The following is a 112349-nucleotide window of genomic DNA, read 5'->3' as shown; positions in this document are numbered from 1 at the left end:
GCGATCGAACTGCACTTGCACATACGAACAGACGGGCACCACCTTGGTGTCGTTCTCCCGCGCCCAGGCCACCATGGCGTCCTGGAGCTGGCGCGCGACACCCTGCCCGCGCAGGCTCGGGTCCACAAAGGTGTGGTCCACCACCACCAGTGAAGGGTTGGTGCGGGTGTAGGTCATTTCGGCAATGCGCCGGCCGTCGCGCAGGATGACGAAAGCGCCGCGCGACGCGCTCTCCTGATGCTGGATGGGGTGTGTCATGAACGTAGTTTGCCTCACCGCAGCCCATCGTCCGTGCGCGGCCGCAGGAGCCCTGTCAACGGCTCTGGGATTTCCTGCGCGACGCTCGGGACGCACCCTCAGCCAGCAGCGACACGTCAGAGCTTCCTGACCTGCGCCATGAATGCCGCCACCAGCGCATTCGCATGCCCGTGACCCATGGCGTGCTCGGTCTTGAGCAGGGTCACCAGTTCCATGTGCTTCAGAGGACCGGCCTGCTTCAGCACCTGCATCCAGTGGTCGATGGGTTGGCCGTAGTTCTTCTCGATGGACGGAAAGTACGAGGCCGGGCCTTTGATTTTTTCCGGGTTGGTTGCCATGGCGGGTCCTTCAAGTGGTGATGGTGCACCGACGACGAAGCAGGTGCCTGAAATTCGACCATATCCTGAAAAATTCAGGCTTCCAGAAACACAAACGCATCACACCCGGCCACCCACGCCAGGAGGGATCGGTAGGTTCCTCAGGGTCTCCGAAGGCTCCATTTCCATACCTTTTCGAATTCAGCGTTCGGCAACTCCGCGACCATGGACATGCCGACCTTGTTCAGGACTGCGGTGGACGCGTTCTCCTGCGCCAAGGTGTGCGCCACCACCGCAATCACGCCCCTCCTGGAGAACGCGAGTTGAATCAGCGAAATGGCCGCCGCCGTCGCCCAACCCTTGTTCCGAAAGGGCGTCGCTATCTCGTAGCCGATTTCCACTTCGCCGGCTTCGTCGGGAGGTGCCCCAAACCCGCCGTTTCCTACGAGGACGCCCACGGCTGGGCAGACAAAGAAGTACGAGGGCCAGAGTTCTGAAAGCACGCTGTCTTCACCACGAACCTCAAACGCTTCGGGGAATTCTGGCCAATCCTCCGGGATGCTGACACCAAGTACTTCTTGCAGGTGTGGTTTACCTCTCTTCAACGCGAGCTTGTGCACCGTCTTGACCGGCACCAGTTTGATCTGCGGAATCGTCATGGGAAGGGAGGCGCGAAGCCCAGGGTCATTGACCTGATTGCTGACATTCATAAGGAATTCTTCGGAGGGTCAGTGCCCACGTGCAGAGAACGAGCGGTGTGGATCCGGAGCCCATCATGGTGGACTGCTCCGCTGAACGAAGAGCACGTAGTCCGCGCGGTACGCCATGTGCGCGCGCTGGCCTATCGTGGCGGCGCTGCAGCCGTGGTCAGGCGGTAGCCCACCGATCGTGTTCACGCGCTGTACGCTGGTCACCCGTGAAAAGACGCCCACCGAGAGTCCTTGTTGCCGAGCGGTGATCAACAGCCAGGGGATGGCACCTGCCCGTGGTGCGGCCATGCGCGTGCGCACGGTGCCGTCGAAGCGGCTCCCGTCTTCGTGCTCCCAGGAGGGTCCGGCGCCATGGCGACCGATGCGCCGACCGGTCGCGTCGAACAGGTCCGCCTCGGGTGCTATGAGCGTCCACGCTGGCACTGCGCCAGGTGCCGCGCTGCACTCGTGAATCTGGACGCCGTGGGCTGCCACCGTCATCACGGGGAGTTCGCCAGACGGTGCCGCGATCTCCGAGCTGGCGCAGCCGGCTGCAGCCGCGCCGGCCAGCGCAAGCAGCAAGGCGAGACGGTGTGAGTAAATGGTGCTCATGGCACCGCTTCCGCAGGCGTTTCGCCGACAATCTGCAGGGTGGTGTCCACGACGGCGTGGTCGCCGCTCGACCAGGCGGCCTGCTGGCGCAGCTTGAAGGCGGTGAAGTCCTGCGTGGGGTCCTTGATGGAACTGACAGGGGTGGCAAAGGCGGATGTCATGGTGTCTTGCGTGAAATTGAAGTGGCCCCGACACTTCGTCGGTCGGTGTGCATATGGTTGCCGTTCGCGCTGTTGCGCGCTTCACTCGGCGTCGCGCGACCTTGCTCGAACGTCCTTTCATTCGATCCGAGTTTTTCCAGACTGATGGTGAACGAACGCAGCCTCCAACACAGGGGCGGCACGAGTGCAAGCTCCGCCGTGCGTGCCGAACTGTTGCCAAGCTCGTTGCCCGGTGTTCAGGCCATCCGGATCAGTTCGACGCGGTCATTCGACAAACACTGGCACAGCACTTTCGGATTTGGCGTGATGGAGCAAGGCGGCCATCGCTCGGCCAGCGGCCGGGGGCAGGTGGATGTGCTGGCGGGCCATGTGCTGACTCACAACCCCGGGGAGGTCCATGACGGCGCCCCTCTCCAGAGAGAAGGTCGCCGTTGGGTCATGCTGCACGTGGATGTGAACATCATGCGTTCGCTCGGCGGCCAGACCGACGCAAGCAACGACACCGATGTGGAGTTCACCCGACCGGTGTTGCAGGACCCCCGGTTGGTGGTTCAACTGCAGCGGCTGTTCAAGGCATGGTCACAACGCTCCGCCCGCGAAGCGCATGACGGCCTGACGCGTCTGGCTGACGAATCGGCCTTGACTCTTTTGTGCACCCACGTGCTCACGCATCACAGCACGGCCCGACCGCCCTCGAATGCCCCTGTTGCCATCTGCAAGGTGCGCGACATGCTGGCGGCCGAAGTGCTCGATCCGCCATCGCTGCAAGACTTGTCCGCGCCACTGGGCCTGAGCCGCTACCAGCTGTTGCGTCGCTTCACCGAGGTGTATGGCCTCCCGCCCCATGCCTGGCTGCGAGCCTACCGACTGGAGCGAGCCCGCGCGCTGATCGCGCAGGGCGTGCCCCTGGCGGTCACCGCCGCAGAATGCGGCTTTGCCGATCAAAGCCACATGACCCGCACCTTCCGGACATTGCTCGGCTATTCGCCTGGCGCCAGCCAGCGCGTGCTGCAACCGCGTTCAAGACAAGACTCCTGAAGCTGTTCAAAGTGGGCCCTGGTTCAACCGAGGGCACGCATGGAACATTCGATCAGGGACAACGCAAAAGGGCAGCGCCACGGTCAGTTGCTGTGTGTACTGGCCATGGTGCTGGTGGGCTCCACGGTCCCGGCCAGCAAGCTGATCGGCGAGACCATGGACCCCTTCGTGGCGACGGCTCTGCGCCACGCCGCAGCCTTGCCCGTGCTGCTGATCGGGTTGTTGCTGCAATCAACGGCCTGGCCCAGGCTTTGCCGACATGACCGGTTCGTGCTGTTGATGCAGGCAGCTGCGGGCAGCGTTGGCTACACGGTGTTGTTGATTTCCGGCGTGCAGATGGCCAGTGCGGCTGACGCCAGCGTGGTGACCGGAACGCTGCCTGCGGTGGCGGCGTTGTTGTCCTTCGCGTTTCTGGGTGAGCGCCCCAAGCTTCGCTCTCTTGCCTCAATCGGCTTGGCCACTGCAGGCGTTGTTCTTCTGACGCTGGTCAACCCCGATGCCGGCACAGCCGCGCCATCAGAAAGCCGCTTCCTCGGCATGTCACTGATACTCGGCGCGGTCGCCTGCGAGGCCGTTTTCATTCTGGGCCAAGGGCGATTGAGAGCGACCCTCACGCCATTGCAGATGTCCATCGCGATGAGTGCGGGCGGATTGGTTCTGTGCGCACTTCCAGCGGCTGTGCGCTGGCCGGTAGGTGGTGTGCTTTGGCAAAGCACGGCCATTGCGGGTGTTTTGTACTACGCCTGGGTGGGCACCGTGGGTGGCTTCGTGCTGTGGTACGCCGGCGCTGCAAGAACCTCCGCCGCCGGCGCCGCCCTGGCCACCGCTTTTCTGCCCTTGTCAGCCTTCGCCCTGTCCGCCTGGTGGCTGGCGGAACCGATTCACTCCCTGCAGTGGCTGTCCATGGGTCTGGTGCTGATCGCCACGGCGTTGCCACTTTTGCTTGGCAAGCATCGGGATGTCAGGTGAGGGTCGTGCGCTCATGTGCTCCACGTGCACGAATCAACTCGAACAGTGCCTGGGCGGGTGGGGAGAGCACAGCTCCTTTTCGGCGCAGAAGGACAAAAGTGCGCTCTACGCAGGGGTCCTTCAATGCAATGAGCTTGAGATTCGGGTACGCACCCGGAGGGATCGACAACTGAGGCACGATCGCTGCACCCAGGCCCTGTGCCACCAGACCTACCGCCGTGGAGCTGCGTTCCACCTCGTAAGTGGCCGGCAACTGGATGTTCAGCGGGCCCAATACGGTGTCAAGCAGGGGTCGATTGCCGCTTCCGCTCCCGGGGACGATCAGCGCATGGCCCTGCAGTTCATCCCAACGCAGCGTGCGCCTGCGGGCAAGGGGATGATCGCGCCTGCAGATCAGGCAGAGGCGGTCGGCGAGCACCGGGATGCTCTCCAGATCCGAGAACTGCGCATTCGCCATGTTGATGCCGAATTCCGCTTCGCGCTTCTGCACCGCTTCTGCCACGCCGTACGAGGTGTGGTCGAGGATGCGGATGCGGTTGTCGGGGTGGCGGCGGCTGTACTCGCCAAGAAGAGTAGGCAGAAAGCGAACGCCCACAGTGGGTACGCAGGCGATCGTCACCGTGCCGCGCTGTGCCTGTCCGCTGGCGCTGATTTCCCTGAAAGCCGTGGAGAGCTCGTCGAGCAGGCTGCGCGCGCGCGGCAGGAAGCTGGTCCCGGCCGGCGTGAGTGCGACCGAGCGCGTGGTTCGCTCCAGCAGCTGCACGCCCAGTTGTGTCTCAAGGTTGCTCAGACGACGCGTCAACGCAGGCGAGGTCACCGACAGGCTGTCTGCCGCGCGCGCAAAGCTTCTGAGCGTTGCGATGGTCACGAAGGCCTGCATTCCGAGCACATCGATTTTCATCAAAGAAATGCAACAGTTGGTGCGATAAATTCATTTTACGCACTTAATAAAGCTTCTCAAAATCCGCGCATGTTGATCATCCTGCTCCCCTCGGTACTCCTGACATCGTTGCTTTCGGGCGTGTTTGGAATGGCCGGCGGAATGCTGCTGATGGGCATGCTGCTCGTGCTCTTCTCGGTAGAAAAGGCCATGTTTGTCCATGGGGTGGCGCAGTTCGCATCCAATGGTTGGAGGGCGGTGCTCTGGTGGCGATACATCTCATGGCGGGTGTTCCGAGGATATGCACTCGGCGCCGCGCTCGTGATGACCGTGGCGACGACAGCCCAGGTGACCCCAAGTCGCCCTGTTGTCATGCTGATGCTTGGCGCTGCACCCTTTGTGGCTTTCATGCTCCCTTCCCGGCTGCAACTGAACGTCGAGCGCAAGGGCCACCCTTTCGTCTGCGGGTCGACGTGCATGGCCATTCAAATGTTCAGTGGCGTGTCTGGACCTCTGCTTGACACCTTCTTCGTCCGTTCCGCCATGGACCGCCGCCAGGTGGTGTCCACAAAGGCCGCTGTGCAGACCCTGAGTCACGCCCTGCGAATGGCCTTCTTCGGATGGGTGATTGCTGTTGCCGAGTCACCGATCAGCACAAGCCAGGCCGTTCTGGTCGTTGTTTGCGCCATCGCCGGAACGAGTGCATCGAAGCTGATACTGGATCGCATCACCGACGTGAATTTTCGCCTCGTCACGCAACACCTGGTGCTCGTGCTCGGTGCGGGCTATTGCGCAGCGGGTGGCTGGCTGTTGTTCTGAGTCATGGGTTTGTCGTTTCTGATGGACGCATTCGAAAGTCACAAGTGGATGGAGCCCCAGGTGAACCCTCTTCTTGACCCACTCTCCGACGTACTGCGCAGCGTGCGGCTGCGCGGTTCGGCCTTCTTCCATGTGAGTTGCCGCGACCAGTGGTGCGCCTATGCCCCGCCTTCGAGCGAGTTGGCACCGGCCGTGATGCCCGGCGCCGAGCATGTCCTGGAGTACCACCTGTTCGCGAAAGGCGAAGGCTGGATTGGTGTGGATGGTGAGCCACCCCTGCGCATGCGCGAGGGCGATATCGTGATGCTGCCCCACGGCGACGCGCACACCGTTTCCAGTGCGCCGGGCTTGCCCCCCGCGGAGGAGGGCGACTGGCTGTTCAGCAGGCGGGGCGACCCGAAGCCGATCCCCATCACGTACCGCGGCGGCATGTTCGAGCCGAGCAGGCAGTTGCCGGTGGGCGACGCCAGCGCCATCATCGTGTGCGGCTTCATCGCTTGCGACCTCAAACCCTTCAACCCGCTGATCGACGCGCTGCCGAGGCTGTTGCACCTGCCCTCCGAAGGTGTCGGCGCCTGGGTGGCACCGATGCTGGAGCATGCGGTATCCGAATCGAGTGATCGGCGTCCTGGAACCGCAGCTCTGTTGCAACGGGTCAGCGAAATGATTTTTGTGGATGGCGCGCGGCGCTATCTGGACGCGCTGTCCTCCGACGCGCCCGGCTGGTTGGGTGCGCTGAGAGACCGCCATGTGGGTCGCGCCATCACGCTGATGCATGGCGATCCCGCCGAGCCATGGACGCTGGAAGAACTCGGCCGTCGGGTGGGACTGTCTCGGTCAGCGCTGCACGAACGCTTCGTCGCGCTAGCGGGGCTGGCACCGATGCAGTACCTGGCCAACTGGCGCATGCAGTGCGGTGCCCGGTTGCTGCGGGAGGGGCGCCTGAGCGTTGCATCCATCGCACAGGAGGTGGGATACGATTCCGAAGCAGCCTTCTCGCGCGCTTTCAAGCGAGCCACCGGCCTGCCCCCAGCGACCTGGCGGCGTGCACAGATGCAGTCAGTTGTCACGACTTGATGGAGCCGACATTGAACGCTCATCTTGACCCTCTTTCCGACGTGTTGCGCAGCGTGCGCCTGCGTGGCTCGGTGTTCTTTCACATGAGTTGTCGCGACGACTGGTCGGTCCAGGCGCCGGGCGGACGCACCATCGGGCCAGCCGTGATACCGGGTGCCGAGCATGTGATCGAGTACCACATGTTCGTGAAGGGCGGCGGGTGGGTTGGGGTAGACGGTGAACCGCCGCTTCGCATGCAAGAAGGCGACATCGTGATGCTTCCGCACGGCGATGCGCACGTGGTCTCCAGCAGGCCGGGCCTGAAGCCCATCGAGAAGGACAACGATGGCATGCTCGGCCGGGTGCTCGAAGGCGAGCGGGCCATCCCCATCACCTGCAGCGGAGGCGCCTGCCTGGTGGGATCGGGCCTGCCGCGAGAGCAGGCCAGCACCGTGGTGGTCTGCGGCTTCATCGCCTGCGACGTGAGGCCATTCAACCCATTGGTCAACACCTTGCCCAGGCTTTTGCACCTGCCGGCCGGTGGCATGGACGCCTGGGTGGCTCCCATGCTCGAACACGCGGCCGCGGAGACCAAGGCCCGTCGCGCCGGCAGCGCCGCACTGCTGCAACGTGTAAGCGAGATGGTGTTCGTCGACGGCGCGCGGCGCTATCTCGATGCGTTGCCAGCTGACGCCAAGGGATGGCTGGGAGCCCTTCGCGACCGCCAGGTGGGCCGCGCGATCACGTTGATGCATGGCGATCCCGCCGAGCCATGGACGCTGGAGGAACTCGGCCGCCGCGTGGGACTTTCGCGCTCGGCGCTGCACGACCGGTTTGTCTTGCTGACCGGGTTCGCGCCTATGCAGTACCTGGCCAACTGGCGCATGCAGTGCGGGGCGCGCTTGCTGCGTGAAGGCCACGGCAGCGTGGCCGCCGTGGCACTCGACGTGGGTTACGAATCGGAGGCGGCTTTCTCGCGTGCATTCAAGCGCGCCACGGGACTTCCACCGGCCACATGGCGACGCGCACAAGACCAGGAGTTGGCTGCCCCCCAACCCGCCTGAAGAGGCCCGCATGAACGACAGCCTGGATCGTCTCGCCCGACAGATGGAACTCGATGCTCCTGGGCACGAACGCCTTCGAATGGCATTTGGTCACGCTTGCGTGATGCGCGTGAAGCACCTGCTCGAAGATCCGGCCGTTGTCGAATGCGTGGATGGGCTCGGCCGGTTTCTGGAGGGAAAGCTGGATGAAGCCCAGCGCGATCGGCTCGCTGCGGAAGCCTCCCGCCTGGCCACTGGCCACCAGGGCTCCAAGTCAATCGATGGCTGTGGCCACGCGGCCGTCTCGGCCACCTACGCGGTCGCCAACGCGCTGGCGGGCAAAGCACTTCAGGCGGCCGATTACGCCGCCTATGCCCTGGTCTACGCCGCGGGCGGCTACGGTGCGGTGGCCGAGCGTGAATCGTTCGAACGAGAGTTTGAATAGCAGGTGCGACACCTGGCAGCCCTGGCGCAAGACGCACGAGCAAACGCCGAAGACACCCGGTAGAGCGCCGGATCGGAAATCGGGGAATGATGGGTTCCATTCTTCGATGCCTTGGCATGCCAAGTCTCTACCTGGGCCTTCACATGAACATCTCAATCACAAAATCGATACCGATCACCCGCGATGAATGCATCCGCCAGATGACGCTTCAAAAAGGCGCGCTTGTCTCCGTCATGAAACCCGCCGCACTGACCGTCGAATGCCTTCGCGGGCTTGTCTGGATCACTCACGACAACGAACCGCACGACGTCATCCTGACGCCGGGACAGATGCATCTTGCGCAGAGCGACGCGCGGATGATCGTCCAGGGCTTGTCGGACAGCGACATGCGGATCCATCATCGGCGCGAACGAAACCGTGTCGCTTTCCTGGGACGCTTTCGCTGGTGGCGGCTCATCCTGTCTCGGAGCGCCGCCACGCCGCTGGCGGCTGGCCCACGAGTCGCTTGAAAGCCCTCGCAAAAGCGGCTTCGGAGTCATAGCCCACTTCCTGCGCTACCGTGGCCACTTTCGCGTGGCCTTTGCGCAGCAGGCCTGCGCCCAGTTGCATGCGCCAGTGCGTCAGGTACTGCATGGGCGCCTGCCCGGTCAGTTCGACGAACCGATCGTGCAGTGCCGATCGCGATAGCCCGACCTGCCGCCCCAGCTCTTCCACGCTCCAGGGTTCGGCCGGTCGTTCATGCAGCAATGAAATGGCCTGACCGACGTGCCGGTCGCGCAGGGCACCCAGCCATCCAGACGATCCCGGCGGCAGCGATTCCAGGTAGCGCCGCGCCGCATCCACGAACACGAATTCGCTGGCCCGTTCCAGCACAGCGGCGCTGCCGGCGCGGCGTTCGCGCGACTCGGACACCGCCTGGTCGAGCAGCTGCATCGTCCAGGCGCCCAAGGCGCCGGCGCGCAGGTGCAGTTGTGGCGGGAGTGCGTTGATCAACGGGTTGAAGGGCTTCATGTCGCAGGCCACGAAGCCACACACCACCACGGAACGGGCGTCGTCCGCAGGGCCGGGCAGCCCAGGCCGCAGCACGCCACGGTGGTAGGCCACCGGTATGGGTTTTGGATCGTTGCGCGTCTCGTAGCGCCAACTGCTTTCGTCGGCGATGGCGTGCATGCCGGGTGCACTGGAAATCACGTGGCCGTCCCCTCGGGGAAACATGACGATGTCCCCGGTGGCCAGCCGAACAGGGGTCTGACCATCGGAGGCGGCCCAGCCTTCGCCCTTGGCCATCAGGTGATAGGCGAGCACGTGGTCGGCGCCGGGCATGAGTGCTCCGGCGAGCATGGCTGATGGTGGCGTCTCGGCGGCCCAATCGCCGTCGAAGCTCACGTAATAGAAGATCGCGCCGCGCAGGCGGACGCTGCGCAACACATCGGACAACGGATCGTGGCTCATGGTTTTGGGCTGCCCGGTGTTTCGGTCAATCCGCGCGGACGCACGGCAAAGTCCCGGCGCTCCGCACTGCCAATGGCGGACGCACGAGCAAATATGCCGAACGCAAGGTGAAGCGTCAATGGCGCTGGTTTTCGAGAATTCATCCATTGGCGCAGAGGGCGCCGATGCACACCTCAAACCCACTCAGGAGCTCCGAAACCATGAACACCGTCATCGACAAACCCGCCCCGGATTTCACCGCCATCAAGCAGCGCCAGCAGGCCACCTGGGCCAGCGGCGACTACGCTGCCGTCGGCACCACGCTGCAGATCGTCGGCGAGGCGCTGGCAGAAGCCGCCGACGTCCGCGCCGACCAGGCCGTGCTGGACGTGGCAGCCGGCAACGGCAATGCATCGCTGGCTGCCGCGCGCCGGTACGCCAAGGTCACGTCCACGGACTACGTGCAGTCGCTGCTGGACAAAGGGCGCAACCGCGCGCAGGCCGAGCACCTCCCCATGCAGTTCCAGCTGGCAGATGCGGAGGCGCTGCCTTTTGCCAACGCCAGCTTCGACGTGGTGCTTTCCACCTTCGGCGTGATGTTCACGCCCGACCACCACCGCGCGGCCAGCGAGATGCTTCGTGTTCTGCGTCCAGGCGGGCGCATCGCCCTGGCGAACTGGACGCCCGCAGGCTTCATCGGCCGCCTGTTCAAGGTGATCGGCGCGCACGTTCCGCCACCAGCAGGTGTGCAGCCGCCTTCGCTTTGGGGGACGGAGCCGCACATCGTCGAGCTCTTCGGCGCGCAGGCTTCGCACATCGAATGCCAGCGTCGGCACTTCAACTTCCGCTACCGCTCGGCAGCGCATTTCGTCGACGTGTTCCGGGATCTTTACGGCCCGACCCACAAGGCCTTTGCGGCACTCGACGCCGTCGGTGCGCAGTCACTCGAGCGCGGTATCACGGCCCTGCTCGAAGAACTGAACGTGGCGGGTCCGGATTCGCTGGTGGTGCCGAGCGAATACCTCGAGATCGTGGTCACCAAACACTGAAGCGGGCCGCACGGGAAGAACGACATGAACACCAGCAAGTTTCTGAAGCCGCTGGCCGTCCTCTGGGCGGGTGCCTGTCTCGCTGCCGTGGCGGCCTGCGCTGGCGCGCCGATCACCCAGCCCAAAGTGCCTGCCGCACTGGAACCGGGTGGCTCGGTGCGCACGCTGGCCACCATCTCGGCCACAGGCGTGCAGATCTACGAGTGCCGCATGGCGAGCGGCAGCAACGCTGCTGCCTGGACCTTCGTGGCACCCGAGGCGCAGTTGTTCGACGAGCGCGGCCGGTCCATGGGCACCCACGGCGCCGGCCCGTACTGGATGGGCCTGGACGGCAGCCGGGTGGTGGGCAGTGTGCGAGCCCGTGCCGACGCGCCGGAAAGCGGCGCCATTCCGTGGTTGCTGCTCACCACACAAAACGTCGGTGCGCCTGGCGTGTTGAGCGCAGTCAGCTTCATTCAACGCCTGAACACCGAAGGCGGCATTGCGCCAGTGACCGGTTGCGACGCCCAGTCCATCGGGCGGCAGGTGCGCGTGGGCTACCGCGCCGATTACCGCCTCTTTGTTCCTGCCTGATTGCCTCGTGGCTCAGGCATCTCCATTCCATTCACTATTGAAAGAACCATCATGAAAACATCCACCTGGATGACCCGCTGCGCCGTGCCCCTCGCCGGGGCCTTGATCGCGCTCGCCGCATCGCCCGCAAAGGCCGATGTCATCACCGACTGGAACCAGCGGTCCGCCCAGATCGTCGGCGACGCCCGAATCGGCACACCCCCTGCCGTGCGGGTCATGGCGCTGGTGCAGACCGCCGTGTACGAAGCCGCGCGGGAGGCTGCACGCACGCCCTCGGCACCTTCCCACGCGGTGGACGCGGCGGTGGCAGGCGCCCACCGCGCGGCGCTGACCCAGTTGCTGCCTGCCCAGCGCGCCGGCATCGAAGCTGCCGTGCAGGCGGCCCTTGCTGCCGTGCCTGATGACGCGCCGCGCGCAGCGCACCTGGCGGCCGGCGAGCGCGCAGCGCAGCGTGTCCTGGCTGCGCGCAGTGGCGAGATGCCAACCGGGGCAGACACCTACCGGCCGCACACCACCGCGGGCACCTACGTGCCCACCACGATGCTTGCAGCGCTGGCCTGGCCTCAGCGCAAACCGTGGCTGCTGCAGCGTGCCGACCAGTTCCGCCCAGGTCCACCACCCGCACTCACCAGTGTGCGCTGGGCGACGGACTTCAACGAAATGAAGGCCGTGGGTGCACGCGACAGCAAGCAGCGCAGCGCGGAACAGACCGAGATCGGACGCTTCTGGGACTACTCCCTGCCCGCCATTTACCACGGCGTGGTGCGCTCGGTGGCGCTGCAGCCGGGCCGCGACGTGATCGCCAACGCGCGCCTCTTCGCGCTGGTGGCGCAATCCATGGACGACGCGCTGATCGCCGTGATGGATGCGAAGTACCAGTACAACTTCTGGCGTCCCGTCACTGCCATTCGCAACGGCGACGTGGATGGCCAGGACGCCACCGAGCGCGATGCGAGCTGGATGCCGTTGATCGAGACCCCCATGCACCCGGAGTATCCCTGCGCGCACTGCATCCTGGCCAGCACCGTGGCCACCGTGCTGAACGCTGAAGGCAGCAAGGGGCCGCTGCCGGTGCTCAGCACGACCAGCGCCACCTTGCCTGGTGTGGTGCGCCGCTGGAACACGCCCGATGAATTCGCCAATGAAGTGGCGCAGGCTCGCATCTATGGCGGCGTGCACTACCGCAATTCCACCGAGGTGGGCGTGGCCATGGGTCAACGCATCGGCCAGTGGGCCCTGCAGCGCAGCGCCGCGGCCGAACAGTGATCCACCGCGAGGAGCACCCCATGAGCCAATCCATCCGGGAAGTCGACTACGTGATCGTCGGTGCAGGAGCGGTCGGCATGGCGATGGCCGACACGCTGACGGCCGAGACCGCAGCCACTGTGGTCATCGTCGACCGCCGTGCCAGACCGGGCGGCCACTGGAACGACGCCTATCCCTTTGTGCGGCTGCATGGACCTTCGGTCACCTACGGCGTGAACTCGTTGCCGCTGGGCGGTGGTCAGATCGACACGTCAGGCCTCAACGCGGGGCTGAACGAACTGGCCAGCGGCGCCGAGATCTGCGCCTACTACGAGCGCGTCATGCAGGAGCACTTGTTGTCCAGTGGCCGTGTCACCTGGCTGCCGCTGCACGATGTGGGTGAAGACGGTGTGGCCACCTCGCTGGTGAATGGGCAGCGCGTGCAACTGATGGCCCGGCGGCGCTGGGTGGACGCCACGCAGGCCGACACCCAGGTGCCCACCACCCACGGGCCTCGATTCACGGTGGCGCAAGGGGTGACCTGTCTGACGCCGACCGAACTCACTCAATGGAACCGGCCCGTGGCCGGACAGGTGATCGTGGGCGGCGGCAAGACGGCCATGGACACCGCCCTGTGGCTTCTGGAGCAAGGCGTGGAGCCCGACACCATCACCTGGATTCGACCGCGTGAGGCCTGGCTGCTCAACCGCGCCAACGTGCAACCCACGCCGACCTTCGCCCACCAGACGATGGCCGCCATGGTCGCCGAACTCGAGGCCGCGCGCGATGCGACCTCGCTGCCGGATCTGTTCAACCGTCTGGAAGCGGCACGGCTCCTTCAACGCATCGATCCCTCGGTGGAGCCCACCATGTACCGATGCGCCATCGTGAGCGATGCCGAACTGGCGCAACTCCGCAAGATCAAGAACGTCGTGCGCAAGGGGCGCGTACGGTCCATCGAAACAGGCCGCATCGTGCTGGATCACGGTGAGATCGCCACGACGGCGGGACACGTGCATGTGCACTGCAGCACCGCTGGTTTGCCGCGCGGCCCGGCGCAGCCGGTGTTTCGGGGGCAACGCATCGTGCCTCAGTATGTGCGCCGCTGTTCGCCCACCTTCAGCGCCGCTTTCATTGCCCACGTCGAAGCAACAATCGAGGCGGATGACGTTGTGAAGAACGGGCTGAGCGAGCCTGTGCCGGTGCCCGAGGAACCGCTCGACTGGCTGCGAATGCACCTGCAGACCGCGCGAAATCAGGCTGCCTGGTCCCAGCACCCGGAACTGCAGAAGTGGTTGCGACGCTCGCGGCTGGAGGCCTACGCCGGCCTGTTCACGCGTCTTCATGCTCAGGCCGACCCTGCGTGGGAAGCACTTCAGTCCCGGCTCAGGCAGGCGCGTGGTCCTGGGCTGGAGCGCATGGCTGAACTGCTCGAATCCCAAAACCAAAAACTGAAAGAGACGATGCAGAAACCTTCATCACAGCCAACCTCGATGACAAGGGGTGCGGTGGCGCGCAGGGTTGCAGGGACAACAAAGTCCTGAGCGCTCATCCGACGAATACCCTTCGGTCCAGCAACAAAGATGTCCATTTCGGGAACGCCGATTGCCCGGCATTCGCTCACCTAAGATTCCGATGGAGGAGCTGTTCTATGTGGACGTTGTCTGTGCCCTGGTGGGAGCTTCCCCTTCGGGCCGTGTTCATCTACGGCGCCTTGCTGACCATGATGCGGCTCTCAGGCAAACGAACCGTTGGCCAATTCACGCCTTTTGACTTGCTGGTGGTCCTGCTGTTGAGCGAAGTGGCCGGATCCGGATTGAATGGCGGAGACATCTCGGTCACCGCCAGCTTGCTTTCCGTGGCCACCCTGATCGGACTCAATGTGCTGGTGGCCGTGACAGCCAGTCGCAGTACCTGGGTGCAGACCTTGACCGAAGGCGAAGCGGTGCTGATCGGCCGCGACGGTGTCATCTTTGCGGCAATTCTTCGCCGGGAGCACGTGCCGATGCTCGACGTCGAGCGTGCTCTGCGAGAAGCCGACTGCGACCTCGCAGACATGAGATATGCGTTCCTGGAGGCCGACGGGGACATCAGCATTCTCAAGTCGTCGTCAGGGGCCGTGAAACAGGAGGGGCGTGTTGCCTGAATCCGCCTGGCCCAGAAGTCGCCGCGCGTTGCCTCTTGCGGGTGCCACCTGACATTCTGCTGACCAAGATCACACCGGGTGTGCAACGAATCGGCTGACACCTCCAGGAGCCACAGCCCCCTCTCGGCATACCCGACGGCGGCTTGTGCCAATGCTTCTGGAGAGCGCAACGCCAAGCTACGATCTGGGCCCCGCTTCGAACTTCCCGTCGCACGTGGCCTAGAGGAAACGTATTGAGCAATCGTGCAGGCATCTCTGCGAGCAGCTTTCCGCGCAACAACGCCTTGCGTTACCTTGAAGCAACGGTCTTCCTGGCCGTTGCCGTGCCAGCCATGCTGTTTCTGGTGGAGGCGGGGCGGCGCCATACCGAGTCTCTGGAACGCGCGCGTGTGCGCCTGAGCAGCGACGTACAGGTGGCTGCACAGCATGCCTTGCGTGTGTTCGACACCACCGACGTGCTTCTGCAGCGGACTTTCGATCTGGTCGGAAACGACGGCGATGTCGCCATCCGCGATCGCGAGCAGGTGCTGCACGCCCAACTTCAGCGCATCACCGCGCCGCTTCCACATGTTCAATCGGTCTGGGTGTTCAGTCGCGAGGGCGCACCTCTGGTGAGCAACCGGTTCTTCCCCACACCCGCATTCAACGTCTCCGATCGTGAGTATTTTCAGTGGCACCTGGCGGGCCTCGGTCCCACGTACGTGACGGAGGCCCTCGTGGCACGGGTCGGAGGTGAGCGTTTCTTCGATGTCAGCCGGCGTCGTGTGGACAGCAGCGGCAACTTCGCCGGGTTGATTTCGGTGGGCCTGCGCCCGGAACATTTCTCCAGTTTCTACAAGGAGATGATTGGAGATCGGAAGGATGGACGTGTCGCCCTCTTTCGAAGCGATGGGCGATATGTGGCGCGTTGGCCGTCGCTGCCGCCCCCCGAGGCCCGTATTCCTGAGGGAAGCTCGCTGCTGACCCGCTGGGCGCGGGGCGAAACCTCTGGCATTCACGACAGCGACTCGCTCATGGACGGCTCTGCGCGCCTGGGAGCGTTTCAAAAGGTGGGCAGCTATCCCCTCTACGTTTACGCGAGTGTTCCGCGCGATGACGTGGAGGCTGAATGGCGCGGTGAGATGGGCTTGCTGGCTGCGTTCGTGGGGCCCGTGTCGCTGCTGCTGGCGTGGGTTGCGTGGGTGGCCAGGCAACGGACTCGAGAGCAGCTGTTGGCCTTGCAACGTCTGGAACAGGAAACCGCTCAACGCTTGCGGGCCGAGGAGACCCTGCGGCAGGCACAAAAGCTGGAGGCCATGGGGCGTCTCACCGGCGGCGTTGCGCACGACTTCAACAATTTGCTGGCGGTGGTGAGCAACAATGTGTTCCTTCTGGGACTGAAGACTCTGGGAGAGGAGCCCAAGGCCAAGGCATTGGCCCGGATCGAGCGCGCCGTGGCATCGGGCACGGCACTCACCAGGCAACTCCTTTCCTTTACGAGGCGCCAGGCACTGAGACCCGAGGTGCTGACGCTCCAGGAACGTTTGCCCGCGCTCGCTGACATGCTGCACACGGCCCTTGGCAGCAACATCCAGTGTGTGGTCGACGTCGCGACAGACACGGCGCCGGTCGAGGTCGATCTGGCGGAAATGGAACTCGCCTTGTTGAATTTGGCCGTCAATGCGAAGGACGCGAGCCCTTCAGGGGGCCGAGTGACCATCACCGCCCGCAATGCGGTGCCTGGAGAGAAACCTGACGCACCTGCGCAAGCTGTGGTGATCGAATTTGCCGACAACGGAAAGGGAATCGATCCCGACCTCATGGAACGGGTGTTCGAACCCTTCTTCACCACCAAGCCAATGGGAGAAGGGACGGGTCTTGGTTTGAGCCAGGTTCATGGTTTCTGCACACGCGCGAACGGCGTGGCGCATCTCACCAGCGAACCCGGCAAGGGCACGACGGTCAGCATGTATCTGCCTGCCGCGCCAACGGACGCAGTGCCTGTCACCCCACCTGCAGATACAGCTCCCGCATCACTGAAATGCACGGTACTGCTGGTGGATGACAACGTATCGCTTGCCGATTCCATTGGGCCGATGCTCGAGTCGGTCGGCTGCCAGGTGCGAGTGGCAACATCCGTCAGGGAAGCACTGGAGGTGTTGACGAACGGCCCGATCTTCGACGTTGTACTCAGCGACATCGTCATGCCGGGAGCGCTCGACGGCATCCACTTTGCCGAATCGCTGCGGCGCGCCTATCCCGATCTGCCCGTGGTGCTCATGACCGGTTACTCAGCCAAACTCGCCCGCGCGCGCGAACTCGGCTTCACCGTGCTACCCAAACCTTGTACACCCCGGGCGTTGGTGGAAACCTTGTCACGTGCCGTTCCACGGGCCCCCTGAGCGCCACACGCGTTGCTGCAATGGCAGGACGGGCATGACGTTTGCCCCGTGGTTCATCCTGGAGAAATTCAATGCGCCTACGATCACCATGGTTCCTGCCTGTCCTCGGCCTGCTCGCGTCGTGGGTATTCATCCGCTGGCGCCAGCGGGTTGCGAGTCAAACGCCCCATCCCGAATCCAGCGATTGGCTTGTTTCCGTAGCGGGTGAAGAAGACCCGGGGTCTGCGATTGACACACTGGTGACCCGCCCACGTTTCCGCGAAACCCGTTGAACGGCGCGCACCACCCTCAGTAAGCCGCCTCGCGAGCTTCCAGAACCAGCGACCTGACCCGACAGCCCTTGCAGTTGGCCTTGGCGCGCACGCGGCAGTCGGCATCCGCCTCCAAAGCCAGGCGGCAGTGGTACTCCAGGCTGTCGGTCTCGCCCAGGCTCTGGCTCGGGATGCGGCGAGACCATACACGTCTGCCGTCCACCTCCACGGTCAGTTCGAGCCAGCTGCCTGTGGCTTCCGGCGGCACATCCACCAGCAAGGTCGCATCCAGGTCGAAGGAGCGCTCGCGGCGCAGTGCGGCGGGAATCACCAGGGAGGCCACAGAGTCGGCGCCCGCGTCATGCTTCCAATATTCCGGCGTCATCCGAAAAGTCTAAGCCCACCCCGAGTTGAAAGCGGAGCAACGCCTTCGCCCGGAGTCACTGCATCAACACCGCGGGTCCACATACGGCTGCGTGCCGTAGTAATCGTGGATGCCCTTTTCCCAGGTGCTGTCGGCCATGTCGGGCCAGCTGTCCTTGTCAAAACCCGGCGCGTCCTTCAGACGTTCCTTGCTGGCGTCGAGCACGAAGCGCTTGTTGACGGTGTCCAGCTTCAGCGCCGACCACGACACGGCGAAGAGCTTTTCGCCCATGCCCAGGAAGCCACCAAACGAGAGCACGGCGTACGCCACGCGGCCGTTGTGCATGCTCAGCATGATTTCCTTGATATCACCGAGGCTCTCTTCCTGCGTGTTGTAGACGTCGTTGCCCAGCAGGGTGTTGGCGCCCATCAGATGCGGGCTCAAATGCACGCTACCCCTGAAGCACGCTCCCCAATTCAAAGCTGCTGCGCTTGCCCAGATCCGTGCGGTGCGCTTTCAGCCACGTGGCCGCCGCCTCCCGGCCCAGCTCGTGCAACTGGGACAGGAACGCCCACTGCGTGTTGTTCTTGCTCTCTGCGCCCAGCGCGGCCAGCGAGGCGCCGCCGTCGATCATGTGCACGCGCAGGCGTTGCAGTTGCCTGAAGAGTTCGGGGCTGTCCTTGTGGGGCTTGTCGCCGATGAGTTGCTTCATCAGCGCCAGGGTGCGCATCTCCTTGATGAGGCTGGCGTTGAACGTGACTTCGTTGATGCGGTCCAGGATGTCGCGGGCGCTCGATGGCACGGCTTCGCGTTGCGTGGGGTTGATCTGCACGAGCAGCAGGTCGTCGGCGACGCGTTCTTCCACCAGGGGCAGCAGCGAAGGGTTGCCGGCGTAGCCGCCGTCCCAGTAGGCTTCGCCGTCGATCTCGACGGCCTGGAACAGCAGGGGCAGGCAGGCGGAGGCCAGCACCATGTCGGCGGTGAGTTCGTGCTGGTTGAACACGCGCAGCGCACCGGTGCGAACCTGGGTGGCGGCCACGAACAGTTGCGTCTTGTGGCAATGGCGCACGCGATCGAAGTCCACGGTGTCGCGCAGGATGTCGCGCAGCGGATTCAGGTTGAGCGGGTTGAGCTGGTAGGGCGAGAGCTGGCTGCCCAGCGCGTCGGCGGCCTTCTTGATCGGGTCGGTCCATGGTTTGATGAACGGTGCCAGCCAGTCGTTGGCGGGGCCCATCATCACGCCGAGCGGGCTGGTCTGCAGCCGGTGGAAGGGCGATATTTCGGCCACGCGTTCCCAGAACTGGCGCAGCACGCGGCGCGCGCCTTCGCGGCCACCGTCCATGAGGCCAGCGGCCAGGGCCACCGCGTTCATCGCGCCCGCGCTGGTGCCGCTGATGGCGGCAATTTCCAGCGTCCGGTCCTCGAGCAGGCGGTCGAGCACGCCCCAGGTGAATGCCCCGTGCGAGCCACCGCCCTGGAGGGCGAGGTCGATCGGATGCTTGTCTTTCCGGCTGGCGGGCGCAGCCGCGGGAACGGGCTTTCTGCGGCTGGCGATGCGGGTGCGGGCGGCGGTCTGTGTCATGGCGGGCAGCCTCGAGAGGTGGGTGTTGGCACGATTGTCCCCTTCTTATGTTGCGCTGCAACATTAACCGCACTGTCCGGCACACCGTTCGCTACTGCACAGACACCCCGGCGCTGCGTGTGCCTACTCGGTGCGCATGACATGTCCATCGTCGGGCTGACCCATGCCCTGGCTCAAGCTGCTGCACATGGGTGCCGTCATCGTGTGGTGCGGTGCCTTGCTCTACCTGCCCTGGATGCTGGCGTCGGCCGCCGTGCCCGCCACCTCCGCCTCGCCCGCCTTGCCACGGCGATGGCCGCGTCAGGTCTACATCGGCCTGGCCACGCCCGCCGCGCTGCTGGCCATTGCCGCGGGCACGCTGATCTTTGCGCTGCAGGGGCCCCTGGCGCCGTGGCTGATGTTCAAGCTGGCGTTCGTGGGTCTGCTGGTGCTGGGGCACGGCGCCTGCGGTCTGCTGGTGCTGCGCACCGAGCGCGGTGAGCTGGGCGGCCTGCGGCAGGCCAGCCGTTTCATCCTGGTGTTGCTGGTGGCTTGTCTGCTGGCGGTGGCGTGGCTGGTGCTGCGCAAGCCGGCATGAAGAGCGCCGCCGCCTCCATCACGGGTTCACTCGTCCGTGTGCACGCCCACGGCGTTCTCGTACACGAGGCGACCTCCCAGGTACGACGCGAGCGAGATGAACGCGGCGGTCAGCAGGCTCAGGCCCATGCCCCAGGGCATCACATGGGTGCCGGGGTCGTCGGCCAGGCGCAGCTGCCAGTTCAGCGTGGCCACGGACAGCATCATCACCGCCATGATGGCGTGACCCCAGGCCGTCACCAGCCGGCGGATCTGCGCCACGCTGAGCAGATCGATCAGGCCGGCAATGCTGGCCGCCCAGCCACCGAGCGCGCCCACGCCGGCCAGCCACAGCCCGGCGCGCGCCCAGAACGGATCACCGCCATACAGGTAGGCCGCATCGGTGGCCACCAGCGCGATGAGGGCCGCCACCGGAAAGTGGATCAGCATCGGGTGGATCGGGTGCCCGGCAATCGCAGCGCGACTCAGGATGGGTTCGGTGCTGGGGCGGCTGGTGCTCATGGGCGCATTGTCGGCGCATCGGTCGGGGCCTGGTGCGTGCTGGGTTCGTGCATGGTGCTGTCGGGCTGCGCGGGCTCGCAGTCGATGCTCGATCCGGCCGGCCCTTCAGCGCGCGCCATCGCACAGGTGTGGTGGTGGATGCTGGGCATGGCCACGCTGGTCACGCTCGGCGTGGTGGGCGTGTGGCTGCTGGCCATGCGCGGCGGGCGCGGGCGCGAAGGCGACATCGGCGAACACCACCACCTGCGCTGGATCGTGGGCGGCGGCGTGGTGCTGCCATCGGTGGCCATCCTCGCGCTCATGGTCTTCGGCACCCCGGCCGGCCTGCACCAGTTGCCGCTGCCGGTGTCGTGGTCGGGCGAGGGCGGGCCATCGGTGGCGCCACTGCGGGTGGACGTGACCGCGCGGCAATGGGCCTGGGCGTTGCACTACCCCGGCAGCGGTGTGCGGCTGACGAACGAACTGCGCGTGCCCGTTGGCCGGCCCGTGGACATCCACGTGCGCAGCGACGACGTGATCCATTCTTTCTGGGTGCCGCGCCTGGGCGGCAAGATCGACGCCATTCCCGGGCGGACGAACGTCGTTCGCCTGCAGGCCGACGAAGCCGGCACCTTCCGGGGCCAATGCGCCGAGTTCTGCGGCTTGAACCACGCGCACATGGTCATGCGCGTGATCGCCATGCCGCAGGCGGACTACGAACTCTGGGAAATGACGCGCGACATTGCGCCTGGCCGAGGCGCCGGCAATGACTGAGCCGACGGGACACGCTGCGCCCCGCGACGCCGCTGAGCTGCACGCTGAATTCGAAGCGCTGTGGGGCAACCCCAAGGGCTGGCGCTCGCTGAGTGTGGTGAACCACACCAGTGTGGCCAAGCGCTTCATGGTCACCGGCGGCGTGTTCTTTCTCATCGCAGGCCTGCTGGGCATGCTGCTGCGCGCACAGCTGGCGCAGCCGGGGCAGGGCTTCATGGGGGCCGAGGCCTACAACCAGGCCTTCACCATGCACGGCACCATGATGATGTTTCTGTTCGCGGTGCCCATCCAGCAGGGCCTGGCGGCCTACCTGCTGCCCAAGATGCTGGGCGCGCGAGACCTGGTGTTTCCGCGCCTGGGCGCGTTCGGCTACTGGTGCTATCTGTTCGGCGGCATCATCTTCACCAGCAGCCTGCTGGTGGGCCTGGCGCCCGATGCGGGGTGGTTCATGTACACGCCGCTCTCCAGCAACACCTACTCGCCCGGCATGGGGGCAGACTTCTGGCTGCTCGGCATCACCTTCATCGAGATCGCCACCATGGCCGCCGCCATCGACATTGCGGTCTCCATCCTGCGCGCGCGCGCTGCGGGCATGGGTCTGCACCAGTTGCCCATCTTCGCGTGGTCCATGCTCATCACCTCGATGATGGTGATCGTCGGATTTCCGCCGCTCATCCTGGGCAGCATCCTGCTGGAACTCGAACGCGCGGCCGGCTGGTCGTTCTTCGACCCCACGCGCGGTGGCGACCCGGTGCTGTGGCAACACCTGTTCTGGCTGTTCGGCCACCCGGAGGTCTACATCATCTTCCTGCCGGCGGCGGGCGTGGTGTCGATGCTGGTGCCGGTGTACGCGCGCAGGCCCATGGTGGGCTACCGCTGGGTGGTGGTGTCCATGATCGGCACCGGCTTCATCAGCTTCGGGCTGTGGGTGCACCACATGTTCGCCATCGGCATCCCGGCGCTTTCGCAGGCCTTCTTTGCCGTGGCCAGCATGCTGGTGGCGGTGCCCACCGGCATCCAGCTCTTCGCGTGGATCGCCACGCTCTGGAGCGGGCGACCGGTGTGGAGCGTGCCCATGCTGTGGATCGCCGGCTTTCTCATGATCTTCGTGGTGGGTGGCCTCACTGGCGTGATGCTGGCCTTCGTGCCGTTCAACTGGCAGGTGCACGACACGCACTTCGTGGTGGCGCATTTCCATTACGTGCTCATCGGCGGCATGCTGTTCCCGTTGATCGCGGGCATCTACCACTGGCTGCCGCACTTCAGTGGCCGCCTGCCTTCGGAGCGCCTGTCCCGGGCCGGTTTCTGGTTCACCTTCATCGGCTTCAACGGCACCTTCCTTGTGATGCACTGGACCGGGCTGATCGGCATGCCGCGGCGCGTGTACACCTACGACCCCGGCCTGGGGTGGGACCTGCCGAACCTCATCTCGTCGGTGTTCAGCTTCGTCATGGCCTTCGGCATCGCTGCGCTGCTGCTGGATCTGTTCCTGCACTGGCGCCATGGCCGCCCGGCGCCGCTGAACCCGTGGAATGCCGACACGCTGGAATGGGCCAGCGGCACACCGCCGCGTTCGTACAACTTCGCCAGCCTGCCGCGCATCGCCACGCTGCACCCCTTGTGGGATTCTCCCGACCTGCCCGAGACCATCGCCACTGGCCAGCACGCGCTGCCGCACGCCGCTCACGGCCGACGCGAGACCCTGGGCGTGCACCCGGTGAGCGGGCGCGTGCGCGAGGTGATCCACCTGCCGGGCAATTCGTGGTGGCCTCTGGTGGCCGGCGGTGTGCTGGGGCTGCTGTGCATCTCGCTGTTGCTCAAACAGTACCCGGTGGCCTTGGGGCTGTCACTGGTGGCGGTGGCGGTGCTGCTGCGCTGGTCGTGGGAGAACGGTGCGCAACCCAGCGCCACGGCGGGCGAGACGCACGACCTGCCGCAAGGGCTGAAGCTGCACACCCACACCTTCGACGGCCCGGGCCTGTGGGGCATGGGCATGACCATGCTGGCCGACTCTGCGCTCTATGCTTCGTTGCTGTTCGGCTGGTTGTATTTGTGGACCGTGGTGCCCGAAGGCTTTGTGAACAGCGCCTCGCCGCTGGGCATCTGGCCGCTGCTGCTGGTCACGCTGCTGTTCGGCGCCGGGCTGATGCTGCTGCGCCGCGTGGTGCGCCGCCTGCGCTCCGGCATCGACGCGGGTCTGAAGCACAGCCTGTGGGCGACGAGTTTGTGCGGGGTGGCGGCGTGCGCCGTGCTGGTGTGGCTCCTCATGACCGCCGGGCTCCAACCCACGCAGCGCGCGCACGACGCGGTGCTGGCTTTCACGCTCGCCTTCCTGTTGCTGCACGGCGCACTTGCGGCGGTGCTGGCTGCCCTGCAGGCCCTGCGCGTGCACCGCGGCCGCGTGAGCCTGCTGGCGCCGTATGAGCCCGGCGTGGTGGCCATGCTGTGGCAATTCTGTTTGCTGGCCACCGCGCTGGCGTGGGGCGTCATGGCCCTGCTGCCACAGGCCGTGGGAGCGGTGTCGTGAAGCCCAACGCCTGGCACCTGGTGGTGGGCCTCGCGTTGTGGTTCGCCTGGTTCTGCGCCACGTATGGTGGTCTGGCCGTGGCCTGCGCAGTGGCGCCGCCGCCGCCCGCACAAGGTGCGTGGACGTGGCTGAACGGCGCCGTGCTGCTGCTGGGCGCCGGATGCACCGCAGCCTTCGGCATGGCAGCCTGGGCCAGTGCACGCGTGACCGCGCTGGACGAGCGCCAGCGCTTCATGGCACGTGCAGCCACGGGCCTGTACGCCATCGCCGCCCTCTCCACCGCGCTGGTCGCCCTGCCGGCGGTGGTGATGACGCCCTGTGTCTGAACAGGCAGCGGCCCGAGGGTTGCTGCCGCTTCTTCAGCCCGGCGCCGATGCCGAGGGCTCGGGCATGGACGCCGCCGGCTCTGCCGGCGCTGCCATGGGTGCAGGCGCTGCGCCTGGCAGCGGAGCGGGTGTGGTGGTGAGCGTGTTCGGGCCTTCCACGCGCCAGATGACGTTGCCCACGTCGTCGGCCACGAGCAGTGCGCCCTTGCGATCGATGGCCACGCCCACGGGGCGGCCGAGCGCCTTGCCGTTGTCGTCGAGGAAGCCGGTGAGCACGTCCACGGGCGGGCCGCTGGGCATCGCGTCCGAGAAGGGCACGTAGATCACCTTGTAGCCACTGGGCGGGTTGCGGTTCCACGAACCGTGCTGGCCGACGAACATGCCGGTGGGGGCGAAACTGCCGCCCAGGCTGTTGCCCTGCGCCGAGCTCAGGCCCAGCGATGACGTGTGGTTGCCCAGCGCGTAATCGGGTTTGATGGCCTTGGCCACCAGGTCCGGCTGCGGCGGTTGCGGGCGCGTGTCCACCCGCTGGCCGTAGTAGCTGTAGGGCCAGCCGTAGAAGCCGCCGTCGCGCACCGAGGTCATGTAGTCGGGCACCAGGTCGGAACCGAGTTCGTCGCGCTCGTTGACCGAGGTCCACAGCACGTTGCCTTGCCAGGCCATGCCCACCGGGTTGCGCAGGCCGCTGGCAAAGATGCGTCCCTTGCCGGTGGCGCGGTCGAATTCCCAGATGGCCGCGCGGCCTTCTTCGTGTTGCATGCCGTGTTCGGCCACGTTGCTGTTCGAGCCCACGGACGCATAGAGGCGGCTGCCATCGGCACTGGCGATCAGGCCCTTGGTCCAGTGGTGGTTGAGGTCGCCACCCGGCAGGTGGGCCACTTTGGTCACGGGGCCGCTCGCTTTGGTGTCGCCCATCTGGTAGGGCACCTTCACGATCGCATCCGTGTTGGCAATGAACAGTTCGTTGCCCACCAGCGCCATGCCAAAGGGCGAGTTGAGGTTGTCCAGGAACACCGAGCGGGTCTCGGCGGTGCCGTCGCCGTCGGCGTCGCGCAGCAGGGTGATGCGGTTGGCGCTGGGCGTGGCGGCACCCGCGCGCTTCATCACGAAACCCATCACCTTGCCCTTCAGGCCGAGCAGTTCGTCGCGCAGTGGGCGTTTGGGTGCATTGGTCTCGGCCACCAGCACATCGCCATTGGGCAGCACGTGAATCCAGCGCGGGTGATCGAGCTGGCCAGCAAACTGGCGCACCGTGGTGCCCGCCGCGGCCATGGGCTTCTGGCCTTCGCGCCAGGGTTGAGCGGGCGCCACCTTGACGGTGGGGATCATGGTGGTGACGGGCTCGGGCAACTGAGGGTCGGTGCCGTAGCCTGTGTCCACCTGGAGCTTGGCGGTGTCGCCACAGGCGGCAAGCGCCAGGGTGGCCACGGCCAGGACGATCGGTGAAAGAACGCGTGCGTGTGGGGTGCGGATTGGCGAGACCATCGGTTGCTCCTGGGTGGTCATTGGGGGATCCGGTCGAAACTACGTCCCGGGCTGCGTGGCGTCTGTGCGCTGTACAACGAACCCTGAGGACGCCCTGCGCGGTCTGGGACAATCGCGCTTTGCCTTTCGAAGCCCGCATGTCCATCGCCCTGGCGCCCGACGCCGCCGCCCCGCTCCCCACCGAAGCCCTGCCCACTGGCCCGCTGGCGCGCGAAGCCATCGCGCTCGCGGCGTTCGACCACGTGGTGGCGAAGGCGCCGGGCTATCGCGCGCGGCCAGGGCAGCGCGAGATGGCGGCGCACATTGCGCACACGCTTTCGGGCGTGACGCCGGGTGACGGCGCGGTGAGTGGCGACGCGGCGCTCCCCGCGCGCGGCATCGCGGTGGTGCAGGCCGGCACGGGCGTGGGCAAGTCGGCGGCTTACGCCTCCACGGTGATACCGCTGGCCCTGGCGCAACAGAAGCGGGTGATCATCTCCACCGCCACGGTGGCGCTGCAGGAGCAGCTCATGGCCAAGGACCTGCCCGCGCTCGCTGCGGTGCTGCCGCAGCCCTTCAGCTTTGCGCTGGCCAAGGGGCGCGGTCGCTACGTGTGCCGGCTCAAGCTGGACCAGCTCAGCGGTGGGGACGCCGCCAGCGCCGACCTGTTCGAAAGCGACGAGAGTGCACCGGGCGCGGATGCCAGCGCGCGCTGGAAGGAGCGCGGCGTGCAGTACACGCGCTGGGCCGGCGAACTCGACAGCGGCACCTGGGACGGCGACCGCGACCGGCTCGATGACCCGCCCGACGGCGGACTGTGGGGAGCCGTGGCGGCCGAGCGCCACAGCTGCACCGCGCGCCACTGCCCGAGCTACAACAGTTGCAGCTACTACCAGGCGCGCGCGAAGCTGGCGCAGGCGCAGGTGATCGTGGTCAACCACGACCTGCTGCTGTCCACGCTGGGACTGCACGCGCTGCCGTCGCCGCAGGACTGTTATGTGGTGTTCGACGAAGCGCACCACTTGCCTGGCGTGGCGCAGGGTCAGTTCACGGCGTCGATGGACCTCATGAACGGCCGCTGGCTGGACCGCCTGCCGCGCGCAGTGGAAGAGGTGGCTGGCGCACTGGAGCACAAGCTCACTGCCGACGTGGCGACGCTGGCGAAGGAATTGAAGAGCGCCCAGACGGAGCTGGCGCGGCTGGGCATGCAGCGCATCGGGGCGCCCTCCACGGAACGGGAGACCGTCGACCGGTTCGAGAGCGGCCAGCTCCCCGCGGGCTGGCGCGAGACCGTGGAGAAGCTGCACGCCAACGCCGGCGCGCTGCTGAAGGTGTTCGAAGCGCTGGCGACGCAGCTCAAGGCCAATGCGCGCGACAACCCGGGCGACGCCGCCCGCTGTGCGAAGCTCTACAGCCGTCTGGGCGTGCTGGCGCCACGCCTGCAGAGCGCGCAGGAAACGGCGACGCTCTGGCTGCAGGACAGCAGCGACGGCCAGCCGCCTCTGGCGAAATGGCTGGAGGCCGGCATCAGCCATGGCCTCGTCACGCTCACCGCGCACGCCTGCCCGTTGCAGCCCGGCAGCCTGCTGCGCAACCACCTGTGGAGCCAGGTGCGCGCGGCGGTCGTGACGTCGGCCTCGCTTGTCACCTGTGGCAACTTCGACCACTTCCTCGCCGAGTCGGGTCTCGCGTTCGACGACGCTGTGGCCGCGCGCGAAGTGCAGAGCCCGTTCGATCACGCGCGCCAGGGACGTTTGGTGGTCGTGCAGACCGAGGCCGATCCGAAGAACGTGGACGCCTACACGCGCGAGATGCTCGCCGCGCTGATGCTCGACCTGGGCGAGGTGAAGCGCGGTGCGCTGGTCCTGTTCACCTCACGGGTGCAGATGCGCCAGGCGCAGGCGCTGCTGGAACGCGGTGAACACGCCACGCTGCGCGACCAGGTGCTGGTGCAGGGCGATGCCTCGCGCACGTTGCTGCTGCGCCGGCATGCCGAGCGGGTGGCGGCGGGCGGCGCATCCATCCTGTTCGGTCTGCAATCTTTCGGCGAGGGGCTCGACCTGCCCGGTGAGCTGTGCGAATGGGTGTTCATCACCAAGCTGCCGTTCGCATCACCGAGCGACCCGGTGGGGCAGGCGCGCGCCGACTGGCTCAAGGGCCAGGGTCGTGACCCGTTCAGCGAACTGGTGGTGCCTGCCACCGGGGCGCGTCTGCTGCAATGGACCGGCCGCGCCCTGCGCAGCGAGACCGATGAAGCGGTGGTGGTTTGCTACGATGCCCGGCTGTTGCGCCAATCGTATGGAAGGCGCATGCTCAAAGGCCTTCCGCCCTACCGCCTGCAGCAGCGCCGTCCCGATGGCCGCTTGCTCGACGTCTGAACTTCAAGAGAACAACGCCCCATGATCTACGCCATCCTCCAGCTGATTCACGTCCTCGCCATCGTCGTGTGGGTGGGCGGCATGGTGTTCGCCCATTTTTTTCTCCGCCCCGCGGTGCAGTTCCTGGAGCCGCCCCAGCGCGTCCGGCTCATGCACGGTGTGCTCAAGCGCTTCTTCACGGCGGTGCTGGTGGTGATCGTGCTGGTGCTGGGCACCGGTCTGTGGATGATTGGCCGCGTGGCGAAGGAATCGGTTCAGGCCGGGCTGGAGTTCAACATGCCCATGGACTGGACGATCATGGCCACGCTCGGCATCGTGATGATGGCGATCTTCGGCCACATCCGGTTTGCCCTGTTCAACCGGCTGGGGCGCGCCGTGGCCGCGAGCGACTGGCCGGCCGGCGGTGCGGCGCTCGCATCCATCCGCACCTGGGTCGCCATCAACCTCGCCATCGGCGTGTTCATCATCGCCATCACCCTGGCGATGTGAAGCGCGGCGTGGTGGGCGGCACCAGCGGCGAGGGCAAGGGCTCGCCCTGGATGCGGCGCCACAACCACGGAAGGGCCTTGCCGATATCGGGACGCATGCCCTCCAGCGTGGGCCGGTGACCCCCGTTGGCACGCGCCGCATCGGTGCCGAGGTCGAAGCGGAAGGTGTAGCTGGGCTCCTGGCCCATGCGAAGGTCGGTCACGTACAGGTGGTCGTCACTCTGTGACACGCTGTAGAAGCCGTGCGTGAAGGCGGCCATGCGCGACACGTTCGGGTCGGCCTTGTGGCGTTCCATCAACGCCGGGCCGCGGTCGTGCACCGACCACACGATGCCGGGACCGCGGTCCAGCAGCGAATAGTGACCTTCCAGATACTGCGTCGGGGTGGTGGCCACCAGTCGCCACAGCACGGTGTTGAACGGCGCGGGCGTGACCAGCAGGCCGGTGGGCGCGATGCCTTCGGCCTGCAGCGAGGCTCGAGCCACCTGCGTGGCCTGCTGCTGCGCCACCACGCTCCAGCCCAGGTACAGCGTGCTCAACACCAGCCCGACCGCATTCCATTTCAGGCCGCGCACCGATGTCATGGCCAGCGCCGCCACCACGCCCACGATCAGCGGCACGGTGTAGAGCGGATCGATGATGAACATGCTGCCCACACCGAACGGGTAATCGCTGAAGGGCTGCAGCAGCTGAGTGCCGTAGACCGTCATGGCGTCCAGCAGCGGGTGGGTGATGAGCACCAGCCAGAGCGCGAGCCACCATCGCTTGAACAGGGCGGCTTCGCCATGGATGCGCGAGACGATCCACGCCAGCACGGGCGCGAACAGGGTGAGCACGAAGAGCGCGTGGCTCTCCGCGCGGTGGCGCGTCATGTTCTGGATGGCGTCACCGTGGTCGATGAAGGCGTCGAGGTCGGGCAGCGTGCCAGCCACCGCGCCCCACAGCGCGGCCTTCCACACGGCGGTGCGCCGGCCCATCACGGCCACGCCCACGGCGGAGCCGAGCGCGATCTGCGTCAGCGAGTCCATCAGGCCTGCACGGTGATGGGGAACGTGGCGCGCACGCCATCGCTGCCGTTGTTGAAAGGCACCGTGAGTGCAGCGCGGCCTTCTTCGGTGAGGCGGCGCCAGAGGAAATCTCGCTCGTTGCCGGGATCGCCCTGCACATAGAGCTGCGTGGTGAGGAGCTCCATGCGGTCCAGCCGCACCTTCACGTGGATGTGTGGCGTACGGCCGCTGTAGGGCACTGGCTTGAGGGTGCGGAAACGGTAGCGGCCGTCGCGACCCACCGTCACCTTGCCGAAGCCCTGGAACGCCGGATCGGCGCGGCCGCCGTCACCGGGGTGGTGGTAGTGGCCGGCGTGGTCGCACTGCCAGATCTCCACCACCGCGCCCGACACCGGCGCGCCGCCCAGGTCGGTGACCGTGCCTTCCACCCAGGCGGGCTGGCCCTTGGCGTAGACCACGTTGCCGTTCTTCAGCAGGTCGGCGTCGCTGTCGGCCGGCAGGCTCACGGGATAGAACGGGCCTTCGGTCTGGCTGGGCGTGGGCCGCAGGTTGCGCGCCTGCGCCAGCGCGGGTGAAAGCCAGGCGGGTGCGGCCAGGGCCGCGGCGCTGGCAAAGAGGAGGCGACGGCGGGCGCGGAGGGTGTTCATGGCGAGGGCTCGGCGGGGGTTTTCAAATCCAGCGAGACGAAGCGGACGGCGTTGTCGCCCGGGTCGCTGGGACTGTCCGATGCTTGGAAGCCCAGCGAGCGTGCAAGTTCCAGCATGCCCGTGTTCTCGCGCAGCACGGTGCCGACCAGCCGCTGCGTGCCGCGCTCGCGCAGGTGCTGGATCATCTTGCCCATGAGCCGCTGGCCCAGGCCGCTGCCTTTGAGGTCCGAGCGGACGATCACGCCGAACTCGGCGGTGTGGTTGTCCGGATCGACCGACGCGCGCACCGCGCCCAGCGTTTCCTCGGCGTCGTCGGGTCCGATGCGGGTGGCGATGAACGCCATCTCGCGCGCGTAGTCGATCTGCGTGAGGCGGGCCAGTTCGCTGTGCTCGATGGTGCGCCGGCTGTAGAACACGCGCAGGCGGATGTCTTCGGGGTCGAGCCGTTCCAGGAAGGCGCGGTGCTGCGCTTCGTCTTCCGGCCGGATCGGGCGCAGCGTGAGCACCTGGTCTTTCCACGGGAAGGTTTCCACCAGCGCCTGCGGATAGGGCTGGATGGCGAAGTGGGCCTCACCGGCGGGTCGCGCCGCCGAGACGCGCACGCGCGCATCGAGCGCCACCGCACCTTCGTGGTTGGCAAGCAGGGGGTTGATGTCGAGCTCGGCGAGTTCGGGCACGTCCACCAGAAGCTGTGACACGGCCACCAGCACCTGCGCGATCGCGTCGAGGTCGGCGGCGGGTTCGTCGCGGTAGCCGCGCAGCAGTTTCGCCACCCGCGTGCGGGCGATCTGCGCCAGCGCCAGCGGCGCGTTCAGGGGCGGCAATGACAGCGCGCGATCGGCCAGCACCTCCACGGCCACGCCGCCCTGGCCGAACAACACCACCGGGCCGAAGACCGGGTCCACGCTGGCGCCCACGATGAGTTCGTGTGCATGCTTCATGCGCACCATGGTCTGCACGGTGAAGCCCTGCACGGTGGCATCGGGCCGCTGTTCGCGCACCCGCGCCAGCATTGCGACGCAGGCCTCCTGCAATTCGGGGGCGCTGCCGATGTTCAGGCGCACGCCGCCCACGTCGGACTTGTGCGAGATCTCATGCGAGAGGATCTTGAGCGCCACCGGAAAGCCCAGCGACGCGGCCGCCTCCAGGGCAGCGCCGGCATCGGCCGGCACCACGCGCGTGGCCACCACCGGCAGGCCGGCCGCGGCCAGCAAGTCCTTGGCCTCGGGTTCGGTCAGCAGTTCGCGGCCGCTGGTGAGCACGCCTTCGACGATGGCGCGGATCCGCGGCAGGTCCACCGGGCGGGCGGCGCTGTGGGCCGGCGGGGTCTGCAGCAACTCTTCCTGGTGGCGGCGGTAGGTGTTGAGCAGGGAGAACGCGCGCACCGCGTCCTCGGGCGTGTTGAAGTCCGGCACGCCCAAAGCGCGAAACAGCGCGCGTGCTTCGGCCACCGCCGCGTCCCCCAGCCAGCAGCCCAGCACGCGCCGGGGCGTGGCCGAGGCCAGCGGCTGCAGCGCCTGGGCAATCTGCAGGCTGGGCACGATGGCGGTGGGTGCGTGGATGAACAGCACGGCGCTCTCCTCATCGGTCGAGAGCGCCTGAAGCGCGGCCACATAGCGCTCGGCCGGCGCGTCGCCAATGATGTCCACCGGGTTGGCGTGCGACCAGTTCGCGGGCAGCACGGCATCAAGCCGGGCTTTCATGGTCGCGTCCAGCGGGGCCAGCGGCACGTCTTCCGTGGCAGCTGCGTCCGCCGCCATCACGCCCGCGCCGCCGCCGTTGGTGAGCACGATCAGGCGTTCGGCGCGACTGTCCCGAAAACGCGAGAGCGTCTCGGCGGCGAGAAACAGGTCTTGCAAGGTGTTCACGCGCAACATGCCGGCGCGGGCGATGGCCGCGTCGAACACGGCGTCCGACCCCGCCAGGGCGCCGGTGTGCGAAGCGGCAGCCTGCTGCCCTGCGGCGGAGCGACCCGCCTTGACCACGATCACCGGTTTGTTGCGCGCCGCGGCGCGCGCGGCCGACATGAACTTGCGCGGCGCGTCGATGCTCTCGATGTAGAGCAGGATCGACCGCGTGTTCGGGTCACTGCCGAGGAAGTCCAGCATGTCGCCGAAGTCCACGTCGGCGCGCTCGCCGAGCGAGACGAAATGCGAGAAGCCAATGCCGCGCGAGCCGGCCCAGTCCAGCATCGCCGTGACCAGGGCACCCGACTGCGAAACGAAGGCCAGCTCGCCGGGCAGCGCGTCGCGGTGCGCAAAGCTGGCGTTCAGACCCAGGTGCGGCACCAGCATGCCGATGCAGTTGGGACCGAGGATGCGCAGCGTGTGCACGCGCGCGGCGTCGAGCATGGCCTGCTTCTGCGCGGCGTCCAGCCCGGCCGTGACGACGATGGCCGCGCGCGTGCCGCGGGCGCCGAGTTCGGTGATCAGCGGCACGATGGTGGCCGCCGGTGTGCAGAGAATGGCGAGTTCAGGGGCGTTCGGAAGGTCCGCCACGCGGGCGAAGGCGGGCACGCCATCGAGGTGGGCGTGCTTGGGATTGACCGGGTAGAGCGCGCCCTTGTACCCCCCGGCGCTCATGTTGCGCCACACCGTGCCGCCCACGCTGGCCGGGCGCAGGGACGCGCCGATCACCGCCACCGACGACGGGGCGAAGAGGGCGTCGAGGTGGCGAATGCTCATGGCCGGGTCAGATGCGGGGATCGATGGATTCGACGGTCTCGGGCGCGCGCGAGGTCGCCATCCACGCCAGCAGCGACGAGCGCATGGCTTCTTCCACCGACATGTCGATCGGCGTGATCCAGGTGCGCGGCACGAAGAGGGTGTAGCCACCGATCATGTAACCCATGGGCAGGTACACGGCGACCTGGTCGTGCTCGGCCAGGCCCGGCGGCAGGCCGTCCATGTTCTGCCGCGTGACCAGACCGACGATGGACATCTCGTTGCCCGGGATGCGCAGCACCACCACCTGCTGCTGGGATTCCTTCTTGTGCGGCGAGAAGTAGTCGGCGAAGCTCTTGAGCGACGAGTAGATGCTCTTGACTACCGGCAGGTTGGTGAACGGCAGTTCCAGGTAGGCGAGCCAGCGCGCCATGCCGGGTTGGGAGATGAGAAAGCCCAGGCCCACGATCATGGCCGCGCCCAGCACGATGCCGAGCCCGGGCAGGTAGAAGTCGCCGATGATCGGGCGGATCAGCCACATGGCCGCCGACTCGACCCAGGCGACGAAGATGAACAGCACCCAGACGGTGAGCGCCACGGGCAGGAACGTGATCAGGCCACGAAAGAAGTACTGGTAGATCGGTTTCATGAAAGGCCCAGGAGGAGGCGCGGGCGATGACGGCACGCGATCGGGAATGAGCATATCAGCCGGGGAACGGCGCTGGCCCCGGTGCTTGCAAAGCGTCAGAATGGCCGCATCTGCTTCCCGTTTGCCTCCAAAAGCCGGTTTTCAGGCAGATGTGCCTGGCGTGCGCGCCAGTTCCGGAACTCCTGCAGGCCCCGGGCCTCTCTCATCCATGAACGAAATCATCGACTTCTTCGGCCGCCTGGTTCGCGGTGTGCTCAAACTGGCGCTGGGGCTGGCCGCCCTGGTGTTCCTGCTGGGCCTGCTGCTGGCCACGCTGGTGGTGGTGCTGGGGGTCACGCTGTGGGCCCTGATCACCGGCCGCAAACCGGCGCCGGCCGTGGTGTTCACGCGCTTTCGCCAGACCTCGCAACGCTACACGCAGGGTGTGTGGCCCTCCGGTGGTGCCAGGCGCCCCATGGGCGATGTGGTCGATGTGCAGGCGACCGAAGTGCCCGAGCCGGTGGAAGCGCCGCAGCGCCGCAACGGTCCGGACCCCATGGCCCGGGTGATGCACTGAGGCCTATTCGCTGACCTGGCGCCGGGCCAGCGCGGCGTCGTACAGCGCGTTGCGCGGCTGGCCGGTGATCTCGGCGCACAGACGCACAGCGGTCTTGAGCGGCAGTTCGGCCAGCAACAGGTCCAGGGTGCGTGAAGTGGCCGCGTCCATGGTTCCGTCGGCCGCCTCCTCGGGTGCCAGCGGGTGCACCATCAAGACGAACTCACCCCGCGTTCGGTGCGCGCCGGTCTGCAGCCAGGCCGCGAAATCCTCGGCTGCCAGCTGGGCCACTTCTTCAAACTGCTTCGTCAGTTCACGGCCCACCGTGAGCCGCCGCGCACCCAGCGTGGCCAGTTCTTTCGCCAGCGCCTCGATGCGGTGCGGCGCTTCCAGCAGCACGCAGGCCCTGGGGTCTTCGCCCAGTTCACGCACCTCGCGCTGCCGTTCGGCCGCCTTGCTTGACAGGAAGCCGGCAAACACGAAGCGACCGTCCCAGCCACTGTGGCCGGCCACGCTGAGCAGGGCGGTGATGCTGCTCGCGCCCGGCACCGGCACGCTGCGCAAACCGGCAGCGTTCACCGCGGCCACCAGTCTGGCCCCGGGGTCGCTCACGCCGGGCGTGCCGGCGTCGCTCACGTAGGCCACGCGCTGGCCTTCGCGCAGCCGCTGCAACACCGTCTGCGCCGCCTCGGCCTCGTTGTGTTCGTGCAGCGCCAGCAGCGGCTTGTGCAGGCCGTATCCCTGCAGCAGCGACGCCGTGTGGCGCGTGTCCTCGCAGGCCACGGTGTCGACCAGGGAGAGCACCTGCAGCGCGCGCAGGCCGATGTCGGCCAGGTTGCCGATGGGCGTGGCGACCATGTAGAGCGCGCCCTGCGGATAATGCTGGTGCGCCGCCGCCTCGCGGGCGGCCTGCAACAGGGATGGAGTGCTTGCCGACAATGTGGAGTTCCAGAAAACCGGGTTCTTGGCTGCCGTCAAAGCCTGAGTCGACCACCAAGGCCAGGGGCGATGCCGCCGAAGATGCTGCCCTGGTGCACCTGCGGCGCCACGGCCTCGCGCTGGTGCAACGCAATTTCAGGACACCCGGGCGCGGTGGCGGCGAAGTCGATTTGATTATGCGCGAGCCCGACGGAACGCTGGTGTTCGTCGAGGTGCGTCAGAGGGTCAGTGCGAGTCGGGGCGGTGCCGGCGCGAGCATCACGGCCGTCAAGCAACGCCGCATCGTGTTCGCGGCGCGGCACTTTCTGCTGCGCCTGGGCTCAGAGCCTCCATGCCGCTTCGATGTGGTGCTGCTCGAAGGTGAGCGCATCGAGTGGCTGCGCGCGGCGTTTGATGCATCCGGCGCATTTTGATACAACCCTCCACCGCTATGATCGCCCCATGCTTCTGCAACGCATCCAGCAACAGTTCATCGACAGCGCGGACCTGAAGTACCAGTGCGCGCAGGCGCTGTCGCCGCAGGTCGAGGCGGCGATCGGTGCGGTGCTGGCCAGCGTCACGGGCGGTGGCAAGGTGCTGTCGTGCGGCAATGGCGCATCGGCAGCGGCGGCGCAGCACTTCGCTGCCAGCTTCATCGGTCGCTACGACCGCGAGCGGCCCGAGCTCGCCGCCTTCTCGCTGTCGTCCGACGCCGCCGTGCTCACCGGCATCGCCACCGATTTCGATGCCCGTTCGGTGTTCGCCCGCCAGGTGCGCGCGCTCGGCCAGTCTGGCGACGTGCTGCTGGCCCTGTCCACCAGCGGCAACTCGGCCAACGTGCTGGCCGCCGTGGAGGCCGCGCACGAGCGCGAGATGGTGGTGGTGGCGCTGACCGGCGCGCGCGGCGGTCAGCTGGCGCAGCAACTGCGCGACACCGACGTGCACCTGTGCGTGCCCCACGACCTGCCGGCCCGGATTCTCGAAGTGCACCACCTCGTGTTGCACTGCATTTGCGACGGCGTGGATGCCCAGTTGCTGGGCCTGCCCGACGCTTCCATTCCTCATCTGGAGAGTTCCTCATGAACCAGTCCCGCCAAGCCCATTCCTTCAACCGACTCATGGCCACCGGCCTGGCCGTGGCCGCGCTGGGCGCCACGCTGTCCGCCTGCGCGCCCTTGATGGTGGCGGGTGCCGCCACCGGCGCACTGGTGGTCGTCGACCGCCGCACCTCGGGTGCGCAGCTGGATGACCAGAGCATCGAACTGCGCGCTGGCAACCGCGTGAAGGACCAGATCGGCGAAGGCCGCGCACGCGTCGCCGTCACCAGCTACAACCGCCGCGTGCTGCTCACCGGCGAAGCCTCCAGTGAAGCGGTGAAGACGCAGATCGGCCAGATCGTGTCGCAGGTGGAGAACGTGAAGGAAGTGATCAACGAGCTGGGCGTGACTTCCAGCCCGTCGTTCAAGGAGCGCGCCACCGACACGCTGATCACCGGCCGCATCAAGGCCAGCCTGGTGGACGCGAAGGACATCTCGGCCAGCGCGTTCAAGGTCACCACCGAGCGCGGAACCGTCTATCTGCTGGGGCGCGTCACCCAACGTGAGGCCGACCGCGCCACCAGCATCGCGCGCAACACCTCGGGCGTGGCGCGCGTGGTGCGCGCGTTCGAGATGGTGACCGAAGCCGAGCTGGCCGGCATGCAGACGCAACCCGCGCCTGCAAAGTAGAAAGACGGGGCGCCTATTTCAGCCGTTTGATGAGGCTGGAGGTGTCCAGGCGGTTGCCACCGGTGGCCTGGATGTCGGCGTAGAACTGGTCCACGAGCGCCGTCACCGGCAGGCGCGCGCCGTTGCGCTTGGCCTCGTCGAGCACCAGCCCCAGGTCCTTGCGCATCCAGTCCACGGCGAAGCCGAAGTCGAACTTGTCGGCCACCATGGTCTTGCCACGGTTGTCGAGTTGCCAGCTTTGCGCAGCGCCCTTGCCGATCACATCCAGCACCTGGTTCATGTCCAGCCCGGCTTTCTGGCCGAAGGCAATGGCTTCCGACAGACCCTGCACCAGTCCCGCGATGCAGATCTGGTTCACCATCTTGGTGAGCTGCCCCGAACCGCTCTCGCCCATGAGCGTGAATGCGCGTGAGAACGCCATGGCCACGGGCTTCACGGATTCGAACGCGTCGACATCACCGCCGCACATCACGGTGAGCGCACCGTTCTGCGCACCGGCCTGACCGCCCGACACCGGCGCATCGACGAACGCTATGCCCAATGCCTTGCCCGCGCGGTGCAGCTCGCGCGCCACATCGGCCGACGCCGTGGTGTGGTCCACGAACACCGAGCCTGAAGCCATGCCCGCAAACGCACCATCGGCCCCCAGCGTGATCGAGCGCAGGTCGTCGTCGTTGCCCACGCAGGCAAACACGATGTCCGCACCCTGCGCCGCTTCGCGTGGCGTGGATTTGCTCGAACCACCGAACGCCGCCACCCAGGCCACGGCCTTGCCACCGGAGCGGTTGTAAACCGTCACTGAATGCCCCGCACGCGCGAGATGCCCAGCCATGGGATAACCCATGACACCGAGGCCAAGAAACGCGACGCGAAGCGAAGGCGTGGATTCGTAGGTCTTGTCTGCAATGCTGCTCATGAAAGGGTGTCTCCAAAAAAGAAATGCCGCAGAGCCGGCTTCGCCGGGCTGCAGGCATTGCCCCCTTGAGGGGGTGACGCGCCGCAGGCGCGGCGCGGGGGTGGGTCAAACGATCGTGAGGTGCTCGGTGCCCGCAGCCAGATCCAGCGATTTTGCACGCTGGCTGTTGAGTTTGATCTGCAGACGCAGATCGTTGAGCGAATCCGCGTTGCGCAGCGCGTCTTCGAGCGTGATGAGGTTGGCCTCGAAAGCGTTGAAGAGCGCCTGGTCGAAGGTCTGCATGCCCATCTGCGTGCTCTTCTTCATGATCTCCTTGATCTCGGCCACATCGCCCTTGAAGATCAGGTCGGAGATCAGTGGTGAGTTCAGCATGATCTCCACCGCCGCATGGCGCCCCTTGTTGTCCTGGCGCGGCACCAGCCGCTGCGAGACCAGCGCACGCAGGTTGAGCGAGAGGTCCATCAGCAACTGCGCGCGACGCTCTTCGGGGAAGAAGTTGATGATGCGGTCCAGCGCCTGGTTGGCGCTGTTGGCGTGCAGCGTGGCCAGGCACAGGTGGCCGGTTTCCGAGAACTGGATCGCATGTTCCATGGTCTCGCGGTCGCGGATCTCGCCCATCAGGATCACGTCCGGCGCCTGGCGCAGCGTGTTCTTGAGCGCCGCTTCCCAGCTGTCGGTGTCCAGGCCCACTTCACGCTGCGTCACCACGCAGTTCTTGTGCGGGTGCACGAACTCCACCGGGTCTTCGATGGTGATGATGTGGCCGTGCGTGTTCTCGTTGCGCCAGTCCACCATGGCCGCCAGCGACGTGGACTTGCCCGAACCGGTGGCCCCCACCAGGATGCACAGGCCGCGCTTGGAGAGCACCACGTCCTTGAGCACCTGCGGCAGGCCCAGCTTGTCGATGGTGGGCAGCACGGCAGGAATGGTCCGCAGCACCATGCCGACCTTGCCCTGCTGCACGAATGCGCTCACGCGGAAGCGGCCAATGGACGGCGGCGAGATCGCGAAGTTGCACTCCTTGGTGCGCTCGAACTCGGCCGCCTGTTTGTCGTTCATGATCGCGCGCGCCAGCGACAGCGTGTGCGTGGCATTCAGTGGCTGCGGCGACACCTTGACCACCGAGCCGTCGACCTTGATGGCGGGTGGAAAGTCGGCCGTGATGAAAAGGTCGCTGCCGGTCCGGCTGAGCATGAGGCGCAGCAGGTCGTTGATGAATTTGGATGCCTGATCGCGTTCCATGTGTCCTGCCCCTTTGCTTGTCCGGTCAGCCCGGGAAATTTTCCGGGATCTTCGCCTTGCTGCGCGCTTCGGCCGGACTGATCACGTTGCGCTTGACCAGCTCCGAGAGATTCTGGTCGAGCGTCTGCATGCCCACGCTGTTGCCGGTCTGGATGGCCGAGTACATCTGCGCCACCTTGGCCTCGCGGATCAGGTTGCGGATGGCGCTGGTGCCCAGCATGATCTCGTGCGCGGCCACACGTCCCGAGCCGTCCTTGTTCTTGCACAGCGTCTGCGAGATCACGGCCACGAGCGATTCGGACAACATGGCGCGCACCATGTCTTTCTCTTCGGCCGGGAACACGTCGATGATGCGGTCGATCGTCTTGGCCGCGCTCGAAGTGTGCAGCGTGCCGAACACGAGGTGGCCGGTTTCGGCCGCGGTCATGGCCAGGCGAATGGTTTCCAGGTCCCGCATTTCGCCGACCAGGATCGCGTCCGGGTCTTCGCGCAGGGCCGAACGCAGCGCGTTGGCAAAGCTCAGCGTGTGCGGCCCGACTTCGCGCTGGTTCACCAGGCACTTCTTGGACTCGTGCACGAACTCCACCGGGTCTTCCACCGTGAGGATGTGGCCGTATTCGGTTTCGTTGAGATGGTTCACCATGCCGGCCAGAGTGGTGGACTTGCCCGAACCGGTAGGGCCGGTCACCAGCACCAGGCCGCGCGGACGCAGGGCGAGGTCGCCAAAGATCTTGGGCGCGTTGAGTTGTTCGAGCGTGAGGATCTTGCTGGGGATCGTGCGGAACACCGCGCCGGCACCGCGGTTGTGGTTGAAGGCGTTGACGCGAAAACGAGACAGCCCTTCGATCTCGAACGAGAAATCGCACTCCAGGAACTCTTCGTACTGCTTGCGCTGGCTGTCGTTCATGATGTCGTACACCATGCCGTGGACCGCCTTGTGGTCCAGGGGTTCGACGTTGATGCGTCGCACGTCGCCATGCACCCGTATCATGGGCGGAAGACCTGCGGAGAGGTGAAGATCGGACGCTTTGTTCTTGACGCTGAAGGCCAGCAGTTGGGTGATGTCCATCCCGGTTCCGTGTTGTGGTTGGGTTATGACGGCAGATTATGACGACGATTGAAGGCAACCTCCATACCGTACGGAGCCGCGTTTCGCGCGCCTGTAGACAGGCCGGACGCGATGTGAACGAGGTCACGCTGCTGGCTGTTTCCAAGACGTTCGGGCCCGACGCCGTTCGTCAGGCGCAGGCTGCCGGCCAGCGCGCATTTGGCGAAAACTACGTGCAGGAAGGGGTGGAGAAAATCCTCGCGCTGCGCGAGTCACCAGCGCCTTCGGCGATCGAGTGGCATTGCATCGGGCCATTGCAGAGCAACAAGACGCGGCTGGTGGCCAGCCACTTCGACTGGGTGCAGTCGGTGGATCGCTTGAAGATCGCGGAACGCCTGAACGAGCAACGTCCTGCGGATTTGCAGCCCTTGCAGGTCTGCATACAGGTCAATGTGGATGGTGGTGCGACGAAGTCGGGCGTCTCGCCCGACGAGCTGACCGCGCTCGCACGCGCCGTGAGTCAGTTGCCGCGTTTGCGCTTGCGCGGCCTCATGTGCATTCCAGAGCCGACGGACGATGCCGAGGTGCAGAGCGCGGTGTTTCTGCGTGCCCGCGCTCTATGGGATGAACTGCGCGCGGGTGGCTACGACATCGATACCCTGTCCATGGGCATGAGCGACGACCTGGAGGCCGCCATATCGGCCGGCTCGAACATGGTGCGCGTGGGGCGCTCGATCTTCGGCAGCCGAACCCCCGGCGTCACTTCATCGGCTTGACGCTGCCGCAGTTCGCGGAGAGCCACTTGCCCTGGCCGTCCATGGTGACGTTCTGCGGCTTGCCCTGGTGGGTGGTCTTCATCAGCATCTTCATGGTGTACGCGGTGTCACCCTGGAAGGTGTAGGTGCCTTCGCCCGTGGACGGCGGGTTCTTGCACACGAAGTTCATCTTCACCACCGTCGCGCTGCGCGAAGTGACCGTGGTGGTGCACTCGCCTTCGGTCTGCACCGGCAGGTCCTGCTTCGCCGCCATCTCCGGCGTGATGCACATCTTCATCGACATGCCGCCGCCAGCGGCCGGCGCCGGCATGGTCACACCCTGCTTGGCCATCATGTCCTGCATCATCTTGCGCTCCGCAGGCGACATGCCGGCCATCTGCTTCTGCATCTGCGCCATCGCCTGATCCATCTCGGCGTTGCCACCCATCTTCTGCGTCATTTCCCACAGGCCGGGCCTGGTGCTCTGGGCGTGAGCGATAGGGATGGCGGTGAGGGTGACGAGGAGCAGGGCGGTGTGGCGGTTCATATGGTCTCCAGGAAAGGATGTTGCATTGTGCGATGAGGCGTCAGCTTGTCAAAGCGGCAGCCTCGCACTGTCCTTCACCTCCTCCATCACCGCATACGTGCGCGTCTCCCGCACCCCCGGAAGCTGCCAGAGCACGTTGCCGGCGAATTCGCGGTAGGCGGCCATGTCGGCCATGCGGGTCTTGAGGAGGTAGTCGAAGCCGCCGGCCACCATGTGGCATTCCATGATTTCGTCGCGCACGTGCACGGCGGCCTTGAACTCGTTGAACACGTTGGGCGTGGTTCGGTCCAGCAGCACCTCGACGAACACCATCATCCCGCGACCGAGCTTGAGCGGATTGAGCCGGGCCTCGTAGCCCAGGATGTAGCCGTCGCGCTGGAGCCGCTGCGTGCGCGCTAGCACCGCGGTGGGCGAGAGCGCCGCCGTCTCTGCGAGTTTGAGGTTGGTGATGCGGCCGTCGGCCTGCAGCAGCTTGAGGAGCTTGAGATCGATGCGGTCGAGGTCGGTGTCATTGGCATTCATGTGGAGAATTATCCTGTCTTGTGACCATTCAATGGTGAAAAATTCGGTGATACAGCCATCACCATACGCACACTCACAACCCAAGGCCTTTTCTGGAGTCTTCCATGCCACGCCCTTCCGACGTCCTTCCTTCGCCCTACCGACCTGAAGCCGGGGTGCTTGCGCACCGCCTGGCTTCGTTGAAGGGTGCGTTGGACTGGGCGGCCGCCGCGACGGTTGCCGCGCCCTGGGTGCAGGCCGTGCGCCGCAACCCGCCGCCGTTCTGGGCGATGGAGAGTCTGCTCAAGGAATACCCCATTTCCAGCGCGGAGGGCCTGGCCCTGATGCGGCTGGCCGAGGCCTTGCTGCGAGTGCCCGATGCAGAGACCGCGATTGCACTGACCGCCGACCAGCTCGGCCGCGCCGATTTCGATGGGGCGGCTGACTCGACGCTGGCACGCCTTTCGTCCACGGCGATCGCGATGTCCAAGAAGTTCCTGCCCGAAGCCGGCAACGAACCTGGCCTCTTGTCCAGGCTGGGCGCGCGCACCGTGGTGGCCGCCACGCTGCGTGCCGTGCAGTTGCTGGGCCGGCAGTTCGTGCTGGGGCAGACGATCGAGGAGGGCATGAAGGAAGCAGCCTCCGCGCGCAAGGCCCAGCGCCAGCTGAGCTTCAGCTTCGACATGCTGGGCGAAGGCGCACGCACCGATGAGGATGCCCTGAGGTACCTGGCGAGTTACCAGCAGGCCATTGCCGCGATTGCGCGCGAGGCCGACGCGTCGCGCCACCCGAGCCAGAACGACGGCATCTCCATCAAGCTCAGTGCCCTCCATCCGCGCTATGAAGACGCGCAGCACGAACGCGTGATGGAGGAACTGGTGCCGCGCGTGTGGCCGCTGTGCGAAGCGGCTGCCGCGGCCAACCTCAACCTCACGATCGATGCCGAGGAGGTGGATCGACTGGAGCTGTCGCTCGCCGTGTTTGAAGCGCTGGCCCGGCGCGTGGCGCAGCATTGCCCACAGTGGCAGGGTTTCGGTCTGGCGCTGCAGGCCTACCAGACGCGCGCCGTGGAGCTGATCGAGCACGTGACTGCGCTGGCGCGACGCCACCAGCTCAAGTTCATGTGCCGCCTGGTCAAGGGTGCTTACTGGGACGCAGAGATCAAGCGCGCCCAGGAACTCGGCCTGCCGGCATACCCGGTGTTCACGCGCAAGCCTCACACCGACGTGAGTTACCTCGCCTGTGCACGGGCGCTGCTGGTGGCGCCCGACGCGATCTTTCCGCAGTTCGCCACCCACAACGCCGGCACCATCGCCGCCATCCTGCAGATGGCATCGGAGGAAAGCGTGCCCTTCGAACTGCAGCGGCTGCACGGCATGGGCGAGGGCATCTACCGCGAGGTGCTCAAGCACCCGAACGTGGATTGTCGCGTGTACGCGCCGGTGGGCGCTCACCGCGACCTGCTGGCCTACCTGGTGCGCCGCCTGCTGGAAAACGGAGCCAACTCGTCGTTCGTCCACCAGCTCGCCGACGAATCGGTGGGCATGGACGAGCTGCTGGTCTCGCCCCTGGTGCAGTCTCAACCCGATGCGCCCGACGCCGCCTGGCTGCCGCTGCCGGCACAACTCTATGGCCCGAGCCGGCCCAACAGCGAGGGGCTCGACCTGGCGGTGGCTGCACACCGTGAGCTGCTGATGAATGCGCACGCCGTGACGGCGGTGAACCGCGTGCCCGAGGCCAGCATGGAGGACGTGCGGGCGGCGTGCGAGCGCGCCATGAAGGCCTTTCCGGGCTGGAACCACACGCCACTGGCCACACGGGCCACCACCCTGCGCCGCGCGGCCGACGCCATGCAGCAGCAGCTGCCCGGCCTGTGCGCGCTGCTCGTGAAGGAAGCGCGCAAGACCTGGGGCGACGCTGTCTCTGAAGTGCGCGAGGCGATCGATTTCCTGCGCTACTACGCCAACGAAGCGGAGCGCATCATGGCGCCCACCACACTGCCCGGCCCCACCGGCGAGAGCAACACGCTGAGGATGGAAGGGCGTGGCGCGTGGGTCTGCATCAGTCCCTGGAATTTTCCCCTCGCCATCTTCATCGGGCAGGTCGCAGCCGCACTGGCCACGGGCAACACGGTGCTCGCCAAGCCGGCCGAGCAGACGCCGGCCATTGCGCTGGAAGCGGTGAAGCTGCTGCACGCCGCGGGCGTGCCGGCAGCGGCCGTGCAGTTGCTGCACGGTCCTGGCGAAACCGTGGGCGCGGCCCTGGTGTCGCAGCCCGGCATTGCCGGCGTGGTGTTCACCGGGTCCACGCAGGTGGCCCGCATCATCCACCGCGCACTCGCGGCCAAGGACGGCCCCATCGTGCCGCTGATCGCCGAGACCGGCGGCATCAACGCCATGCTGGTGGACAGCACGGCCCTGCCCGAGCAGGTGGCTGACGCGGTGGTGCAGAGCGCGTTCCGCAGCGCGGGCCAGCGCTGCTCGGCCTTGCGCCTGCTGTGCGTGCACGAGGCCATCGCCGACGGCGTGATCGACATGATCCAGGGCGCCGCCAGGGAACTGGTGGTGGGCAACCCCGCAGACCTGGCCACCGACCTTGGTCCCGTGATCGATGCCGAGGCCTTCACCAGTATCGGTGCCCACCTGGAGCGCCTGCATGCGCAGGGCCGCGCACTGCTGCCACCGTCCCGTCTTTCGCACGCCATGCCCCATCTGATCGCGCCGCAGATGTTCGAGGTGCCGGCCATTGCCGAGGTGGGCCAGGAGATCTTCGGACCGGTGCTTCAGGTGGTGCGCTGGGGCGGTGATCCCATGGAGGTGATCGGGCAGATCAATGCACTGGGTTACGGGCTCACGCTCGGCATCCAGACCCGCATCGACAGCCGCGCGCAGGCGCTCGCGGCTGCCGCGCGGGTCGGCAATGTGTACGTGAACCGCAACATGATCGGTGCGGTGGTGGGCGTGCAGCCCTTTGGTGGCGAAGGCCTGAGCGGCACCGGCCCCAAGGCCGGCGGGCCGAACTACCTGCTGCGCTTCTGTGCGGAACAGACCCTGACCATCAACACCACCGCTGCGGGCGGCAACGTGGCGCTCTTCACCCGCTGAACGAGCCCGGGCGCGGCGGCGCCGGTGCGATACTGGCGGGCGCATGAGCACCACGCCCGCCATCCCTGCCGCTCCCCGCCCGGTCGATGCCGGGTTCCGCCCACTCGATGCCGGCTGGCGGCAATGGATCGCCGAGAACCGGCTGAGAAACTGCACGCCCGATTCCATGCTGGAGACGATGGTGCAGGCCGGCCTGGACCCGGTCGAATGCGAGCCCGCCATCCGTGCCATGGAGGAAGACCCCGCCTTCCTGGCCGCGCGCCGTTTCCAACAACTGCAGGCCAAGCTCGAATCGGTGGTGGCCAACCAGCAGAAGCTGCGCGAGCTTGATCCGCTGCACGGCCATGTGGAAAAGCGCAGCCGCGTGCCACTGGGTGAGTTCATGGAGAAGTACGTGATCGGCAGCCGTCCCGTGGTGCTGACCGACGTGGCGCGCGACTGGCCTGCGCTGGCGCGCTGGTCACCACAGGACCTTCGCCAGCGCTTCGGCCACCTGGACGTGGAAGTGCAGGCCGAGCGCAGCGCCGACCCGAACTACGAGCTCAACAAACTCGATCACCAGCGCAAGATGCGGCTGGCCGATTTCGTGGACCGTGTGCTGGCCGGTGGCGCCACCAACGACTACTACCTCACCGCCAACAACGAGATGCTCAGCCGTCCGGGGTTCGCGCCCCTGCTCGACGACATCGGCACCTTGCCCGCGTTCTGCGACCGCTCGCAGCTCGCGCGGCGCGCATCGTTCTGGTTCGGGCCGGCCGGCACCGTCACACCGCTGCACCACGACACCATCATGCTCTGCCACACGCAGATCGTGGGCCGCAAGCGCTGGCGGTTCGTGTCGCCGCTGCAGACACCGCTGCTCTACAACCACTTCGATGTCTACAGCCCCGTTGACCTGGACCGCCCGGACCTGGCGCGCTACCCGCTCTTCGAGCAGGCCACCGTGCTCGACGTGGTGGTGGAACCTGGCGAGACGGTGTTCCTGCCGCTGGGCTGGTGGCACCAGGTGAGCTCTCTGGATGTGAGCCTGTCGTTCTCTTTCTCCAACATCGCGGTGCCCAACGAGTACCGCTTCGACAATCCCCGCATCACCAACTGGTAGCCACGCCATGACCCCAGCCAGCCCGACCGCCGACGCCCAGCGCATCCAGCAGTGGCTGGACGAGCACCGCATCACCGAAGTGGAGTGCATCATTCCCGACATGGCGGGGCAGGCGCGCGGAAAGATCGTGCCGCGCCACAAGTACGACCCGGCGGTGGGGCTGCGTTTGCCCGAGGCGGTGTTCGCCATGACGGTCACCGGCGACTACCCGGAGAAGGACTACACCTCCGTGGCCGACCCGGACATGCTGCTCAAGCCCGACCCGGACACGCTGCGGCCGGTGCCATGGGCGAAGGAGCCCACGGCGCAGATCATCCACGACTGCTTTGCCTTTGACGGCGCACCGTTCGCGCTCTCACCGCGCAACGTGCTGCGCCGCGTGCTCAAGCTGTACGCGGACGAAGGCTGGAAGCCGGTGGTGGCGCCCGAGATGGAGTTCTACCTGGTGCAGGTCGAGCCCGACGAGGACATTCCCCTGAAGCCGCCGGTGGGCCGCACGAAGCGCACCGAAGCGGGCATGCAGAGCTTCTCAATGGACGCGATCAACGAGTACGACGACATCTTCGACGTGATGTACGACTGGTGCGAGGCCGAGGGCATCCAGCTCGACACGCTGATCCATGAGATGGGCACCGCGCAGATGGAGATCAACCTCGACCACGGTGACCCGCTGCCGCTGGCCGACCAGGTGTTCCTGTTCAAGCGCACCATCCGCGAGGTGGCGATCCGCCACCAGATGTACGCCACGTTCATGGCCAAGCCCATGCAGGGCCAGCCCGGCAGCGCCATGCACATCCACCAGAGCGTGGTCGGCATCGACGATGGCAGGAACATCTTCAGCCGCGCCGACGGCGAGGCCTCCGACCGATTCCTGCACTTCATCGGTGGCCTTCAGACCTACCTGCCTGCGGCCACGGCGTTCTTCGCGCCCTACGTCAACTCGTACCGACGGCTTTCCCGCTTCACCTCAGCGCCCATCAACCTCAGCTGGGGTTACGACAACCGCACCTGCGGCCTGCGCGTGCCGCATTCAGGTCCGGAGGCACGCCGTGTGGAGAACCGCCTGGCGGGCGTGGACGTGAATCCTTATCTGGCGATCGCGGCCAGCCTGGCGTGCGGGTACCTGGGCATGAAACAGGCGATCCAGCCTACCGAACCGCTCAAGGGCAGCGCCTACGAGCAGCCACACCAGTTGCCGCGGCACCTGGACGACGCGGTGGAAAAACTCATGGCCTGTGCGCCGCTGGTGGAGCTCTTCGGTGAACATTTCATCCAGACCTACAGCGCGATCAAGGAGGTGGAGTACCGCGAGTACTTCGAGGTGATCAGCCCGTGGGAGCGCAGGTTTCTACTCCTGCACGTTTAGGACAGAACCAGCATCCCCGCGGTGGGATTTTGCAGCAGCGCATCCAGCGCCTCGATCGGCAGCGGCTTGGCGAACAGGTGGCCCTGGAACTGGTCGCAACCCTGGTAGGCCAGGAAATCGCGCTGTTCCTGGGTCTCCACACCTTCGGCAACCACCTGCAGGCTCAGGCTCTGCGCCAGCGCGATGATGGCGCGCGAGATGGCGGCATCGTTCGGGTCGGTGAGCACGTCGGCCACAAAGCCCTTGTCGATCTTGAGCTGGTCCAGCGGCAGGCGCTTGAGCACCGAGAGCGACGAGTACCCCACGCCGAAATCGTCCAGCGAGAGTGTCACGCCCAGCGCCTTGAGCATGCCCATCTTGTCGATGGTGATCTCCATGCGGTCGGCCAGCAGGCTCTCGGTGAGCTCGAGCTTGAGCTTGTGTGGCCGGATGCCGGTGCGCGTGATCGCGGCCATCACCATGTCGACGAAGTCCGGGTGGCGGAACTGGCGCACGCTCACGTTCACCGCAATGCTCAGGTTGGCCGTCTGCGCGCGGTCGGCCCAGGCGGCCAGCTGTTCGCACGCGGTCTCCAGCACCCACTGGCCCAGCGGCAGGATCAAGCCCGTGTCCTCGGCCACCGGAATGAAATCGGCCGGCGTCATCAGGCCGCGCTGCGGATGCTGCCAGCGCACCAGCGCTTCCACCCCCGTGATCACGCCCACGCGGTCCACTTGCGGCTGGTAGTACACGACGAACTGCTGCTCGTTGAGCGCCACGCGCAGGTCGGAGCCCACCGTGGCATTGGCGCTCACGGTCGCCTGCATGCCGGGGTCGAAGAAGCACATGGTGTTGCGGCCGAGCGACTTGGCCTGGTACATCGCCAGGTCGGCCTGCTTGAGCAGTTCGCCCACATCGCTCTGCTGGCCGGTGAACGAGGTCACGCCAATGCTGGGCGTGGCGAAATGCTGGTGCCCCGTCAGCTGGAACGGCTCGCGCAGGGTGTTGAGCACTTTTTCCGCCAGCGCGGTGGCCTTGAACGCGGCGGCCTCGGGGTCGGTGCTCAGGTCGTCCACCATCACCACGAATTCGTCGCCGCCCAGGCGCGCAACCATGTCGGTCTTGCGCACGCTCTTGGTCAGGCGCTGCGCGACCTTCTGCAGCAGCTGGTCGCCCATGTGGTGGCCGAGCGTGTCGTTGAGGATCTTGAAGTTGTCCAGGTCGATGAACATCAGTGCGCCGTGCTGGCCCGATCGCGCGCTCGCCGCCAGCGCCTGCTGCAAGCGGTCCAGCAGCAGCTGCCGGTTGGGAAGATCGGTCAGCGCATCGTAGAAAGCCAGGTGGCGGATCATGTCTTCCGCGGTCTTGCGCTGCGTGATGTCTCGACCGACCGCCACCCAGTGGGTGATGTCCTCGGCCGTGGCCTGCACCGAGACCACTTCGAGCTCCACCCAGAACATCGCACCGTTCTTTCGCCTCACCATCAGCTCGGTGCGGGCCTGGCGCGACTGCTGCAGGCTGGCCGCGAGTTCACGCAGCTTGGTGATGGCAGGGTCGAGTTCCAGCAGCATGCGCGGTGTCTGTCCCAGCACCTCCGCACGGGTGTAGCCGGTGTGCTGCTCGAAGGCGTCGTTCACGAAGACGATGCGTGGCTCCTGTTCGTCGCTGCCCGCGCCGGTCTCGGCAATCGCCACGATGTCGTTCAGGCGCGAGACGCTGGTCTCCAGCAGCATGAGCTGTTCCTGCGAGCGGCGGCGCTCCGTGACGTCGCGGAAATAGACCGCGAGGCCTTCGGCAAATGGGTAGGCGCGCACCTCGAGCCACTTGCCCAGGGTCGGGAAGAAATCTTCCAGCTCGACGCGGCGGTTGGTGTGCAGCGACTTGGTGAGCTGGTCCTTGAGGCGCTGGGCGAGCCCGGGGCTGAAGTCGTGCCACACCTCCATGCCCAGCAGGTCGGCCGTCGTCTTCTGCAGCAGCCGCTCGCTCTCCTGGTTGAGGTAGGTGAAGCAGCACTGCCGGTCAAGCGTCACGAAGGCTTCGGTGATGCTGGCCAGCGTGGTGGTCAGCCGCATGGCCAGGCGCAGCGTGTCTTGCTGGGCCTGCTTCTGCGCCGAAATGTCCTGGATGGCTCCCTGGATGCGCGCGATTTCGCCGTCGGCGCGTCGCACGGCCGTGCCCACCGTGCGCACCCATTTGGGCGTGCCCCCATCGATCAGCACCTGGATTTCCTCGTCGAACGATTCACCGTTCTGCGCGCAGCGTTCCAGCCGCTGGCGGATGCCGCTGCGCCACTCCGGCGTGTAGCGCTGCACCATGGATTCCAGATCCTTGACCTGCCCATGTTCGGTGAGGCCGAGGATGGTGGCGAATTCATCGGAGTGCACCACCTTGCGGGTGGACAGCTGCAGCGACCAGCTGCCCGCGCCCGCGGTGTGTTCGGTCAGGTTCAGGCGGCTCTCGCTCTCACGCAGCACGTTGGCGTTGTACTGCTCGATCTGCTCGCTGCGGCGTGCGAGCGCCAGCACACCGGCGGTGTGGCTGGCCAGCACGTGCAGCGCGCTCGAGGCGGACTGCCCCTCGCGTCGGGTGTCCGCATCGAGCATCAGCAGGCCGGCCTGGGCGGAGGCGCCCGACGCCGGCAGGGGAAGCCAGTGCGCGCAGCGCCAGGTGGCGCGGGATGCGCGGCTCTTGCCGCTGGGGGCCAGCACCCATCCCTCCACCGCCGGGTGCGCCAGCAGTTCCGCGCAGGCCGCCAGCGCCACCTGGGCGGCGTCGGGTGCCAGGCCATGGGCACCCAGCACTTCGGCCGGCTTGCGCGCAGCGTCCACCAGCAGGACCGCCCCGGTGTCCGCCAGTTGCGCCGCCAGTTCGGCCACCCGGTCGAATTCCACGCGCTGGTGAAACGCGGGAAACGAACCCGTGCGTTCGAAGGCGAGGTCAGAGACCAGGGGTGCGCGGTTGATGTCGGGTCCTGGACGCATGGTCGGTGGTTGCTCGGTGTGAAGCGGTTGGCAGGCGGATCAACTGGCTGAGCATACAGAGCCCCGGCCCGGGCGTGCGGCCGCTGGCGCGTGGGCAAGCGTGAAGTTCTGCACGTGACTCGCCTGCTTGGCGGAAATTTGTAACTCGCTTGTGAGAATTTGTAGTCTTTGCCCTAACATCGGCACTGGCCAGCGCTCTGGCCGCGCCCTGACAAAGCATCCTTTCTGCCGCAGCCGAACCGAACCTGGAGGGAGTTGATTGTGAGCACACTCGCAGAACTCAGGCAATACAGCGATGTCGCCAGCCTGAAATCCGCGCTGCACCAGTTGTGCAGTGAGTTCGGCCGCATCACGCGGCTGGACATCCTGACCGCCATGCACGAAGGCACCAAGCAGGCGATCTGCTTCCTGCGCATGGAGCGTCCGGAGCAGGAACAGGTGCTGATGAAGAGCCTGGGCGTCGGGCGATTCGGCGGCGAAGTGGTGTTCGTGCTCAACCTGAACATGCCGGTGACGGCGGAAGAGGGCCCCTCGTCGCAGTGGGCCGACTCGGACATTTATTGATACCCCCCGCGTCGCCTTCGGCGCCTCCCCCCTGTAGGGGGGCGACACCTGGCGACACCTGGCGCCGGCAGAGCCGGACCCTCGGTGTCTCTGGATTCGCTCCCCCTCCGTTCCCTGTCTCTTGATTGACCTGCGCGTGCCGGGTGGCCGCGCAGAATCTGCGCATGGACTCCTTGCGCTCGCCCCTTGCTGCCCAGATCGTTCAATGGCTCGTCGCGCCGGGGGACGTGGTGCGCGCCGGCGATGTGCTGGTGGTGCTGGAGGCGATGAAGATGGAGCACGAGGTGCGTGCATCTGGCGGCGCGCGCGTGCTGGAGTTGGTCTACGCAGCGGGTGAAGCTGTTCAGGTGGGTGATGTGCTGCTGCGCTCGGAGCCGGCACAACTGGCCAGGCCGAAAGACAACGACGCAGCGCAGCAGGCTGCATCGACGGCGCCGCGAGCTGACCTTGAACGGCTCATGGAACGTCTGGCCTTCACGCTGGACGCGGCGCGCCCCGACGCAGTGGCGCGTCGGCATGCGCTGGGCCAACGCACCGCACGGGAGAATGTGGCCGACCTGTGCGACGAGGGCAGCTTCCTCGAATACGGCGCACTCGCCGTGGCCGCGCAGCGCAGCCGCCGCAGCGAGGAAGACCTGATCGCCCACACGCCCGCCGACGGCATGGTCACCGGCATCGGTTCGGTGAATGGCCAGCGCACCGTGGTGATGGCCTACGACGCCACCGTGCTGGCGGGTACCCAGGGCATGCGCAACCACCAGAAGACCGACCGTCTGCTGGGCATCGCCCTCGACCAGCGTCTCCCCGTGGTGCTGTTCGCAGAGGGTGGCGGCGGGCGGCCCGGCGATACCGACATGCCCATCGTCGCAGGCCTGCACGTGGGCACCTTTGCCGCTTTTGCGCGCCTGAGCGGCCAGGTGCCGGTGGTGGGAATCGCCAGTGGGCGCTGCTTCGCCGGCAACGCTGCGCTGCTGGGTTGCAGCGACGTGGTGATCGCCACGCGCGGCAGCAACATCGGCATGGGTGGCCCCGCCATGGTCGAAGGCGGCGGCCTGGGGCGCTTCAAGCCCGAACAGATCGGCCCCAGCGAGGTGCAGCAAGCCAACGGGGTGATCGATGTGCTGGTGGACGACGAAGCGCAGGCCGTGACCGCCGCGCGCCACTACCTGTCTTTCTTCCAGGGCAGGCAGGCCGGTTGGACCGCGCCCGATGCGCTGGCGCTGCGCGAGGTGGTGCCTGAAAACCGGCTGCGCGTGTACGACAGCACCGCGGCCATGGCCGGACTGGTCGATGTGGGCAGCCTGCTCGCGTTGCGCACCGGCTTTGGCGTGGGCATCCACACCGCGCTCGCCCGCATCGAAGGCATGCCCGTCGGGCTGATGGCCAGCAACCCGCTGCACCTGGGCGGTGCCATCGACCCGGATGCCGCCGACAAGGCCGCGCGCTTCATGCAGCTGTGCAACGCCCATGGCCTGCCCATCGTCAGCCTGGTGGACACGCCGGGCTTCATGGTGGGCCCGGACACCGAAGCCCGCGCACAGGTGCGGCACGCGAGCCGCCTGTTTGTGGTAGCGGCCAACCTGCGGGTGCCGTTCTTCAGCGTGGTGCTGCGCAAGGGCTACGGCCTGGGTGCCATGGGCCTCACCGCCGGGGGGTTCCACGCCCCGGTGTTCACCATCGCCTGGCCCACGGCCGAGTTTGGCGCCATGGGGCTGGAGGGCGCCGTGAAGCTGGGCTACCGCAAGGAACTGGAAGCCGAACCCGAAGGACCGCCGCGCGATGCGCTGTTCGAACAACTGCTGGCGCGCCAGTACGCCAGCGGCGCCGCGGTTCCGATGGCGACCACGCTGGAGATCGACGCGGTGATCGACCCGGCGCAAACGCGGGTCTGGCTGGCAGGGGGTTTGTCGGGAGCCGGGGTGGCCGAGCCGCGCGCGGCCCGTTTCATCGATCCCTGGTGATCCCGGCGGGCCTTACATCAGGTCGCCGAAACCGGTGGTGCGCACGCCCGCGCCCGGCAATTGCGGCGCGGTCTGGTTGATGTTGATCCAGAACTCGCACACGTGTTTCATGGCGCTGAGGAATTGCGAGAACTCGGTGGGCTTGGCAATGTACGCGTTGGTGCCGGCGTCGTAGGCGCGCAGCAGGTCGCTGGGTTCGGTGGAGGAGGTCAGCACGACCACGGGGATGTGGTGCAGGTTCTCCGAACCCTTGATTTCCCGAAGCGCGCCGATGCCGTCGAGCAGGGGCATCTTGAGGTCCAGCAGCACCAGCATGGGGTTGCTGCCCGATCGGTTCATGAAACCGTTGCGTCGGTGCAGATAGTCCAGCGCCTGCATGCCGTCGGAGACGTGCGTCACACGTCCGTCGAGCCCATGGCGCGCCAGCGCCAGCTTGGTCAGTTCGGCATCGTCGGGGTTGTCCTCGACGAGCAGGATGGCATCGGCATTTTTGGTCATGATTCCAGAGCGGCTGGCATGGAGTCCATGGGGGACTCGAACCCGTGAGGGCCTTCAAATGGGAGCGAGAAGTAGAAAGTACTGCCTTCACCAAGCTGGCTTTCGGCCCAGATGCTGCCCCCGTGGCGCTCGATGATGCGCCGGGTGAGTGCAAGACCTATGCCAGTGCCCTCGAATTCCGAGGCCCGGTGCAGGCGCTGGAAAACGCCAAACAGTTTCTGGGCGTATTTTGTGTCAAAACCCACACCGTTGTCACGGACAAAGAAGGTGTAGCCGACCACGGGATCCACGCTCCAGCCCACTTCGATGCGCGTTCGCTCGCGCGGACGGGTGTATTTGTAGGCGTTGCCCAGCAGGTTCGCCCAGACTTCGCGCAGCAGGAGTGCATCGCCCTGCACCACCGGCAGGTCGGGTGAGACCACCCAGTCCACCACCCGGCCCTCGGTGTCGTGACCGAGCTGGCCCACCACCGCGTCCACCAGCAGCGTGAAGTCCACCGGCGTCAGGTTCACGGCCGAGCGGCCCAGGCGGGAAAACGCCAGCAGGCCGTCGATGAGCTGGCTCATGTGGCGTGCCGAATTGCCGATCGTGCTGAGGTAGCGGGCGCTCACCTCGTCGCACTGGCCGCCCAGGTGTTCTTCCAGCAGGCTCACGAAACTGGAGATGTGGCGCAGCGGCGAACGCAGGTCGTGCGAGACCGAGTACGAGAACGATTCCAGGTCCTTGTTGGCCGCCAGCAATTGCTCGGTGCGTTCCACGACCCGGTTTTCCAGTTCGTCGTTGATGTTGCGCATCAGGTCGTCGAGCCGCTTCGCGTCGGTCATGTCGCGGTTGATCTTGGCGAAACCGCGCAACTCGCCGCCGTCGTCGCGCAACGCGATCAGCACCGAGTGGGACCAGTACTGCGAGCCGTCTTTGCGGGCGTGCCAGTTGTGAAGTTCGTGCTGCCCGCGCGAGGCCGCCAGCCGCAGCATCTGGTTGGCGCTGACCTTGCCGTGCTCGGGGTTCACGGGGTCGAACAGCACACCGTAGTGCCGGCCCACCATCTGGGTCGGCGAGTAGCCGTCCATGCGCTGGGCACTGTCGGTCCAGTCGGTGATGATGCCTTCGGCGTCCATGAAGAAGATGCAGTAATCGCGCAGGTTGTCCACCATCAGACGGAACCGCTGCTCGCTCTCCAGCAGTTCGGCCGAACGCTCGCTGATGCGCTGCTCCAGCTCCTCGTTGAGGTGGATCACGCGCTCCTCGATGCGCTTGCGTTCGGTGATGTCGATGATCTGCACGAACAGGCCCTTGATCCGGCCTTCGTTGCTGTCGGGCAGGTAGTTCACGCTCACGAAGATTTCGCCCCCGTCCGCGGTGGGCCGCCAGGTTTCGAAGTGCTGCGGCTGACCGGTGAGCGCGGCCTGCATGCGGGGCCGGGTTTCGGCCCAGACCTCGGGCCTGATGCATTCACTGACGTGGCGTCCGACGATGTGCTGGGGATCCATGCCATAGACACGCAGGTGCTCGGCGTTGGCGAACCGGAACACCAGCCCGTCGTCGACATAGGCGATCAGGCCCGGCACGTGGTCGGTGATGGTCTGCAGGAACCGCTGGCTGTCCCGCAGGGCGGTCTCGGCGGCCTTGCGCCGTGTGATGTCCACCACCGTGGTGTTGCTGCGCAGGAAGCGGCCCTGGGCATCGCGCACGGCCGACGACGACAGCAGGGCGTGGAAGGTGCTGCCGTCGCGACGGCGCAATTCGTACTCCGCCGCGTCCAGCGCATCGTCCTGCAGGATCTTCTGCATCCGGTTGTCGAGCAACGCAGTGTGCTCCGGCATCATGATGTCGCGGAAATTCATCCGGCCCACGACTTCTTCGCGCGAATACCCGAGCCATTCGAGCTCGGTGTCGTTGACCGAGACGAAGTGGCCGTTGACGTCGAGCGAGTGGTACCCGCAAGGCGCGTGGTTGTACAGCGCACGCGACTGCAGCAGGGCTTCGTTGAGCTGGAGGTTGGCCTGGTTGACGCGGTCCTCGGACGCCTTGCGCTCCGAGATGTCGATCATCTGGATGATGATGCCCTGCACCTGGCCGTCCTGCCAGTAGGGTGTGTACTCGATGCTGGCGTAGAAGCGGTGACCATCGGGGAACGCGCGCTCGCCTTCGAAGCGCTGGATCGTGCCTCCCAGGGCCGCCTTCAGGTGCGCCTGTGCGGACTCGAAGTCCTGCGGACGCGCAATCTCGCGCAGATGCCGGTCCACCAGCCTGTCGATGTCGCCGTCGACCCAGCGGGCGTAGCTGGCATTGGCGAAACGGCAGATCAGGTCGCGATCGAAGAAGGCCAGCTGCACCGGCACGCTGTTGGTGATGGCCTGCAGGAAATTGCGCTGCGCGGCGAGCGCGTTCTCGGCAGCCTTGCGTGCGGTGATGTCGATCACCGTGCTGTTGCTGCGGATGAACTGGCCCTGGCGGTCGAACACGGCGGTGCTGTTGAGCAGCGCCAGGAAGGTGGTGCCGTCGCGACGGCGCATGGTCACTTCGATCGGTTCGAGCTTGCCGTCGCGCATGAGCCGCTGCAGCCGATCCTCCGATGCATCGATGTCGCTCGTGTTGAAGACGTCGCGAAAGCTCAGCCGGCCCACCACGTCTTCGCGCTCGTAGCCCAGCCAGTCGAGTTCGGTGCGGTTCATCAGCACGAACACGCCCTTGGCATCGACCGAGTGGTAGCCGCAGGGCGCCTGGTTGTAGATCGTCTGCGCGTCGCGCAACGCCAGCGCAATGCGTTCCTTGGCTTCGGCGAGTTCGTCGGTTCGCTCGCGCACGCGCTGCTCCAGCACCGTGTTGAAGCGCTGGATCTCTTCCTGCTGCTCGTGCAGCGAGGTGATGTCGCGCGACACCGCCAGCAGCATGACCGCGCGGCCCTGTGCATCGCAAATGGGCGTGACCATCGTGTCCCACCACTTGGGCGTGCCCTTGAACGTGGTGCCGTAGGCCACGAAGCGGGCGCTCTTGCCTTCGCGCGCACCGTCCACCGCCTCCCTGGCGAGCAGCGCTCCGTCCTCCGGCCACCAGGTGGACCAGTCGCTCAGCCGGACCTGGTCGAAATCGTCGACCTCCACCAGCCGGCAGCCCTGCGCTGTCATCTGCACCACGCGGCCCTGCAGGTCGAGGACCTTGGTGCAGTCCGGGCTGCTGGCAATGATCTGACGGTTGAGTTCGTCCTTGATGCGCGCGTCGGCCTCGAGCGTGCGCATGGGGGTGATGTCCTGCACGAAGCCGAGCTGGCTGGTGAGCGCGCCGCTGGCGTCGCGCAGCGGCGCGTTGCGCACCAGCACATGAATCACATCGTTGCCCGGTCGCACCAGGCGGAATTCCACGCTCAGGCCATCGCCGCGCGAGACCGCCTGCACCCAGTGTTGCTGCACCCGCTCCAGGTCGTCCGGGTGCACGCGGCTGAGCCAGCCGAAGTTGGGAAAGTCGCGGCGTTCGAGGCCAAAGATGGTCTGCAGTTGCTCGTCCACATGGGTGAGCACGCCGGCGTGGTCGGTGCGGAACACGCCGATGGGAAACACGCTGGCCAGGGCCGCGAACAGCGCTTCGTATTCGAGCTGCGCGTTCTGCGGGTTCTGTTCGGCGGGCTCGTCGAGTGCGGACTCCAGCGCCAGTGGCAGCGGCGCGTGCAGACCGTGCACCACGTGATCGCGCGTCGAGCCCTGGCCGCTGAGCACTTGCGCGTAGCTGCGGCGAAGGTGTTCGTTCTCCGCGCGCAGCGTCTCGAGTTCGAGCAACAGGGCACGCTCACGCTCCTGAGCCGCTCTGTCAGGCCGGTGCGTGTCAAGACGTCGGTCTTGCGAGGGAAGGAGCGCGCTCATTGAGCGCAACTGTACTCCAGGGGGCTATTTGTCAAGCGTGATATTTGACAGTCAGAAACGCGGCAGTTCCGGATGGGAAATCGCGCCTGCGCGCACCAGCATGCGACCGTATTCAGCACAACGTTGCAGCGTGGGAATGACCTTGCCCGGGTTCAGTAGCCCTTTGGTATCAAACGCGCGCTTCACCGCAAACATCTGCGCGTTCTCTTCGGCAGAGAACTGAACGCACATGCTGTTGAGTTTTTCCACACCCACGCCGTGCTCGCCTGTCACGGTTCCGCCCATGGCCACACTGGTTTCCAGGATGTCGGCGCCAAACAGTTCACAGCGGCGAAGCTGGTCGGCGTCGTTGGCATCGAACAGGATCAGGGGATGCAGGTTGCCGTCGCCCGCGTGGAACACGTTGGCACAGCGCAGCCCGTATTTCTTCTCCATCGCGGCAATCGCCAGCAGGATGTCGGCCAGCCGCTTGCGCGGGATGGTCGAGTCCATGCACATGTAGTCGGGACTGATGCGACCGCTGGCGGGAAACGCGTTCTTGCGCCCGCTCCAGAAACGCAGCCGCTCGGCCTCGTCGCGGCTCACGGCGATGGCGGTGGCGCCGCAGCCGCGCAACACCGCGCTCATGCGTCCGATTTCTTCTTCCACCTCTTCGGGTGTGCCATCGCTCTCGCACAGCAGGATGGCCTCGGCCGTCAGGTCGTAGCCGGCGTGCACGAAATCCTCCACCGCAGCGGTCATGGGCTTGTCCATCATCTCCAGCCCGGCAGGGATGATGCCGGCGGCGATCACCGAGGCCACGGCGTCGCCGGCCTTGCGGATGTCGTCGAAGCTGGCCATGATGCAGCGCGCCAGCAGCGGCCGGGGCACCAGCCGGACGGTGACCTCCGTGGTCACGGCCAGCATGCCCTCGCTGCCGATCACCAGCGGCAACAGGTCGAGCCCCGGTCCGTCGAGTGCTTCGCCGCCAAAGGTGACGGGCTCACCTTCGACCGTGAAACCGCGCACCGACAGCACGTTGTGGAGCGTCAGGCCGTACTTCAGGCAGTGCACGCCGCCGGAGTTCTCGGCCACGTTGCCGCCGATGGTGCAGGCGATCTGGCTGCTGGGGTCGGGAGCGTAGTACAGGCCATGCGGCGCAGCCGCTTCCGAAATGGCCAGGTTGCGCACGCCGGCCTGCACCACGGCCGTGCGCGAACGCGCATCGATGTGCACGATGCGGTTGAACTTGGCCAGCGAGAGCGTCACACCTTGCGTGTGCGGCATCGCGCCACCCGAGAGGCCGGTGCCCGCGCCGCGCGCCACCACGGGCACGTCCAGCCGGTGGCAAGCCTTGAGCACCGCGGCCACCTGGGTCTCCGTCTCCGGCAGCGCCACCACCAGTGGGCGGGCGCGGTAGGCGGTGAGGCCATCGCATTCATAGGGCACGGTGTCTTCGGCCTGCCAGAGCAGCGCGTGCGCCGGCAGCACCGCCTGCAGCGCGCGCACGACCTCCGCCTGGCGTGCTGCACGCTGCACATGGCTGATCTCGGGGGTGTGGGTCGGTGCGTTCATGGCGGCGGGAGGTGAAAGGCTCGGGCCAGTTTATGCCAGTGGTGGCTGCACGGGTTGAAGAAACTTCCACGGTTGCGTGAATGGCGACGACGGCCGGGCTCTTGAAATCCGGTGCACCCGACATCAGTTTCTGTCCATGCCAGGCGCAGCCCGCGCCCGACGGCATCCAACCCCATTTCAAGGAGTCTTGCCATGAACAGCCTGATTGCACGCCGCGGTCTTCTCGACGATTTCTTTCGCGATGTCGGCCCCGGTTTCTACGTCAAACCCCTGCACGGCGATGCCCTGCCCACGCAGATCCGGATCGATGTGAAGGAAACGCCTGAAGCCTATGCCGTGGAGGCCGAAGTCCCGGGCGTGGCGCGCGAAGACATCCAGGTCACCGTCGACGGTGGCATCGTCACGCTGCGCGCCGAAGTCAGGCAGCAGGACCGGCAGACGGACGGGTCCAAGGTGCTGCGCAGCGAACGCTTCTACGGAGCCGTGAGCCGCAGTTTCCAGTTGCCGCAGGACATCGACAACGCGGCCTCTCGCGCGAAGTACGAGAACGGGGTGCTGCAGCTCACGCTGCCCAAGAAGGCGGCCTCGACCAGCCAGCGCCTGACCATCGAGTGAAGCGGTTCACTCCGGGCGGATGCTGGTGAGTTCGAACACTTCATCCACATAGAACGCGGACAGGCCAAATCCGCCGCGGGTGCGTGCGTCAAAACGCACCACCCGCCCGATCTCGGGCGCGTACCAGGCGTTGGCCTCGTAAGTGCCCGATGAATACCCCAGCGCGCTGAGGTCGCGCTGGGTGTGCCCCCTGAAGGTCACCCGCACAATTGCCAGCTCGCGGTCGCCCAGGCGCAGGGTGGATTCTTCCGCCGCCTGCGCCGTCAGCTTCATGGTGACGTGCTTGTCGGTCGACGGGATCTTGTAGTCCAGTTGCCAGGTGGCGCCCCGCTCGGGCACCTTGGTGATCCATCCGCCCGGTGGCATGGCGAAGTCGTACTCGCCGCCGATGGCCTGACCGCGTGTGATCACCTCGCCGTTGGCGCGTTCCACGCGGCTGCCCTGGTTGAAGATGCGGGTGTCGCCTTCGGTGCGGTCGAGTTTGTAGACCACCGTCTGCGTGTTGCCGGTCAGGCGGTCGCGCAGCTTGTACTCGAACACGCGGTCGCCGGTGGGCGCTGCGGCGGCGGCGGTCGCCTGGGCCAGGCTGGTGGCCTTCTGGCGATCCTTGCGGGCCGCGAGCGCGGCCTGCGCGCGTCCAGGCACCTCGGCGATCCACGTGGCGGGCAGCGCAAAGTTCAGGTTCTGGCCTTCCTTGATGTAGTACGTGGTGATGCCGATCAGACGGCCTTGCGCATCGAAGAGGCCGCCACCACTGGAACCCGCCGAGATCGGCACGGTGATCTGCAGGGCGACGAAGTCGTTGGTGTCACTGCGGCGGATGCCCGAGAGCAGGCCGTCGCTGATGGTGGTTTCCAGGCCGCGCGGGTTGCCGATGGCGTAGACCCGCGAACCCACACGCAGGCTTTCTGCGGGCGCCATCGTGACAGCCGGTGCCGTGAAGTTCGCCACCTTGAGCTGGCACAGGTCGCGCTCGGTGTCGGGGTGCTCGAGCGTGGCGCCGTACGTGACGTTCTCTCGTGAGACCGTGACCCGCTTCGCCCTTGCCAGCACGTGGCAGTTGGTGATGAGCGAGCCCGCGCCGATCACCACCGCACTGCCTTTGGCCATGAGCCGGTCGGTGTCGTCGTGCGCATTCACCACCCAGACGCTGGGGGCCACGCGCTCGAACAGCACCTCGGGCGCCAGGGGGGTGGAAGGCTGGGCCTGGGCCACTGAGGTGGCGCAAGCCAGCCAGAGGCTGGAGACCAGCAGGGAACAGCGGGACATGGTGCTTTCCTTTCAGCGCGTGGGCAGCAGCCCGCTCAGATCGTCCAGCGTCACCTGGCCGGGCGGAGCTGCGCGTCCTGGCGCGGGACCTGTGGGCAGCGCGGCGTCGGCCTGTCGACCGCGTGCCTGCCCGGCGACCAGGGGCACCGACCCTGTGTAGGCCAGGGCGGCGAGTTGGGGCATGGCCGTGGCGGGGCTCTGGACCGTCAGCCGCGGCTGACCCACGAACAGGCCCATGGAAATACCGACCTGGACGAAAACCGTGGCGCCATCGGCGAGCTCCAGATCCGCGGTGGCCCGCACCTCGGTGGCTACGGTGAGCGTGTAGCGGCCAGCGGCTCGGTCGACAAAGAAGAAGCCCTCAGGCTGGGCCTTGCCGATCAGCTCGCCGTTGAGCCTCACCTCGGGCTGGACCGCCGCACCCATGCCGGCCGGGCGGTACACCAGCACGCGGCCGTAGCCGGGCCGCAGGCTGGGAAAATTCGACTCGACTTCGGCGTAGCGCGGGCCTGTGGCGGCACAACCGGTCAACACCACCACCGCTGCCAGCAGCAGCCATCGAAAACTTCGACACATGTTCAGCTCCCCTCGGTATCGAGCGAGGAGAATGTAACACCATGTTACGCATTGGTGTAGCCCGCGCCCCCGGCAAGGGGATTTAGGTCACGCTGTGGCGCAGCCACTCGGCAAAGGCCGCGCACTCCCAGCGCTCCATGGTGCCGGTGCGCCAGCACAGGTGGTGGGCGTGAGGGCTGGGCACGCGGCGCTCGTACAGCGGCACCAGCGTGCCGTGTTCCAGCCACGGCGCCGCCAGTTTCAGCCGGACCAGGGCCACCCCCATGCCGGCGGCGGCCGCATCGCACATGAGGCCGATGTCGTTGAACTGCGAACCCTCGGTGGGCTCAGGCCAGTCCAGGTCGTGTGCCGCGAACCAGGTTCGCCAGGGCTCCAGCGGGCTGCGCAGCAGCGGCAGGCCTTCCAGGTCGCGCGCCGAATCGAAGGGACCGTGCTCACGCGCAAACGACGGGGCGGCCAGCGGCGTGACGTCATCCTTCATCAGGCAGACATGCTCCACGTCCGCATAGCGGCCGGTGCCAAAGCGCACCGTCAGGTCCGCGTCCTCCGCCACCACGTCGAGCAGCGGGATGCTGACCTGCAGCGTGAGGTCGATCTCGGGGTAGCTGTCAATGAACTGCTTGAGCCGCGGCAGCAGGATGGAGCGGGCGAACGTCGGCGTGACCGCCACCCGCAGCTTGCGCCGGCCCGGGGCGGCGGCCTGACTCGGAAAGCGTTGCAGCGAGGCCAGGCCTTCGCGCACATGCGCCAGGTATTCGCTGCCCTCGGTGGTGAGCGAGAAGTCGGCCCGGCCAAACAGCTTGGTGCCCAGGATCTGCTCGAGCTGGCGCACGCGGTGGCTGACCGCACTGGGCGTGACGTTGAGCTCTTCCCCCGTCTGCGTGACGCTGCGCAACCGCGCCAGCGCCTCGAAGGTGAGGAGGCACTGGATCGGCGGAATGCGAAGGGTCATGGAAGAGCCGCCGCCGGGCCGCTCCCAAGGCGGCTCAGCCCCCTTGGGGGGCAGCGACCCGCGCAGCGGCGGAGCGTGGGGGCTGGGTTCACTTGAACACCACGGTCTTGTGGCCGTTGAGCAATACCCGGTGCTCGCTGTGCCACTTCACCGCGCGTGCCAGCACCTGGCTCTCGGTGTCCCGGCCCAGGGAAGTGAGGTCTTCCACGGTGTCGGTGTGGTCCACGCGCGCCACGTCCTGCTCGATGATCGGACCTTCGTCCAGATCGGCCGTGACGTAGTGGGCGGTGGCGCCGATCAGCTTCACGCCCCGGTCGTGCGCCTGGTAGTAGGGCTTGGCGCCCTTGAAGCTGGGCAGGAAGCTGTGGTGGATGTTGATGGCCTTGCCGGAGAGTTCGCCGCACAGCTCGTTGCTCAGGATCTGCATGTAGCGCGCCAGCACCACCAGCTCGGCGCCTTCGCCGCGGATGATCTCCAGCTGCTTCGCCTCGGCCTGCGCGCGCGTGGCCGCGGTCACGGGGATGTGATGGAACGGCACGTTGTAGCTCGCCGCGAGCTGGTAGAAGTCGCGGTGGTTGCTCACGATGGCGCGGATGTCCAGCGGCAGCAGGCCGCTTTTCCAGCGGAACAGCAGGTCGTTGAGGCAGTGGCCTTCCTTGCTCACGAAGATCACCGTGCGCACGGGCTCGGCCAGCGGATGCAGGCTCCATTGCATGGCGAAGGTGTCGGCGAACACACGCAGGTGCACGCGAAGATCGTCCTGTGTGAGCTGCGCACAGGCGAACTGCACGCGCATGAAGAACAGGCCGGTGTCGTGGTCGTTGTACTGCGCGGCCTCTTCGATGTTGCCGCCGTGCTCGAACAGGAAGCCGGAGACCGCGTGCACGATGCCGGGACGGTCCGGGCAGGACAAGGTGAGGACGTAGGTGTGTTGCATGGCCCGCGCATTGTCGCAGCAGCGCCCGGTGGGCCTGCCTTTCAGCGCGGCAGTGGCGCCATGAAAGCTCCTGGCCAGTGACACAATCCGGGCGTTGAACACTTTTGTTTGAGGAGACTCCGCCATGGCCTACAACGAGCTTCGCATGGACAACCAGTGGTTGCCCTTCACCCCCAACCGCGCGTTCCAGAAAGACCCGCGCATCTTCGTGGCCGCCGAAGGCATGCACTTCACCACACACGACGGCCGGCAGGTGATCGACGGCATCTCCAGCCTGTGGTGCGTGGGCGCCGGCCACAACCGCAAGCCCATCAACGAGGCCATCAAGAAGCAGCTCGACACGCTGGATTACGCCACTGCCTTCAGCGTCAGCAACGACAAGGCCTTCCGCGCGGCCGAAATGATCGCGGCCATGGCGCCGGGCGACCTGAACAAGGTGCTGTTCTGCAACTCGGGTTCCGAAGCGGCGGACACCTCGATGAAGGTGGCGCTGGCCTACCACCGCGCGCGCGGCGAAGGCCACCGCAACATCTTCATCGGCCGCGAGCGCGGCTACCACGGCGTGGGCTTCGGCGGCATGAGCGTCGGTGGCATTCCCGCCAACCGCAAGGTCTACGGCACCAGCCTGCTGCCTCGCGTGGACCACCTGCGTTTCATCCACGATCCGGTGAAGCACGCCTACGTGCACAACACCGAGCCGGTCTGGGACGAGGACCTGCTGCTCGAGCTGGAGAACCGCATCCTTCCCCTGCACGACCCGAGCAACGTGGCGGCCGTGATCGTGGAACCGGTGGCCGGCAGCGCAGGCTGGTACGTGCCGCCGCAGGGTTACCTGAAACGGCTGCGCGAGATCTGCGACAAGCACGGCATCCTGCTGATCTTCGACGAGGTCATCACCGGTTTTGGCCGCCTGGGCACCGCGTTCGCGTCCGACCACTACGGCGTGCAGCCCGACATGCTGAACTTCGCCAAGGCCGTGACCAATGGCGTCATTCCGCTGGGTGGCGTGGTCTGCACAGACCGCATCTACAACGCGATGATGGGCGCGCACGGCAGCGCGCCGGACCACGCCATCGAGTTCTTCCACGGCTACACCTACTCGGGCCATCCGGTGTCGTGCGCAGCGGCCATCGCCACGCTCGACCTGTTCCGCGAAGAGAAGCTGTTCGAGCGCGCTGGCGAGATGGGCCCGGTGCTGGGCGACGCCATGCACAGTGCGCTCAAGGGCCTGCCCAATGTGATCGGCATCCGCAGCTACGGCCTGGCCGCTGCGGTGGAGCTGGCGCCCCTGGCGGGGTCGCCGGGCAAGCGGGCTTTCGACGTGTTCGTGGACTGCTACCACCGCGGCGTGCTGGTGCGCAACGCGGGCGACAACCTGGTGTTCGCGCCGCCCTTCATCGTGGAACGGTCTCAAATCGAAACGATGGTCGGCACGCTGGCCGACGCGATCAAGCGCGTGGCCTGACGGCGATTCAGCGGGGCGCCATCCGTTGCTTCAGTTCGGCACAGTGGTCCCGCGGCGGCGTGGCGGGCGTGCGCCACACGGCATCGGAGGGCCGGCCTTCATCTTTCGCCGCACCTGCCTGCGCCATCACCACCCGGTGGCTCAGCGTGGCCGGCAGGTACAGCGGCACGCCAAGGTCGCGGCGCACGTGGCCGTTGCCGGCCACCAGCACCACGGTCTTTCCCGGCCCGGCCCGGCGCGCCGCGCCCACCAGCGTCTCCGCCATGGCACGGTCGCGCGCCAACTGGATGCGCGCCATGGGTGCGATCTGGCTCTCGGGCAGCAGGCCGCAATGGCCTTCGCGAATCGCCTCGCGTTGCCGCTGGAGTGCGCCGTCGCCGATCGCGCCGTCCAGCGCGGCATCTCCCATGGCCTCGCGCATGCGGCCTCGCGGCAGGTTGCCACCCAGCACCGGCGCACCTGAACGCACGGCGGCCATCACCACCGGGCCGTAGGTGGCCCAGGGCCAGCCGCCCTCGGGCTTCCAGCCCAGCGATTCGCGCACGCTGTCTTCGCTGGCATCGGCGGCCAGACCCGATGTGCTGCGCCCCTGGTCGGCCATTTCCATCACCAGCGCGCCGAGCCGGCCGCGCGCGGCCAGCGCCAGCACCACGTCGCGCTGCAGCGCCTGGTGTTCTGCGGCGTCGTGCTGCTCGCCGATCAGCAGGGCCTGCGTGGGCAGCAGGCGATCGAGCAGCGCCGGCACGGAAGCAGGCGGGGCGCTGGCACAGGCGCCCAGCAGCGAAACGGTGAGCGCAAACAGGACAGCGGATCGACAGTTCATGCAGGGATACTACGGGCTCTGTCGCCCCCGGCGGCGCCCTCGCTCTTTCCCCGCGTGCTTTTCCTGTCCGCCTTCGGCCCGGGTTCCTGGCCGCGCGTCCTCTTCACCCTGTTGCTTGCGCTGGCTGCCGCCTGGCTGTGCCGCTGGCTGAACACGCCCATCCCCTGGATGATCGGTCCGCTGCTGGCGACCTCGCTGGTCTCCATGCTGGGCGCGCCCACCGAAAGCTGGACGCCGTTGCGCAACGCAGGCCAGTGGGTGATCGGCGCTGCACTCGGCCTGTATTTCACGCCCGAGGTGGGCGCGCTGGTGGCCGGCCTCTGGTGGGCCATCGGCCTGGGCATTGCCTGGGCGCTGCTGCTGGGCCTGACCTTCGGTACCTGCCTGGCCCGCTGGCACGCGGGGCACCTGGCCGCGCTGTCGCCGGCGCAGTTGCGCAGCACCACCTACTTCGCCGGTGCCATCGGTGGTGCTTCCGAGATGACGCTGATCGCCGAGCGCCAGGGCGCACGCACCGACCTGGTGGCGGCTTCGCACAGCCTGCGCGTGCTGATGGTCACCCTGACGATCCCTTTCGCCATGCAGTTCTGGGGCCTGAGCGGCCTGGACGCCGTGCCGCCGGGCATTCGCGAGGTGCAACCCGCGGGCCTGGCGGTCCTGACCCTGATGACTTTGGCCGGCGCCCTGCTCATGCAGCGTCTCGGTCGCGCCAACCCCTGGTTCATGGGGGCGCTTGTCATCACCATGGTGGTGACGCTGTGCGGCTTCACGTTCTCGGCGATTCCGCAAACCTGGTCCAACGCCGCCCAACTGGTCATCGGCGTGAGCCTGGGCGTGCGCTTCACGCCGGCGTTCGTGCACACAGCGCCTCGCTGGCTGGCGTCGGTGGCGTTCGCCACGGTGGTCATGATGGGGCTGTGCGCCGGCTTCGCCTGGGTGCTGGCCGCCGTCACCGGGCTGCACTCGGCCACGTTGGTGCTGGGGACCGCCCCGGGCGGCATCGCCGAAATGGCCATCACGGCCAAGGTGTTGCAGCTCGGTGTGCCCGTGGTCACCGCGTTCCAGGTCTGTCGTCTGGTGGCCGTGCTCATCCTGGCCGAACCGGTCTACCGCTGGAAGTACGCCGGGAAATGAAAAGCCCGGCAAGTGCCGGGCGGAAGAGCGAGGGGGAAGTCATTCGAGAGCGCCGCGGATCTGGGTCCGCCAGTCCGCAGGCGTTGCCCCCTGGGGGTGACGCGCCGAAGGCGCGGCGCGAGGGGGACCGGTTCAGTGCATCACCACGGGCATCTGTGCCAGCGTGGCATAACCTTCCAGCGTGTCTTCCACCTCTTCCTGAGAAGGGGTGCTGTTCTGCCAGGCGGTGATCTGAAGCTGGAACATTTCTGCCCAGGAGCCGTCGAGGTAGACCTCCTTGCCCGAGCGCTTGTCCACGATCTCGAAACCGTGACGGGGCATTTGGGGGCCCTGGGGCACCTCGTTGTCACCCTCTGCCGGTGCATTGGCGAGGATGTGGACCACAGCGAAGGCATCCGAGTCGTAAAGCATGTGCATGACTGAAATATCCTTGAGTTGAAAAACCTGCGTTCCTGATGCCCTTATATCGGCAAAAAACCGCCGGGCATGTAGGTCAGAGGCTCTTTACATGGCAACGTTCATGCCAACTTCAAGTTATGTGTCGTTTTGAGCACATTTTTTCTGCGCATCAGGGCTTCTGGCTCAGTTGCTGGTCCGCCAGGTCGCCATTGGCCTGCGTCACCTTCAAGCGAACCGGCAGGTGGCTGAGTTCGGGGGCGAGCCACATCTCCACGGTGCTGTCGAACTCCTTGCGCGGCTGCCTCACCAGGTGGCGCACACGCAGTTCACCGGCAGGCAGGGCCAGGGTGCTTTCCTCGCCGACCTCGAAGCGCCAGATCTCCGCATCGCCGGTGCCGGCCACCTGCATGTCGATGACCTGGCCAGTGGCATAGGCCTGGGGTCGCGCCTGCAACAGGCCGGCCAGTTGCAGGAACAGGCTGAGGCGGTCCTGCGCACCGGGCAGCAGCTCGGCCTCGGGCGTGTTGGCGCTGAAGCGGATGCGCTGGTGCTCACGCTCGAAATGGGCGGCGCGCTCGCTGCGGCCCTTGTCGGCGAATCGCTCGGGCATCAGGCCTTCGGGGCCGACGCCGCCGCTGCTGGTCTGCGCGCGGCTTCCCAGCAGCGGCATGCGCATTTCCATGCGTGCGCTGTAGCGGTCGCCCGCGAGTTCCCAGTCGAGCGTGCCGGTGGCGTTGTAGTGAAAGCCCTTGGCTTGTCCTGACACCACGTATTGCAACCGCGTGCTGGCGGGCAGCTGGGCGGGCGGCAGCGCCGGGCTGGCGGGCGTGGCGGTCGCCGGCGGGGGCAGCGGCGCGGGCTGCGCGGTGTCCGGCGTGTCGGCCTGGGCCAGCACGGTCGCGTCCGGCACGTCGGGCTCCGCGGCGGGCTCATCCACGGGCGGTGGTGGCGCGATGGCCACCGGCGCTGGAGGTGCTTCGGGAACCGGTGTGGCGGGCCGCGCAGCGACCTTCACAGGCACCCTGGGCGGTTTCGGCGCGGCCACTTCGCGTTCGGGTACGGCAGTGGTTGCGGGCGCGGTGGCCGGTGCCGGAACGATCCAGCGCACCGTGCTGATGCGCACCGGTGCGTTCCGCGCGCCGGCTTCGGAAGCCTTTGGGGTTTCATCCAGGGTCGGCTGGGCGCTCGCCAACGCGGCCGTGCTGGTGGGAGCGGGCGTGATGAAGTCCGGCAGTCCGCCGGTGAGCAGCAGCAGGTGCAAGGCCAGCACCCCCGCGCCAAGCAAGACCAGCGTCGGCCAGCGCGGTGCGCCGGCGCGCTGGGTGCGCGTCTCGGTCAACTCAGGCATGGCCCAGGTCGCTGCTGAGCTGGCGTGCGCATCGCAGCAGCGCGGCGGCGGGTGGACCGTCCCAGTCGGTGTCCAGCGTGGCCACCGAGCCGAGCACGACCAGGCCGAGCGCCAGCCGGCCTTGGGCGTCGAACACCGGCGCACAGAACCCGCCCACGCCGGGCAGCAGGCTGTGCACCACGCGCGCCAGGCCGCGCTGTCGGGTTTCTTCCAGCACAGCTTGCACTTCGGCCGGATTTCGGGGCACGTCCACCAGCGGAAGGCCACTGCGCGGAAGGTTCTTCAAGTGCGCCAACTCCTCCTGCACCATGGGCTCGATGCGCCGGGCATCCCGCTCCTGGTGCCGCATGAAGGCAGCAAAACAGCGACCTGTGGCCGAAGTGAGCAGTGGCATCACGTCGCCCAGTCGCAGCGTCACCGGCACCGACTGGGGTGCCTCCACCCAGTGCACCATGGTGGGCCCCTGGTTGCCCCAGACCGCGATGGCCAGGGTGTGGCCGGTTTCGGCCAGCAGCGCGTCGATGCGTTCGCGCGCGAGCCGCACGGCGTCAATGCGCGCCAGGCTGGCCAAGCCCAGGCGAAGCGCGGCCGGGCCGAGGTCGTAGCGGGTGCTCAGGGGATCCTGGATCACCAGCCCCATGCGCTGGAAGCTCACGAGGTAGCGGTGCGCCTTGGCCGCGCTCATGCCGGCGGCTGCGGCCAGATCCCGGAGCATCAGCGCGCCCGGCGCTTCGGACAGGGCGTTCAGCAACTCGAACCCCACCTCCACCGACTGGATGCCCGCGCGCAACGGCTCCGCGTCGGAGGGGAGCGCGTCGGCAATCGGGGAATCGATGGGTTCAGCGGGCATGAAGACGTTGAGCACGAGGGTTGGACGGTGGGGCAGTCGTCAGGTTCCGATGCCTTAGAATCTGCCGCTTACGGATAGGTTAACTGATTTCACTATCCGTAATTCCCAGGGCGCCCGGCGCCCGCTTCGAGGGGCAGAATCGTCCCGTTCCAACCCCATTCCGGCAGCAGGAGACTTGCATGAAACTCGCCACTTACAGAGATGGATCGCGCGATGGACAACTGGTGGTGGTTTCCCGCGACCTGAGCACCGCGCATTATGCGACCGGCATCGCGCACAAGCTGCAGCAGGCGCTGGACGACTGGAACTTCATCAGCCCGCAGTTGCAGGACCTGTATGTCACGCTCAACCAGGGCAAGGCGCGGCATGCGTTTCCCTTCGATCCGGCGCAGTGCATGGCGCCGCTGCCGCGCGCCTACCAGTGGGCCGACGGTTCCGCCTACATCAACCACGTGGAACTGGTGCGCGCCGCCCGCAACAGCGAGGTGCCCGAGTCGTTCTACGTGGATCCGCTCATGTACCAGGGTGGCAGCGATGATTTCATCGGCCCGCGCGACGACGTCGTGGTGCCCAGCGAGGACTTCGGCATTGACTTCGAGGCCGAGATTGCGGTGGTCACCGGCGACGTGCCCATGAGCGTCTCGTCCGAGCAGGCGCTCGACGGCATCCGCCTCCTGATGCTGGCCAACGATGTGTCGTTGCGCAACCTGATCCCTGCCGAACTGGCCAAGGGCTTCGGCTTCTTCCAGAGCAAGCCGGCCACCGCGTTCAGCCCGGTGGCGGTCACGCCTGACGAACTCGGGGACGCATGGCAAGGTGGCCGCGTGCACCTGCCGCTGCACTCCACCTGGAATGGCCGCAAGGTCGGCATGTGCGACGCCGGGCCCGAAATGACCTTTCACTTCGGCCAGCTCATTGCCCACATCGGCAAGACCCGCAACGTGCGCGCCGGCTCCATCGTGGGCAGCGGCACGGTGAGCAACAAGGGCGTGGAGGTCGATGGCCGCAAGGAATGGCCCAAGGGCTACAGCTGCATCGCAGAGAAGCGCGCCATCGAGACCATCCTGGACGGCAAGCCCTCGACCGAGTTCATGAAGTTCGGCGACACCATCCGCATCGAGATGAAAGGCAAGGACGGGCAGTCGATCTTTGGTGCGATCGAACAGAAAATTGCTGCGCCAAGTCAGGCGTAAGTCAAAACCCGTTCGCCCTGAGCCTGTCGAAGGGCTCACTCGACGCATCGCACAAAGGCTTCGACAAGCTCAGCCCGAGCGGGCGACTTCAGCTGGCATAAACCTGCTCCAGCGATGCAAACCCCTTCACCTCGATCGGGTTGCCGAAGGGGTCGCAGAAGAACATCGTCCACTGCTCGCCCGGCTGGCCTTCGAAGCGCACTTGCGGCGGCAGCACGAAGTCCACACCCGCTGCCTGAAGCCGCTCGGCCAGGGCTTTCCATTCGGGCAGCAGAAGCACCAGACCGAAATGCGGCATGGGCACCAGGTGCTCACCCACATGGCCGGTGCGCGCGGTGGGGAACGGCTCGCCCAGGTGCAGCGAGATCTGGTGGCTGAAGAAATCGAAGTCGACCCAGGTCTCGGTGCTGCGGCCTTCGGTGCAGCCGAGCACGCCTCCGTAGAACCGACGAGCTTCATCCAGATCGGTGACGTTGAACGCGAAGTGAAAGAGGCTGCGGGTGGTCAGGGTGGGGCTCTGGGTGGTCATGGCCACGAGCATACCCACTGTCACGAAAGTCAGGCCCTGATCGGACCGTCTTCCAGCGCGCTCTGGCAGGCGACGCAGCGCATGGCAATGGGGTTGGCGTGCAACCGCGCATTGGGGATCGATACGCCGCAATCGACACACAGACCATAGCTGCCGTCGGCGATGCGCTGCAGGGCCGCCTCGATGGAAATCAGTTCTGCCGACTCGCGTTCTTCCAAGGCGAACGCCATGTCGCGCTGAGCATCTGCGCTGGCCTGGTCGTCGCTGGCAAGGGCCAGTGCGTCGGCGGCGGTTTCCGCTCGGCCCAGTGCGCCGCCCCGTTGAGCGCGAAGCTGCGCCACGGTGTCGGCGCGCAGGGCGAGCAGTTGGATCTTGAAGGTATCGGACAAGGGGGCGTTCATGTTCATCTCCTGATGGGGTCGTTCCATCGTGCGCCCTTGTGCACAGCGCTGGCTTGACACAGGTCAAGCACAATTCAAAGGCGGTCGGCTGCCATGACGCTGACCTTCGCTCAACACCCTATCGGAGACCTGCATGACCCCCGTGGACTACAGCCGCTACCAGACCCTATCCATCACCCGACGCGGCCCGAGCGTGGACGGTGTTCCGTCGGTGCTCGACATCCAGATGCGCGCCGATGGGCCCGGCGGCAACGGCAAGCTGCCCACCGCCGGCCATGAAGGCCATTGGGAGCTCAGCGAGATCTGGCGCGACGTGGGGCGAGACGACAGCGTGCGCTGCGCGGTGCTGCGCGGCAGCGGCATGGGATTTTCTGGCGGCGGCGACCTGGCGCTGGTGCAGGACATGGCCACCGGTTTCGAGGTGCGCACGCGTGTGTGGAAGGAGGCGCGCGACCTCGTCTACAACGTGATCAACTGCGACAAGCCCATTGTGAGCGCGATGCACGGCCCCGCGGTGGGGGCGGGCCTGGTCGCCGGGCTGCTGGCCGACATTTCCATCGCCGCGAAGACCGCGAAAATCGTCGACGGCCACACGCGCCTGGGCGTGGCGGCAGGCGACCACGCGGCCATCGTCTGGCCCTTGCTCTGCGGCCTGGCCAAGGCCAAGTACTACCTCATGTTGTGCGACCCCATCAGTGGCGAAGAGGCCGAACGCATCGGCCTGGTATCGCTCGCGGTGGACGATGCGGCCTTGCTGGGCAAGGCCTACGAAGTGGCCGACCGGCTGGCCAGCGGCAGCCAGACCGCGATCCGCTGGACCAAGTACTCGCTCAACAACTGGCTGCGCCAGGCCGGTCCTGCGTTCGACACGTCGCTGGCGCTCGAATTCATGGGGTTTGCGGGCCCCGATGTGCGGGAAGGTGTGGCATCCTTGCGTGAGCGCCGAGCACCCCGCTATGGTGTGGACCAGCCCTAGGAGACTCACATGAGCGACGCCCCCAGCAGCGGTTTCGGCAAGTTCGTTCCCGGCTTCGAGTTCCTGCAGAACCTCGCGGGCCAGGCGGCTGGCGGGGTGGCGCAAGGCATCAGCCAGAACATCCCGCAGTTGCCCAACCTGGGCCACTGGGTCGCGCCCACCTTCAACGTGGAAGACCTGGAAAAGCGCATCGAGGAACTCAAGGCGGTGCACTTCTGGCTCGACCAGAATTCCAAGGCGCTGGGCGCCACCATCCAGGCGCTGGAGGTGCAGAAGATGACGCTGTCCACGCTGAAGTCGATGAACTTCAGCATGGGCGACGTGGCCAACGCGCTCAAGATCAAGGCGGCCGACACGCTCTCCAGCTTCACGGGTGCGACGGCCCGTGCGCCCTCGCAGTTCGCCGGACTCGAGGTGCCGCCGCGCACCTACGGCAGGACGGAGGCCGAGGCCGAGCCAGAAGACGACGAAGAGCCGCCGGAAGAAGCGCCCGCGCCCCGCGCCACCCCGAGGCGCAAGGCGCGCCCGGCTGCGCGCAAATCCGCGACACCCGCCGCACCCGCCGGCGGTGTGGTGGACCCGGTGCAATGGTGGGGCGCGCTGTCGCAGCAGTTCCAGCAGATCGCCACCAACGCCATGAAGGACGCGGCGAAACAATCCGCCCTGGACACCACGCGCCAGGTGGCCAGCGGGCTCACGGGTCAGGCCATGAAGACCGCCACCGGCGTGGCGGGCAAGGTCACACGCAACCTCACCGACACCGTGGCGCGCAACGTGGGCATGGCCGCTGGCGTGGGTCGCGCGGCGGCCAAGGCCGTGAGCGGTTCGCGCGCCACACCAACGCGCAAGGCCGCGGCGAAAAAGGCCGCACCCCGGAAATCCGCCGCGAGCCGCAAACGCTGACGCCATGAAGCTCTTTCCCTACGCGCACGCCACGCACCCGCAGTGGCGCATGGCCGCCGCCCTGGTGCTGGCGCAGTTGCGTGCGCAGATGGCGCTGCCCGATTTCGCCGCCACGCCTTCGCTGGCATTGCTCTACATCACCGATCACTACGCGGACGAGGCCCAGGCGATCCTGGAGCACCTGAGTGCAGAGCTGCCCGAGGTGACCGACTGGACCGGTACCGTGGGGGTCGGCATCTCGGCCAACAACGTGGAGTACTTCGACGAGCCTGCGCTGTGCGTGATGCTGTGCGATCTGAGTCCGGACCAGTACCGCGTGTTCAGCGGTGTGGCGCCGCTGCTGGCCAGCGGCCGTGCGGCCGGATCGCAGGGCTTCCAGGCGCACACGGCGCTGGTCCATGCGGACGGGCGCACGCCCGAACTCGCCGAGCTCATTGCGGAGGTGGCCGATCGCACCCACAGCGGCTACGTGTTCGGCGGCCTCGCCGGCAGCCGGGGCACCAGCGTGCAGTTTTCGCTGGGCAGCGCGGGCAATCTCACCGGCCAGGGCGCGGCCAGCGGGGTGTATTTCGGCGGCCTGAGCGGCGTGGCGTTTGGCGAGGACGTGGGCCTGGTCTCGCGCGTCACGCAGGGCGCTCAACCGGTCGACCGCGAACGCACCGTCACCGCCGCCGATGGCAACCTCGTTCTCCAGCTCGATGGAGAGCCCGCGCTCGACGTGCTGCTTCGCGAGCGAGAGATCTCGCTGGACCAGCCAGAGCAGGCCATGCCGCGCCTGCGCGCCACGCTGGTGGGTCTCACGCACGTTGAACCCACCCACGAGCAGGACGACGCGCTCGCTGCCTCCGGCGCGAACACCTCGCGCATGCGGGGGCAGTTTGGCACCGAAGTCATGGTGCGCCACCTGATCGGGCTGGATCCGGGGCGACGCGGCATCGCCATCGCGGAGGTGGTGCCCGTGGGCACGCGCCTGGCCTTCTGTGAACGCAATGCGCAGGCCGCGCGGGCCGATCTGATCCGGGTGTGTGCCGAAGTGCGCGAGGAACTCGAACCCGAGGAGATGGGCATGAGCACGGCCCGTGCGCTCGCCGGCAACGAGCCCGATGCCCTGCCACAGCCGGCGCGCCGCATCGCCGGTGCCATCTACGTCAGCTGTGCGGGACGCGGAGGGCCGCATTTCGGCAGCCCCAGCGCCGAGCTGCAGACCGTGCGCCGTGCGCTGGGCGATGTGCCGCTGGTGGGTTACTTTGCCGGTGGCGAGATCGCCCACCACCGCCTGTACGGTTACACCGGCGTGCTGACGGTGTTCACGATGCCGCTGGCGACGGGCTGATCCGACCCAGCCCCACGCCGCGTGCGCGGGCGCGTCGCAAGAGAAAGATCACGATGCCCACGTTGAGCAGGTTGAAGCCGATGCCGTTGACGAAGGCCGCCTGGTAGGAGCCGGTCAGGTCGAAGATCGCGCCCGACATCCAGCCACCCAGCGCCATGCCCAGCAGCGTGGCCATGAGCACGGTGCCGGTGCGCACACCGGCCTGCACGGGCGAGAAATGCTCGCGGATGATGAGCGCGTAGCTCGGCACGATGCCGCCCTGGAAGAGCCCGAACATGCCCGAGATCAGGTACAGCGGCACGAGGCCGTCGAACGGCAGGAACATCAGCAGCGCGATGCCTTGCAGCACCGAGCCCAGCAGCAGTGTGCGCAGGCCACCGATGCGGTCGGAGATCCATCCCGAAATGAGCCGGCTCGCCACGCCCATGCCCAGCATGATCGAGAGCATCTCGGCGCCGCGCGCCGCGCCGAACCCGAGGTCGGTGCAATACGCCACGATGTGCACCTGAGGCATCGACATCGCCACGCAGCACGACACCCCGGCCACGCACAGCAGGGCCTGCAGGGTGCCCGGCGAGAGGCCCAGCGGGCGTTCGCTGGCCACGGCCGCAGAAGGCGCAGTGCCGACGGGAACAGGTTCGGCACCCGCCAGCGCCGGCGGTGGCCGCCGCAGCACCAGCGCCAGCGGCAGCATCACCACCAGGCAGATCACGCCGATGTTGAAGTAGGCCTGCCGCCAGCCACCGCCCTCGGTGAAGAGCTGGATCACCGGGGGCCAGATGGCGCCCGCCACGTAGTTGCCGCTCATGCAGATGGCCAACGCAATGCCGCGGCGGCGTGTGAACCAGCGCGAGGTGTCGGCCACCAGCGGCGCGAAGGTGGCCGAGGTGCCGAGCAGGCCGATCAACAGGCCTTGCGCGAGCGTGAACTGCCACAGACTGGTGGACGCGCTCGCGGCGATGAAGCCCAGCCCGAGGCCCACGGCGCCACCGAGCACCGGCACCATCACGCCATAGCGGTCCGAGAGCCTGCCCATGAGGATGCCGCCCACGCCGAAGCCGATCATGGTCAGCGTGTAGGGAAAGGAGGCCGCACCCCGATCGATGCCGAAGTCGGTCTGGATGCTGGGCAGCACCACGGTGATCGAGTACATGCCCGCGCCGCCCAGCGTCATGAGCGCGAGCGACACCGCCAGCCGCCACCATGCGTACGGTGATTCGGCTTCGGCGGTGATTCTCGTCATGCGGTTCAGGCGCCGGCCACCTGCCTGCCGCGCGCGCGCTCCAGTGTGCGCCGCGCGTCCTGCACCGGCATGCCGTACATGTCCGCAAACGCCTCCACCGTCTGCCCGCTGGTCTCGAAGGCGCGCAGCAGCGCGGCGTCGCGTGCCATGCGACCGCTGGCATCGGCGAGCGCCAGGCGCGTGATCTCGTTGACCACTTCGTCGCGGCTCTGCGTGAGCGTGGCGTACGCCTCCGCGCCCAGGCCTGATGCCTCGAACGCCTGCGCGATGCGCTGGCGCAGCTTGGGCACGAGGTCCTCGGGCGTGCGGCTCTGGCGGCGGCGAAACACCTCCACCAGTGCGTGGTGCACCTGTTCGGGCGTGAGCGCTTCCACAGGTTCACCGGCGAGGTCGTGGCGTTGCTGCCCTGAGGCCACCACCGTCAGGTAGCGGCTGGAGCGCGTGTGCAGCGCCAGCGCCGCCTTCAGGCTGTCGGCCTCCAGCACGCCGGGCTGGGCGTCGAGCAGGTCCTGGAAGATGCCGCGCTTGAGGGGCTTGAGCACGTCGCCGAACAACGCGGGGTAAAGCTGCGCGAGCTGATCGAGCACCGGGTGCTGGCGTGGCGCCGGCGGGCGGCCCTGGGGAGAGGCCTGTCCCGCGTGGTTGCGACGTCGCCGATCGGGGCGGGGGGCTGCAGGAGCAGGTGGCGTGGAGTGGTCGTTCATGGAAGCCTGGGACGAAAGCCCGCCATCATGCCAGTGTCGGCAGCGGCGGCAAGCCGGGTGAACCCCTTCAGCGTCGAAGCTGACCGAAGGCCTCGAACTCCCAGCTGCGCATGGCCAGCACGAGCGTGTAGCCCTCGCGGTCTTTCGCGGCCAGCTTCTGGTCGGTCTGGTGCTGCTGGGCGAAATCCTGCGCCACCCGCTGAAGCCGCTCCAGGAACATCGGCGCCAGCGTGCGGCTCACCGAGCCGTGCACCAGCATCAGGCCTTCGCCCGTGCCATCGAAGCCGCCGGAAAAGTAGTCGAGCAAGGCGTGATCGCGGAAGTAGTTCATCACCGGACCGTGCGGTCGCCAGCGGAAGGTCTTGGCGAGCTTGAGGCGGTAGCGGTTGAGCGGGCGCAACTCGATGATGCCGATGCGGTCGAGCTGAGCCAGGCACTTCACCCCATCCGCTTCGCTCAGGCGGTAAGCGGTGGTCATCTGTTCCAGTGTCCACTGGCTGAGCACGCAGATGGCCACCAGCAGCAGCTTCTTGTCGGCTACCACGGCGCGCTCCTGTTCGTGCGTCATCTCGCGCATCAGCGGCTGTGCATCCGCCACGCGCCGCGCGAGGTCGGCGAAATCCAGCTTGAGCGCGCGGCAGATCGCGTCCACCCGCGAGAGGGACATGTCGCCCCTGGCCAGCATGCGCTTGACGCTCGATTCCGCCATGCCCATGGCCTGCGCCAGGTCGGCGTAGGTCATCTGCGCGGACTTGAGCTCCTTCTTCACGGCGAGGACGAGATCGGTGGTGGTGCTCATGCGACTCCCGGCGGGCAAATGGTATTGAAATTCGATACCTGAAATGGAAACGGGATCGACTGTATCGGAAATCGACACCTTGCAGCCGGTCGCTCGCCAGACACTGCGGCCACTTCAACTCTGCTGCCTCTACATGACCTCTCAAACCGCATCCCCCGCCTGGCTCCAACCGGTTGGCGCCGCCTGGCTGGCGCTCTGGTTGCTGGCCCTGGTGCTCGGGCCCGAACTGCTGGCAGCGTCCGGCCTCGCGCTCAACCCGCATGGCCACACGCACCTGCACGCCCACGGTCACCCGTTTGCAGATGCCCGCGTCTTGTGGGGCCTGCCCAACGCCATGGACGTGCTGAGCAACCTGCCCCTGATGGGGGCGGGCGCACTGGGCCTCCGGGCTTTGTCGGCGCGGCGGGTGGCCCTGGAAACGGGCTGGACCTTGCACGTGTTCTTTGCAGGCCTGCTGCTGTCGGGGTTGGGCTCTGCCTGGTACCACGCCAACCCGACCTCCCTGGGCCTGGTGGCCGACCGCATGGGCATGGCGGTGGCGTTTGCCGGTGCCTTGTCGCTGGCGGTGGCCGAGCGCGTGGGTCCACGGCCCGTGGCGGCGGTCCTGAGCCTCACGCTGGCGACGGCACTGGTTTCTGCCGTGTTGCCGCTCACACACAACAACGTGCTGCCATGGTCCGTGGTGCAGTTCGGCGGGGTGGCCGCGATCGCCTGGGCCACGTTCCAACGCCCTGTGGCGGGCGCCATCGGCGTGCACCTGGGTGCGCTGATCGCGCTCTATGCGCTGGCCAAGGCGCTGGAGATGGGCGACGCCGCCGTGTTCCACGCCACCGGCGAATGGGTCTCCGGCCACAGCCTCAAGCACGTGGCCGCCGCGCTCGCCGCCGTGCCCGTGCTCGCCGCCATGAAGGGCCTGCCGCTGCGGCAGAATCCAGCGGCACGGCGCTGAACCCACTCCATAACTCAACCCCAGCCCGATCGGAGGAGACCCCATGTCTGCACACCCATCCACCCACGAGGGAGGCCAGTTCGCCCTGCTCGGGCAGCGTCGCTTTGCCCCGTTCTTCTGGACCCAGTTCCTCGGCGCCGCGAACGACAACCTCTTCAAGTTCGCTTTCACCGTGATGGTGACCTACCAGCTGCAGGTGGCATGGCTGCCGCCCGCCATGGCCGGACTGGTGATCGGCGCGCTGTTCATCCTGCCGTTCCTGCTGTTCTCCGCCACCAGCGGGCAACTGGCCGACAAGTACGACAAGAAGACGCTCATCGTCTTCGTCAAGCGGCTGGAGATCCTCATCATGGCGCTGGCGGCGTGGTCGTTCTTCTCGGCCCACATCCCGCTGCTGCTGGCGTGCACCTTCCTCATGGGGCTGCATTCCACGCTGTTCGGCCCGGTCAAGTTCGCCTACCTGCCGCACCACCTGGGCGAGCGCGAGCTCACCGGCGGCAACGGCATGGTGGAGATGGGCACCTTCGTGGCCATCCTGCTGGGCAACCTCGCCGGTGGCCTCATCATCGCCGTGCCCGAGATCGGCGCGCACCACGTGGGCTTGAGTTGCGTGGCACTGGCTTTGCTGGGTCGCGCCACCTCGCATTACGTGCCTGCCACGCCGGCCACCGATCCGGGCCTGAAGATCAACTGGAACCCGTTCACCGAGACCTGGCGCAACCTCAAGCTGGCGCACGGCAACACGGTGGTGTTCCGTTCGGTGCTGGGCATCAGCTGGATGTGGTTCTTCGGCGCGGTGTTCCTGAGCCAGTTCCCGAGCTTCGCCAAGGAAGTGCTGCACGGCAACGAGCAGGTGGCCTCGCTGCTGCTGATCGTGTTCTCCATCGGCATCGGCACCGGCTCCCTGCTGTGCGAAGTGCTCTCGCGCCGGCACGTGGAGATCGGCCTGGTGCCGCTGGGTGCCATCGGCATGAGCATCTTCTCGATCGACCTATACTTCGCCTCGAGGGGCCTGCCGCCTGCGGGCAGCCTCGGCGTGGCCGAGTTCCTGGCGATGCCCGCGCACTGGCGCGTGCTGGCCGACCTGACCCTGCTCAGCCTGTTCGCCGGCCTGTACAGCGTGCCCATGTACGCACTCATCCAGATGAGAAGCCAGCCGACGCACCGTGCGCGCATCATCGCCGCCAACAACATCCTCAACGCGCTGTTCATGATCGCCAGCGCGGTCATCGCCGGTGCGCTGCTGGGCGCCGGTTTCACGATTCCGCAGATGTTCCTGCTGGTGGGCCTGGCCAATGCGGTGGTGGCCTTCTACATCTTCATGCTGGTGCCCGAATACCTGCTGCGCTTCGTGGCGTGGATCGCCTCGCGCCTGGTGTACCGCTTCCGCGTCACGGGCGACGCGCACATTCCCACCGAAGGTGCGGCGGTGATCGTCTGCAACCACGTGAGCTTCGTCGATGCGGTGCTGCTCATGGCCGCGAGCCCGCGCCCGATCCGCTTTCTCATGGACCACCGCATCTTCAAGGTGCCGGTGCTCGGCGGGCTGTTCCGCCTGGCCAAGGCGATTCCCATCGCACCGCAGAAAGACGACCCCGCGGCCTACGAGGCCGCCTTCGAAGCGGCCACCGCCGCGCTGCGAGAAGGCGAGTTGCTGGCCATCTTCCCCGAAGGCGGCATCACCCGCGACGGCCAGTTGCAGCCCTTCAAGGGCGGCGTGATGAAGATCCTGGAACTCGCCGCACTCGAAGGCCTGCAACCTCCGGTGATTCCCATGGGGCTCACCAACCTCTGGGGCTCGTTCTTCAGCCGGGTGGAAGAGCGCGATGGTGAGCGCGTGGCCATGGTGCGGCCGTTCCGTCGCGGCTTTTTCAGCCGCGTGGGACTCAACGTGGGTGCGCCGGCTGCGCCTGCGACGGTGTCGCCCGAGCTGCTGCAACAGCGAGTGGGGGGCTTGCTGGCTGCAGGCTGAACGCCAGCGCGTGGCCCTGCTCGCGCAGGGCGCGAGCGGCGCGTGCGCTGCGCTGGCCGCTCTGGCAGAAGAACACCACAGGCACCTCGACGGGGAGTTCGAGCCAGCCACGCAGGTGCCGGGACAACACGGACCCGGGTGCCGATTCGCACCCGAAGACTTGGGCCAGTGCCGATCCTTCGCACGGTGCCTGTTCGTGGACCTCGCGCACGTCGACCAGCACCGCACCGGGCGTGGCCTTCATCAGCGCGCCGGCCTGTGCGGCGCTGATGCCCAGTTCTGACGTGGGCGCCGCGGCGGCCAGCGAGGCACCGCACGAGACGATGCGCGCACAGGCCTGGTCAATGAGATCGCTGCTGTCGGCAGCGCCGAACGACAGGCGGATGGCCCCGGTCGCCTGCCACGCCGGCAAGCCCATCGCCTCGAGCACGTGGCTCGGTTGGGCCAGCGCGGCGCCGCAGGCCGAACCACCGCTCACGCAAAGTCCCGCCGCATCGAACGCCTGTTGCAGGGCCTGGGACGACACGCCGGGGACGGAAAAATTCAACGTCGTGGGCAGGCAGATGGCGTCCGGTGCGTTGAACACCAGGCCGGGAAAGGCGATCTGCAGGGCGGTGGCGAGGCGGCGGCGGTGTTCCTGCAGCGTGGCCAGGCTGTGGAAGGTCCCGCCATCGTCCAGGGCGTCCAGCACGGCGCCCAGCGCGGCGATAGCGGCCATGTTCTCGGTGCCGGCGCGCAGGGCGCCCTCCTGGCCGCCGCCAGTGAACAGGGGCGTGAACGGGGAACCTTCGCGCACATACAGCAGGCCCACGCCCTTGGGCGCGTAGAGCTTGTGGCCCGAAAACGGCGCGTAGTCCACGCGCCGCCCGGCCAGGTTCAGGGGCAGTTTGCCCAGCGCCTGCACGCTGTCCACCATCCACAGCGCGCGGCTCTGGCCCAGAGCGGCCTCGATGCCATCGAGGTCGCTGATCACGCCGGTCTCGTTGTTAGCGGCCATGGTGCAGACCAGTCCGGCGCGCGGCGCGTGTCCGGCGAGCCAGGCCAGGTCGTGGCGGCCGTCGCTGTCCACGGGAATGGGCAGGATGGACAGCTGCAGGCCGAGGAGTTGATTCCAGTGTCTGAGCGCGGCCGGCACCGCCTTGTGTTCCGTGGCGCCGTACAGCAGGAGCGTGGGCGTGTTCGCATCGGCCTGGCGGCGCGCGCGCAACTCGACCAGCGCCGACAGCACGGCCGTGTGGATGCCCTCGGTCGCACCGCTGGTGAAGAGCATCTGGCCCGCCGGTACCGCCAGCGTGCGCCGCGCGCTGGCGCGCACGCGCGCCAGCAGGGTATGCGCCCGCAGGCCGCTGCCGTGGACGCTGCTGGGGTTGCCGAAGGCATCGGCCATCACGGCCAGCGCGGCGGCGCGCGCGGGCGGCAGGACCGGGGTGGTCGCGTTCGCGTCGAGGTAAATGTCCATTCGGTGGCGTCGGGTGTGGGGAGGAGCGCAAATTCTGCGCGTGTCGCCGTGCAATCCACATGCATTGGTTTGCGTGAATTGCGGTAGATTGAGAACCTCATACCAGATCGGATCTAAAAAATGAAACTGGATTCCATCGATGTCCGCATCCTCGACATCCTCCAGCGCAACGCCGAGCAGCAGGTGGCTCAGATTGCCGAGCAGGTCGGCCTGTCCGCCACGCCCTGCTGGCGGCGCATCCAGCGGCTCAAGGAGACGGGCGTCATCACCCGGCAGGTGGCGCTGGTCGATCCGCAGAAGGTCAATGTGGGCGTGACGGTGTTTGTCTCGGTGCGCACCAGCACCCACACCCAGGCCTGGTTCGAGCAGTTTCGCGCCACCGTCCAGGCGATCCCCGAAGTGGTCGAGTTCTATCGGATGAGCGGCGACGTGGACTACCTGCTGCGCGTGGTGGTGCCCGACATCGCCGCCTACGACCGTGTCTACAAGCGCCTGATCGACGGCACCAGCCTGCACGACGTGAGCTCGAGCTTTGCCATGGAGGAACTCAAGCTCACCACCGCGCTGCCGCTGACCTACGCGCGCTGAATAAAAAAGCCCGCGGCCTGGTGGGCGGCGGGCTACTCGGAGAGCGAGTCGGATCAGAACGGAATGTCGTCGTCCATGTCGTCGAAGCCGCTGGACTGGCGGGCCGGCGCGGCCGCGGGGGCCTGCCGCGGTGCGGCGGGTGCACGCGGGGCGGCCGCAGGCGGGCGCGAGTAGCCGCCACCGCCGCCGCCTTCTTCGCCGCCGCCACCGCCCATGCCTTCACGGCCGCCGAGCAACTGCAGCTCGGTGGCGATGATGTCCACGGTGTTCTTTTCCACGCCGGCCTGGTCGGTGTACTTGCCGTACTTCAGGCGGCCTTCCACATAGATCGGGCGGCCCTTCTTCACGTACTCGCCAGCGATCTCTGCCAGGCGGTCGTAGAAGGTGACGCGGTGCCACTGCGTGTCTTCGATCATCTCGCCGCTGTTCTTGTCCTTGCGCCGGCTCGACGTGGCCACGCTGACATTGGCCACGGCCTGGCCAGACGGCAGGTAGCGGATTTCGGGGTCGCGGCCGCAGTTGCCGACGAGGATGACTTTGTTGACAGATGCCATGGTGGTGTCCTGAGAGGTGGTGGCGGCAGCCCTCGTGGGCGCGGCCGCGCAAAGCGGCCTGCCATTGTGCCGCAACTGCCCTCGCCTTCGCGCCGCACGGGACTGGCCGTGGAGACCGGGCCTTACACTGCCCTGCGATGAAAGGCGAACCCGATTTCCTGAAGAACGTGCGCGACGAGATGGGCGACATGCGCCAGTGGCTCGACCGCGTGGTGGTCATCGGGTACGCGGTGCTCACGGGCCTTGCGGTGGTGCTGTTCACCTTGCTCGCCGATGCGGCGGTCGAGCTCTACAGCGGGCTGCGCGGCGGGTGGTGGTGGGCGCCGTTGTTGTGGACACCGGCACTCACCGCGCTGGTGGTCTGGGCGGTGCGAAAGTGGGCGCCGGGCGCGGCCGGCTCGGGCGTGCCCCAGGTGCTCACCGCGCTGGACCCGGCCACGCCGCTGCGAGAGCGTTCGCGCTTCGTGTCGCTGCGCCTGAGCGGCGCCAAGATCCTGGCGGTCTCCGGTGGCCTGCTGGCGGGCCTGTCGATCGGGAGGCAGGGTCCCTCGGTGCAGGTGGCCGCCGGCATCATGCTGCACGCGCGGCGCTGGCTTTCGCCCACCTCGGGCATCAGCGACCGCGAACTGCTGGTGGCCGGTGGCGCTGCCGGCATCGCGGCGGCGTTCAACACGCCACTGGGTGGCATCGTGTTCGCGATCGAGGAACTCTCGCGCCGCCTGCTCGACCGCAGCAGCGGCCTGATGCTCGCGGCCATCGTGATCGCCGGCCTGGTGGCGGTGTCGGCCTTCGGCAACCTTTCCTACTTCGGGCGCGTGCGCGCCGATGAGCTGTCGTGGTGGAGCCTCCTGTTGCCGGGGGCCGTGGTGGCGCTGGGCTGCGGCCTGCTGGGCGGCCTGCTCTCGCGGCTCATGCTCGCCTCGTTCACCGGTTTGCCCGATCGCTTCTGTGCCTACCGCCGCAAGCGCCCCGTGACCTTCGCGGCGTTCTGTGGCTTCATGGTGGCTCTGATCGTGGTGGTCAGCGACGGAGCGACAGTGGGCGTGGGCCACGAGCACACGCGCGAGTTGCTGGATCAGGCGGCGAATGCCGAGGGTGGGCATCAACCCTTCCTGTTCACCGGCCTGAAGTTCGTGGCTTCTTGGCTCTCCGCCTGGAGTGGCGTGCCGGGCGGCATCTTCGGGCCCAGTTTGTCGATTGGCGCCGGTCTGGGCGCCGACGTGGCCTGGCTGCTGTCTTCACCGCACGGCGTGGCGCTGATCGCGCTGGGCATGTGCGGGTTTCTGGCGGCCGTCACCCAGACCCCCATCACCGCCATGATCATCGTCATGGAGATGACCGATGGCCACAACATGGTGCTCAGCCTGATGGCCTGTGCGCTGCTGGCCAGCCTGGTCTCGCGCATGATCAGCCGCCCGCTCTACAGCACCATGTCCTTGCTCATGATGCGTTCGCTGCGCGAACCCCGGCCGCTGGACGCGACCGGCCTGCCGCCCTCGACGGAAGGACGTGGCTGAATCCAGAGATGGCGTGGAGCCGGCTCTGCCGGGCCACAGACATCGTCCCCCTTCCAAGCGCCGAAGGCGCGCCAGAGAGGGGGGAAGTCGCGTCAGCGGCGCAAGGGGGTGTTCCCCATCGGCCACGCGATGACCAGCCAGACCAGCATCAGCACCGCGCTGGCCGTGAACACGCCGGTGCTGCCCCAGGCCTTCACCACCACACCGCCCAGGCTGCCCCCGGCAAAGATGCCGAGCGACATGAGTGTGTTGTAGACACCCAGCGCCGCACCGCGCTGGCGCGGCTCGGCCAGGCGCGAGGCCAGGCTGGGCTGGCTGGCCTCCTGCGTGTTGAAGCCCACGAAATACAGGCACAGCAGCAGGGCTGCCAGCCACAGCGAAGGCGCCTGCAGGCTGAGCAGGAAACCCAGTTGCACCAGCGCGATGAGGGCGATCGAGCCCAGGTACACGGCCTTGAAGTGGCCCATGCGCTCCAGCCGGAACAACAGGCCGCCCATGATGAGCAGCGAAGCCAGGACCGCAGGCAGGTAGATCTTCCAGTGTTCGGCGGTGGGCACGCCGGTTTCCAGCAGCAGTGCGGGCACGGCCATCCACATGGCGATCTGCACCGCATGCAGCACGAACACCCCCAGGTCCACGCGCAGCAGTTCCGCGTGGGCCAGCACCTCGCGCAGGCCGCCCCGCCCGCCGGTTTGCGGCAGCGCCGGCTCGGGGGGCACCACCCAGGCCACCACCGCCATGCCGGCCAGCGCCAGCGCGGCGGTGAGGGCGAACAGGCCCGCCAGGCCGATGTGGGGCACCAGCAATGGCGCCATCACCAGCGAGAGCGCGAACATGAGCGCAATGCTGATGCCCACCAGCGCCATCGACTTGGTGCGCACCTGGTCGCGCGTGAGGTCGGCCAGCAGGGCCGTGACCGCTGCCGAGATGGCGCCCGCGCCCTGCAACGCGCGCCCGGCCACCAGCCAGGGCAGGGAGGGCGCCCATGCGGCCAGCAGGCTGCCCAGCGCGAAGACCGCCAGGCCGGCCAGGATCACCGGCTTGCGGCCCAGCCGGTCCGATGCCATGCCCAGCGGCACCTGCAGCAGGGCCTGCGTGAGGCCGTAGATGCCCATGGCCAGCCCCACCAGGGCGGGATCGTCACCGCCGGGGTAGTGGCGCGCCTGCAGCGCGAACACCGGCAGCACCAGGAAAAGGCCCAGCATGCGCAACGCGTAGATGGAGGCCAGCGCCCCGCTGGCGCGGCGCTCGGCGGGCGTCATGCGCATCCCGTCGCCCGTGTCGGGGACCGGGGTTGAGAGGGCGGGCTGGGAGGACGACAAGGCGTGCGTGGCGGGTGGGCGAAAGACCGGTATTGTCAGCGAAAGCGCCGCGCGCACCGGGCGGGATCGCATGAAATCACCAGCCGGCTTATCATGTCGGGTTGCCCTGAACACCCCCCGAGCGCGCCTTGAACCAGAACCTGCCACCGGCCCTGAACCTCACCGATCTGGCCCCGGCGCTGCGCCACGCCAGCGCCTTCCTGTCGGTGCGCGGCGCGCGCACGCACAACCTCAAGAACATCGACCTCGACATCCCCAAGCATTCGCTGGTGGTGATCACCGGGCTGTCGGGTTCGGGCAAGTCCAGCCTGGCGTTCGACACGCTGTACGCCGAAGGCCAGCGCCGTTACGTCGAGAGCTTGTCGGCCTACGCGCGGCAATTCCTGCAGCTCATGGACAAGCCCGATGTGGACCTGATCGAGGGCCTGTCCCCAGCCATCGCCATCGAGCAGAAGGCGACGTCGCACAACCCGCGCTCCACCGTGGGCACGGTCACCGAGATCCACGACTACCTGCGCCTGCTGTTCGCGCGCGCCGGCACGCCGCATTGCCCCGATCACGACCTGCCGCTCACCTCGCAGAGCGTGGCGCAGATGGTGGACGCCGTGCTCGCCCTGCCCGAGGGCACGCGCCTGATGATCCTGGCGCCGGTGGCGCGCGAGAAGAAGGGCGAGTTCGTCGAGCTCTTTGCCGACATGCAGGCGCAAGGCTATGTGCGCTTCCGCGTCGACGGCGCGGTGCTGGAGTTCGATGCCTTGCCGGCGTTGAAGAAGACCGAGAAACACAACATCGATGTGGTGATCGACCGCATCAAGGTGCGCAGCGATGGGGAGGACGAAGGGGTCAACCCGTTGCGGCAACGGTTGGCCGAGAGCTTCGAAGCTGCATTGCGACTGGCCGACGGCAAGGCCATTGCGATGGAGATGGAGGGCGATGAAGACACCACCGCAGCGCCGCACGAACATGTGTTCTCCGCCCGCTTTTCCTGCCCGCTGTGCCACTACACGGTGGGCGAGCTCGAACCGCGCCTGTTCTCGTTCAACTCGCCCATGGGCGCATGCCCGACCTGCGATGGCCTGGGCCACACCGAGTTCTTCGATCCCAGCCGCGTGGTGGGCTTCCCGAGCCTGAGCCTGGCCAGCGGCGCCATCAAGGGCTGGGACCGGCGCAACGGCTATTACTTCGCCATGATCGAGAGCCTGGCGGCCCACTATCAATTCGACACCGAGGCGCCCTGGGAATCCTTGCCCGAACCGGTGCGGCAGGTGCTGCTCTACGGCTCGGGCCTGGACGAGGTGAAATTCAGCTACGCGCTCGAATCGGGCGAGCGCGCGGGCAAGCGCATCACCAAGAAGCATCCCTTCGAAGGCATCATCCGCAATTTTGAACGCCGCTACCGCGAAACCGACAGCGTGGCCGTGCGCGAGGAACTGGCGCGCTACCGCGCCGTGCAGCCCTGCCCGGATTGCGGTGGCTCACGCCTGCGCCGCGAGGCGCGGTACGTTTTCGTGGGCGAAGGCGAGCAGAAGCAGCCCATCTACAGGATCAGCCACGTCACGCTGGGCGAGGCGCTGGCCTACTTCCAGAAGCTGGAACTCAAGGGCGCCAAGGCCGACATCGCCGCGCGCGTGATCAACGAGATCCGCCAGCGGCTGAAGTTTCTGAACGACGTCGGCCTGAACTACCTCAGCCTGGACCGCAGCGCGGACACGCTCTCGGGTGGCGAGGCGCAGCGCATCCGCCTGGCCAGCCAGATCGGTAGCGGCCTCACGGGTGTGATGTACGTGCTCGACGAGCCCAGCATCGGCCTGCACCAGCGCGACAACGATCGCCTCATCGGCACCTTGCAGCACCTGCGCGACCTGGGCAACACCGTCCTGGTCGTCGAGCACGACGAGGACATGATCCGCACCGCCGACCACGTGATCGACATGGGGCCCGGTGCAGGCGTGCACGGCGGCCGCGTGATGGCGCAAGGCAGCTGCGCCGACGTGATGGCCGCGCCCGGCTCGCTCACCGGCCAGTACCTCAGCGGCGCGCGCCGCATCCCGGTGCCCGATCGCCGCACGCCCTGGCTGCCGGTGGTGCGCAAGGCCAGCGCTGCTGCGCCCGCGAAATCCCGGTTCGCGCCCAGCCCCGCGGCCGAACGCCGCGCCGCGCGCGAGGCCGCGCACCAGGCCACGCTCGGCGAGCTGCAGGAAATCCGCGTCGTCAACGCCACGGGGCACAACCTCAAGGGCGTGAGCGCGGCCTTCCCCGTGGGCCTGCTCACCTGCGTCACCGGTGTCTCGGGGTCCGGCAAGTCCACGCTTGTGAACGACACGCTGTATGCCGCCGTCTCGCGCACGCTGTACCGCTCGCACGAAGAGCCCGCCGCGCACGAAGCCATCGAAGGCATCGAACATTTCGACAAGGTGATCAACGTCGACCAGTCGCCCATCGGCCGCACGCCGCGCAGCAACCCGGCCACCTACACCGGGCTGTTCACCGGCATCCGCGATCTCATGGCCGAGGTACCCACCGCGCGCGAGCGCGGCTACGGTCCGGGCCGCTTCAGCTTCAACGTGGCCGGCGGCCGCTGCGAGGCCTGCCAGGGCGATGGGGTGGTGAAAGTCGAGATGCATTTCCTGCCCGATGTGTACGTGCCTTGCGAGGTCTGCCACGGCCAGCGCTACAACCGCGAGACGCTGGATGTGCAGTACAAGGGCCGCAACATTGCGCAGATCCTCGACATGACCGTGGAACAGGCGCACGCCTTTTTCAACGCCGTGCCCACGCTGCACCGCAAGCTCCAGACCCTGCTCGATGTGGGCCTGTCCTACATCCAGCTGGGCCAGAGCGCCACCACGCTCTCGGGCGGTGAGGCACAGCGCGTCAAGCTCGCGCTGGAACTCTCCAAGCGCGACACCGGCCGCACGCTCTACATCCTCGACGAGCCCACCACCGGCCTGCACTTCGCCGACATCGAACTGCTGCTCAAGGTGCTGCACCAGCTGCGCGACGCCGGCAACACCATCGTGGTGATCGAACACAACCTCGACGTGATCAAGACCGCCGACTGGGTCATCGACATGGGCGCTGAAGGCGGCGCCGGCGGTGGCACGGTGGTGGCGCAGGGCACGCCGGAAGACGTGGCCGCTAATGCCGCCAGCCACACGGGGCACTACCTGCGGCGCCTGCTGGCGGTTGCCACCCCGAACTGACGGGGCGGCCAGAGGCCGACCCAGCCATGCCGACCGGTCACAGCCGTCCGAGGTCCTCGATCGCGTCCACCACCAGGCCAGTGCCGATGGCGATCAGAAGGATGTCTGCCGCCACGCGCACGTACTTGTGACCGGAAGGCGGCAGCCCGAGCTGGACGGAAATGCCGCTGGGCACCGGGTAATACACCACGTCGCGCGGCAGTGGGCGGCCTAGTTGCCACTTCTTGGCCTGGCCAGGCGGGAGGCAGCCATTGTTCTTCTTGGCCAGGCCCGGTGGGCAGTTGCCAGCGCGGAATTGCGGCGCGTAGTACTCGCGCGCGGCCATGCGCTGCGGTTCGCCGAAGAAGCCACCGATCTGCACGTTGATGGCGACGTTGGTGGATGACCCCCGGTCGCGGCTGGGTGCGCGATCCTCGGATCGAAACTCTTTCTGGTGTTTCTCGCCTTTTCCAGGCTTACCAGCCCAGTCGGGCTTCTCGGCCAGGGCCGTGGCAGTGCCCATCCCCAAGGTCAGACCGAGCAAAAGGGCGGGAATGCGTGTGGTGTTGTTCATGTGGATTCTTCTCGTGGGGTTGCCCAGGCCTCGATGGCCTGGCGGTGGATTGTGGGGCGCGGGGTGTCGATGGCGGGTTACCGGCTGTAAACGCCCACTTGTCATGCTCTGAAGGTAGTCCGATGTCATGCATGCTGGCAGACTCTGCGCCATGTCCCAGGAAACCGAACTCAAGCTCGAACTGCACCCGCTGGACCTGCCAGGCCTGCTGACCCACCCGCTTTTGAGTGCGCAGTCGCCCCGGCGTGAGCGCCTGCTCAACACCTACTTCGACACATCCACCCTGGCGCTTCGCGCGCAACGCATGGCTGTGCGTGAGCGCCGCGTGGGCCGGCAAACGCTGCTCACCGTGAAGACTGCGGGCACCTCGGTGGGCGGCCTTTCCCGGCGTGGCGAGTGGGAAGCGCCCACACGCCCCGGCGCGTTCGAATTCGGCGCGCTGGTCGACGACGAAGCGCTGGCTAAACAGCTCATCCGCGTGGCCTGGCAACTCGTGCCCGTCTTCCGCACCGATTTCATCCGCCGCACCTGGCTGATCGAGCACGGCGCAGCCCAGGTGGAGCTCGCGCTCGACCAGGGTTTCATCGCCACCGGGAGCCAGCGCCAACCGATTCTGGAGCTGGAACTCGAGCTGCTCGACGGCCCGGTCGATGGCTTGCTGGATCTGGCCCACACCCTGGCCCTGGGTCGCAAGGGGAACGCCGCCGAAGGCCTGCGGCTGTTGCCGGCCAACCGGAGCAAAGCCGAACGCGGCTACGCGCTTTTCATGGGCGAGCGTGCGCAGCCGCAGAAGGCCGCTGCGCTGCAGCTCGATGCCGCCATGCATCCGGTGCAGGCCTTCCGCGCCGCTGCGCTCAGTTGCCTCTCACACCTGCAGGCCAACGAAGGCGGTGTGTGCCAGGCCGGCGCGGACGACGCGCCACCCGACCCCGAGTTCGTGCATCAGGCGCGCGTGGCCCTGCGCCGCCTGCGGACCGGGCTGAGGCTGTTCCGCGCCCATCTGCCGCAGCGGTTTGCGCGCCACTGGGCCGGCGAGTGGAAGCACCTGGCCAACGAACTGGGCGACGCCCGCAACTGGGACGTGTTCGCCACCGAATGGCTGCCCGGGCTGCTGGCGGAACTGCCACCGGACGCGGCATCCGCCGAGCAGGTGGATGCCTTGCTCGGCTGGGTGAGCAGCGAACGCCACGCGGCCTGCGAACGCGCTGCCGCCGCGCTCGGCGACAGCGCGCATGCGCTGCGCCTGCTGGCCTTCACGCGCGCGGTGCTCGCTCTCGAGCCCGCCGATCCGCCGGCGGGAACGCCGTGGCCCGAGGCAGGGCTCGCCCGTTGGGCGCACGGCACGCTGCGCAAGGGCCATGCAGACCTGCGGCGCGAAGCCCGGCAGGCGCGACGGCTCGGGCCGGAAGGTCGGCACGACCTGCGCATCGCGCTCAAGAAACTGCGCTACTCGCAGGAATTCCTCGGCAGTCTGCTGCCCCGCAAGCGGCTGGCGCGCAGTGCGGCGGCGCTGTCGGACGCGCAGGCACTCCTGGGTGGGCTCAACGACCTGAGCACCGCGCAAGGCCTGCTGTCCCACGCGCCGGCCACGCTCGCGCCCACCACGGTGGCCGCCCTGCTGACCGGGCTGCAGCAGCGGCTGGATGCGGGCCTGCAGGCCTTGCCGACGATGGAGGAAGCGCTGGAGCAGACCTCCACGCCCTGGCGCTGAGGGCGGCTGGGCGAGGCTATTGCGCCGAAGGCCGAGCGGCGACCCGGTCGCGCCAGGCCTGCAGCGCGTGCAGCCCCGATTCCGCCGGCTTGAAGCGCATGAGCCGCGCGAACTCCACGGTGCAGAACGCGGTGATGTCCGCGATGGTGAAGCGGTCGCCCGCCACCCATTCGTGGCGCTGCAGTTCGGCATCGAGCCAGGCGGCGGTTTCCATGGCCTTGGGCAGTTGAGACTGGCCGAACTCGGGCACCTGCGGCTGTTCCAGCGGCGCCAGGCCAGGGTGGGTGTGGCGGATGGCCTGGGCCAGCGGCAGCATGAAGTACCACTCCATGCGGCGGTCCGCCATTTCGATGAAGGCGCGCTCGTCGGCATCCACACCCATCAGGTTCGGCGTGGGCACATGGCCTTCGAGCCAGGTGCAGATGGCGCGGGTCTCGCTCAGCATGCGGCCGTCGTCCAGCTCCAGCACGGGAATGCGCGCGAGCGGGCTCTTCTGCCGGAACCTGCTTGCCTTGTGCTCGTTGGCATTGAGGTCCACGTTGACCTGCTCGATATCCCGAATGCCCTTTTCGATCAGGAACATCTGCACGCGGCGCGGGTTGGGGGCGCGTGGCGCCACATACAACTTCATGACCTGCTCCGTCCGGTTTCCACCATCGTGCGGGCTTCTTCGGAGAACCGCTTCGCCGCTTCGTCGCCATCGCGCGTGAGATCCACTTTCGATGCCGGCTGCTCGATGCCGCGCTGCACGGCCGGGCGCTGGCGGATCGCATCGCGCCAGCGCTTGAGGTGCACAAGGTCGTCGATCTCCACGCCCGACCACCGGTGCGTGCGCACCCACGCCCAGTTGGCGATGTCGGCGATGGAGTAGTCGCCGGCCAGGTACTCGTGGTGTTGCAGGTGCCCGTCCAGCACGCGAAAGAGGCGCCTGCATTCGCCCTGGTAGCGGTCGATGGCGGCCGGGATCTTCTCGGGGAAGTAACGGAAGAACACATTGGCCTGGCCCATCATCGGCCCGATGCCGCCCATCTGGAACATGAGCCACTGCAGCACGCGCGAGCGGCCCTTCGCATCGGTGGGCATGAGGCGCCCGGTCTTCTCCGCCAGGTAGATCAGGCAGGCGCCGGACTCGAACACGGCGAAGTCGTCCTCCTCGCGGTCAATGAGGGCGGGGATGCGCCCGTTCGGATTGATGGCGAGGAACGCCGGCTTGCGTTGCTCGCCGGCGGTGAGGTCGATCACCTTCAGTGTGTAGGGCAGACCCAGTTCTTCAAGCGCGATGGACACCTTGTGTCCGTTGGGCGTGGCGGCGGTGTAGAGGTCGATCATGGATGGCCCTGTTGAAACATCTGGGCCATCTTAGCGGCGCATCGCGTGAAGCGGAGCCATCGAGAAACACCGCGGACTGGCTTCGCCAGGCCGCAGGTGTTGCCCCCTGGGGGGTGACGAGCCGAAGGCGCGGCGCGGGGGGAGCCTGTCTAGCTCATGAACCCCAGGTTGGTCGGGTAGTCGACGCTGTTGAAATTCGTCAGGTTCGGCAGGATGCCGTTCATCTCCGCGCCCTGCACACCGAACCACGTGGCCATGGTGCCGGCGTACTGGTCCACCGAGGTGCTGGGCAGCAGGCGGCCCTGGCCCACGTGCCACTGGTCGTTGGCGTCCACATTGGAGTTGGTCACGCTCACCGGCGGCGCCTTGCCGTAGAAGGCCTTGCCACGCACGGCGCCGCCCACCATGAAGTGGTGGCTGCCCCAGCCGTGATCGGAGCCGTCGCCGTTCGATGTCAGCGTGCGGCCGAAATCGGACGCGGTGAACGCCGTCACCTGGTTGGCCACGCCGAGCGCCACGGTAGACGCGTGGAACGCGGTGAGGGCAGCGCTCAGGCGCCCCATCAGGGTGGCCTGGCCGGCGATCAGGTTGTCGTGCAGGTCGAAGCCCCCGATGGACACGAAGAACACCTGGCGGCGATTGCCCAGGTCGTTGCGCGCGGCAATGAGGCGCGCCACCAGCTTGAGCTGGTCGGCCAGGTTGTTGCCGGTGGGGAAAGCGCTGAACGCGGCCGCGTTGGCCGGGTAGCTGGCGAGCGCGGCGGTGATGGCGCTCTCGGCGCCCACGGCGCGCGCGGTCACGAGGTTGTATTCGTTCTCCAGCACATGCCCGCGTGTCTGCAGCGCCAGTTGTGTCATGGCGCCGCGCACCGCGGCCGAGTTGTAGACGTTGCCGTTGAGCGCGTTGATCCTCACCGCGCCGCCGGTGCTGACCTGGTAGGACAGCGCGGAGTCGCCCGAGAGGAACACCGTGTTGCCCGTGACCGAGATGCAGGTGAGCACGCGGCTGGTGTTGGACGACATCGCGAGGTCGCCGATGTGGCCGCCCCAGCCGGTGGTGGCGCCTTCGGGCTGCGACGACTGCCACACCGACTGCTGGTCGTTGTGAGAGAACAGCTTGGGCGGAATCGGATAGAGCGTGCGGTTGCTGCCCTGGTACTGCTGGCGGGTGATGGGCACCACCAGCGGGCCCACGTTGAGCTGCACCGCTGCGGCGCCGCTGTTGAAGAGGCCCGCCAGTCCGGTCATGGCCGGGTGCAGGGCGTACTGCTTGCCGCCGGGCAGTGCCACCGTGGGGTTGAGCAGCGTGGGCGTGAGGTCGGCCTGCGCCAGCGCAATGCCGCCGGCCGTGCGACCGGCGCCGCCCCCGCGGATGGCGCTGTACTGGTCGTAGCTGGTGTTGTCGTAGTTGATCACGGTGTTGGCGTAGTCGTTGCCACCGTTGAGGAACACGCACACCAGGGCCTTGTAGTCCGTGGCGTCGAACGCGGCGGCATCGGCCATGGCCGCGAGGTTCAGCGCGGTGGGCAGGGCTGCGCCCGTGAAGGCGAGCTGACCGGCGCGGCGCAGGAAGGCGCGGCGCGTGTGTTTCTCGGGCTGGATGAAGTGCATGGTGTGCCCCTTACTTCTGGATGAGGTATTCGGCCGAAGCCATGACCATCAGGATCGCTGCCCACACGCGCCGGCGTTTGACGAGGTCGCTGCTGGCATTGGTCACGGGCGTGGCATTGAGCGCGGTCACCATGACCTGCCGCGTGGCCGCGGTCAACTGGCCCGCCGTCAGCACCAGGGCGATGTGGTTCACGAGGGCGGTGGCATCCGTCACCACACCGAGTTCGGTGGAATAACTGGCCACCACGTCGTAGGCGTAGTTGTTGTAGGCCGCTTCCGGCACGCCGGGATTGGGACAGTTGATGCCGCGCTCTATCACGCTCTGCATGAAGTTCAGGTAGCCGCCCACCGAGGTTTCGTTGACGAGCTGGAACTCGGGCGCGGTGGCGCCCGACGCGGAGAGCGCGGTGCCGGGTGGCACGTAGCCGGGCCGGAAGAAGTTGAACACCGATGGCGGTCGCAGCGGGCTCTGTCCGATCTGGTTGGCCGGGTTCACGAGTTCGAAGATCTTCCAGCTGCCGGCCAGCGAGGAGCCTCCGAAGGTGCGCGACCACTGCACAAACCGCAGCATGGGTTCGCGCAGCTTGCCGAAGGTGGTGCTCTGCAGCGACTGCGGACCGCGGGCCTCGTCGTCGAGCAGGATGGCGGCAAACACCGCCTTGAGGTCGCCGCGAACGCCCGAACCGTTGTCGTTGAAGCGCGCTGCGACGCGCGCCACGTAGGCCGGGCTGGGGTTGCTGGTCACCAGCCGCTGGATCATCTGGCGCGAGAAGAACGGTCCCACGTTGGGGTGGTTGAACAGGGCATCCAGCGCAATGCGCAGCGCTTCTCGCCCGGGCGTGTTGGCCGGCACCGTGGCCCCCAGGAAAGTCGCTGCCAGCGTGGAATGCCGGCTCGCGGTGAGCGACATCGGCTTGCGCGCAAATTCCTTGGACTCGATGGTGTAGGTCTGGCCCGGCACCGTGTGGCGGATGTTGTCGGATCGGTCGAAGTCGTAGCCGGTGAACACGCGTGCGAGATTGGTCACGTCGTCCTGGGTGTAGCTCTCCAGCGGCACGCCGCCGCTCGTCTTCACCGAGCCGTCAAGGTTGAGCTGGTACACGCCGAGGCTGAAGAGCTGCATCACCTCGCGCGAGTAGTTCTCGTCGGGCACGCGGCCGGTGGACGGGTTCTCTTTCTGATTGCCCTTGGTGTTCAGGAAGTAACCCATCGCCGGGTGCAACGTCACATCTTCCAGCAACTGGCGGTAGTTGCCGAAGGCGTTGCGCATCAGCGTGTCCCACCAGCTGGCGTAGGCATGGGCGCGCCAGGTGAACTCGGCGGTGGTCAATGAGGTGACGAAGAACTCTGAGAGAGCGAGCGCCACGCGTTTTCGCATCATGTCCGTACCGCTGAGCAGCTGGTTCCAGATCATGAAGTCGGCAGGGTAGTGGTTGAAGAAGTAGCTGTTGGTGTCCACCGCGCCGTAGCCACGCGATTCGAGCCAGTTCCAGCCTGTGGTGCTGCGGTAGTTGGCGAACTGGTTGGCCAGCCATTGCGCGTAGCTGCCGGTGCCGCGCAACTCGGCAATCTCTTCGCGGGTGGAGGAGAACTGCGCCTGCTGCAGGAAGCGTGCGGCATCAGCGTCCGCGGCGGGCGCCGGGAAAGAGAAGCCGTTGGTGGGGAAGTCGACGACACCCACGGCAGGTGGTGCTTCAGGGGCTTCGTCTCCACCGCCGCCGCAGGCAGCGAGCAGGGCCGCTGCGGCTGCTGCCGTGGCCAGTGGCGCCAGGTTCATGGACGCTGGTGCAGGTTCCGGCGTGTCCACGCCGGCGGGATTCGGGGGCGACTCGATGTCCGTCATGGGATTCCTCCTCGGTTCAACGAGCGCGAGTCTAGGCGTCGGCTTTTTGTTACACCGCCGCTTTTCAAGTCGTTACAGATCGGTGTGGCGCGCCCGCGGCAGCCGCCGGACGGTCATGCCGCTCGGCGCAAAGCGGCTGCCGCTGGTCGAAAGTCAGGTGCGCGCAGCGTGCAATTCGTCCCGGGTTTTCTGGGCGGCGCGGCGTGCGGCGGCGGCAAAGTCGGCCTCGCCGGAGGCGTACAGGATCGCGCGCGACGAGTTCACGATGATGGCGCCGGTGGTGGTTTCGCCCTGCGTGCGCAGGCCGGCCTTCACGGTGGCCACCGCGTCGCCACCTTGTGCGCCCACACCCGGAATCAGCAGCGGCAGCGTGGGCGCGATCTCGCGCACGCGTTCGATTTCGGCCGGATACGTGGCACCCACCACCAGGCCGAGCTGCCCATTGAGGTTCCAGGGGCCTTGTGCCAGGCGCGCGACGTGTTCATACAGAAGGGGCTGTCCTTCCACCGAGGCCAGGCGCTGGTTCTGCAGGTCGTCGCCACCGGGGTTGGACGTGCGGCACAACAGGAACGCACCCTTGCCATGGAACTGCAGGTAGGGCTGCACCGAATCGAAACCCATGAATGGTGAGAGCGTGACCGCGTCCGCCCCGTAACGTTCGAAAGCCTCGATGGCGTACTGCTGCGCGGTGCTGCCGATGTCGCCGCGTTTCGCGTCCAGGATCACCGGCACTTGCGGTGCGGTGCGGCGCATGAAGGCCATCAGGCGCTCAAGCTGTTCTTCGGCGCGGTGAGCTGCGAAGTAGGCGATCTGTGGCTTGAAGGCGATGGCGGTGTCGGCGGTGGCCTCGACGATGGCGGCGCAGAAGTCGTAGATGCGGCTGGCGTCGTTCTTGAGGTGGGCCGGGAAGCGGGCGGGGTCCGGGTCCAGGCCCACGCACAGCAGGGAACGGTTCTGGCGCTCGGCGCTGCGCAGCATGTCGAGAAAAGTCATGCCGGGATTCTAGTTGGGGGGCCCGGCGCGGCGGCCCCTATAGTTCACCCCATGCAAGCCCTCTCTCGCCAGCAACTCATCGTCCTCGTTCTGCTCACGCTGGTCTGGGGCATCAACTGGCCCATCATGAAGCTGGGCGTGACCGACTTCCCGCCGCTGACGTTCCGCACGCTCAGCATGTGGATCGGCCTGCCGTTCCTGGCGCTGGTGCTGGTGTGGCGGCGCGTGCCGTTTCGCATCGAGCGCGCGCACTGGCGCGAGGTGGGCGTGCTCACGCTGTTCAACATGCTGATCTGGCACACGCTCGTGATGCTGGCGATCCAGACCCTGACCAGCGGGCGCACCGCCATCCTGGGTTACACCATGCCGGTGTTCTCCGCCATGGTCGGCGCCTGGTGGTTCGGCCAGCGGCTGGCCGGGCGCGCCTGGGGCGGCGTGGCGGCGGCGGCCACCGGCGTGGTGCTGCTGCTCTGGCACGAGTTCACGCGGCTCTCTGGCGCACCGCTCGGTGTGGGGCTGATGCTGCTGGCGGCCGTGGCCTGGGCCTTCGGCACGCAGATGATGCGCCGCACGAAGCTGCCGCAATCCACGCTCACCATCTCGTTCTGGATGACGGTGATCACCATGCTGTGGATGACCGCGTTGGCCGTGGTGTTCGAGCGCACCGCATGGAAGTGGCCGACGCTGCCGGTCTGGAGCGCGATCTTCTACAACGCGCTGGGCGTGTTTGCCTTCGCGCAGGTGGCCTGGCTTTCGCTGGCGCGAGACCTGCCACCCATTGCGTCCACCCTGTCGGTGATGTTCATCCCGGTGCTGGGCGTGTTCAGCGGCGCCGTGTGGCTCGGCGAGGTGCTGCACTGGCAGGATTGGGCCGCTGTCGTGCTGATCATGTTTGCCATCGCGACGGTGCTTTGGCCCCCACGCTCCGCCGCTTCGCGGGTCGCTGCCCCCCCGGGGGGCTGATCCGGCTTGGGGCGGCCCGGCGCCGGATCGCTTTGGCCCCCACGCTCCGCCGCTTCGCGGGTCGCTGCCCCCCCGGGGGGCTGATCCGGGTTGGGGCGGCCTCGCCCTCAGGCAGAAGGTGCGTTGTCCAGCAGATCCATGGCCAGGCACAGGTCGGCCCAGGCCTTCCCTTTGTCGGTGGGCGTGCGCAGCAGGTAGGCGGGGTGGTAGCTCACGATCACCGGCACGCCTTCGTACTGGTGCACGCGGCCCCGCAGCCGGCCGATGGGTTCGGTGGTCTTGAGCAGGGATTGCACCGCGAAGCGCCCCATGGCCACGATGACGCGCGGCTGCACGAGCGCCACCTGGCGCGCCAGATAGGGCTCGCATTGCACCACTTCGTCGGGCTGCGGATTGCGGTTGGCCGGCGGGCGGCACTTGAGGACGTTGGCAATGTAGGCACCTTGCGCGCCCTGCCCGGTGCGGCTGCGCCCCACGGCGCGCAGCATGTTGTCGAGCAACTGGCCCGCAGCGCCCACGAAAGGCTCGCCCTGGAGGTCTTCATTCTCGCCCGGTGCCTCGCCCACGATCATCCAGTCGGCCTGCTCGTCGCCCACGCCGAACACCGTGTTCTTGCGGCTCTTGCACAGACTGCAGGCCTGGCAACCGGCCACCGTCTCGCGCAGCGTGGCCCAGTCCATGGTCTGCACACTGGCCGCGCGCGCGGGCCGCACCATCACCGGCGCTGCGGCCACGGTGGTCGGGGGTGTGGGTGAAGCAGCGGGCGCAGTGCGGGCCAGCGCAGGCGATTCGGCCTGGACCGGCAAGGTTGAAGACGCAGCGGCCACCGGCCGAGGCTTGGGCGCCCAGACGCGCACGCCCATCTCGGCCAGCATGGCGCGTTGCCGCGCGTCGAGCTGCGGCACGAAGGAGGTGTCGACCGGTTCGCTCATGGTGGGCTCGTGGGAGCAGCGGGGCCTTCGAGCTGCAGGCTCATCACCACCGCGTCCTCGCGCTGGATTTTTCCGGTGGGGTAGTAACCCTTGCGCACGCCGACCTGCGTGAAGCCGTAGCGCTCGTAGAGACGGCGCGCCGGCGCGTTGCTCTCGCGCACCTCCAGCCACAGCCACTGCGCCTGCTGCCCGCGCGACCAAAGCGCCAGCGCGTCGAGCATGAAACGCGCCCAGCCCTGGCGCTGGTGTGCGGGGGCCACGGTGATGTTGAGCAGGTGCACTTCATCCACACCCGACATGGCCACCACGTAGCCAAGCAGGTGGCGCCCGTCGGCGCGTTCGCTGGCCGCCTTCTCGCCCGGCAGCGTGTCGCCCAGCAGCATCACGGCGGGGTAGCCGGCCTGCAGCGAATCGCGGAAATGCTTGCGCGACCACGGGTGGGCGTAGGCACTGGTTTCCAGCGCGTGCACGGCATCGAGGTCGGCCGTGGTCATGGGCTCGAACGCGACGCGACGCTCGGCCTGCGCCGACGCGCCCGCGTGGGTGCTGGGGGTGGAGGGGCCCGGCCAGAGGCCGCTGGCCCAGGCCGGGAGTTCGGCGCCCGCGCCAAATGGCCCGATGACGCTGCTCATGGCGTCACCTCCGCGCTGGGCAGGCCACTGCCCTGGCCCTCGCGCTCGGCCGTGGTTCGGGCCACCTTGTCGCGCACGTACAGCGGCAGCGCGTCGCGCGCGGCCATGGCGCCTCCCTCGGCAAGCAGACGCGGCGCCAGGCGCAGCAAGGCCGCAGCGGTCGGCAGTGCGCTGGCGTGCGTCCCGCGCACCGGGGCCAGCAGGTCGGGGTAGGCCCGCAGGGCATTGCCCGCCAGCAGCGGTTCGGCGCCGTGGGGCAGCACCTGGTCGAGGTAGGCGGCCAGATCGGCCGGCGCGCACAGGCGCGGCGGCGCCAGTGTGCGCAAGCCACCGGCCTCGCAGGCATACGGCGCCACGTACAACTCGCCCATGCGCGCGTCGAGCAGCGCCACGATGGCCGATGGCGCGGGTTCGCCGCGCTGCTCGAGGGCATGGCGTGCCTCTTCAGCCAGCGCCAGCAGCGTGTCCACCGGCAACACGGGAATGCCTTCAGGACGTGCACCGTAGGCCAGGCCCTGGGCCACGGCACACGCCGTGCGCAGGCCGGTGAAAGACCCCGGGCCCCGGCCAAACACCACCGCATCCAGGGTGGCGAGCGGCCAGCCGGCCTGGTTCAACAGGTCGCGCACCAGGGGCAGCAGCGTGGCCGATGCCTGCGCGCCGCCCGGGCCACTGTGCTGCCACAGCGCACCATCCGCCGCACCCGAACCCAGGGCCACCGAGAGGGTGTCGGTGCTGGTTTCGATGGCGAGCAAGCGCAGGTTTCCGGGCATCCGGGCATTATCGGCCACCGTGTCAGGTCGCACGGTTGGGCGAGAGTCTGTCTCTCCTGCGCCTCACTGGGCGCAAGCGAAGCCCCCCGGGCCGTTCGCGCGTTCCATAATGAAACGGTCATGCCGCCTGCCCACTTCTTCGATCGTTTCATGCTGTTGCCGCGCCGCTTGCGTGTGCTCGCCTTTGGCTTGTTGATGGGCCTGAGCCTGCCGGCCTGCGCGCAGTTGCCCGGCCGGGGCGACCCGCTGCCGCCGGCCGTGCTGGCCGCGCTGCAACGGGCGCAGGTGCCACCGAGCGCCTTGTCCACCCTGGTGGTGTCGATCGAGCCCGGCGGCCACGAACGCCTGCGCCACCGCGCGAACACGGCGGTCAACCCGGCGTCGGTGATGAAACTGGTGACCACCTACGCGGCCATCGACATGCTGGGCGCCGATTTCACCTGGGCCACCCGCTTCTACACCGATGGAGTGGTTGAAGGCGGCGCGCTGCGCGGCAACCTGTATGTGCGCGGCGGCGGCGATCCCAAGCTGGTGCTCGAACGCATCCAGCAGGCGTTCTGGGCGCTGCAGGCGCAGGGCGTGAACGTGATCCTGGGCGACATGGTGCTGGATCACAGCGCCTTCGAGCTTCCCCTGATCGACCCCGGCGCCTTCGACGGCGAAGCCCTGCGTCCCTACAACGCCACGCCCGACGCGCTGCTGGTCAACTTCAAGTCCGTCATCCTCACGTTCCAGCCCGACCCGGCCAACGGCGTGGCGCGCGTGTTCAGCGAGCCACCCATGGCGCGCCTGGCCATCGATGCCACCGTGCCGCTGGCGCGCGCGGGCAGTTGTGGCGACTGGCGATCTGCACTGCTGGCGCGCTTCGACGACGTCAACAGCATCCGCTTCGAAGGCCGCTATCCGCAGAGCTGCGGCGAACTCAAGTGGCCCGTGGCCTACCAGGAGCCGGGCACCTACGCGGCGCGCGCCATGGAAGGCGTGTGGCGCGCTGCCGGCGGCTCCATCACCGGCAGTGTGCGCACCGGCCTCACGCCGCCGGGCGTGCAACTGCTGCACGAAGCGCGTTCGCTGCCGCTCTCCGAGATCATCGTGGACGTCAACCAGTGGAGCAACAACGTGATGGCGCAGCAGCTGTTCCTCACGCTCGGCCAGCTCTCGCCGGTGAACTACGTGTCGCAAGGGTCCATTGCCGATCGGCAGGCACTGGTGCGCCCCGGTCGTTTCGAGCGCTCGCGCGAAGTGATGGCCGAATGGTGGCAGCGCACCTTCGGGCCGCGCGCCATCGCCCCGGTGCTCGACAACGGCTCAGGACTCTCGCGCGACGAACGCATCACACCCGAGTCGCTCGCCGGCCTGCTGCGCCACGCGGCCCAGCATCCGCAGGGCGCGCAGTTCGTGCAATCGCTCTCCATCGCAGGCGTCAACGGCACGGCATCGCGCCTGGCCCGCGGCGCCACCAGCGCCGCCCGCGGCAACGCCTGGATCAAGACCGGCACCCTGCGCGATGTGACCGGCATTGCCGGCTACGTCAACGCGGTCAACGGCGCCCGCTACGCGGTGGTCGGCTTCGTCAACCACCCCAATGCGCCAGCAGCGCGGCCAGCGCTGGACGCGCTGCTGGAATGGGTGGCGCAGCAGCCGGATTGACCAAGCCCGGAATGCAGGCGGCTCCTGCTTGCCCTGCCGCATGTTCCCATAGCAGTGCTGCCGAACGTCAAGCTCACTCGTCCATTTCATGCCTGCGGCAACAACCGCCCCGCAATCGCCGCCGCCGCCGATCGCGTTTCCACGCCCAGCTTCTCAAACACGTGCTCCAGGTGCTTGTTCACCGTGCGGTGGCTCATGCCCAGGATGTCGGCAATGTCGCGGTTGGTCTTGCCCTTGGCGAGCCAGGAGAGCACCTCGGTTTCGCGCGGGGTGAGGGCCACATCGCGCAGGCGCTGGGCGGCGGCGTTCTCCAGCGGGCTCCAGCTCAGCAGCAGCATGGATTCACCCAGACTGCCCTGGCCCAGGTGCCGGGCGAGCAGGCGGCCCTGGTCGCGGTCGCGGGTGGCGGTGCCTTCGCGGCGGGCAGCGGCGAGCCACTGCGCGGCTTGATCGAGCGCCGTGGTGCCGGTGCCGAAGGCGCGTTCGAGCCACACCATGGCCTGGGGCGACCGCCAGGCCATGCGGCCCAGTGAATCCAGCACCACGCTGCCCAGGCCGGCCACGTCCACGGCTTCCTGCGCCAGTCGCGCCACGCGGGCGTTGCGCACATGGGTGGCCAGGCGGGCCATCACTTCGGGAATGCGCAGCGGCTTGACCACATAGTCCACGCCGCCGCTGGCGAAGCCGCGCAGGATGGGTTCGCTGTCCGACAGGCCGGTCATGAACACCACCGGCACGTGCGACCACGCCGGCGTGGCCTTGATGCGCTGGCACAGGTCGAAGCCGTCCATGCCGGGCATCACGGCGTCCAGGAGCACGCCGTCGGGGATGGCCACTTCGAAGCGTTCCAGCGCTTCGGCCGCGTCGCGCGCGGCCAGCACCACATAGCCTTCGGCCACCAGCGCGTCCCCCAGCATGCGCAGGGTGTCCAGCGAATCGTCCACCACCAGGATCACGGGCTGGGTGGCCGGGGTGTCGGGTGGCGCGGTGTCAGACCAGGGTGTCATCGTCTGAGAGTTCCTCGGTGTCCCTGAGGTATTCGATCAGGGTTTGAAAGTCGAAACGGTCTGCGCAGGATTGCAGCAGCGCCAGGGTGGCGGCGTGGGCGGGCTCGGCGCCCTGGGCCTGCCACAGGCGCTGGCGCAGCGCGGCGGCCTGGCCCTGCCGCGCCAGCCGCTGCAGTTCCTCGCGCAGGGCCTCGGGCAGCGGCAGGCCGCTCACGCGCTGGCGGGTTGCGCTCTCGGGCGCTGCCACCGGTGCCTGCTCGGTCACCCAGTCCAGCGCGAGCGCCTGGCGCAGGGCGTCCAGCAGTTCGGACTCGGTCATGGGCTTGGCCACGAAGCCCTGGTAGTCGAGGGCCTTGAATTCCTCGGGGCGGTTGTCGATGAGGTTGGCCGAGACGAACACGATGGGCAGGCGTGACGAGGGCAACAGCTTGCGAACCGCTTCGGCGGTCTGCCAGCCGTCCAGCCCGTCCATGGTCAGGTCCAGCAGCAGCAGGTCGGGCGGGTGTTGCTCGATGATCTCGAGGCACTCCTGTCCGCTGGCGGCCTCGCGCACCACGAAGCCCAGGGGCATCAGGATGCTGGCGAGCAGCTGGCGGTGCAGCGGCTGGTCGTCCACCACCAGCACCGTGCGGCGCTCGCCCAGGTAGCCGGTGACGGCGCGCAGCGTGGACGGGATCGGCAGCGGGTGCTTGGGGTCTGACGGAATGGCGGGAAGGTACAGCCGCAACGAAAACGTGCTGCCCTGCCCGGGCTTGCTTTTCAGCAGCAGCTCGCCGCCCATCATGTCGGTGAGCAGGTGCGTGATGGTCAGGCCCAGGCCCGTGCCGGAATCTCGTGCACGCCGCCCGGCGCTGCCGCGTTCGAACGGCAGGAAGATGCGCTTCTGGTCCTGCGCGGCAATGCCGATGCCGGTGTCCACCACGTCGATGCGCGCCACCTGCTGGCGGAAGTCGAGTTTCAGGGTCACTTCGCCTTCGTCGGTGAAGCGCACGGCGTTGCTCAGCAGGTTGATGAGGATCTGCCGCAGCCGCTTGGCATCGGCGCGCACCCAGGCGGGCAGTTCGCCTTCGCGGTGCACCGTGAACTTGAGGCCCTTGGCCTCGGCCTGCGGGCGGATCATGCGTTCCACGTCTTCGAGCAATTGCCCCAGCGGCAGCGGCACCGGGTCCAGGCGCAGGCGACCCGCCTCGATGCGCGCCAGATCGAGCGACCCGTCGATGAGCGTGTGCATGTGCTGGCCGCTGCGCTGCATGGTGGCAATGGTTTCGCGCACCCAGACCGAGATGTCGCTGTTCTTCAGCAGGATCTGCGCGTAGCCCAGGATGCTGGTGAGCGGCGTGCGCAGCTCGTGTGTCATGCCCGCCACGTAGCGTGTCTTGGCCTGGCTGGCGGCCTCGGCGCGGTCGCGCGCCGACTGCAGCTCGGCGTCGGTGCGCTTGTGCGCGTCGATCTCCAGCATCAGGAGCTGCGTCTGGCGCTCGGATTCATCCTGTGCCATGCGCCGGCTGTCGGTGGTGAGCACCACCCACCACGAACACACCGCCGCGAACGGCACCAGGAAGGCGTAGATCTTGAGAAAGGGCAGTTGCAGCGTCTCGGCCGGCGCGTGCAGGCTCTCCTGCGCGTACACCATGCCGATCAGCACCGCCATGATGGCGCTGATGGACAGCCAGACGGTCAGGAACTGGCCGGCGCGGAAGTTCACGCGCACCGCCAGTCCCCGGGGCAGCACGGCCGTGAGCAGTGCGCGCACCTGGTCGATGGCGCGCGAGTTCGTCTTGCAGCGGTCGTGGCAGCGGGACTCGAGCGAGCAGCACAGCGAGCAGATGGGTGCCCGGTAAGCCGGGCAACTGGCCATGTCTTCCGATTCGAACTGGTTCTGGCAGACCGCGCAGCGCACCACCTCGCCGGGCTTCCACTCGGCCGATGGCGTGCGCGCCAGGTAATAGCGGCCCTTGGTGGCCCAGGCCAGCAGCGGCGAGAGCAGCAACGCCAGGCCGAGTGCGATGAAGGGCGAGAACGCGGCCGCCACTTCGCCCATCACGCCGGTGTAGGCCACGCTCGCCACCAGCGCGGCCACCAGCATGGAGCCGATGCCCACCGGATTGAAGTCGTACAGATGCGCGCGCCGGAATTCGATGCCCTTGGGGCTCAGGCCCAGCGGCTTGTTGATGATGAGGTCGGCCACCAGCGCGCCCACCCAGGCAATGGCCACGTTGCTGTAGACGCCCAGCACCTTCTCGATGCCGGCGAACACGCCGAGCAGCATCAGCAGCGTGGCAATGGCCACGTTGAACACCAGCCAGACCACGCGCCCCGGGTGGCTGTGCGTGACCCGCGCAAAGAAGTTGGACCACGCCAGCGAGCCGGCGTAGGCGTTGGTCACGTTGATCTTGATCTGCGCCAGGATCACGAACACCACCGTCATGATCAGCGCCAGGCCCGGGTGACCCACGGCCTCGGTGAATCCGGCGAGAAACATCTGCGTGGGCTCGGCGGTGCGTTCGGGCGCCACCTCGAACTGCATGGCGGCAAACGCCAGGAATGCGCCGCCCGTCATCTTGAGCATGCCCATGACGATCCAGCCCGGCCCGGGAATCAGCACGGCCAGCCACCAGCGCACGCGGTTCTGGCGCGTGCGCTCGGGCATGAAGCGCAGGAAATCCACCTGCTCGCCGATCTGCACCACCAGCGAAAAGATCACCGCCGCCGCCGCGCCGAACATCAGCGGCTGGAAGTCGTTACTGCCCGAGCGCAGGCCGGTGAGGCTGGAGAAGTCGCGGTACATCTGCGGCTGCGAGAGCGCGATCCACACGAACGGCAACAGCAGCAGGAACAGGTACAGCGGCTGCGTCCAGGCCTGCAGGCGGGAAATGAGCGTGATGCCGCGCATGGCCAGCGGAATCACCACCACCGCGGAGATCAGGTAGCACAGCGGCAGCGGCCAGTCGGTCGCCATCTGCAGCGCCAGCGCCATGATCACGGCCTCCAGCGCGAAGAAGATGAAGGTGAACATCGCGTAGATCAGCGATGTGATGGTGGACCCGAGGTAGCCAAACCCGGCGCCGCGCGTGAGCAGGTCCATGTCCAGGCCGTAGCGCGCCGCGTAGTACGCAATGGGCAGGCCGGTGAAAAAGATGATCGCGCCCACCACCAGGATCGCCCACATGGCGTTGGCGAAACCGTAGTTCACGGCGATGGCGCCGCCGATCGCCTCGAGCGCCAGGAACGAGAGCGAGCCGAACGCGGTGTTGGCCACGCGCCATTCGCTCCATTTGCGAAAGCTGCGCGGCGTGTAGCGCAGGGCGTAGTCCTCCATGGTCTCGTCGGCCACCCACGAGTTGTATTCCCGGCGGAACCGGAAGATTTTCTGGGTGGCCACGGGCGTGGCGGACTCGGGCGAGGGCATGCCATGGACGCTAGCAAGAACCGTCCCCAACGGCCAGATGAGCGCCCTACGTTATTTGACGTATGGGACCCGGGGGGTGTTTTCCCTAGTCTTCAACCCCAGTCGGCATGTCGCCGTTTTCTCCCTCCCAACCGTTCCAGGAGTCCTCATGAAGCACCTCTCCGATCCGAATGCCGTCTCTCTTGAAACCCCGGAAGCCAGCCGCCGCCGCGTGCTGCAGATGATGGGTGCCGCCGGCCTGGCCGGCCTGCCGGCCTGGAGCTTCGGCCAGCCCACCGCGCAGGTCAACACCACCAAGCTGGCCGTGACCGACACCGAAGTCACCGTTGGTCAGTTGCATTCCTCCACCGGCACCATGGCGATTTCGGAAACGGGTTCCATCCAGGCCGAACAGCTCGCCATCGACGAGATCAACGCGATGGGCGGCATCCTGGGCCGCAAGATCAAGGTGATCAAGGAAGACGGCGCTTCCGACTGGCCCACTTTCGCCGAGAAGTCCAAGAAGCTGCTGATCAACGACCGCTGTGCCGCGGTGTTCGGCTGCTGGACCAGCGCCTCGCGCAAGGCCGTGCTGCCGGTGTTCGAGAAGGAAAACGGCCTGCTGTACTACCCGACCTTCTACGAAGGCCTGGAGCAGTCCAAGAACGTGATCTACACCGGCCAGGAAGCCACGCAGCAGATCCTCTACAGCCTGGACTGGGCGCAGAAGGAGAAGAAGGCCAAGACCTTCTTCCTGATCGGCTCCGACTACATCTGGCCGCGCACGTCCATGAAGATCGCGCGCAAGCACATCGAGAACTTCCAGAAGGGCAAGGTCGTGGGCGAGGAGTACTACCCGCTGGGCAGCACCAACTTCGGCTCGCTGATGAACAAGATCAAGCTGCAGAAGCCGGACTGCATCTTCGCCGCCGTGGTGGGTGGTTCCAACGTGGCCTTCTACAAGGCCTTGAAGGCCGCCGGCATCACCGGCGACAAGCAACTGCTGGTGACGCTGTCGGTGACCGAGGACGAAATGACCGGCGTGGGCGGTGAAAACTTCCAGGGCTTCTACTCGTCGATGAAGTACTTCCAGTCGCTCGACAACGAGAACAACAAGAAGTTCGTGGCTGCGTTCAAGGCCAAGTACGGCAAGGACGCCGTGATCGGTGACGTGACCCAGGCCGGCTACCTCGGCCCCTGGCTCTGGAAGGCGGCGGTCGAGAAGGCCAAGAGCTTCGACGTGGACAAGGTGGTGGCCGCATCGCGCACGGGCATCGAGCTCAAGACGGCACCCGAAGGCTACGTGAAGCTCGATGCAAACCACCACCTGTGGAGCAAGTCGCGCATCGCCATGGGCATGCCGGATGCGACGTTCAAGGTGGTCGCGGAATCGCCCGAACTGATCAAGCCGGATCCATTCCCCAAGGGATACCAGTGACCCGCCCCTGCCACGGCGCACTGGCGCCGTGACCCCCTCAAGGGGGCAACGCCTACGGACCGGCGGAGCCGGATCCGTGGCGTTCTGGATGAACTTTCCTTGGAGATCGACATGAGTTTCAACGACCTGCTCAACATCGGCCTGATGCAGGGCTTCGCGGGCCTGAGCCTGTTCGCGGTGCTGCTGCTCATGGGGCTGGGCCTGGCCATCATCTTCGGGCAGATGGGCGTGATCAACATGGCGCATGGCGAGTTCATGACGATCGGCGCCTACACCATCTTCCTCGGTTCCACGCTGGCCAACTCCATCAGTCCCGGTGCCGTGGCCGCCTACTTTCCGTTCGCCATCGTCGCGGCCTTCGTGTTCGCCTTCGCCGCCGGCTGGTTCATCGAATGGGCGCTCATCCGCCACCTGTACAAGCGTCCGCTGGACACGCTGCTCGCCACCTGGGGCATCAGCCTGGCGATGCAGCAATGTTTCCGCACCTTCATCGGTCCCAAGGAAGTCAGCCCCACGCTGCCCGACTGGCTGCTCGGCTCCTGGGCACCGGCAGAAGGCCTGGACATTCCCATCAACGGCATGTTCGTGCTCGCCCTCACGGCGGTCGTTACCTGCGGTGTGCTGATTGCGCTGCACAAAAGCCGCTGGGGTCTGCGCGTTCGCGCCACGGTGAGCAACCGTGTGATGGCCAATGCCACCGGCATCGACACGAAGAAGACCGACCGCCTGACCTTCGCCATCGGCTGTGGCATCGCCGGCGTGGCGGGCGCGGCCTTCACCACCATCGGCTCCACCGGCCCCACCTCGGGCTCGCTCTACATCGTCGACGCCTTCCTGGTGGTCACCTTCGGCGGCGCCGCCAGCCTGCTCGGCACCGTGGTCTCGGCCTTCGGCATCGCGCAGACGCAATCGATCACCGAGTTCTTCATGGCCGGCTCCATGGCCAAGATGCTCACGCTCTCGCTCATCGTGGTGATCCTGATGCTGCGTCCGCAAGGCTTGTTCGCCAGCAAGGTCCGTCGATGAGCTGCGCCGAATCGAATCTGCATTACGGAGTCCCCTCATGAACGCCCTGAAAGCCTGGATCCTTCGCTACCAGCTCGCCAGCCTGGTGCTGCTGACGGTGCTGCTCGCGGTGGTGCTGCCACTCAGCCTCGACATCTTCCGCCTCAACCTGGTGGGCAAGTACCTCACCTACGCGTTCGTCGCCATCGGCCTGGTGATGCTCTGGGGTTATGGCGGCGTGCTCAGCCTGGGGCAGGGCGTGTTCTTCGGCCTCGGTGGCTACGCCATGGCCATGTTCCTGAAACTGGAAGCCTCCGACCCCGAGAGCACCAAGATCCAGTCCACGCCCGGCATCCCGGACTTCATGGACTGGAACCAGATCACCGAACTGCCGGCCTTCTGGGTGCCGTTCAAGAGCTTCCCGTTCGCGCTTGCCGCCGTCATCGTGGTGCCCACGCTGCTGGCCTGGCTGATCAGCTTTGCCATGTTCAAGCGCCGCGTGGGCGGTGTGTACTTCGCCATCATCACGCAGGCGGTGGCGCTCATCCTCACCGTGGCCATCATCGGCCAGCAGGGTTACACCGGCGGCGTCAACGGCATGACCGACCTGAAGACGCTGCTCGGCTGGGACACGCGCACCGACAGCGCCAAGTACATCCTGTACTACGTCTGCGTCGGCATGCTGGTGCTCTCCATGGTGGTGTGCCGCTGGATCCAGACCAGCAAGCTCGGCACGCTGCTGCTGGCCATGCGCGACAAGGAAGACCGTGTGCGCTTCTCGGGCTACGACGTGGCGGACTTTCGCATCTTCGTGTTCTGCCTGGCCGCTGCGCTCTCCGGCATCGGTGGTGCGTTGTTCACCCTCCAGGTGGGCTTCATGTCGCCCAGCTTCGTGGGCATCGTGCCCTCCATCGAGATGGTGATCTACGCCGCCGTGGGCGGACGCATGAGCCTGGTGGGTGCGGTGTACGGCACGCTGCTGGTCAACGCCGGCAAGACCTTCTTTTCCGAGAGCTTTCCCGACCTCTGGCTGTTCCTCATGGCTGGCCTCTTCATCGGCGTGACCATGGCCTTCCCCATGGGCCTGGCGGGCGTGTGGGAAGAGCGCATCGTGCCGTGGTGGAAAGGCCGCCGCGCTGCGCTGCGCGATGCCTCGGCCTCGCGGCCCCAGCCGCCTTCGCCGCCGCCGCACGCACCCATGGCGAAGCAGTCGCCCACCGCCACTGTGAAGCTGCCAGAAGGCACCAGCGGCCAGAGCGTCTGAGGAACCGAAATGAGCAACACCGACTTCGCCCTTTCCGTGGAAGACCTCACCGTCTCCTTCGACGGCTTCAAGGCCATCGACGACCTGACGCTCTACATCGACAAGAACGAGCTGCGCGTGATCATCGGCCCCAACGGTGCCGGCAAGACCACGCTGCTCGATCTGATCTGCGGCAAGACCAAGGCCAGCGCCGGCAGCATCAAGTTCAAGAACGCCGAGATCATCCAGATCCCCGAGCACAAGCGTGTGCGCCTGGGGATCGGCCGCAAGTTCCAGACGCCGTCGATCTACGAGAACCTCTCGGTGTTCCAGAACCTCGAGGTGTCCTACCCCTCGGGCCGCTCGGTCTGGGGCGCACTGGCCTTCACCGCCACCGCCGAGATCCAGGCGCGGGTGAAGACGGTGGCCGATGAGATCGGTCTGGGTGACAAGCTCGACACCGAGGCGGGCCTGCTCTCGCACGGGCAGAAGCAATGGCTGGAGATCGGCATGCTGCTGATGCAGGAGCCCGAGCTGCTGATGCTCGACGAACCCATCGCCGGCATGAGCGCGCGCGAGCGCGACCTGACCGCCGAGCTGCTGCAGCGCATCTGCCAGAACCGCGCCGTGATCGTCATCGAACACGACATGGATTTCGTCAAGAAGATCGCCCACAAGGTCACGGTCATGCACCAGGGAAAGATCCTGGCCGAAGGTCCCATGGACCAGGTGCAGGCCGATCCCAAGGTCATCGACGTGTACCTCGGCCACTGAAGGAACCAGCATGCTCAAAGTCAAGGACCTCGTCGTCGCCTACGGCCAGAGCCAGGCACTGCACGGCCTCTCTTTCGAGACGCGCGAGAACGAATGCGTGGCCATCATGGGCCGCAACGGCATGGGCAAGACCACGCTGTTCAAGAGCCTCATGGGGGTGCTGCCCACCAAGACCGGCCACGTCTCGCTGGCCGGCCAGGACGTGACGCACGACGAGAGTTTCAAGCGCGTGGCCAAGGGCCTGGCCTACGTGCCGCAGGGCCGCATGATCTTCCCGACGCTCACGGTGGAAGAGAACATCCAGACCGGTCTGGAGAACGCGAAGGACCGCACCATTCCGCAGGAGATCTACGCGCTGTTTCCGGTGCTGTGGGACATGCGCCGGCGCAAGGGCGGCAACCTTTCGGGCGGCCAGCAACAGCAGCTCGCCATTGCGCGCGCGCTGGTGACCAACCCCAAGGTGCTGCTGCTCGACGAGCCCACCGAAGGCATCCAGCCTTCCATCATCAAGGACATCGCCAAGGCGCTCAACGAGATCCGCAAGATGCGCAAGATCACGATCGTGGTCTCCGAGCAGGTGCTCTCGTTTGCCATGGACGTGGCCGACCGCCTGTTTGTCATCGAAGGCGGGCGTCTCGTGCACGAGACCGAGCGCGGCGACACCGACCAGCAGCGCATCAAGTCCTACCTGTCTGTCTGATTCCTCCCTTTCCGTCCACCCCCCAAGGAGCAAGAAACCATGGCTGAAACCCTGATCAAGGTCGACCTCACGAAGTCACCGCTGGAAAACGAGAACATCCACAACCGCTGGCACCCCGACATCCCCATGGCCTGCTGGGTCAAGCCGGGCGATGAGTTCATCCTGGAGACCTTCGACTGGACGGGCGGCTTCATCAAGAACAACGACAGCGCCGACGACGTGCGCGACATCGACCTGACCACGGTGCACTACCTCAGCGGCCCGGTGGGCGTGAAGGGTGCCGAGCCGGGCGACCTGCTGGTGGTGGACCTGCTCGACATCGGCGCCAAGGAAGACAGCCTGTGGGGCTTCAACGGCTTCTTCAGCAAGAAGAACGGCGGCGGTTTTCTCACCGAGCACTTCCCGCAGGCGCAGAAATCCATCTGGGATTTCCACGGCATGTTCACCAGCTCGCGCCACGTGCCCGGTGTGAAGTACGCCGGACTGATCCACCCCGGTCTCATCGGCTGCCTGCCGGACCCCAAGATGCTGGAGATGTGGAACACGCGCGAGCAGGCGCTGATCGACTCCGACCCCGCTACCAGTGGTCTGGCCAACCCGCCGTTCGCCGGCACCGCCCACATGGGCAAGATGACCGGCGCAGCGCGCGACAAGGCCGCCGCCGAAGGCGCGCGCACCGTGCCGCCGCGCGAACACGGCGGCAACTGCGACATCAAGGATCTGTCTCGCGGCGCCAAGGTGTTCTTCCCCGTGTATGTGGAAGGTGCTGGCCTGTCGGTGGGCGACCTGCACTTCAGCCAGGGCGATGGCGAGATCACCTTCTGCGGCGCCATCGAGATGGCCGGCTGGGTGCACATGAAGGTCACGCTGATCAAGGGCGGCATGGCCAAGTACGGCATCAAGAACCCGATCTTCAAGCCCAGCCCGATCACGCCCACCTACAACGACTACGTCATCTTCGAAGGCATCAGCGTCGACGAGAGCGGCAAGCAGTACTACCTGGATGTGAACGTGGCCTACCGCCAGGCCTGCCTGAACGCCATCGAGTACCTGAAGAAGTTCGGTTACTCCGGCGCACAGGCCTACTCCATCCTGGGCACGGCACCGGTGCAGGGCCACATCAGCGGCGTGGTGGACGTGCCCAACGCCTGCGCCACGCTGTGGCTGCCCACGCAGATCTTCGACTTCGACATCAACCCGAATGCGAGCGGCCCCATCAAGCACATCGACGGCTCGGTGGTGATGCCACTCTCGCCGGACCTGTGAAGCCATGCCGACCTACGACTACGACTGCCCGTCCTGCGGTGGCTTCGATGCGTTCCGCCCATTGAGCGAACGCAACGAGCCCG

Annotated in this window: 104 protein-coding genes (1 of these 104 running past the window's edge); 51 read left to right on the top strand and 53 right to left on the bottom strand. The window is 67.0% G+C overall.

The genetic code is table 11. From position 1 onward, the window contains the following. The 5 genes from ACTIEY_RS19995 to ACTIEY_RS19975 all read right to left on the bottom strand — a co-directional run. A protein-coding gene (locus ACTIEY_RS19995) for a GNAT family N-acetyltransferase (protein WP_439520907.1) crosses the window boundary here: on the bottom strand, positions 1–258 show its 5' portion. Its footprint begins 36 nt before the window's first position; the window shows 258 of its 294 coding nt (coding positions 1–258); it begins with the start codon at positions 256–258; its stop codon lies beyond the left edge, outside the window. 116 nt (positions 259–374) lie between these two features. Continuing rightward, entirely contained in the window at positions 375–596 is a 222-nt protein-coding gene (locus tag ACTIEY_RS19990; protein WP_439520906.1) for a DUF4287 domain-containing protein, read from the bottom strand. A gap of 140 nt (positions 597–736) precedes the next feature. Continuing rightward, positions 737–1285, bottom strand: coding sequence for a GNAT family N-acetyltransferase (locus tag ACTIEY_RS19985; RefSeq protein ID WP_439520905.1), 549 nt, complete (start codon positions 1283–1285; stop codon positions 737–739). Positions 1286–1348: 63 nt separating this feature from the next. Further along, entirely contained in the window at positions 1349–1876 is a 528-nt protein-coding gene (locus ACTIEY_RS19980) for a DUF3455 domain-containing protein (protein WP_439520904.1), read from the bottom strand. Further along, the gene (locus ACTIEY_RS19975) at positions 1873–2037 is read right to left on the bottom strand and encodes a hypothetical protein (protein WP_439521002.1); all 165 of its coding nucleotides are present in this window, start codon (positions 2035–2037) and stop codon (positions 1873–1875) included. Before ACTIEY_RS19975 ends, ACTIEY_RS19980 begins: the two co-directional genes overlap by 4 nt. A 144-nt stretch (positions 2038–2181) precedes the next feature. Between ACTIEY_RS19975 and ACTIEY_RS19970 the strand changes: the two genes are divergently transcribed. Both ACTIEY_RS19970 and ACTIEY_RS19965 read left to right on the top strand, forming a co-directional pair. Beyond that, the gene (locus ACTIEY_RS19970; RefSeq protein WP_439520903.1) at positions 2182–3075 is read left to right on the top strand and encodes an AraC family transcriptional regulator; all 894 of its coding nucleotides are present in this window, start codon (positions 2182–2184) and stop codon (positions 3073–3075) included. A gap of 39 nt (positions 3076–3114) precedes the next feature. Continuing rightward, on the top strand, positions 3115–4044 hold the full coding sequence (locus ACTIEY_RS19965) for a DMT family transporter (RefSeq protein WP_439520902.1): 930 nt from the start codon (positions 3115–3117) through the stop codon (positions 4042–4044). Here ACTIEY_RS19965 and ACTIEY_RS19960 read toward each other — a convergent pair. Continuing rightward, positions 4037–4945: a LysR substrate-binding domain-containing protein gene (locus ACTIEY_RS19960; RefSeq protein ID WP_439520901.1), complete on the bottom strand. Its 909-nt coding sequence runs from the start codon at positions 4943–4945 to the stop codon at positions 4037–4039. The genes ACTIEY_RS19965 and ACTIEY_RS19960 overlap by 8 nt on opposite strands. A gap of 69 nt (positions 4946–5014) precedes the next feature. On the opposite strand from ACTIEY_RS19960, the gene ACTIEY_RS19955 reads away from it, so the two are divergent. From ACTIEY_RS19955 to ACTIEY_RS19935, 5 genes are all read left to right on the top strand, one after another. After that, positions 5015–5743 carry a TSUP family transporter gene (locus ACTIEY_RS19955; protein ID WP_439520900.1) on the top strand — a complete coding sequence of 243 codons (729 nt, stop codon included), beginning with the start codon at positions 5015–5017 and terminating at the stop codon, positions 5741–5743. A gap of 48 nt (positions 5744–5791) precedes the next feature. Then, positions 5792–6820: an AraC family transcriptional regulator gene (locus ACTIEY_RS19950; RefSeq protein ID WP_439520899.1), complete on the top strand. Its 1029-nt coding sequence runs from the start codon at positions 5792–5794 to the stop codon at positions 6818–6820. 11 nt (positions 6821–6831) lie between these two features. Next, a complete protein-coding gene (locus ACTIEY_RS19945; protein ID WP_439520898.1) occupies positions 6832–7863 on the top strand; it encodes an AraC family transcriptional regulator in 1032 nt (343 codons plus the stop codon). A 10-nt stretch (positions 7864–7873) separates the two neighbouring features. Next, complete coding sequence (locus tag ACTIEY_RS19940; RefSeq protein WP_439520897.1) at positions 7874–8287, top strand: hypothetical protein; 414 nt, start codon at positions 7874–7876, stop codon at positions 8285–8287. Positions 8288–8430: 143 nt separating this feature from the next. Further along, positions 8431–8796 (top strand): DUF2917 domain-containing protein, encoded by a 366-nt coding sequence (locus tag ACTIEY_RS19935; protein ID WP_439520896.1) that lies wholly within the window; start codon positions 8431–8433, stop codon positions 8794–8796. On the opposite strand, the gene ACTIEY_RS19930 is transcribed toward ACTIEY_RS19935, so the two are convergent. Continuing rightward, positions 8741–9739, bottom strand: a complete 999-nt coding sequence (locus tag ACTIEY_RS19930) for an AraC family transcriptional regulator (protein WP_439520895.1) — start codon at positions 9737–9739, stop codon at positions 8741–8743. The genes ACTIEY_RS19935 and ACTIEY_RS19930 overlap by 56 nt on opposite strands. Before the next feature lie 200 nt (positions 9740–9939). Between ACTIEY_RS19930 and ACTIEY_RS19925 the strand changes: the two genes are divergently transcribed. The 6 genes from ACTIEY_RS19925 to ACTIEY_RS19900 all read left to right on the top strand — a co-directional run bounded on the left by ACTIEY_RS19925 (position 9940) and on the right by ACTIEY_RS19900 (position 17112). Further along, the gene (locus ACTIEY_RS19925; protein ID WP_439520894.1) at positions 9940–10767 is read left to right on the top strand and encodes a class I SAM-dependent methyltransferase; all 828 of its coding nucleotides are present in this window, start codon (positions 9940–9942) and stop codon (positions 10765–10767) included. Between the two features lie 24 nt (positions 10768–10791). Next, positions 10792–11340, top strand: a complete 549-nt coding sequence (locus ACTIEY_RS19920) for a DUF3455 domain-containing protein (RefSeq protein WP_439520893.1) — start codon at positions 10792–10794, stop codon at positions 11338–11340. Positions 11341–11391: 51 nt separating this feature from the next. Continuing rightward, entirely contained in the window at positions 11392–12606 is a 1215-nt protein-coding gene (locus ACTIEY_RS19915) for a vanadium-dependent haloperoxidase (RefSeq protein WP_439520892.1), read from the top strand. Between the two features lie 20 nt (positions 12607–12626). Then, positions 12627–14129: an NAD(P)-binding protein gene (locus tag ACTIEY_RS19910; protein WP_439520891.1), complete on the top strand. Its 1503-nt coding sequence runs from the start codon at positions 12627–12629 to the stop codon at positions 14127–14129. 107 nt (positions 14130–14236) lie between these two features. Then, a complete protein-coding gene (locus ACTIEY_RS19905) occupies positions 14237–14731 on the top strand; it encodes a DUF421 domain-containing protein (RefSeq protein WP_439520890.1) in 495 nt (164 codons plus the stop codon). 233 nt (positions 14732–14964) lie between these two features. Next, positions 14965–17112 carry an ATP-binding protein gene (locus ACTIEY_RS19900; RefSeq protein WP_439520889.1) on the top strand — a complete coding sequence of 716 codons (2148 nt, stop codon included), beginning with the start codon at positions 14965–14967 and terminating at the stop codon, positions 17110–17112. A gap of 288 nt (positions 17113–17400) precedes the next feature. Here the strand turns inward: ACTIEY_RS19900 and ACTIEY_RS19895 are convergent, their stop codons facing one another. From ACTIEY_RS19895 to ACTIEY_RS19885, 3 genes are all read right to left on the bottom strand, one after another. Continuing rightward, positions 17401–17748 carry a hypothetical protein gene (locus ACTIEY_RS19895; protein WP_439520888.1) on the bottom strand — a complete coding sequence of 116 codons (348 nt, stop codon included), beginning with the start codon at positions 17746–17748 and terminating at the stop codon, positions 17401–17403. Positions 17749–17811: 63 nt separating this feature from the next. Then, a complete protein-coding gene (locus ACTIEY_RS19890) occupies positions 17812–18207 on the bottom strand; it encodes a PRC-barrel domain-containing protein (protein ID WP_439520887.1) in 396 nt (131 codons plus the stop codon). Then, the gene (locus ACTIEY_RS19885) at positions 18179–19309 is read right to left on the bottom strand and encodes a patatin-like phospholipase family protein (protein ID WP_439520886.1); all 1131 of its coding nucleotides are present in this window, start codon (positions 19307–19309) and stop codon (positions 18179–18181) included. The genes ACTIEY_RS19890 and ACTIEY_RS19885 overlap by 29 nt, the downstream gene beginning before the upstream one ends. A 163-nt stretch (positions 19310–19472) precedes the next feature. On the opposite strand from ACTIEY_RS19885, the gene ACTIEY_RS19880 reads away from it, so the two are divergent. Further along, complete coding sequence (locus ACTIEY_RS19880; protein ID WP_439520885.1) at positions 19473–19886, top strand: CopD family protein; 414 nt, start codon at positions 19473–19475, stop codon at positions 19884–19886. A gap of 26 nt (positions 19887–19912) precedes the next feature. Here the strand turns inward: ACTIEY_RS19880 and ACTIEY_RS19875 are convergent, their stop codons facing one another. Continuing rightward, entirely contained in the window at positions 19913–20386 is a 474-nt protein-coding gene (locus ACTIEY_RS19875) for a DUF2231 domain-containing protein (protein ID WP_439520884.1), read from the bottom strand. 36 nt (positions 20387–20422) lie between these two features. Between ACTIEY_RS19875 and coxB the strand changes: the two genes are divergently transcribed. The 3 genes from coxB to ACTIEY_RS19860 are packed head-to-tail and all read left to right on the top strand — an operon-like array spanning position 20423 to position 23992. Next, positions 20423–21139, top strand: a complete 717-nt coding sequence (gene coxB / locus ACTIEY_RS19870) for a cytochrome c oxidase subunit II (protein WP_439520883.1) — start codon at positions 20423–20425, stop codon at positions 21137–21139. Beyond that, positions 21132–23666: a cytochrome c oxidase subunit I gene (gene ctaD / locus ACTIEY_RS19865; RefSeq protein WP_439520882.1), complete on the top strand. Its 2535-nt coding sequence runs from the start codon at positions 21132–21134 to the stop codon at positions 23664–23666. Before coxB ends, ctaD begins: the two co-directional genes overlap by 8 nt. Beyond that, the gene (locus ACTIEY_RS19860) at positions 23663–23992 is read left to right on the top strand and encodes a hypothetical protein (RefSeq protein ID WP_439520881.1); all 330 of its coding nucleotides are present in this window, start codon (positions 23663–23665) and stop codon (positions 23990–23992) included. Before ctaD ends, ACTIEY_RS19860 begins: the two co-directional genes overlap by 4 nt. 33 nt (positions 23993–24025) lie before the next feature. On the opposite strand, the gene ACTIEY_RS19855 is transcribed toward ACTIEY_RS19860, so the two are convergent. After that, on the bottom strand, positions 24026–25477 hold the full coding sequence (locus ACTIEY_RS19855) for a PQQ-dependent sugar dehydrogenase (RefSeq protein WP_439520880.1): 1452 nt from the start codon (positions 25475–25477) through the stop codon (positions 24026–24028). Positions 25478–25614: 137 nt separating this feature from the next. On the opposite strand from ACTIEY_RS19855, the gene dinG reads away from it, so the two are divergent. Further along, a complete protein-coding gene (gene dinG / locus ACTIEY_RS19850) occupies positions 25615–27834 on the top strand; it encodes an ATP-dependent DNA helicase DinG (protein WP_439520879.1) in 2220 nt (739 codons plus the stop codon). A 21-nt stretch (positions 27835–27855) separates the two neighbouring features. Further along, a complete protein-coding gene (locus ACTIEY_RS19845; protein WP_439520878.1) occupies positions 27856–28323 on the top strand; it encodes a CopD family protein in 468 nt (155 codons plus the stop codon). Here ACTIEY_RS19845 and ACTIEY_RS19840 read toward each other — a convergent pair. Genes ACTIEY_RS19840 through ACTIEY_RS19825 form a run of 4 tightly spaced genes read right to left on the bottom strand, consistent with a single transcriptional unit; the run spans position 28307 to position 33288 of the window. Further along, complete coding sequence (locus tag ACTIEY_RS19840) at positions 28307–29350, bottom strand: metal-dependent hydrolase (protein WP_439520877.1); 1044 nt, start codon at positions 29348–29350, stop codon at positions 28307–28309. The genes ACTIEY_RS19845 and ACTIEY_RS19840 overlap by 17 nt on opposite strands. Continuing rightward, complete coding sequence (locus ACTIEY_RS19835) at positions 29350–29976, bottom strand: intradiol ring-cleavage dioxygenase (RefSeq protein WP_439520876.1); 627 nt, start codon at positions 29974–29976, stop codon at positions 29350–29352. The genes ACTIEY_RS19840 and ACTIEY_RS19835 overlap by 1 nt, the downstream gene beginning before the upstream one ends. Continuing rightward, positions 29973–32660: a bifunctional acetate--CoA ligase family protein/GNAT family N-acetyltransferase gene (locus tag ACTIEY_RS19830; RefSeq protein ID WP_439520875.1), complete on the bottom strand. Its 2688-nt coding sequence runs from the start codon at positions 32658–32660 to the stop codon at positions 29973–29975. Before ACTIEY_RS19830 ends, ACTIEY_RS19835 begins: the two co-directional genes overlap by 4 nt. 7 nt (positions 32661–32667) lie before the next feature. Beyond that, complete coding sequence (locus tag ACTIEY_RS19825) at positions 32668–33288, bottom strand: DUF502 domain-containing protein (protein WP_439520874.1); 621 nt, start codon at positions 33286–33288, stop codon at positions 32668–32670. A gap of 208 nt (positions 33289–33496) precedes the next feature. Here ACTIEY_RS19825 and ACTIEY_RS19820 point away from each other — a divergent pair, with 208 nt between their 5' ends. Continuing rightward, the gene (locus ACTIEY_RS19820) at positions 33497–33844 is read left to right on the top strand and encodes a hypothetical protein (protein WP_439520873.1); all 348 of its coding nucleotides are present in this window, start codon (positions 33497–33499) and stop codon (positions 33842–33844) included. 3 nt (positions 33845–33847) lie between these two features. On the opposite strand, the gene rsmI is transcribed toward ACTIEY_RS19820, so the two are convergent. After that, complete coding sequence (gene rsmI, locus ACTIEY_RS19815) at positions 33848–34762, bottom strand: 16S rRNA (cytidine(1402)-2'-O)-methyltransferase (protein ID WP_439520872.1); 915 nt, start codon at positions 34760–34762, stop codon at positions 33848–33850. On the opposite strand from rsmI, the gene ACTIEY_RS19810 reads away from it, so the two are divergent. The 3 genes from ACTIEY_RS19810 to ACTIEY_RS19800 are packed head-to-tail and all read left to right on the top strand — an operon-like array spanning position 34762 to position 36468. Further along, complete coding sequence (locus tag ACTIEY_RS19810) at positions 34762–35175, top strand: YraN family protein (RefSeq protein ID WP_439520871.1); 414 nt, start codon at positions 34762–34764, stop codon at positions 35173–35175. The genes rsmI and ACTIEY_RS19810 overlap by 1 nt on opposite strands. Before the next feature lie 28 nt (positions 35176–35203). Next, a complete protein-coding gene (locus tag ACTIEY_RS19805; protein ID WP_439520870.1) occupies positions 35204–35824 on the top strand; it encodes an SIS domain-containing protein in 621 nt (206 codons plus the stop codon). After that, positions 35821–36468 (top strand): BON domain-containing protein, encoded by a 648-nt coding sequence (locus tag ACTIEY_RS19800; RefSeq protein ID WP_439520869.1) that lies wholly within the window; start codon positions 35821–35823, stop codon positions 36466–36468. The genes ACTIEY_RS19805 and ACTIEY_RS19800 overlap by 4 nt, the downstream gene beginning before the upstream one ends. 13 nt (positions 36469–36481) lie before the next feature. Here ACTIEY_RS19800 and ACTIEY_RS19795 read toward each other — a convergent pair whose 3' ends face one another. The 3 genes from ACTIEY_RS19795 to ACTIEY_RS19785 all read right to left on the bottom strand — a co-directional run bounded on the left by ACTIEY_RS19795 (position 36482) and on the right by ACTIEY_RS19785 (position 39695). Further along, complete coding sequence (locus ACTIEY_RS19795; RefSeq protein WP_439520868.1) at positions 36482–37384, bottom strand: NAD(P)-dependent oxidoreductase; 903 nt, start codon at positions 37382–37384, stop codon at positions 36482–36484. A gap of 105 nt (positions 37385–37489) precedes the next feature. Continuing rightward, positions 37490–38626: a PilT/PilU family type 4a pilus ATPase gene (locus tag ACTIEY_RS19790; protein ID WP_439520867.1), complete on the bottom strand. Its 1137-nt coding sequence runs from the start codon at positions 38624–38626 to the stop codon at positions 37490–37492. Between the two features lie 25 nt (positions 38627–38651). After that, positions 38652–39695 (bottom strand): type IV pilus twitching motility protein PilT, encoded by a 1044-nt coding sequence (locus ACTIEY_RS19785; protein WP_439520866.1) that lies wholly within the window; start codon positions 39693–39695, stop codon positions 38652–38654. Positions 39696–39733: 38 nt separating this feature from the next. On the opposite strand from ACTIEY_RS19785, the gene ACTIEY_RS19780 reads away from it, so the two are divergent. Next, positions 39734–40450: a YggS family pyridoxal phosphate-dependent enzyme gene (locus ACTIEY_RS19780; RefSeq protein WP_439520865.1), complete on the top strand. Its 717-nt coding sequence runs from the start codon at positions 39734–39736 to the stop codon at positions 40448–40450. On the opposite strand, the gene ACTIEY_RS19775 is transcribed toward ACTIEY_RS19780, so the two are convergent. Beyond that, positions 40434–40976, bottom strand: a complete 543-nt coding sequence (locus tag ACTIEY_RS19775; protein WP_439520864.1) for a DUF3617 domain-containing protein — start codon at positions 40974–40976, stop codon at positions 40434–40436. The genes ACTIEY_RS19780 and ACTIEY_RS19775 overlap by 17 nt on opposite strands. Positions 40977–41024: 48 nt before the next feature. Continuing rightward, on the bottom strand, positions 41025–41498 hold the full coding sequence (locus ACTIEY_RS19770; protein ID WP_439520863.1) for an Lrp/AsnC ligand binding domain-containing protein: 474 nt from the start codon (positions 41496–41498) through the stop codon (positions 41025–41027). Between the two features lie 104 nt (positions 41499–41602). Between ACTIEY_RS19770 and ACTIEY_RS19765 the strand changes: the two genes are divergently transcribed. Genes ACTIEY_RS19765 through ACTIEY_RS19755 form a run of 3 tightly spaced genes read left to right on the top strand, consistent with a single transcriptional unit; the run spans position 41603 to position 47049 of the window. After that, entirely contained in the window at positions 41603–44581 is a 2979-nt protein-coding gene (locus ACTIEY_RS19765) for an L-glutamate gamma-semialdehyde dehydrogenase (protein ID WP_439520862.1), read from the top strand. 43 nt (positions 44582–44624) lie between these two features. Further along, a complete protein-coding gene (locus ACTIEY_RS19760) occupies positions 44625–45683 on the top strand; it encodes a cupin-like domain-containing protein (protein WP_439520861.1) in 1059 nt (352 codons plus the stop codon). Between the two features lie 7 nt (positions 45684–45690). Next, positions 45691–47049 carry a glutamine synthetase family protein gene (locus ACTIEY_RS19755; RefSeq protein ID WP_439520860.1) on the top strand — a complete coding sequence of 453 codons (1359 nt, stop codon included), beginning with the start codon at positions 45691–45693 and terminating at the stop codon, positions 47047–47049. Here ACTIEY_RS19755 and ACTIEY_RS19750 read toward each other — a convergent pair. Continuing rightward, the gene (locus ACTIEY_RS19750) at positions 47046–50009 is read right to left on the bottom strand and encodes a sensor domain-containing protein (RefSeq protein ID WP_439520859.1); all 2964 of its coding nucleotides are present in this window, start codon (positions 50007–50009) and stop codon (positions 47046–47048) included. The two genes, ACTIEY_RS19755 and ACTIEY_RS19750, sit on opposite strands and share 4 nt — an antisense overlap. 261 nt (positions 50010–50270) lie before the next feature. On the opposite strand from ACTIEY_RS19750, the gene ACTIEY_RS19745 reads away from it, so the two are divergent. Then, positions 50271–50573 carry an RNA-binding protein gene (locus ACTIEY_RS19745; protein ID WP_086124740.1) on the top strand — a complete coding sequence of 101 codons (303 nt, stop codon included), beginning with the start codon at positions 50271–50273 and terminating at the stop codon, positions 50571–50573. 173 nt (positions 50574–50746) lie between these two features. Continuing rightward, positions 50747–52534 (top strand): carboxyl transferase domain-containing protein, encoded by a 1788-nt coding sequence (locus tag ACTIEY_RS19740; RefSeq protein ID WP_439521001.1) that lies wholly within the window; start codon positions 50747–50749, stop codon positions 52532–52534. A 12-nt stretch (positions 52535–52546) separates the two neighbouring features. Here ACTIEY_RS19740 and ACTIEY_RS19735 read toward each other — a convergent pair whose 3' ends face one another. Genes ACTIEY_RS19735 through ACTIEY_RS19725 form a run of 3 tightly spaced genes read right to left on the bottom strand, consistent with a single transcriptional unit; the run spans position 52547 to position 58443 of the window. Beyond that, positions 52547–53032, bottom strand: a complete 486-nt coding sequence (locus tag ACTIEY_RS19735; protein ID WP_439520858.1) for a response regulator — start codon at positions 53030–53032, stop codon at positions 52547–52549. Continuing rightward, entirely contained in the window at positions 53029–56889 is a 3861-nt protein-coding gene (locus ACTIEY_RS19730) for a PAS domain-containing sensor histidine kinase (protein ID WP_439520857.1), read from the bottom strand. Before ACTIEY_RS19730 ends, ACTIEY_RS19735 begins: the two co-directional genes overlap by 4 nt. Positions 56890–56940: 51 nt before the next feature. After that, positions 56941–58443, bottom strand: coding sequence for an FAD-linked oxidase C-terminal domain-containing protein (locus ACTIEY_RS19725; RefSeq protein WP_439520856.1), 1503 nt, complete (start codon positions 58441–58443; stop codon positions 56941–56943). A gap of 192 nt (positions 58444–58635) precedes the next feature. Here ACTIEY_RS19725 and ACTIEY_RS19720 point away from each other — a divergent pair, with 192 nt between their 5' ends. Further along, positions 58636–59058: an Hsp20/alpha crystallin family protein gene (locus ACTIEY_RS19720; RefSeq protein ID WP_439520855.1), complete on the top strand. Its 423-nt coding sequence runs from the start codon at positions 58636–58638 to the stop codon at positions 59056–59058. A gap of 6 nt (positions 59059–59064) precedes the next feature. On the opposite strand, the gene ACTIEY_RS19715 is transcribed toward ACTIEY_RS19720, so the two are convergent. The 4 genes from ACTIEY_RS19715 to purU form a co-directional block, all read right to left on the bottom strand. Beyond that, positions 59065–60327, bottom strand: a complete 1263-nt coding sequence (locus tag ACTIEY_RS19715; RefSeq protein ID WP_439520854.1) for a S1C family serine protease — start codon at positions 60325–60327, stop codon at positions 59065–59067. A 12-nt stretch (positions 60328–60339) separates the two neighbouring features. Beyond that, positions 60340–60903, bottom strand: a complete 564-nt coding sequence (locus tag ACTIEY_RS19710; protein WP_439520853.1) for a DUF2846 domain-containing protein — start codon at positions 60901–60903, stop codon at positions 60340–60342. Positions 60904–60985: 82 nt separating this feature from the next. Beyond that, positions 60986–61855: a LysR substrate-binding domain-containing protein gene (locus tag ACTIEY_RS19705; protein ID WP_439520852.1), complete on the bottom strand. Its 870-nt coding sequence runs from the start codon at positions 61853–61855 to the stop codon at positions 60986–60988. A gap of 88 nt (positions 61856–61943) precedes the next feature. Continuing rightward, positions 61944–62792 carry a formyltetrahydrofolate deformylase gene (purU, locus tag ACTIEY_RS19700; protein ID WP_439520851.1) on the bottom strand — a complete coding sequence of 283 codons (849 nt, stop codon included), beginning with the start codon at positions 62790–62792 and terminating at the stop codon, positions 61944–61946. A gap of 124 nt (positions 62793–62916) precedes the next feature. Between purU and ACTIEY_RS19695 the strand changes: the two genes are divergently transcribed. Then, positions 62917–64257, top strand: coding sequence for an aspartate aminotransferase family protein (locus ACTIEY_RS19695; RefSeq protein ID WP_439520850.1), 1341 nt, complete (start codon positions 62917–62919; stop codon positions 64255–64257). Between the two features lie 7 nt (positions 64258–64264). On the opposite strand, the gene ACTIEY_RS19690 is transcribed toward ACTIEY_RS19695, so the two are convergent. Beyond that, the gene (locus tag ACTIEY_RS19690) at positions 64265–65080 is read right to left on the bottom strand and encodes a ChaN family lipoprotein (RefSeq protein ID WP_439520849.1); all 816 of its coding nucleotides are present in this window, start codon (positions 65078–65080) and stop codon (positions 64265–64267) included. Positions 65081–65134: 54 nt separating this feature from the next. On the opposite strand from ACTIEY_RS19690, the gene ACTIEY_RS19685 reads away from it, so the two are divergent. Then, on the top strand, positions 65135–66214 hold the full coding sequence (locus ACTIEY_RS19685; protein WP_439520848.1) for an AbrB family transcriptional regulator: 1080 nt from the start codon (positions 65135–65137) through the stop codon (positions 66212–66214). Positions 66215–66346: 132 nt separating this feature from the next. On the opposite strand, the gene ACTIEY_RS19680 is transcribed toward ACTIEY_RS19685, so the two are convergent. The 3 genes from ACTIEY_RS19680 to ACTIEY_RS19670 form a co-directional block, all read right to left on the bottom strand. Beyond that, entirely contained in the window at positions 66347–66631 is a 285-nt protein-coding gene (locus ACTIEY_RS19680; protein WP_439520847.1) for a BTH_I0359 family protein, read from the bottom strand. 151 nt (positions 66632–66782) lie between these two features. Further along, positions 66783–67961: a DUF3108 domain-containing protein gene (locus ACTIEY_RS19675; RefSeq protein ID WP_439520846.1), complete on the bottom strand. Its 1179-nt coding sequence runs from the start codon at positions 67959–67961 to the stop codon at positions 66783–66785. After that, entirely contained in the window at positions 67954–68811 is an 858-nt protein-coding gene (locus ACTIEY_RS19670; RefSeq protein ID WP_439520845.1) for an IclR family transcriptional regulator, read from the bottom strand. Before ACTIEY_RS19670 ends, ACTIEY_RS19675 begins: the two co-directional genes overlap by 8 nt. 179 nt (positions 68812–68990) lie before the next feature. On the opposite strand from ACTIEY_RS19670, the gene ACTIEY_RS19665 reads away from it, so the two are divergent. Continuing rightward, on the top strand, positions 68991–70004 hold the full coding sequence (locus tag ACTIEY_RS19665; RefSeq protein WP_439520844.1) for a fumarylacetoacetate hydrolase family protein: 1014 nt from the start codon (positions 68991–68993) through the stop codon (positions 70002–70004). Positions 70005–70092: 88 nt separating this feature from the next. Here ACTIEY_RS19665 and ACTIEY_RS19660 read toward each other — a convergent pair whose 3' ends face one another. Together ACTIEY_RS19660 and ACTIEY_RS19655 are read right to left on the bottom strand one after the other, a co-directional pair. Beyond that, positions 70093–70533: a VOC family protein gene (locus ACTIEY_RS19660; protein ID WP_439520843.1), complete on the bottom strand. Its 441-nt coding sequence runs from the start codon at positions 70531–70533 to the stop codon at positions 70093–70095. 29 nt (positions 70534–70562) lie between these two features. Next, positions 70563–70934 (bottom strand): TraR/DksA family transcriptional regulator, encoded by a 372-nt coding sequence (locus ACTIEY_RS19655; protein ID WP_439520842.1) that lies wholly within the window; start codon positions 70932–70934, stop codon positions 70563–70565. Positions 70935–71076: 142 nt separating this feature from the next. Here ACTIEY_RS19655 and ACTIEY_RS19650 point away from each other — a divergent pair, with 142 nt between their 5' ends. The 3 genes from ACTIEY_RS19650 to ACTIEY_RS19640 are packed head-to-tail and all read left to right on the top strand — an operon-like array spanning position 71077 to position 74146. Next, entirely contained in the window at positions 71077–71910 is an 834-nt protein-coding gene (locus tag ACTIEY_RS19650; RefSeq protein ID WP_439521000.1) for an enoyl-CoA hydratase/isomerase family protein, read from the top strand. A 9-nt stretch (positions 71911–71919) separates the two neighbouring features. After that, the gene (locus ACTIEY_RS19645; protein ID WP_439520841.1) at positions 71920–72813 is read left to right on the top strand and encodes a PhaM family polyhydroxyalkanoate granule multifunctional regulatory protein; all 894 of its coding nucleotides are present in this window, start codon (positions 71920–71922) and stop codon (positions 72811–72813) included. Positions 72814–72817: 4 nt separating this feature from the next. Then, positions 72818–74146 carry an FIST signal transduction protein gene (locus ACTIEY_RS19640; RefSeq protein WP_439520840.1) on the top strand — a complete coding sequence of 443 codons (1329 nt, stop codon included), beginning with the start codon at positions 72818–72820 and terminating at the stop codon, positions 74144–74146. Here the strand turns inward: ACTIEY_RS19640 and ACTIEY_RS19635 are convergent. The 3 genes from ACTIEY_RS19635 to ACTIEY_RS19625 all read right to left on the bottom strand — a co-directional run bounded on the left by ACTIEY_RS19635 (position 74121) and on the right by ACTIEY_RS19625 (position 76892). Next, entirely contained in the window at positions 74121–75389 is a 1269-nt protein-coding gene (locus ACTIEY_RS19635) for an MFS transporter (RefSeq protein ID WP_439520839.1), read from the bottom strand. The two genes, ACTIEY_RS19640 and ACTIEY_RS19635, sit on opposite strands and share 26 nt — an antisense overlap. 5 nt (positions 75390–75394) lie before the next feature. Beyond that, positions 75395–76093 carry a ProQ/FinO family protein gene (locus ACTIEY_RS19630; RefSeq protein ID WP_439520838.1) on the bottom strand — a complete coding sequence of 233 codons (699 nt, stop codon included), beginning with the start codon at positions 76091–76093 and terminating at the stop codon, positions 75395–75397. A 67-nt stretch (positions 76094–76160) separates the two neighbouring features. Further along, positions 76161–76892, bottom strand: coding sequence for a helix-turn-helix domain-containing protein (locus tag ACTIEY_RS19625; protein ID WP_439520837.1), 732 nt, complete (start codon positions 76890–76892; stop codon positions 76161–76163). Positions 76893–77025: 133 nt separating this feature from the next. Here ACTIEY_RS19625 and ACTIEY_RS19620 point away from each other — a divergent pair, with 133 nt between their 5' ends. Both ACTIEY_RS19620 and ACTIEY_RS19615 read left to right on the top strand, forming a co-directional pair. Beyond that, on the top strand, positions 77026–77841 hold the full coding sequence (locus ACTIEY_RS19620) for a hypothetical protein (RefSeq protein ID WP_439520836.1): 816 nt from the start codon (positions 77026–77028) through the stop codon (positions 77839–77841). Positions 77842–77884: 43 nt separating this feature from the next. Continuing rightward, positions 77885–79813: an MFS transporter gene (locus ACTIEY_RS19615; RefSeq protein ID WP_439520835.1), complete on the top strand. Its 1929-nt coding sequence runs from the start codon at positions 77885–77887 to the stop codon at positions 79811–79813. On the opposite strand, the gene ACTIEY_RS19610 is transcribed toward ACTIEY_RS19615, so the two are convergent. Then, a complete protein-coding gene (locus tag ACTIEY_RS19610; RefSeq protein WP_439520834.1) occupies positions 79728–81272 on the bottom strand; it encodes an aminotransferase class V-fold PLP-dependent enzyme in 1545 nt (514 codons plus the stop codon). The genes ACTIEY_RS19615 and ACTIEY_RS19610 overlap by 86 nt on opposite strands. A gap of 120 nt (positions 81273–81392) precedes the next feature. Here ACTIEY_RS19610 and ACTIEY_RS19605 point away from each other — a divergent pair, with 120 nt between their 5' ends. Then, complete coding sequence (locus tag ACTIEY_RS19605; protein ID WP_439520833.1) at positions 81393–81860, top strand: Lrp/AsnC family transcriptional regulator; 468 nt, start codon at positions 81393–81395, stop codon at positions 81858–81860. Positions 81861–81913: 53 nt separating this feature from the next. On the opposite strand, the gene ssb is transcribed toward ACTIEY_RS19605, so the two are convergent. Then, the gene (gene ssb, locus ACTIEY_RS19600) at positions 81914–82414 is read right to left on the bottom strand and encodes a single-stranded DNA-binding protein (protein WP_439520832.1); all 501 of its coding nucleotides are present in this window, start codon (positions 82412–82414) and stop codon (positions 81914–81916) included. 137 nt (positions 82415–82551) lie between these two features. Between ssb and ACTIEY_RS19595 the strand changes: the two genes are divergently transcribed. After that, positions 82552–83931 (top strand): chloride channel protein, encoded by a 1380-nt coding sequence (locus ACTIEY_RS19595; RefSeq protein WP_439520831.1) that lies wholly within the window; start codon positions 82552–82554, stop codon positions 83929–83931. 92 nt (positions 83932–84023) lie between these two features. Here ACTIEY_RS19595 and ACTIEY_RS19590 read toward each other — a convergent pair whose 3' ends face one another. After that, complete coding sequence (locus ACTIEY_RS19590) at positions 84024–85193, bottom strand: MFS transporter (protein WP_439520999.1); 1170 nt, start codon at positions 85191–85193, stop codon at positions 84024–84026. 212 nt (positions 85194–85405) lie between these two features. Here ACTIEY_RS19590 and uvrA point away from each other — a divergent pair, with 212 nt between their 5' ends. Then, the gene (gene uvrA / locus ACTIEY_RS19585; protein WP_439520998.1) at positions 85406–88456 is read left to right on the top strand and encodes an excinuclease ABC subunit UvrA; all 3051 of its coding nucleotides are present in this window, start codon (positions 85406–85408) and stop codon (positions 88454–88456) included. A gap of 37 nt (positions 88457–88493) precedes the next feature. Here the strand turns inward: uvrA and ACTIEY_RS19580 are convergent, their stop codons facing one another. Continuing rightward, positions 88494–89009, bottom strand: a complete 516-nt coding sequence (locus tag ACTIEY_RS19580; protein WP_439520830.1) for a hypothetical protein — start codon at positions 89007–89009, stop codon at positions 88494–88496. 151 nt (positions 89010–89160) lie between these two features. On the opposite strand from ACTIEY_RS19580, the gene ACTIEY_RS19575 reads away from it, so the two are divergent. Continuing rightward, on the top strand, positions 89161–90720 hold the full coding sequence (locus ACTIEY_RS19575) for a CYTH and CHAD domain-containing protein (RefSeq protein WP_439520829.1): 1560 nt from the start codon (positions 89161–89163) through the stop codon (positions 90718–90720). 16 nt (positions 90721–90736) lie between these two features. On the opposite strand, the gene ACTIEY_RS19570 is transcribed toward ACTIEY_RS19575, so the two are convergent. The 5 genes from ACTIEY_RS19570 to pyrF form a co-directional block, all read right to left on the bottom strand. Further along, on the bottom strand, positions 90737–91351 hold the full coding sequence (locus ACTIEY_RS19570) for a glutathione S-transferase family protein (RefSeq protein ID WP_439520828.1): 615 nt from the start codon (positions 91349–91351) through the stop codon (positions 90737–90739). Then, a complete protein-coding gene (locus tag ACTIEY_RS19565; protein ID WP_439520827.1) occupies positions 91348–92049 on the bottom strand; it encodes a glutathione S-transferase family protein in 702 nt (233 codons plus the stop codon). The genes ACTIEY_RS19570 and ACTIEY_RS19565 overlap by 4 nt, the downstream gene beginning before the upstream one ends. A 149-nt stretch (positions 92050–92198) precedes the next feature. Then, positions 92199–93659 (bottom strand): DUF1501 domain-containing protein, encoded by a 1461-nt coding sequence (locus tag ACTIEY_RS19560; RefSeq protein ID WP_439520826.1) that lies wholly within the window; start codon positions 93657–93659, stop codon positions 92199–92201. Positions 93660–93669: 10 nt separating this feature from the next. Beyond that, positions 93670–95502: a DUF1800 domain-containing protein gene (locus tag ACTIEY_RS19555; protein ID WP_439520825.1), complete on the bottom strand. Its 1833-nt coding sequence runs from the start codon at positions 95500–95502 to the stop codon at positions 93670–93672. Between the two features lie 153 nt (positions 95503–95655). After that, on the bottom strand, positions 95656–96495 hold the full coding sequence (gene pyrF / locus ACTIEY_RS19550; protein ID WP_439520824.1) for an orotidine-5'-phosphate decarboxylase: 840 nt from the start codon (positions 96493–96495) through the stop codon (positions 95656–95658). A 51-nt stretch (positions 96496–96546) separates the two neighbouring features. Between pyrF and ACTIEY_RS19545 the strand changes: the two genes are divergently transcribed. Beyond that, entirely contained in the window at positions 96547–97458 is a 912-nt protein-coding gene (locus tag ACTIEY_RS19545) for a DMT family transporter (protein ID WP_439520823.1), read from the top strand. A 107-nt stretch (positions 97459–97565) separates the two neighbouring features. Here ACTIEY_RS19545 and ACTIEY_RS19540 read toward each other — a convergent pair whose 3' ends face one another. The 3 genes from ACTIEY_RS19540 to tsaB all read right to left on the bottom strand — a co-directional run bounded on the left by ACTIEY_RS19540 (position 97566) and on the right by tsaB (position 99783). Beyond that, a complete protein-coding gene (locus tag ACTIEY_RS19540; RefSeq protein WP_439520822.1) occupies positions 97566–98390 on the bottom strand; it encodes a uracil-DNA glycosylase in 825 nt (274 codons plus the stop codon). Beyond that, positions 98387–98884: a ribosomal protein S18-alanine N-acetyltransferase gene (gene rimI, locus ACTIEY_RS19535; RefSeq protein ID WP_439520997.1), complete on the bottom strand. Its 498-nt coding sequence runs from the start codon at positions 98882–98884 to the stop codon at positions 98387–98389. The genes ACTIEY_RS19540 and rimI overlap by 4 nt, the downstream gene beginning before the upstream one ends. Before the next feature lie 134 nt (positions 98885–99018). Beyond that, positions 99019–99783 carry a tRNA (adenosine(37)-N6)-threonylcarbamoyltransferase complex dimerization subunit type 1 TsaB gene (gene tsaB / locus ACTIEY_RS19530; RefSeq protein ID WP_439520996.1) on the bottom strand — a complete coding sequence of 255 codons (765 nt, stop codon included), beginning with the start codon at positions 99781–99783 and terminating at the stop codon, positions 99019–99021. 132 nt (positions 99784–99915) lie between these two features. On the opposite strand from tsaB, the gene dacB reads away from it, so the two are divergent. Beyond that, a complete protein-coding gene (gene dacB / locus ACTIEY_RS19525) occupies positions 99916–101445 on the top strand; it encodes a D-alanyl-D-alanine carboxypeptidase/D-alanyl-D-alanine endopeptidase (protein ID WP_439520821.1) in 1530 nt (509 codons plus the stop codon). An 86-nt stretch (positions 101446–101531) separates the two neighbouring features. On the opposite strand, the gene ACTIEY_RS19520 is transcribed toward dacB, so the two are convergent. Beyond that, a complete protein-coding gene (locus ACTIEY_RS19520; RefSeq protein WP_439520820.1) occupies positions 101532–102452 on the bottom strand; it encodes a response regulator in 921 nt (306 codons plus the stop codon). After that, positions 102436–105861, bottom strand: a complete 3426-nt coding sequence (locus ACTIEY_RS19515; RefSeq protein ID WP_439520819.1) for a hybrid sensor histidine kinase/response regulator — start codon at positions 105859–105861, stop codon at positions 102436–102438. The genes ACTIEY_RS19520 and ACTIEY_RS19515 overlap by 17 nt, the downstream gene beginning before the upstream one ends. Before the next feature lie 148 nt (positions 105862–106009). Between ACTIEY_RS19515 and urtA the strand changes: the two genes are divergently transcribed. The 7 genes from urtA to ACTIEY_RS19480 form a co-directional block, all read left to right on the top strand. Next, positions 106010–107278, top strand: a complete 1269-nt coding sequence (gene urtA / locus ACTIEY_RS19510; protein WP_439520818.1) for an urea ABC transporter substrate-binding protein — start codon at positions 106010–106012, stop codon at positions 107276–107278. Between the two features lie 111 nt (positions 107279–107389). Continuing rightward, positions 107390–108304 carry an urea ABC transporter permease subunit UrtB gene (urtB, locus tag ACTIEY_RS19505; protein ID WP_086126600.1) on the top strand — a complete coding sequence of 305 codons (915 nt, stop codon included), beginning with the start codon at positions 107390–107392 and terminating at the stop codon, positions 108302–108304. 37 nt (positions 108305–108341) lie between these two features. Then, positions 108342–109547 (top strand): urea ABC transporter permease subunit UrtC, encoded by a 1206-nt coding sequence (gene urtC, locus ACTIEY_RS19500; RefSeq protein WP_439520817.1) that lies wholly within the window; start codon positions 108342–108344, stop codon positions 109545–109547. A 9-nt stretch (positions 109548–109556) separates the two neighbouring features. Next, on the top strand, positions 109557–110300 hold the full coding sequence (gene urtD / locus ACTIEY_RS19495) for an urea ABC transporter ATP-binding protein UrtD (RefSeq protein WP_439520816.1): 744 nt from the start codon (positions 109557–109559) through the stop codon (positions 110298–110300). Between the two features lie 10 nt (positions 110301–110310). Beyond that, positions 110311–111000 carry an urea ABC transporter ATP-binding subunit UrtE gene (gene urtE / locus ACTIEY_RS19490; protein WP_439520815.1) on the top strand — a complete coding sequence of 230 codons (690 nt, stop codon included), beginning with the start codon at positions 110311–110313 and terminating at the stop codon, positions 110998–111000. A gap of 39 nt (positions 111001–111039) precedes the next feature. After that, entirely contained in the window at positions 111040–112266 is a 1227-nt protein-coding gene (gene fmdA, locus ACTIEY_RS19485; RefSeq protein ID WP_439520814.1) for a formamidase, read from the top strand. Positions 112267–112270: 4 nt separating this feature from the next. Beyond that, the coding region (locus tag ACTIEY_RS19480; protein WP_439520995.1) for an FmdB family zinc ribbon protein at positions 112271–112349 on the top strand (79 nt) is incomplete at its 3' end.

The sequence above is a fragment of the Hydrogenophaga sp. genome, assembly GCF_051858985.1.
Lineage (GTDB): Bacteria > Pseudomonadota > Gammaproteobacteria > Burkholderiales > Burkholderiaceae_C > Hydrogenophaga.
This window is presented reverse-complemented; position numbering and strand designations above follow the sequence as displayed.

Coding starts and splice junctions, on each gene's coding strand:
- ACTIEY_RS19990 (WP_439520906.1), bottom strand. CDS start 596: ATGGCAACCAACCCGGAAAAAATCAAAGGCCCGGCCTCGTACTTTCCG.
- ACTIEY_RS19985 (WP_439520905.1), bottom strand. CDS start 1,285: ATGAATGTCAGCAATCAGGTCAATGACCCTGGGCTTCGCGCCTCCCTT.
- ACTIEY_RS19980 (WP_439520904.1), bottom strand. CDS start 1,876: ATGAGCACCATTTACTCACACCGTCTCGCCTTGCTGCTTGCGCTGGCC.
- ACTIEY_RS19975 (WP_439521002.1), bottom strand. CDS start 2,037: ATGACATCCGCCTTTGCCACCCCTGTCAGTTCCATCAAGGACCCCACG.
- ACTIEY_RS19970 (WP_439520903.1), top strand. CDS start 2,182: ATGGTGAACGAACGCAGCCTCCAACACAGGGGCGGCACGAGTGCAAGC.
- ACTIEY_RS19965 (WP_439520902.1), top strand. CDS start 3,115: ATGGAACATTCGATCAGGGACAACGCAAAAGGGCAGCGCCACGGTCAG.
- ACTIEY_RS19960 (WP_439520901.1), bottom strand. CDS start 4,945: ATGAAAATCGATGTGCTCGGAATGCAGGCCTTCGTGACCATCGCAACG.
- ACTIEY_RS19955 (WP_439520900.1), top strand. CDS start 5,015: ATGTTGATCATCCTGCTCCCCTCGGTACTCCTGACATCGTTGCTTTCG.
- ACTIEY_RS19950 (WP_439520899.1), top strand. CDS start 5,792: ATGGAGCCCCAGGTGAACCCTCTTCTTGACCCACTCTCCGACGTACTG.
- ACTIEY_RS19940 (WP_439520897.1), top strand. CDS start 7,874: ATGAACGACAGCCTGGATCGTCTCGCCCGACAGATGGAACTCGATGCT.
- ACTIEY_RS19935 (WP_439520896.1), top strand. CDS start 8,431: ATGAACATCTCAATCACAAAATCGATACCGATCACCCGCGATGAATGC.
- ACTIEY_RS19930 (WP_439520895.1), bottom strand. CDS start 9,739: ATGAGCCACGATCCGTTGTCCGATGTGTTGCGCAGCGTCCGCCTGCGC.
- ACTIEY_RS19925 (WP_439520894.1), top strand. CDS start 9,940: ATGAACACCGTCATCGACAAACCCGCCCCGGATTTCACCGCCATCAAG.
- ACTIEY_RS19920 (WP_439520893.1), top strand. CDS start 10,792: ATGAACACCAGCAAGTTTCTGAAGCCGCTGGCCGTCCTCTGGGCGGGT.
- ACTIEY_RS19915 (WP_439520892.1), top strand. CDS start 11,392: ATGAAAACATCCACCTGGATGACCCGCTGCGCCGTGCCCCTCGCCGGG.
- ACTIEY_RS19910 (WP_439520891.1), top strand. CDS start 12,627: ATGAGCCAATCCATCCGGGAAGTCGACTACGTGATCGTCGGTGCAGGA.
- ACTIEY_RS19905 (WP_439520890.1), top strand. CDS start 14,237: ATGTGGACGTTGTCTGTGCCCTGGTGGGAGCTTCCCCTTCGGGCCGTG.
- ACTIEY_RS19895 (WP_439520888.1), bottom strand. CDS start 17,748: ATGACGCCGGAATATTGGAAGCATGACGCGGGCGCCGACTCTGTGGCC.
- ACTIEY_RS19885 (WP_439520886.1), bottom strand. CDS start 19,309: ATGACACAGACCGCCGCCCGCACCCGCATCGCCAGCCGCAGAAAGCCC.
- ACTIEY_RS19880 (WP_439520885.1), top strand. CDS start 19,473: ATGCCCTGGCTCAAGCTGCTGCACATGGGTGCCGTCATCGTGTGGTGC.
- ACTIEY_RS19875 (WP_439520884.1), bottom strand. CDS start 20,386: ATGAGCACCAGCCGCCCCAGCACCGAACCCATCCTGAGTCGCGCTGCG.
- ctaD (WP_439520882.1), top strand. CDS start 21,132: ATGACTGAGCCGACGGGACACGCTGCGCCCCGCGACGCCGCTGAGCTG.
- ACTIEY_RS19855 (WP_439520880.1), bottom strand. CDS start 25,477: ATGGTCTCGCCAATCCGCACCCCACACGCACGCGTTCTTTCACCGATC.
- dinG (WP_439520879.1), top strand. CDS start 25,615: ATGTCCATCGCCCTGGCGCCCGACGCCGCCGCCCCGCTCCCCACCGAA.
- ACTIEY_RS19845 (WP_439520878.1), top strand. CDS start 27,856: ATGATCTACGCCATCCTCCAGCTGATTCACGTCCTCGCCATCGTCGTG.
- ACTIEY_RS19840 (WP_439520877.1), bottom strand. CDS start 29,350: ATGGACTCGCTGACGCAGATCGCGCTCGGCTCCGCCGTGGGCGTGGCC.
- ACTIEY_RS19835 (WP_439520876.1), bottom strand. CDS start 29,976: ATGAACACCCTCCGCGCCCGCCGTCGCCTCCTCTTTGCCAGCGCCGCG.
- ACTIEY_RS19830 (WP_439520875.1), bottom strand. CDS start 32,660: ATGAGCATTCGCCACCTCGACGCCCTCTTCGCCCCGTCGTCGGTGGCG.
- ACTIEY_RS19825 (WP_439520874.1), bottom strand. CDS start 33,288: ATGAAACCGATCTACCAGTACTTCTTTCGTGGCCTGATCACGTTCCTG.
- ACTIEY_RS19820 (WP_439520873.1), top strand. CDS start 33,497: ATGAACGAAATCATCGACTTCTTCGGCCGCCTGGTTCGCGGTGTGCTC.
- ACTIEY_RS19810 (WP_439520871.1), top strand. CDS start 34,762: ATGTGGAGTTCCAGAAAACCGGGTTCTTGGCTGCCGTCAAAGCCTGAG.
- ACTIEY_RS19805 (WP_439520870.1), top strand. CDS start 35,204: ATGCTTCTGCAACGCATCCAGCAACAGTTCATCGACAGCGCGGACCTG.
- ACTIEY_RS19800 (WP_439520869.1), top strand. CDS start 35,821: ATGAACCAGTCCCGCCAAGCCCATTCCTTCAACCGACTCATGGCCACC.
- ACTIEY_RS19795 (WP_439520868.1), bottom strand. CDS start 37,384: ATGAGCAGCATTGCAGACAAGACCTACGAATCCACGCCTTCGCTTCGC.
- ACTIEY_RS19790 (WP_439520867.1), bottom strand. CDS start 38,626: ATGGAACGCGATCAGGCATCCAAATTCATCAACGACCTGCTGCGCCTC.
- ACTIEY_RS19785 (WP_439520866.1), bottom strand. CDS start 39,695: ATGGACATCACCCAACTGCTGGCCTTCAGCGTCAAGAACAAAGCGTCC.
- ACTIEY_RS19780 (WP_439520865.1), top strand. CDS start 39,734: ATGACGACGATTGAAGGCAACCTCCATACCGTACGGAGCCGCGTTTCG.
- ACTIEY_RS19775 (WP_439520864.1), bottom strand. CDS start 40,976: ATGAACCGCCACACCGCCCTGCTCCTCGTCACCCTCACCGCCATCCCT.
- ACTIEY_RS19770 (WP_439520863.1), bottom strand. CDS start 41,498: ATGAATGCCAATGACACCGACCTCGACCGCATCGATCTCAAGCTCCTC.
- ACTIEY_RS19765 (WP_439520862.1), top strand. CDS start 41,603: ATGCCACGCCCTTCCGACGTCCTTCCTTCGCCCTACCGACCTGAAGCC.
- ACTIEY_RS19760 (WP_439520861.1), top strand. CDS start 44,625: ATGAGCACCACGCCCGCCATCCCTGCCGCTCCCCGCCCGGTCGATGCC.
- ACTIEY_RS19755 (WP_439520860.1), top strand. CDS start 45,691: ATGACCCCAGCCAGCCCGACCGCCGACGCCCAGCGCATCCAGCAGTGG.
- ACTIEY_RS19750 (WP_439520859.1), bottom strand. CDS start 50,009: ATGCGTCCAGGACCCGACATCAACCGCGCACCCCTGGTCTCTGACCTC.
- ACTIEY_RS19735 (WP_439520858.1), bottom strand. CDS start 53,032: ATGACCAAAAATGCCGATGCCATCCTGCTCGTCGAGGACAACCCCGAC.
- ACTIEY_RS19730 (WP_439520857.1), bottom strand. CDS start 56,889: ATGAGCGCGCTCCTTCCCTCGCAAGACCGACGTCTTGACACGCACCGG.
- ACTIEY_RS19725 (WP_439520856.1), bottom strand. CDS start 58,443: ATGAACGCACCGACCCACACCCCCGAGATCAGCCATGTGCAGCGTGCA.
- ACTIEY_RS19720 (WP_439520855.1), top strand. CDS start 58,636: ATGAACAGCCTGATTGCACGCCGCGGTCTTCTCGACGATTTCTTTCGC.
- ACTIEY_RS19715 (WP_439520854.1), bottom strand. CDS start 60,327: ATGTCCCGCTGTTCCCTGCTGGTCTCCAGCCTCTGGCTGGCTTGCGCC.
- ACTIEY_RS19710 (WP_439520853.1), bottom strand. CDS start 60,903: ATGTGTCGAAGTTTTCGATGGCTGCTGCTGGCAGCGGTGGTGGTGTTG.
- ACTIEY_RS19705 (WP_439520852.1), bottom strand. CDS start 61,855: ATGACCCTTCGCATTCCGCCGATCCAGTGCCTCCTCACCTTCGAGGCG.
- purU (WP_439520851.1), bottom strand. CDS start 62,792: ATGCAACACACCTACGTCCTCACCTTGTCCTGCCCGGACCGTCCCGGC.
- ACTIEY_RS19695 (WP_439520850.1), top strand. CDS start 62,917: ATGGCCTACAACGAGCTTCGCATGGACAACCAGTGGTTGCCCTTCACC.
- ACTIEY_RS19690 (WP_439520849.1), bottom strand. CDS start 65,080: ATGAACTGTCGATCCGCTGTCCTGTTTGCGCTCACCGTTTCGCTGCTG.
- ACTIEY_RS19680 (WP_439520847.1), bottom strand. CDS start 66,631: ATGCACATGCTTTACGACTCGGATGCCTTCGCTGTGGTCCACATCCTC.
- ACTIEY_RS19675 (WP_439520846.1), bottom strand. CDS start 67,961: ATGCCTGAGTTGACCGAGACGCGCACCCAGCGCGCCGGCGCACCGCGC.
- ACTIEY_RS19670 (WP_439520845.1), bottom strand. CDS start 68,811: ATGCCCGCTGAACCCATCGATTCCCCGATTGCCGACGCGCTCCCCTCC.
- ACTIEY_RS19665 (WP_439520844.1), top strand. CDS start 68,991: ATGAAACTCGCCACTTACAGAGATGGATCGCGCGATGGACAACTGGTG.
- ACTIEY_RS19660 (WP_439520843.1), bottom strand. CDS start 70,533: ATGACCACCCAGAGCCCCACCCTGACCACCCGCAGCCTCTTTCACTTC.
- ACTIEY_RS19655 (WP_439520842.1), bottom strand. CDS start 70,934: ATGAACGCCCCCTTGTCCGATACCTTCAAGATCCAACTGCTCGCCCTG.
- ACTIEY_RS19645 (WP_439520841.1), top strand. CDS start 71,920: ATGAGCGACGCCCCCAGCAGCGGTTTCGGCAAGTTCGTTCCCGGCTTC.
- ACTIEY_RS19640 (WP_439520840.1), top strand. CDS start 72,818: ATGAAGCTCTTTCCCTACGCGCACGCCACGCACCCGCAGTGGCGCATG.
- ACTIEY_RS19635 (WP_439520839.1), bottom strand. CDS start 75,389: ATGACGAGAATCACCGCCGAAGCCGAATCACCGTACGCATGGTGGCGG.
- ACTIEY_RS19630 (WP_439520838.1), bottom strand. CDS start 76,093: ATGAACGACCACTCCACGCCACCTGCTCCTGCAGCCCCCCGCCCCGAT.
- ACTIEY_RS19625 (WP_439520837.1), bottom strand. CDS start 76,892: ATGAGCACCACCACCGATCTCGTCCTCGCCGTGAAGAAGGAGCTCAAG.
- ACTIEY_RS19620 (WP_439520836.1), top strand. CDS start 77,026: ATGACCTCTCAAACCGCATCCCCCGCCTGGCTCCAACCGGTTGGCGCC.
- ACTIEY_RS19615 (WP_439520835.1), top strand. CDS start 77,885: ATGTCTGCACACCCATCCACCCACGAGGGAGGCCAGTTCGCCCTGCTC.
- ACTIEY_RS19610 (WP_439520834.1), bottom strand. CDS start 81,272: ATGGACATTTACCTCGACGCGAACGCGACCACCCCGGTCCTGCCGCCC.
- ACTIEY_RS19605 (WP_439520833.1), top strand. CDS start 81,393: ATGAAACTGGATTCCATCGATGTCCGCATCCTCGACATCCTCCAGCGC.
- ssb (WP_439520832.1), bottom strand. CDS start 82,414: ATGGCATCTGTCAACAAAGTCATCCTCGTCGGCAACTGCGGCCGCGAC.
- ACTIEY_RS19595 (WP_439520831.1), top strand. CDS start 82,552: ATGAAAGGCGAACCCGATTTCCTGAAGAACGTGCGCGACGAGATGGGC.
- ACTIEY_RS19590 (WP_439520999.1), bottom strand. CDS start 85,193: ATGACGCCCGCCGAGCGCCGCGCCAGCGGGGCGCTGGCCTCCATCTAC.
- ACTIEY_RS19580 (WP_439520830.1), bottom strand. CDS start 89,009: ATGAACAACACCACACGCATTCCCGCCCTTTTGCTCGGTCTGACCTTG.
- ACTIEY_RS19575 (WP_439520829.1), top strand. CDS start 89,161: ATGTCCCAGGAAACCGAACTCAAGCTCGAACTGCACCCGCTGGACCTG.
- ACTIEY_RS19570 (WP_439520828.1), bottom strand. CDS start 91,351: ATGAAGTTGTATGTGGCGCCACGCGCCCCCAACCCGCGCCGCGTGCAG.
- ACTIEY_RS19565 (WP_439520827.1), bottom strand. CDS start 92,049: ATGATCGACCTCTACACCGCCGCCACGCCCAACGGACACAAGGTGTCC.
- ACTIEY_RS19560 (WP_439520826.1), bottom strand. CDS start 93,659: ATGCACTTCATCCAGCCCGAGAAACACACGCGCCGCGCCTTCCTGCGC.
- ACTIEY_RS19555 (WP_439520825.1), bottom strand. CDS start 95,502: ATGACGGACATCGAGTCGCCCCCGAATCCCGCCGGCGTGGACACGCCG.
- pyrF (WP_439520824.1), bottom strand. CDS start 96,495: ATGACTTTTCTCGACATGCTGCGCAGCGCCGAGCGCCAGAACCGTTCC.
- ACTIEY_RS19545 (WP_439520823.1), top strand. CDS start 96,547: ATGCAAGCCCTCTCTCGCCAGCAACTCATCGTCCTCGTTCTGCTCACG.
- ACTIEY_RS19540 (WP_439520822.1), bottom strand. CDS start 98,390: ATGAGCGAACCGGTCGACACCTCCTTCGTGCCGCAGCTCGACGCGCGG.
- rimI (WP_439520997.1), bottom strand. CDS start 98,884: ATGACCACGGCCGACCTCGATGCCGTGCACGCGCTGGAAACCAGTGCC.
- dacB (WP_439520821.1), top strand. CDS start 99,916: ATGCCGCCTGCCCACTTCTTCGATCGTTTCATGCTGTTGCCGCGCCGC.
- ACTIEY_RS19520 (WP_439520820.1), bottom strand. CDS start 102,452: ATGACACCCTGGTCTGACACCGCGCCACCCGACACCCCGGCCACCCAG.
- ACTIEY_RS19515 (WP_439520819.1), bottom strand. CDS start 105,861: ATGCCCTCGCCCGAGTCCGCCACGCCCGTGGCCACCCAGAAAATCTTC.
- urtA (WP_439520818.1), top strand. CDS start 106,010: ATGAAGCACCTCTCCGATCCGAATGCCGTCTCTCTTGAAACCCCGGAA.
- urtB (WP_086126600.1), top strand. CDS start 107,390: ATGAGTTTCAACGACCTGCTCAACATCGGCCTGATGCAGGGCTTCGCG.
- urtC (WP_439520817.1), top strand. CDS start 108,342: ATGAACGCCCTGAAAGCCTGGATCCTTCGCTACCAGCTCGCCAGCCTG.
- urtD (WP_439520816.1), top strand. CDS start 109,557: ATGAGCAACACCGACTTCGCCCTTTCCGTGGAAGACCTCACCGTCTCC.
- urtE (WP_439520815.1), top strand. CDS start 110,311: ATGCTCAAAGTCAAGGACCTCGTCGTCGCCTACGGCCAGAGCCAGGCA.
- fmdA (WP_439520814.1), top strand. CDS start 111,040: ATGGCTGAAACCCTGATCAAGGTCGACCTCACGAAGTCACCGCTGGAA.